The sequence below is a fragment of the Taklimakanibacter albus genome, assembly GCF_016595235.1.
Taxonomy (GTDB): Bacteria; Pseudomonadota; Alphaproteobacteria; order Rhizobiales; family Aestuariivirgaceae; genus Taklimakanibacter; species Taklimakanibacter albus.
Genome location: NZ_JAENHL010000008.1, coordinates 135,246 through 248,363, shown reverse-complemented (window position 1 = coordinate 248,363; position 113,118 = coordinate 135,246). Strand labels below are relative to the sequence as shown.

At 62.8% G+C, this 113,118-nt stretch carries 106 protein-coding genes and 1 pseudogene (1 of these 107 cut by a window edge); 56 read left to right on the top strand and 51 right to left on the bottom strand.

Features of this window, described 5'->3' with window-relative positions; all coding sequences use genetic code 11:
- Positions 1–480: the final stretch of a M16 family metallopeptidase gene (locus tag JHL16_RS24090; RefSeq protein WP_200187452.1), read on the top strand. 846 nt of this gene lie to the left of the window's left edge; the window shows 480 of its 1,326 coding nt (coding positions 847–1,326); its start codon lies off the left edge, out of view; the stop codon is at positions 478–480.
- Positions 481–666: 186 nt separating this feature from the next.
- On the opposite strand, the gene JHL16_RS24085 is transcribed toward JHL16_RS24090, so the two are convergent.
- Together JHL16_RS24085 and JHL16_RS24080 are read right to left on the bottom strand one after the other, a co-directional pair.
- Positions 667–1,176, bottom strand: coding sequence for a hypothetical protein (locus JHL16_RS24085; RefSeq protein ID WP_200187451.1), 510 nt, complete (start codon positions 1,174–1,176; stop codon positions 667–669).
- A gap of 83 nt (positions 1,177–1,259) precedes the next feature.
- Positions 1,260–1,871, bottom strand: coding sequence for a pyridoxamine 5'-phosphate oxidase family protein (locus JHL16_RS24080; RefSeq protein ID WP_200187450.1), 612 nt, complete (start codon positions 1,869–1,871; stop codon positions 1,260–1,262).
- A gap of 77 nt (positions 1,872–1,948) precedes the next feature.
- On the opposite strand from JHL16_RS24080, the gene JHL16_RS24075 reads away from it, so the two are divergent.
- The 3 genes from JHL16_RS24075 (at position 1,949) to JHL16_RS24065 (ending at position 5,375) form a co-directional block, all read left to right on the top strand.
- A complete protein-coding gene (locus JHL16_RS24075; protein ID WP_200187449.1) occupies positions 1,949–2,836 on the top strand; it encodes a LysR family transcriptional regulator in 888 nt (295 codons plus the stop codon).
- Positions 2,837–2,855: 19 nt separating this feature from the next.
- Entirely contained in the window at positions 2,856–4,640 is a 1,785-nt protein-coding gene (gene mutL / locus JHL16_RS24070; protein ID WP_200187448.1) for a DNA mismatch repair endonuclease MutL, read from the top strand.
- 102 nt (positions 4,641–4,742) lie between these two features.
- Complete coding sequence (locus JHL16_RS24065) at positions 4,743–5,375, top strand: MAPEG family protein (RefSeq protein ID WP_200187447.1); 633 nt, start codon at positions 4,743–4,745, stop codon at positions 5,373–5,375.
- Here JHL16_RS24065 and JHL16_RS24060 read toward each other — a convergent pair.
- A complete protein-coding gene (locus tag JHL16_RS24060; RefSeq protein WP_200187446.1) occupies positions 5,357–6,160 on the bottom strand; it encodes an SDR family NAD(P)-dependent oxidoreductase in 804 nt (267 codons plus the stop codon). The genes JHL16_RS24065 and JHL16_RS24060 overlap by 19 nt on opposite strands.
- Before the next feature lie 108 nt (positions 6,161–6,268).
- Between JHL16_RS24060 and JHL16_RS24055 the strand changes: the two genes are divergently transcribed.
- The 3 genes from JHL16_RS24055 to JHL16_RS24045 all read left to right on the top strand — a co-directional run bounded on the left by JHL16_RS24055 (position 6,269) and on the right by JHL16_RS24045 (position 8,112).
- Complete coding sequence (locus JHL16_RS24055; RefSeq protein ID WP_200187445.1) at positions 6,269–7,210, top strand: GlxA family transcriptional regulator; 942 nt, start codon at positions 6,269–6,271, stop codon at positions 7,208–7,210.
- Between the two features lie 68 nt (positions 7,211–7,278).
- Positions 7,279–7,725, top strand: a complete 447-nt coding sequence (locus JHL16_RS24050; protein ID WP_200187444.1) for a MerR family transcriptional regulator — start codon at positions 7,279–7,281, stop codon at positions 7,723–7,725.
- Between the two features lie 150 nt (positions 7,726–7,875).
- A complete protein-coding gene (locus JHL16_RS24045; protein ID WP_246771150.1) occupies positions 7,876–8,112 on the top strand; it encodes a VapC50 family PIN domain-containing toxin in 237 nt (78 codons plus the stop codon).
- 12 nt (positions 8,113–8,124) lie between these two features.
- On the opposite strand, the gene rsmD is transcribed toward JHL16_RS24045, so the two are convergent.
- The 3 genes from rsmD to JHL16_RS24030 all read right to left on the bottom strand — a co-directional run bounded on the left by rsmD (position 8,125) and on the right by JHL16_RS24030 (position 10,365).
- On the bottom strand, positions 8,125–8,682 hold the full coding sequence (rsmD, locus tag JHL16_RS24040; protein WP_200187443.1) for a 16S rRNA (guanine(966)-N(2))-methyltransferase RsmD: 558 nt from the start codon (positions 8,680–8,682) through the stop codon (positions 8,125–8,127).
- A gap of 10 nt (positions 8,683–8,692) precedes the next feature.
- Positions 8,693–9,325, bottom strand: a complete 633-nt coding sequence (locus JHL16_RS24035; protein WP_200187442.1) for a LysE family translocator — start codon at positions 9,323–9,325, stop codon at positions 8,693–8,695.
- Positions 9,326–9,537: 212 nt separating this feature from the next.
- Positions 9,538–10,365: a pseudouridine synthase gene (locus JHL16_RS24030; protein ID WP_420884571.1), complete on the bottom strand. Its 828-nt coding sequence runs from the start codon at positions 10,363–10,365 to the stop codon at positions 9,538–9,540.
- A gap of 70 nt (positions 10,366–10,435) precedes the next feature.
- Here JHL16_RS24030 and JHL16_RS24025 point away from each other — a divergent pair, with 70 nt between their 5' ends.
- On the top strand, positions 10,436–10,870 hold the full coding sequence (locus tag JHL16_RS24025; protein WP_200187440.1) for a nucleoside deaminase: 435 nt from the start codon (positions 10,436–10,438) through the stop codon (positions 10,868–10,870).
- A 47-nt stretch (positions 10,871–10,917) separates the two neighbouring features.
- Here the strand turns inward: JHL16_RS24025 and JHL16_RS24020 are convergent, their stop codons facing one another.
- Positions 10,918–11,829 (bottom strand): LysR family transcriptional regulator, encoded by a 912-nt coding sequence (locus JHL16_RS24020; protein ID WP_200187439.1) that lies wholly within the window; start codon positions 11,827–11,829, stop codon positions 10,918–10,920.
- 177 nt (positions 11,830–12,006) lie between these two features.
- Here JHL16_RS24020 and JHL16_RS24015 point away from each other — a divergent pair, with 177 nt between their 5' ends.
- A complete protein-coding gene (locus JHL16_RS24015) occupies positions 12,007–12,552 on the top strand; it encodes a c-type cytochrome (protein WP_420884570.1) in 546 nt (181 codons plus the stop codon).
- A gap of 18 nt (positions 12,553–12,570) precedes the next feature.
- Positions 12,571–13,947, top strand: coding sequence for an FAD-binding oxidoreductase (locus JHL16_RS24010; RefSeq protein ID WP_200187438.1), 1,377 nt, complete (start codon positions 12,571–12,573; stop codon positions 13,945–13,947).
- A gap of 22 nt (positions 13,948–13,969) precedes the next feature.
- Here the strand turns inward: JHL16_RS24010 and JHL16_RS24005 are convergent, their stop codons facing one another.
- From JHL16_RS24005 to purD, 5 genes are read right to left on the bottom strand one after another with little or no spacing between them, the layout of a single operon-like run.
- The gene (locus JHL16_RS24005) at positions 13,970–14,806 is read right to left on the bottom strand and encodes a patatin-like phospholipase family protein (protein ID WP_200187437.1); all 837 of its coding nucleotides are present in this window, start codon (positions 14,804–14,806) and stop codon (positions 13,970–13,972) included.
- 3 nt (positions 14,807–14,809) lie between these two features.
- On the bottom strand, positions 14,810–15,886 hold the full coding sequence (locus JHL16_RS24000; RefSeq protein ID WP_200189525.1) for a phosphotransferase family protein: 1,077 nt from the start codon (positions 15,884–15,886) through the stop codon (positions 14,810–14,812).
- Positions 15,886–16,785, bottom strand: a complete 900-nt coding sequence (locus JHL16_RS23995) for an alpha/beta fold hydrolase (RefSeq protein WP_200187436.1) — start codon at positions 16,783–16,785, stop codon at positions 15,886–15,888. The genes JHL16_RS24000 and JHL16_RS23995 overlap by 1 nt, the downstream gene beginning before the upstream one ends.
- A gap of 52 nt (positions 16,786–16,837) precedes the next feature.
- Positions 16,838–18,016 (bottom strand): adenylate/guanylate cyclase domain-containing protein, encoded by a 1,179-nt coding sequence (locus JHL16_RS23990; protein WP_200187435.1) that lies wholly within the window; start codon positions 18,014–18,016, stop codon positions 16,838–16,840.
- Positions 18,013–19,287 carry a phosphoribosylamine--glycine ligase gene (purD, locus tag JHL16_RS23985; RefSeq protein WP_200187434.1) on the bottom strand — a complete coding sequence of 425 codons (1,275 nt, stop codon included), beginning with the start codon at positions 19,285–19,287 and terminating at the stop codon, positions 18,013–18,015. The genes JHL16_RS23990 and purD overlap by 4 nt, the downstream gene beginning before the upstream one ends.
- 123 nt (positions 19,288–19,410) lie before the next feature.
- Between purD and JHL16_RS23980 the strand changes: the two genes are divergently transcribed.
- From JHL16_RS23980 to JHL16_RS23970, 3 genes are all read left to right on the top strand, one after another.
- Positions 19,411–19,848, top strand: a complete 438-nt coding sequence (locus JHL16_RS23980; protein WP_200187433.1) for a BA14K family protein — start codon at positions 19,411–19,413, stop codon at positions 19,846–19,848.
- A gap of 63 nt (positions 19,849–19,911) precedes the next feature.
- Positions 19,912–21,339 (top strand): exodeoxyribonuclease VII large subunit, encoded by a 1,428-nt coding sequence (gene xseA, locus JHL16_RS23975; protein ID WP_200187432.1) that lies wholly within the window; start codon positions 19,912–19,914, stop codon positions 21,337–21,339.
- Positions 21,340–21,363: 24 nt separating this feature from the next.
- A complete protein-coding gene (locus tag JHL16_RS23970; protein WP_420884583.1) occupies positions 21,364–21,588 on the top strand; it encodes a DUF2093 domain-containing protein in 225 nt (74 codons plus the stop codon).
- A 4-nt stretch (positions 21,589–21,592) separates the two neighbouring features.
- Here JHL16_RS23970 and JHL16_RS23965 read toward each other — a convergent pair whose 3' ends face one another.
- Entirely contained in the window at positions 21,593–21,829 is a 237-nt protein-coding gene (locus JHL16_RS23965) for a hypothetical protein (protein ID WP_200187431.1), read from the bottom strand.
- 238 nt (positions 21,830–22,067) lie between these two features.
- Here JHL16_RS23965 and JHL16_RS23960 point away from each other — a divergent pair, with 238 nt between their 5' ends.
- Positions 22,068–23,465: a class II 3-deoxy-7-phosphoheptulonate synthase gene (locus JHL16_RS23960; RefSeq protein WP_200187430.1), complete on the top strand. Its 1,398-nt coding sequence runs from the start codon at positions 22,068–22,070 to the stop codon at positions 23,463–23,465.
- A gap of 62 nt (positions 23,466–23,527) precedes the next feature.
- On the opposite strand, the gene JHL16_RS23955 is transcribed toward JHL16_RS23960, so the two are convergent.
- From JHL16_RS23955 to JHL16_RS23915, 9 genes are all read right to left on the bottom strand, one after another.
- A complete protein-coding gene (locus JHL16_RS23955; RefSeq protein WP_200187429.1) occupies positions 23,528–23,833 on the bottom strand; it encodes an alkylphosphonate utilization protein in 306 nt (101 codons plus the stop codon).
- A 75-nt stretch (positions 23,834–23,908) separates the two neighbouring features.
- Complete coding sequence (locus JHL16_RS23950; RefSeq protein ID WP_200187428.1) at positions 23,909–25,402, bottom strand: M81 family metallopeptidase; 1,494 nt, start codon at positions 25,400–25,402, stop codon at positions 23,909–23,911.
- A 17-nt stretch (positions 25,403–25,419) separates the two neighbouring features.
- Positions 25,420–26,391 (bottom strand): ABC transporter ATP-binding protein, encoded by a 972-nt coding sequence (locus tag JHL16_RS23945; RefSeq protein WP_200187427.1) that lies wholly within the window; start codon positions 26,389–26,391, stop codon positions 25,420–25,422.
- The gene (locus JHL16_RS23940) at positions 26,384–27,355 is read right to left on the bottom strand and encodes an ABC transporter ATP-binding protein (RefSeq protein ID WP_200187426.1); all 972 of its coding nucleotides are present in this window, start codon (positions 27,353–27,355) and stop codon (positions 26,384–26,386) included. Before JHL16_RS23940 ends, JHL16_RS23945 begins: the two co-directional genes overlap by 8 nt.
- 2 nt (positions 27,356–27,357) lie before the next feature.
- Positions 27,358–28,245, bottom strand: coding sequence for an ABC transporter permease (locus tag JHL16_RS23935; protein ID WP_200187425.1), 888 nt, complete (start codon positions 28,243–28,245; stop codon positions 27,358–27,360).
- Positions 28,242–29,168, bottom strand: coding sequence for an ABC transporter permease (locus JHL16_RS23930; RefSeq protein WP_200187424.1), 927 nt, complete (start codon positions 29,166–29,168; stop codon positions 28,242–28,244). The genes JHL16_RS23935 and JHL16_RS23930 overlap by 4 nt, the downstream gene beginning before the upstream one ends.
- Positions 29,169–29,196: 28 nt before the next feature.
- The gene (locus JHL16_RS23925; protein ID WP_246771149.1) at positions 29,197–30,777 is read right to left on the bottom strand and encodes an ABC transporter substrate-binding protein; all 1,581 of its coding nucleotides are present in this window, start codon (positions 30,775–30,777) and stop codon (positions 29,197–29,199) included.
- Between the two features lie 47 nt (positions 30,778–30,824).
- Positions 30,825–31,697, bottom strand: a complete 873-nt coding sequence (locus JHL16_RS23920; protein ID WP_200187423.1) for a MurR/RpiR family transcriptional regulator — start codon at positions 31,695–31,697, stop codon at positions 30,825–30,827.
- Positions 31,698–31,760: 63 nt separating this feature from the next.
- Positions 31,761–32,657 (bottom strand): DMT family transporter, encoded by an 897-nt coding sequence (locus tag JHL16_RS23915; protein WP_246771148.1) that lies wholly within the window; start codon positions 32,655–32,657, stop codon positions 31,761–31,763.
- Positions 32,658–32,739: 82 nt separating this feature from the next.
- Here JHL16_RS23915 and JHL16_RS23910 point away from each other — a divergent pair, with 82 nt between their 5' ends.
- Entirely contained in the window at positions 32,740–33,312 is a 573-nt protein-coding gene (locus JHL16_RS23910) for a hypothetical protein (protein WP_200187422.1), read from the top strand.
- Here the strand turns inward: JHL16_RS23910 and JHL16_RS23905 are convergent.
- On the bottom strand, positions 33,309–34,196 hold the full coding sequence (locus tag JHL16_RS23905) for a DMT family transporter (protein ID WP_200187421.1): 888 nt from the start codon (positions 34,194–34,196) through the stop codon (positions 33,309–33,311). The two genes, JHL16_RS23910 and JHL16_RS23905, sit on opposite strands and share 4 nt — an antisense overlap.
- Positions 34,193–35,050: a DMT family transporter gene (locus JHL16_RS23900; protein WP_246771147.1), complete on the bottom strand. Its 858-nt coding sequence runs from the start codon at positions 35,048–35,050 to the stop codon at positions 34,193–34,195. The genes JHL16_RS23905 and JHL16_RS23900 overlap by 4 nt, the downstream gene beginning before the upstream one ends.
- Before the next feature lie 282 nt (positions 35,051–35,332).
- Between JHL16_RS23900 and JHL16_RS23895 the strand changes: the two genes are divergently transcribed.
- From JHL16_RS23895 to rarD, 6 genes are all read left to right on the top strand, one after another.
- On the top strand, positions 35,333–36,346 hold the full coding sequence (locus tag JHL16_RS23895; protein WP_200187420.1) for an ATP-binding cassette domain-containing protein: 1,014 nt from the start codon (positions 35,333–35,335) through the stop codon (positions 36,344–36,346).
- Complete coding sequence (locus tag JHL16_RS23890) at positions 36,343–37,161, top strand: ABC transporter permease (protein ID WP_200187419.1); 819 nt, start codon at positions 36,343–36,345, stop codon at positions 37,159–37,161. Before JHL16_RS23895 ends, JHL16_RS23890 begins: the two co-directional genes overlap by 4 nt.
- Positions 37,162–37,367: 206 nt before the next feature.
- Complete coding sequence (gene cysS / locus JHL16_RS23885) at positions 37,368–38,696, top strand: cysteine--tRNA ligase (protein WP_200187418.1); 1,329 nt, start codon at positions 37,368–37,370, stop codon at positions 38,694–38,696.
- Positions 38,693–40,312, top strand: coding sequence for a citramalate synthase (gene cimA, locus JHL16_RS23880; protein WP_200187417.1), 1,620 nt, complete (start codon positions 38,693–38,695; stop codon positions 40,310–40,312). Before cysS ends, cimA begins: the two co-directional genes overlap by 4 nt.
- A 69-nt stretch (positions 40,313–40,381) precedes the next feature.
- The gene (locus JHL16_RS23875; RefSeq protein ID WP_200187416.1) at positions 40,382–41,341 is read left to right on the top strand and encodes a trypsin-like serine peptidase; all 960 of its coding nucleotides are present in this window, start codon (positions 40,382–40,384) and stop codon (positions 41,339–41,341) included.
- An 81-nt stretch (positions 41,342–41,422) separates the two neighbouring features.
- Positions 41,423–42,361, top strand: coding sequence for an EamA family transporter RarD (gene rarD / locus JHL16_RS23870; protein ID WP_200187415.1), 939 nt, complete (start codon positions 41,423–41,425; stop codon positions 42,359–42,361).
- A 22-nt stretch (positions 42,362–42,383) separates the two neighbouring features.
- On the opposite strand, the gene JHL16_RS23865 is transcribed toward rarD, so the two are convergent.
- Positions 42,384–42,974, bottom strand: coding sequence for an LOG family protein (locus tag JHL16_RS23865; RefSeq protein ID WP_200187414.1), 591 nt, complete (start codon positions 42,972–42,974; stop codon positions 42,384–42,386).
- A gap of 121 nt (positions 42,975–43,095) precedes the next feature.
- On the opposite strand from JHL16_RS23865, the gene JHL16_RS23860 reads away from it, so the two are divergent.
- The 4 genes from JHL16_RS23860 to JHL16_RS23845 are packed head-to-tail and all read left to right on the top strand — an operon-like array spanning position 43,096 to position 48,404.
- Positions 43,096–44,901, top strand: a complete 1,806-nt coding sequence (locus JHL16_RS23860; protein ID WP_200187413.1) for a LysM peptidoglycan-binding domain-containing protein — start codon at positions 43,096–43,098, stop codon at positions 44,899–44,901.
- Positions 44,898–46,805: an ABCB family ABC transporter ATP-binding protein/permease gene (locus JHL16_RS23855; RefSeq protein WP_200187412.1), complete on the top strand. Its 1,908-nt coding sequence runs from the start codon at positions 44,898–44,900 to the stop codon at positions 46,803–46,805. Before JHL16_RS23860 ends, JHL16_RS23855 begins: the two co-directional genes overlap by 4 nt.
- A gap of 47 nt (positions 46,806–46,852) precedes the next feature.
- Positions 46,853–47,557, top strand: a complete 705-nt coding sequence (locus JHL16_RS23850) for a phosphatidylserine decarboxylase (protein WP_200187411.1) — start codon at positions 46,853–46,855, stop codon at positions 47,555–47,557.
- A 10-nt stretch (positions 47,558–47,567) separates the two neighbouring features.
- A complete protein-coding gene (locus JHL16_RS23845) occupies positions 47,568–48,404 on the top strand; it encodes a CDP-alcohol phosphatidyltransferase family protein (protein WP_200187410.1) in 837 nt (278 codons plus the stop codon).
- 35 nt (positions 48,405–48,439) lie between these two features.
- Here the strand turns inward: JHL16_RS23845 and JHL16_RS23840 are convergent, their stop codons facing one another.
- The 9 genes from JHL16_RS23840 to JHL16_RS23800 are packed head-to-tail and all read right to left on the bottom strand — an operon-like array spanning position 48,440 to position 56,217.
- Positions 48,440–48,892: an aconitase X swivel domain-containing protein gene (locus tag JHL16_RS23840; protein WP_420884569.1), complete on the bottom strand. Its 453-nt coding sequence runs from the start codon at positions 48,890–48,892 to the stop codon at positions 48,440–48,442.
- Positions 48,889–50,145 (bottom strand): aconitase X, encoded by a 1,257-nt coding sequence (locus JHL16_RS23835; protein WP_200187409.1) that lies wholly within the window; start codon positions 50,143–50,145, stop codon positions 48,889–48,891. Before JHL16_RS23835 ends, JHL16_RS23840 begins: the two co-directional genes overlap by 4 nt.
- The gene (locus tag JHL16_RS23830; RefSeq protein WP_200187408.1) at positions 50,142–50,582 is read right to left on the bottom strand and encodes an acyl-CoA thioesterase; all 441 of its coding nucleotides are present in this window, start codon (positions 50,580–50,582) and stop codon (positions 50,142–50,144) included. Before JHL16_RS23830 ends, JHL16_RS23835 begins: the two co-directional genes overlap by 4 nt.
- Before the next feature lie 5 nt (positions 50,583–50,587).
- On the bottom strand, positions 50,588–51,493 hold the full coding sequence (locus tag JHL16_RS23825) for a beta-keto acid cleavage family enzyme (RefSeq protein ID WP_200187407.1): 906 nt from the start codon (positions 51,491–51,493) through the stop codon (positions 50,588–50,590).
- 47 nt (positions 51,494–51,540) lie between these two features.
- Positions 51,541–52,326, bottom strand: coding sequence for an SDR family oxidoreductase (locus JHL16_RS23820; RefSeq protein WP_200189520.1), 786 nt, complete (start codon positions 52,324–52,326; stop codon positions 51,541–51,543).
- A 46-nt stretch (positions 52,327–52,372) separates the two neighbouring features.
- Positions 52,373–53,158 carry an ABC transporter permease gene (locus JHL16_RS23815; protein ID WP_200187406.1) on the bottom strand — a complete coding sequence of 262 codons (786 nt, stop codon included), beginning with the start codon at positions 53,156–53,158 and terminating at the stop codon, positions 52,373–52,375.
- Positions 53,155–54,006 (bottom strand): ABC transporter permease, encoded by an 852-nt coding sequence (locus tag JHL16_RS23810; RefSeq protein WP_200187405.1) that lies wholly within the window; start codon positions 54,004–54,006, stop codon positions 53,155–53,157. Before JHL16_RS23810 ends, JHL16_RS23815 begins: the two co-directional genes overlap by 4 nt.
- On the bottom strand, positions 53,999–55,108 hold the full coding sequence (locus JHL16_RS23805) for an ATP-binding cassette domain-containing protein (RefSeq protein ID WP_200187404.1): 1,110 nt from the start codon (positions 55,106–55,108) through the stop codon (positions 53,999–54,001). The genes JHL16_RS23810 and JHL16_RS23805 overlap by 8 nt, the downstream gene beginning before the upstream one ends.
- A complete protein-coding gene (locus JHL16_RS23800; RefSeq protein WP_200187403.1) occupies positions 55,105–56,217 on the bottom strand; it encodes an ABC transporter substrate-binding protein in 1,113 nt (370 codons plus the stop codon). The genes JHL16_RS23805 and JHL16_RS23800 overlap by 4 nt, the downstream gene beginning before the upstream one ends.
- Positions 56,218–56,475: 258 nt before the next feature.
- Between JHL16_RS23800 and JHL16_RS23795 the strand changes: the two genes are divergently transcribed.
- The 3 genes from JHL16_RS23795 to JHL16_RS23785 all read left to right on the top strand — a co-directional run bounded on the left by JHL16_RS23795 (position 56,476) and on the right by JHL16_RS23785 (position 59,396).
- Complete coding sequence (locus JHL16_RS23795; RefSeq protein WP_200187402.1) at positions 56,476–57,180, top strand: GntR family transcriptional regulator; 705 nt, start codon at positions 56,476–56,478, stop codon at positions 57,178–57,180.
- 102 nt (positions 57,181–57,282) lie between these two features.
- Entirely contained in the window at positions 57,283–57,558 is a 276-nt protein-coding gene (locus JHL16_RS23790; protein WP_200187401.1) for a hypothetical protein, read from the top strand.
- Positions 57,559–57,659: 101 nt separating this feature from the next.
- Positions 57,660–59,396 carry a phospholipase D-like domain-containing protein gene (locus tag JHL16_RS23785; RefSeq protein ID WP_200187400.1) on the top strand — a complete coding sequence of 579 codons (1,737 nt, stop codon included), beginning with the start codon at positions 57,660–57,662 and terminating at the stop codon, positions 59,394–59,396.
- A gap of 22 nt (positions 59,397–59,418) precedes the next feature.
- Here the strand turns inward: JHL16_RS23785 and JHL16_RS23780 are convergent, their stop codons facing one another.
- A complete protein-coding gene (locus tag JHL16_RS23780; RefSeq protein WP_200187399.1) occupies positions 59,419–60,345 on the bottom strand; it encodes a LysR family transcriptional regulator in 927 nt (308 codons plus the stop codon).
- A 159-nt stretch (positions 60,346–60,504) separates the two neighbouring features.
- On the opposite strand from JHL16_RS23780, the gene JHL16_RS23775 reads away from it, so the two are divergent.
- The 6 genes and pseudogenes from JHL16_RS23775 to pepT all read left to right on the top strand — a co-directional run bounded on the left by JHL16_RS23775 (position 60,505) and on the right by pepT (position 68,119).
- Positions 60,505–62,070 carry an ABC transporter substrate-binding protein gene (locus tag JHL16_RS23775; RefSeq protein ID WP_420884568.1) on the top strand — a complete coding sequence of 522 codons (1,566 nt, stop codon included), beginning with the start codon at positions 60,505–60,507 and terminating at the stop codon, positions 62,068–62,070.
- 11 nt (positions 62,071–62,081) lie between these two features.
- Positions 62,082–63,053 (top strand): ABC transporter permease, encoded by a 972-nt coding sequence (locus tag JHL16_RS23770; protein WP_200189519.1) that lies wholly within the window; start codon positions 62,082–62,084, stop codon positions 63,051–63,053.
- Positions 63,054–63,072: 19 nt separating this feature from the next.
- Entirely contained in the window at positions 63,073–63,930 is an 858-nt protein-coding gene (locus JHL16_RS23765) for an ABC transporter permease (RefSeq protein ID WP_200187397.1), read from the top strand.
- Positions 63,927–65,564 (top strand): annotated as a pseudogene (locus JHL16_RS23760) (dipeptide ABC transporter ATP-binding protein). The gene JHL16_RS23765 and the pseudogene JHL16_RS23760 overlap by 4 nt, the downstream one beginning before the upstream one ends.
- Before the next feature lie 99 nt (positions 65,565–65,663).
- On the top strand, positions 65,664–66,899 hold the full coding sequence (locus JHL16_RS23755; protein ID WP_200187396.1) for a CapA family protein: 1,236 nt from the start codon (positions 65,664–65,666) through the stop codon (positions 66,897–66,899).
- Positions 66,896–68,119 carry a peptidase T gene (gene pepT / locus JHL16_RS23750; protein ID WP_200187395.1) on the top strand — a complete coding sequence of 408 codons (1,224 nt, stop codon included), beginning with the start codon at positions 66,896–66,898 and terminating at the stop codon, positions 68,117–68,119. The genes JHL16_RS23755 and pepT overlap by 4 nt, the downstream gene beginning before the upstream one ends.
- 17 nt (positions 68,120–68,136) lie before the next feature.
- Here pepT and JHL16_RS23745 read toward each other — a convergent pair whose 3' ends face one another.
- From JHL16_RS23745 to JHL16_RS23735, 3 genes are read right to left on the bottom strand one after another with little or no spacing between them, the layout of a single operon-like run.
- Entirely contained in the window at positions 68,137–69,702 is a 1,566-nt protein-coding gene (locus JHL16_RS23745) for a D-aminopeptidase (RefSeq protein WP_200187394.1), read from the bottom strand.
- Between the two features lie 19 nt (positions 69,703–69,721).
- Positions 69,722–70,669, bottom strand: a complete 948-nt coding sequence (locus tag JHL16_RS23740) for a pyridoxal-phosphate dependent enzyme (protein ID WP_200187393.1) — start codon at positions 70,667–70,669, stop codon at positions 69,722–69,724.
- 36 nt (positions 70,670–70,705) lie between these two features.
- Positions 70,706–71,911, bottom strand: coding sequence for a trans-sulfuration enzyme family protein (locus JHL16_RS23735; RefSeq protein ID WP_200187392.1), 1,206 nt, complete (start codon positions 71,909–71,911; stop codon positions 70,706–70,708).
- 101 nt (positions 71,912–72,012) lie between these two features.
- On the opposite strand from JHL16_RS23735, the gene JHL16_RS23730 reads away from it, so the two are divergent.
- Positions 72,013–74,700, top strand: a complete 2,688-nt coding sequence (locus JHL16_RS23730; RefSeq protein ID WP_200187391.1) for a hypothetical protein — start codon at positions 72,013–72,015, stop codon at positions 74,698–74,700.
- 48 nt (positions 74,701–74,748) lie between these two features.
- Here the strand turns inward: JHL16_RS23730 and dmeF are convergent, their stop codons facing one another.
- From dmeF to dxs, 3 genes are all read right to left on the bottom strand, one after another.
- Positions 74,749–75,690: a CDF family Co(II)/Ni(II) efflux transporter DmeF gene (gene dmeF, locus JHL16_RS23725; protein ID WP_200187390.1), complete on the bottom strand. Its 942-nt coding sequence runs from the start codon at positions 75,688–75,690 to the stop codon at positions 74,749–74,751.
- Positions 75,687–75,962 carry a metal/formaldehyde-sensitive transcriptional repressor gene (locus JHL16_RS23720; RefSeq protein WP_137858621.1) on the bottom strand — a complete coding sequence of 92 codons (276 nt, stop codon included), beginning with the start codon at positions 75,960–75,962 and terminating at the stop codon, positions 75,687–75,689. Before JHL16_RS23720 ends, dmeF begins: the two co-directional genes overlap by 4 nt.
- A 297-nt stretch (positions 75,963–76,259) precedes the next feature.
- Positions 76,260–78,188 carry a 1-deoxy-D-xylulose-5-phosphate synthase gene (dxs, locus tag JHL16_RS23715; RefSeq protein ID WP_200187389.1) on the bottom strand — a complete coding sequence of 643 codons (1,929 nt, stop codon included), beginning with the start codon at positions 78,186–78,188 and terminating at the stop codon, positions 76,260–76,262.
- Positions 78,189–78,376: 188 nt separating this feature from the next.
- On the opposite strand from dxs, the gene JHL16_RS23710 reads away from it, so the two are divergent.
- The 4 genes from JHL16_RS23710 to JHL16_RS23695 all read left to right on the top strand — a co-directional run bounded on the left by JHL16_RS23710 (position 78,377) and on the right by JHL16_RS23695 (position 83,680).
- On the top strand, positions 78,377–79,957 hold the full coding sequence (locus tag JHL16_RS23710) for a peptide ABC transporter substrate-binding protein (RefSeq protein ID WP_200187388.1): 1,581 nt from the start codon (positions 78,377–78,379) through the stop codon (positions 79,955–79,957).
- Between the two features lie 70 nt (positions 79,958–80,027).
- Positions 80,028–80,951, top strand: coding sequence for an ABC transporter permease subunit (locus tag JHL16_RS23705; protein ID WP_200187387.1), 924 nt, complete (start codon positions 80,028–80,030; stop codon positions 80,949–80,951).
- Positions 80,944–82,065, top strand: coding sequence for an ABC transporter permease (locus tag JHL16_RS23700; protein ID WP_200187386.1), 1,122 nt, complete (start codon positions 80,944–80,946; stop codon positions 82,063–82,065). Before JHL16_RS23705 ends, JHL16_RS23700 begins: the two co-directional genes overlap by 8 nt.
- 4 nt (positions 82,066–82,069) lie before the next feature.
- Positions 82,070–83,680: an ABC transporter ATP-binding protein gene (locus JHL16_RS23695; RefSeq protein ID WP_200187385.1), complete on the top strand. Its 1,611-nt coding sequence runs from the start codon at positions 82,070–82,072 to the stop codon at positions 83,678–83,680.
- 5 nt (positions 83,681–83,685) lie between these two features.
- On the opposite strand, the gene JHL16_RS23690 is transcribed toward JHL16_RS23695, so the two are convergent.
- From JHL16_RS23690 to JHL16_RS23670, 5 genes are all read right to left on the bottom strand, one after another.
- Positions 83,686–85,275, bottom strand: a complete 1,590-nt coding sequence (locus JHL16_RS23690) for an OpgD/OpgG family glucan biosynthesis protein (RefSeq protein ID WP_200187384.1) — start codon at positions 85,273–85,275, stop codon at positions 83,686–83,688.
- Between the two features lie 82 nt (positions 85,276–85,357).
- Positions 85,358–86,095: a proteasome-type protease gene (locus JHL16_RS23685; protein WP_200187383.1), complete on the bottom strand. Its 738-nt coding sequence runs from the start codon at positions 86,093–86,095 to the stop codon at positions 85,358–85,360.
- 19 nt (positions 86,096–86,114) lie between these two features.
- Positions 86,115–86,924, bottom strand: a complete 810-nt coding sequence (locus JHL16_RS23680; RefSeq protein WP_200187382.1) for a transglutaminase family protein — start codon at positions 86,922–86,924, stop codon at positions 86,115–86,117.
- Positions 86,921–87,868, bottom strand: a complete 948-nt coding sequence (locus JHL16_RS23675; RefSeq protein ID WP_200187381.1) for an alpha-E domain-containing protein — start codon at positions 87,866–87,868, stop codon at positions 86,921–86,923. The genes JHL16_RS23680 and JHL16_RS23675 overlap by 4 nt, the downstream gene beginning before the upstream one ends.
- Positions 87,868–89,262 carry a circularly permuted type 2 ATP-grasp protein gene (locus JHL16_RS23670; protein WP_246771143.1) on the bottom strand — a complete coding sequence of 465 codons (1,395 nt, stop codon included), beginning with the start codon at positions 89,260–89,262 and terminating at the stop codon, positions 87,868–87,870. Before JHL16_RS23670 ends, JHL16_RS23675 begins: the two co-directional genes overlap by 1 nt.
- Positions 89,263–89,576: 314 nt before the next feature.
- Between JHL16_RS23670 and JHL16_RS23665 the strand changes: the two genes are divergently transcribed.
- The 7 genes from JHL16_RS23665 (at position 89,577) to JHL16_RS23635 (ending at position 96,299) form a co-directional block, all read left to right on the top strand.
- Entirely contained in the window at positions 89,577–90,962 is a 1,386-nt protein-coding gene (locus JHL16_RS23665; RefSeq protein WP_200187379.1) for an aspartate aminotransferase family protein, read from the top strand.
- A gap of 117 nt (positions 90,963–91,079) precedes the next feature.
- Positions 91,080–92,159, top strand: a complete 1,080-nt coding sequence (locus JHL16_RS23660) for an ABC transporter substrate-binding protein (RefSeq protein WP_200187378.1) — start codon at positions 91,080–91,082, stop codon at positions 92,157–92,159.
- 100 nt (positions 92,160–92,259) lie between these two features.
- The gene (locus JHL16_RS23655; protein ID WP_200187377.1) at positions 92,260–93,114 is read left to right on the top strand and encodes an ABC transporter permease subunit; all 855 of its coding nucleotides are present in this window, start codon (positions 92,260–92,262) and stop codon (positions 93,112–93,114) included.
- Entirely contained in the window at positions 93,114–93,962 is an 849-nt protein-coding gene (locus tag JHL16_RS23650; RefSeq protein WP_200187376.1) for an ABC transporter permease, read from the top strand. Before JHL16_RS23655 ends, JHL16_RS23650 begins: the two co-directional genes overlap by 1 nt.
- Before the next feature lie 4 nt (positions 93,963–93,966).
- Entirely contained in the window at positions 93,967–95,055 is a 1,089-nt protein-coding gene (locus JHL16_RS23645) for an ABC transporter ATP-binding protein (RefSeq protein WP_200187375.1), read from the top strand.
- Between the two features lie 4 nt (positions 95,056–95,059).
- Positions 95,060–96,055: an agmatinase gene (speB, locus tag JHL16_RS23640; RefSeq protein ID WP_348647272.1), complete on the top strand. Its 996-nt coding sequence runs from the start codon at positions 95,060–95,062 to the stop codon at positions 96,053–96,055.
- Between the two features lie 58 nt (positions 96,056–96,113).
- Complete coding sequence (locus JHL16_RS23635; RefSeq protein ID WP_200187374.1) at positions 96,114–96,299, top strand: DUF3008 family protein; 186 nt, start codon at positions 96,114–96,116, stop codon at positions 96,297–96,299.
- 18 nt (positions 96,300–96,317) lie between these two features.
- Here the strand turns inward: JHL16_RS23635 and JHL16_RS23630 are convergent, their stop codons facing one another.
- From JHL16_RS23630 to JHL16_RS23615, 4 genes are read right to left on the bottom strand one after another with little or no spacing between them, the layout of a single operon-like run.
- Positions 96,318–96,812 (bottom strand): GlcG/HbpS family heme-binding protein, encoded by a 495-nt coding sequence (locus JHL16_RS23630; RefSeq protein ID WP_200187373.1) that lies wholly within the window; start codon positions 96,810–96,812, stop codon positions 96,318–96,320.
- Between the two features lie 16 nt (positions 96,813–96,828).
- Entirely contained in the window at positions 96,829–98,310 is a 1,482-nt protein-coding gene (locus JHL16_RS23625; RefSeq protein WP_200187372.1) for an amidohydrolase family protein, read from the bottom strand.
- A gap of 20 nt (positions 98,311–98,330) precedes the next feature.
- Positions 98,331–99,008 (bottom strand): flavin reductase family protein, encoded by a 678-nt coding sequence (locus JHL16_RS23620; protein WP_200187371.1) that lies wholly within the window; start codon positions 99,006–99,008, stop codon positions 98,331–98,333.
- Positions 99,009–99,068: 60 nt separating this feature from the next.
- A complete protein-coding gene (locus JHL16_RS23615) occupies positions 99,069–99,827 on the bottom strand; it encodes a GntR family transcriptional regulator (RefSeq protein ID WP_200187370.1) in 759 nt (252 codons plus the stop codon).
- Between the two features lie 231 nt (positions 99,828–100,058).
- Between JHL16_RS23615 and JHL16_RS23610 the strand changes: the two genes are divergently transcribed.
- From JHL16_RS23610 to JHL16_RS23580, 7 genes are read left to right on the top strand one after another with little or no spacing between them, the layout of a single operon-like run.
- Positions 100,059–101,651 (top strand): ABC transporter substrate-binding protein, encoded by a 1,593-nt coding sequence (locus JHL16_RS23610; protein WP_200187369.1) that lies wholly within the window; start codon positions 100,059–100,061, stop codon positions 101,649–101,651.
- Between the two features lie 58 nt (positions 101,652–101,709).
- The gene (locus tag JHL16_RS23605) at positions 101,710–102,702 is read left to right on the top strand and encodes an ABC transporter permease (RefSeq protein ID WP_200187368.1); all 993 of its coding nucleotides are present in this window, start codon (positions 101,710–101,712) and stop codon (positions 102,700–102,702) included.
- 22 nt (positions 102,703–102,724) lie between these two features.
- Entirely contained in the window at positions 102,725–103,648 is a 924-nt protein-coding gene (locus tag JHL16_RS23600) for an ABC transporter permease (protein WP_246771264.1), read from the top strand.
- 19 nt (positions 103,649–103,667) lie between these two features.
- Complete coding sequence (locus JHL16_RS23595; protein WP_348647271.1) at positions 103,668–104,864, top strand: amidohydrolase family protein; 1,197 nt, start codon at positions 103,668–103,670, stop codon at positions 104,862–104,864.
- A gap of 2 nt (positions 104,865–104,866) precedes the next feature.
- Positions 104,867–105,898: an ABC transporter ATP-binding protein gene (locus JHL16_RS23590; RefSeq protein WP_348647270.1), complete on the top strand. Its 1,032-nt coding sequence runs from the start codon at positions 104,867–104,869 to the stop codon at positions 105,896–105,898.
- Positions 105,888–106,868: an ABC transporter ATP-binding protein gene (locus JHL16_RS23585; protein WP_200187366.1), complete on the top strand. Its 981-nt coding sequence runs from the start codon at positions 105,888–105,890 to the stop codon at positions 106,866–106,868. Before JHL16_RS23590 ends, JHL16_RS23585 begins: the two co-directional genes overlap by 11 nt.
- A gap of 22 nt (positions 106,869–106,890) precedes the next feature.
- Positions 106,891–107,649, top strand: a complete 759-nt coding sequence (locus tag JHL16_RS23580) for an aspartate/glutamate racemase family protein (RefSeq protein WP_200187365.1) — start codon at positions 106,891–106,893, stop codon at positions 107,647–107,649.
- On the opposite strand, the gene JHL16_RS23575 is transcribed toward JHL16_RS23580, so the two are convergent.
- Positions 107,622–108,899 (bottom strand): NAD(P)/FAD-dependent oxidoreductase, encoded by a 1,278-nt coding sequence (locus tag JHL16_RS23575; RefSeq protein WP_200187364.1) that lies wholly within the window; start codon positions 108,897–108,899, stop codon positions 107,622–107,624. The genes JHL16_RS23580 and JHL16_RS23575 overlap by 28 nt on opposite strands.
- A 155-nt stretch (positions 108,900–109,054) precedes the next feature.
- Between JHL16_RS23575 and JHL16_RS23570 the strand changes: the two genes are divergently transcribed.
- The 3 genes from JHL16_RS23570 to JHL16_RS23560 all read left to right on the top strand — a co-directional run bounded on the left by JHL16_RS23570 (position 109,055) and on the right by JHL16_RS23560 (position 113,116).
- Entirely contained in the window at positions 109,055–110,332 is a 1,278-nt protein-coding gene (locus JHL16_RS23570) for a glutamine synthetase family protein (protein WP_246771142.1), read from the top strand.
- A gap of 56 nt (positions 110,333–110,388) precedes the next feature.
- Complete coding sequence (locus JHL16_RS23565) at positions 110,389–112,020, top strand: L,D-transpeptidase family protein (protein ID WP_200187362.1); 1,632 nt, start codon at positions 110,389–110,391, stop codon at positions 112,018–112,020.
- Between the two features lie 124 nt (positions 112,021–112,144).
- Entirely contained in the window at positions 112,145–113,116 is a 972-nt protein-coding gene (locus JHL16_RS23560; protein ID WP_200187361.1) for an ABC transporter substrate-binding protein, read from the top strand.
- Positions 113,117–113,118 lie beyond the last annotated feature (2 nt).

Genomic DNA, 113,118 nt, shown 5'->3' with positions numbered 1-113,118 from the left:
GTCACGAGTTTCATTCTGGGTGGCGGCGGCTTCGGCTCGCGCCTCACCGATGAGGTGCGCGAGAAGCGCGGGCTGACCTATGGCGTGTCGATCGGGCTCTATCCCTTCGACCATGCCGGCCTCGTCTTCGGCCAGCTGGGCACCCGCAACGAAAAGGCGGGCGAGGCGCTCACCGTGGTCAAGGACACGATGAAGAAATTCGCCGATGAAGGTCCGACCACCGCCGAGCTCACCGAGACCAAGACCTATCTCACCGGCTCCTATGCCCTGCGCTTCGATTCCAATTCCAAGATCGCCAGCCAGCTGCTCGCCATCCAGCAGGACAATCTCGGCATCGACTACATCAACCGCCGCAACGGGATGATCGAAGCCGTGACGCTCGATGAGGCAAAGGCCCAGGCCAAGAGCATCTCCGATCCCGACAAGCTCATCGTCACGGTGGTCGGCAAGCCGGTGGGGATCACACCCTCGGCGAATTGACTACGCTCTCTCCCTCCACCGCGCGAAGCGCGGGGAGGGTGGCCGCCCAACGGGCGGACGGGTGGGGTTTCTCCACCGAGAGGTCTTGATCAACAGGTCCGATGGAGCTCGCCTGCGGGGCGCCCCCACCCGTCGCGCGTTCCGCGCGCCACCCTCCCCGCCTTCGGCGGCGGAGGGAGAGCAGCCTTAAGGCTTCGGCGCTTCGAACGGATTTGTCTCGCTCGCATTCCTGTTGTTTTCATAACAGCTCTCGAGCCGTGCCAGAGCGGCGGCGCTCTTGTCGAGCGGGACGCTGATCGTGGCGCCGGCGCCCTTCACGTCGAGACGATTGGCGTTGCGCAGCGCCTTGTTGAAACGCTCGTCCGTCAGGGCCACGCGCACCGTGTCGGCGGTCGCCGTGACATCCGTCTTCCAGCTGGTCTTGCCCGCCAGGAATTCCACCGGATAGGTCTTGCCGCTATCGAGCTTCCAGCGCTCGGACGTCATGATCAGCGCAGTGCCTGAATTGTCGCGCGCGAAACTCGCCGTGACCCCATTGTCGACCATGCGGCTCATCATGCACCGGTCGAATTTCTGCTCCTTGGTGAAGCTCGCCTCGATCTTCCACGGCCCGATGAGGACCGTCTTGTCATCGCTTTGAGCCTGTGCCGCTCCACAGAGCAGAAACACAGAGAAAAAGATGGCACGACCTTTCATCCGGACCTCCTTGAATTCTCATTGCCGGTAAAAATCCCGCAAGAGGATAAGAACGTATCCGACAAAAAGTTCCCGGGTCCGCGTCAGACGGGACCCGCGCGCAGGCGGGCATTCTCCGCCTCGAGCACTGCGATGCGTTCCTGGAGTTCGGCGAGGACGCGTGCCACGTCGGCGCCGTCGATCTTCTGCGGAATATGCTGCGGGCAGTTGATGTCCCAGGCCTCGACCTCGAACAGGATGACCTGCTCGGGCCGGGCCTCGTAATCCTCCGGCATGAGCCGGGCGACGAGCGCGTCGTCGTCTGCCACCACCCGGGCGCGGCCCCAGAGCTTCACCCGCCGGCGATGCGCATAGTCCATGAGGAAGAGGAAGGCGCGGTCATTCTCGGCGAGATTGCCGGTGGTGATATATTGCCGGTTGCCTTTGTAGTCGGCGAAGCCCAGCGTTTTGGGCCCCAGGATCTTGATGAAACCTTTGGGGCCGCCGCGATGCTGGGTATAGGGCTGCCCCGCCGCATTGGCGGTCGCCAGAAAGGCTGTGTCGATGCCGGCGAGGAATTGGGCCAGATCCTCGGTCAGCTCGGTGCGGAAGCCGCCGCGTTCCTCCATCCGGGCGTAATTCGGGCGCGAACCACGCTCGGCCTGGATGGCTTTGATGCGGGGGGTGAAGGCGATGTCGCTGGAAGGGGTGCTCATGCAGCAAAGATAATTATTCCGTGTGGAATGATAATCTGTTGGCTGGACAAAAGATTATTGCTATTTCTGCATTAATCATGGACCGCTTCGATGCCATGACGGCCTTCGTGGCCGTCTGCGAGGCCGAAAGCCTCACCCGGGCAGCCCGGAAGCTGGGCCTGTCGCCCTCGGTCATGTCGCGCCAGATCGCCGCTTTGGAATCCCATCTCGGCGCCAGACTGTTCAACCGCACCACCCGCTCGATCAGCCTCACCGATGCGGGAAGCCGTTTCCTCGAGCGCACCCGGCGGATACTGGCCGAACTCGACGAGGCGGAGCTTGCGGTCCAGGACGAGAAGGCGCCGCCCCGCGGAAGGCTCTCGGTGACGGCGCCGGTGATCTTCGGCCGCCTCCATGTGGCGCCGCTGCTCAGCCATTTCGTCGCGCGTTACCCGGAAGTCTCGATCGACCTCACCCTCTCGGACCGGTTCATCAGCCTGGTCGAGGAGGGCCATGACCTTGCGGTCAGGATCGGCCATTTGCCGGATTCGCAGCTGGTGGCCCGCCGTTTCGGCGAAACGCGGCGGGCTCTGGTCGCGAGCCCGGCCTATCTGGCCAAGGCCGGTATTCCGCTCCATCCCGATGACCTGGCGAAATTCAGCCTCATCGCTTTTGCACCGGTGGCCCAGTCCTTCGAATGGTCCTTCTCAGAGGGCCGCAAGGTCCGTATCGAGCCGCGTTTCATCGTCAATAATGGCGATGCCGCCATTTCCTGGGTGCTGGCGGGCTCCGGCATCGCCCGGGTGCTTTATTACCAGGTCCGCGACGCGATCCGGGAAGGCCGCCTCGTCGAGGTGCTTGGGCCTTTCGCGCCCGAGCCCATGCCGATCCATGTGGTCTATCCCACCGCCCACCTGCTGCCCGGTAAAGTGCGCGCCTTTCTCGACCTGACGGCCCAGACGGCGGATTGGCGCTTGGCGTCATAGGCCACTAAACTCGTCTCCCATGAAGATTCGTAGACTTCCGGAGGGCATCGCCAACCGCATCGCGGCGGGCGAGGTGATCGAGCGCCCGGCGAGCGTCGTCAAGGAGCTGGCGGAGAATGCCGTCGATGCCGGCGCGCGCCAGATCGACATCGCTTTCCGCGACGGCGGCCGCAGCCTGATCCGTGTCAGTGACGATGGCGAGGGCATGGAGCGTGACGAGCTCGATCTTGCGGTCGAGCGCCATGCCACCTCGAAGCTCGCCGATGACGAGCTGATCGAGATCAAGACGCTGGGGTTCCGCGGCGAGGCGCTGCCCTCGATCGGCTCGGTGAGCCGACTGACGCTCACCTCACGCGCCCGTGCTGAAAACGACAGCTGGAAGATCGATGTCTCGGGCGGCCGCAAGGCCGAGCCGATGCCGTCGGCGCGCATCGACGGCACGGTGGTCGAGGTCCGCGATCTCTTCTTCGCCGTGCCGGCGCGGCTCAAATTCCTGAAGTCGCCGCGCGCCGAGACGGCGGAAGCCGCCGATGTGGTGCGCCGCTTGGCGCTTTCGGCGCCGCAGGTCGGCTGGAGCTTCACCTCGGAAGAGCGCGTCCTCGTCGATCTGCCGCCCGAGAGTGCGGATGAGAAGGGGCGCCGGCGGCGCATCGAGCGGATCATGGGCGAAGAGGTCTTCGCCAATATGGTCGATTTCGAAGGCGGCAAAGAGCCGTTCCGCATCTGGGGCCTGGCGACACTGCCAACCTATCACCGCGCCCAAGCGGGCCTGCAGTTCTTCTTCGTCAATGGCCGGCCGGTGCGCGACAAGCTGCTCGCCGGCGCCATTCGCGGCGCCTATGCCGATCTCCTGATGCGCGGACGTTTCCCCGCCGTCTGCCTTTTCATCGAATGCCCGAGCGCCTTCGTCGATGTGAATGTCCATCCGGCCAAGGCCGAGGTGCGCTTCCGCGATTCAGCTTTGGTGCGCGGCGCCATCGTCTCCTCGATCCGTGAGGCGCTCGGCAAATCGAGCCGCAAGACGGCGGCGGGCCTCACCTCCGCGACACTCGGCGTGCTGAGGCCGATCGTGCCGCCACGGCCGCGCTACAATAATGATGCATTCGAAACTGCCCTGACAGGATTCGCACCCGCTTCACCCGGCATGGCGGAAGAGCAGGCGGCTTTCGTCATGGACAATGTCGCCTCGGCCCGCGTCGCGGATATTCCGCTGGCAGCGGACGCGCCGCATCCGCTGGGCGCGGCGCGCACCCAGTTCCATGAGAACTATATTCTGGCGCAGACCCAGGACGGCATCGTCATCGTCGACCAGCATGCCGCGCATGAGCGCCTCGTTTATGAAAGGCTGAAGGCGGAGCGGGCGGGAAAACGCATCGCCACCCAGCCGCTGCTCATTCCCGATGTCATCGATCTTGATGCGGTGTCGGTCGAGCGGCTGGCGCAGGCGCAGGAGCTTCTGGCCGAGCTCGGCCTCGTGCTCGAGCCTTTCGGCGACGGCTCGATCGTGGTGCGCGAAGTGCCGGCGGCGCTGTCGGGCGGCAATATCGCGCGGCTGGTGCGCGACGTCGCCGATGATCTCGGCGAAGATTCGTCCGCGACCGTCGAGGAACGCGTCAATCATCTCCTCGCCACCATGGCCTGCCATCATTCGGTGCGATCGGGGCGGCAATTGCGGCCCGAGGAAATGAATGCGCTGCTGCGCCAGATGGAAGTGACGCCCAATTCCGGCCAGTGTAATCACGGCCGGCCGACCTATATCGAATTGAAGCTCAGCGACATCGAGAGGCTGTTCGGGAGGAGCTAGGTCGTACTCGCCCTCACCCTGAGGTGCGAGCGCAGCGAGCCTCGAAGGGTGTGTTGCAGCAGTCGTGCTTTATCCTGATGAGGGTGTTTTGAGGAAGACACGATGAACGACAAAGCTCCTGTCGCGCGATTTCCCGTCCGTTCCGCCATCGTCCAGGTCGGCCTGGCCTCGCTCGTCGTCGCTTTCATCTGGTGGGCCTGTTATCGCTTCATCCCGCCATCCGACATGTTGGCATCATTCGACCGCGTGCTGTTCGGGCTGAAATGGTCGGGCATCGCCATCCTGCTCACCTTTCTCACCGGGATAGAAGCCGTCTCGCATGAGCGCCTGGTGACGGAAGCCTTCGATCCGCTGGCCGGCAAGGAGACGAAGAGCATCCTCGTCAATCTGCGTTATCTGCAGAACACGCTGGAGCAGCTGATGCTGTTCGTGCCCGGCCTGCTTCTGCTTGCAGCCTATGCCGAGCCAGGTGCCGTCGCGCAGTCGGTGACGGCGGCGGCGCTGGTGTGGATCCTGGCGCGGTTCGCTTTTTGGATCGGCTATCGCCGAGGCCCGCAATATCGCATTGCGGGCCTCGTCGGCATGGCGCAGAGCATGATCATCCTGCTCTATGTCTCGGCCCGTTTCGGCTATGAGCTCGGCGGTGCCTGGGGCGCTTCCGTACCACTGATCCTGTTCGCCATCGCCGAAACGGTGCTGGTCGTGCGCGCCTTCCGTCAGGCGGCGACGCGATAACGCGCCGCGGGCTTCGCCAGCGACAGATTGGGGCTGAGCGCGTCGCGGGCTTTGTCGAAAGCGTCCCAGTCGGCCTTGTCCGGCAAGGATGGAATGGTGACAAATTCACCCTGGTTGAAACCGGCGAGCGCGGCGTCGACCATATCCTCGGTCGTCATCACGATCTCCTTGGGGAGATGATGGATGGGGGTGCCGGCCTTGTCCCACAAATCGGTCGCGGTGGCGCCCGGCAGTACCGCTTGGACGCGCACGCCCTTGTCGGCGAGCTCATGTCTGAGCGACTCCGAAAGGGCGAGGACGAATGCCTTGCTCGCGGCATAGACGCCGTTGAGCAGTTTCGGGTTGATCGCCACGATCGAGGCGATGTTGATGATGGTGCCGGCGCCGCGGGCGACGAAAGCGGGAGCCGCGGCATAAGCAAGCCTTGTCGGCGCCGTCACATTGAGCGCGATCATGCGCGCCATCTCGTCGACATTCGACTGGAGCAGCGGCGTGGTTGCGGCAATGCCGGCATTGTTGAGGAGGAGGGTGATGCTCTGGTCGGTCTTCAGCACCGCTTCGACGCTCGCGAGGTCCTCGGAGACAGTGAGATCGGCGGCGAGCGTTTCGACTGACCGGCCGCTCGCATTGGTGATGCGGCGGGCCAAATCGGCGAGACGGTCGCCGCTGCGTGCGACGAGGATGAGATCATAACCGGCTTTGGCGAGGCGGTCGGCATAGACGGCGCCGATGCCGGCGGAGGCGCCCGTGATCAGGGCGGTACCCTTATGTGAGGTGGTGGTCATGTCTGGCTCCTTTCGCCGGCGGGATGCGGCGTCAGGGAAAGACATAGTCCGGGTGGACGGTGTCTTAAATGTCATATATACCACTTTTCAGGACATTCGAGGTTGGCCATGCTCCGGATCGGTTTCGTGCTTCCCGCCCGCTTCCAGATGATGAGTTTCGCGGCCCTGTCGGCCTTCGAGCTCGCCAATGTGAGCGGCGGCGAAAAGCTCTATGACATTCATCTCCTCTCCGAGGCGGGCGGTCCGATACCGAGTTCGCTCGGCATGATGGTCGAGACCCGGCCTTTCTCTGAGGAGGCCTCCGATACGCTGCTGGTCGGCGGGTTGCTCGTTCCGGAACCTTCCAGCACCAGGCTGATCGATTTCGTGCGCCGGTCGCAAGGCCGGACGCGGCGTCTGGCCGCCGTCTGCACCGGCGCCTTCATTTTTGCCGAGGCCGGGCTCCTGGACGGGCGCCGTGCCACCACGCATTGGGCCTATGCGCGCGATCTCAGAGAACGCTTTCCGAAGGTGAAGGTCGAGGAGGACCGCATCTTCATCATCGACGGGGCGGTCTGGACCTCGGCCGGCATGAGCGCCGGCATCGATCTGGCGCTCGGCATGATCGAGAAGGATTTCGGCGCCGAGCTGGCGCGCTCCGTCGCCCAGAAACTCGTCGTCTATCACCGTCGCGCCGGCGGCCAGTCGCAGCATTCGGCGCTTCTCGATATGGACGCCAAATCGGACCGCATTCAGAGCGCGCTTACCTATGCGAGGCGGAACTTGCGCAATCCGCTGTCGGTCGAAGAGCTGGCCGATGTGGCGCATCTGAGCCCGCGCCAGTTCAGCCGCGCCTTCCGCGCCGAGACCGGCCAGTCTCCGGCCAAGGCGGTCGAGCATCTGCGCCTCGAAGCGGCGCGCCTGATGATGGAGCAGAGCCGGCATCCGATCGATGTCGTCGCGACCGAGACAGGCTTTGCCGATCGCGAGCGCATGCGCCGCGCTTTCCTGCGCGCCTTCGGCCAGCCGCCGCAGGCGATCAGGCGCAATGCTGCGGCTGAGATGATTTAGATTTTTGATGATTTTCAGTTATTTCAGTTAGCTGGGGCGCGCATTATATATGCCCTTGGAGATCGACAATGACCACGCAAGTCCTGGAATTTTTGAAGCTATCGGACCGCGATCGCCGCAAGGCGGATGCGGCCGCAAAGCTTGGCCGCGGGGACAGATTTGAGGTTCTCATACGGCAGGAGTCGGGAGTCGATCTCCGGGTCGAATTACCGGCCGTGGCGTCCGAAGCCATTCAAACCCTGCTCGAGCATCTGGTGAATGGTCAGCGTGTCGCCATTCTCGCGGAAGACCAGGAGATCAGCCCCAATGACGCTGCGGAGATTCTGGGCGTTTCGCGACCGCTGGTTGTCCATCGGATGGATGTCGGTGATCTGCCTTTCCGCTATGTGGGCAAACACCGCCGGGCAAAGTTGAAAGATGTCCTCACCCTCAAGGCCAGGCTCGATGCGCAGCAAGAGGCGCTGGATGCCTTGGCGGAGGATACCGAGTCGCTGATGCGCGATCATGGCCTATAGATCGCCTATCGCGGTCTACGACGCCTGCCTACCGCCGATGTCACCGGCTATGAGCCGCACATTCCGCAACTGACGCTGCCCGACCCTGACGACCGGCACGTCCTCGCTGCCGCGATAGCAGCTGGTGCCTCCCGTATCGTGACCTGGAATTTGGCAGACTTTCCTGCCGCGGTTCTCGCGCCACACAATGTTGTCGCCCAGAATCCGGACGATTTCCTCATGGGCCTTTATGTGGCGGCACCCGACGTGACGATCGCGGTGGCAGCCAACGCACGAAGAAATCTCAGACGAACGACGTCCGCAGTGGCGGATTTCATCGCCGCGCTCGAAAGGCAGAGGCTGGCTCACTTCAGTGCAGTTCTGAGCGCCCGTGCTGACGAGCTCTAACGACCTATCATGCTAGTTGGCTCGCGCGATCAGGATCTGCGTGTCGCCATAGACGCGCCGGTCGAGCTCGGTGAGCTCGGGCGGGCAGGTGAGCGTGGCCTTCTCGGCTTCCTCGACCACGACGAGAGCCTGCGGGTTGAACCATTGGCCGGCGACCAGCGAGGTGAGCGCCTTGCTGCCGAGATCCTTGTTGTAGGGCGGGTCGGCGAAAATGAGATCGAAGCCGGGCTGCGGTGCCGCCGGGCCGAGCTTCACCGCATCGCGCCGCCAGATCTTGCATTGGCCGATGACGCCCAGCGCATCGGCATTGCGGCGGATGACGCCGCGTGCTTCCGCCGAGTCGTCGACGAACTGGCAGAAGCGGGCGCCGCGCGACAGGGCTTCGAGCCCCATGGCGCCGGTGCCGGCGAAGAGATCGAGGACGCGCGCCCCTTCGAGCGAAAAACCGTCCACCCCATGCGCCAGGATGTTGAAGATCGATTCACGCACCCGGTCCGAGGTCGGCCGCGTCGCCTGTCCCTTGGGGCCCGCGAGTCCGTGTCCTTTGAATTTCCCGCCGATGATGCGCATGCGGGACTTCCTACAGGCCGCGGCGGATTTCGGCCACACCGAAAAACATGAGGAAGGCGCCGGCGAGGCGGTCGATCCACAGGCGCACGCGCCGGCCCAGCGCATGGCGGAAGAGGGTGACGCCGCCGACGATGAAGACCCACCACAGGAGCGAGCCCAGCGTCACGCCGCCGACGGTCGCCGCAGCGGTCATCGGCTCGAAGCCACCCTTGGGCGCCAGAGCGGCGAAGATCGCGGCGAACATGATGATGGTCGGCGGGTTGGTGAGGGTGAGAAGCAGCGAGCCCCAGAAGGCCCGTAACGTCGAGACCGCGGCCGGCGCCGGGAGCGCGCCGTTCTCCGCCGGACGGCGCCAGAAGGTCTTGAGCCCGAGATAGATCAGGAACAGGCCGGCGGCGAGATGAAGCGGACGGTCATAGGCCAGCATGAATTCCGAGATGCCGGTGAGGCCGAGCGCTGCCACGGCGGCATAAAGCCCATCGCCGGTGGCGATGCCGAAGCCGGTGGCGAGGCCCGGCCGCCAGCCCTCGGTGAGACTGCGCCGCATGCACAGAATGGCCATCGGGCCGACAGGGGCGGCGACGGCGAGGCCGAAACCCATGGCGGTGATGAAAATGGGAGCAAGGCTTGAAGTAACGGTCATAGGAACTCTCCGTGAAAGTGAAGCGGGGAGTTCGGACAATGACAAGCCCCGCCGGGTTAAGGGCGGGCGCTGAAGGTGTGTGGGAGGTCTTAGAAGCTCGGTCTCGCCATCACGCGCAGCAGATCGCACGCCGGATATTGCCGGTCGTTTGTTGCGTGATGGTCGGTTTGCGCGTCATGGCGCGCCTCGATAGCGCAGGAGGGGCCAGGTGATCAAGCCCTCGTCTTGCGCTCCGGCTTCTGCCGTTGCTCCGCTTTGTCTCGGCGATGCTTGGGGCCGCGCTCCGGCACCGTGACCTTGCGCCCGAGCTGCTCGGCCAGGACCTTGGCCGGCACCTCGGAGATGCCGCCGCGTTCGAGATCGCCGAGCTGGAATGGCCCGAAGGCGATGCGGATGAGGCGGTTCACGGTGAGCCCCAGATGCTCGCAGATCTTCTTTACCTCGCGGTTCTTGCCTTCGCGGATGGCGATATTGAGCCAGGCATTGTCGCCCTGCGCCTTGTCGAGCGTGGCTTCGATCGGGCCGTAATGGATGCCCTCGATGGTGAGCCCGGCGGCGAGCTTGGCCAAGGCGGCGGGATCGGGCTTGCCATAAGCGCGCACCCGGTAGCGCCGCACCCAGCCGGTGGCGGGAAGCTCCAGAAGCCGGGCCAGCTCGCCGTCATTGGTGAGAAGCAAAAGGCCCTCGGTATTGATGTCGAGCCGGCCGATCGAGATCACCCGCGGCAACTGCTCGCGCAGCGCGTCAAAGACGGTGCGCCGGCCTTCCGGGTCTTTGTGGCTGGTCACCAGGCCGGCGGGCTTGTGGTAGCGCCACAGCCGGCTTTCCTCCTTTTGCGGCAAGGGCTGCCCGTCGATGCGAACATCGTCGGACGGCTTTACATTGACGGCAGGAGACCTGAGCACCTTGCCATTGAGCTTGACCCGGCCTTCGCCGATCAGCCGCTCGGCGTCGCGCCTGGAGCACAGGCCGGCCCGGGCGATCGCCTTGGCGATGCGTTCACCCTCGAAGGCGCTTTCCTTTGGGGTTTCCTTGACCATCCGTCCTCTTTCGCGTTCATGTGTGGGAAGCATGAAGCACACTCTGCCCCCGGAACCAACCCTGGACGCAATGTCCCTCGCCTTTGCCGAGGCCGAATCAGCCGGCCGGCGCGGCGAGGTCCCGATCGGCTGTGTCATCGTCGATCAGTCGGGCACTATCATGGCAAGGGCCGGCAATCGCACCTTGGAGCTGAAAGATCCGACGGCCCATGCCGAGCTTCTCGCCATTCGGGACGCCGCGGCGAAGCTCGGCAGCGAGCGGCTGGTGGGCCTCGATATCTATGTGACGCTCGAGCCCTGCGCCATGTGCGCGGCGGCGATCTCCTTCGCCAGGCTGAGGCGGCTCTATTTCGCGGCCGGGGACGAGAAGATGGGCGGCGTCGAGCATGGCCCCCGCTTCTTCAATCAGGAGACCTGCCATCACAGCCCTGAGGTCTATGGCGGCTTGAGCGAGGCGCGCGGCCAAACGCTGCTGAAGGATTTCTTCCGCACACGGCGCGATTGAATCGTTTTCTCAGCCGTCGGCCCTAAGTGATTCTTTCGATTCGTGTTTCAGGTCTCGCCGGCGAGCCGGGCGCGCGATGCCTTGACATGCGCCGCGATCGAATCGGCGAACGCGCGCACATGGGTGGAGGATTTCACCTCCTCGCGCAGTACGAGAAACAGATCGCTTTCGAGCTCAGGTATCGGCGGCAGGCAGCGCACCAGCTCGGGATCGGCGTCGCCGGCGATGCAGGGCAAGGTCGCGATCCCCTGCACGACCTTCAGCGTGAGCACGAGATTGGTGAGGTTGTTGCTGCGGGCGCTGATGCGCGAATGGGTGGTCATGCGGGCGAGGAGGCGCGGCCCGGGAAGATGCGCCATGCTCTCATCAAGGGCGACGATCGGATGCCCGTCGAGGGCTTCGAGGCTGCCCGGCGCGCCATGCTCCTCGGCATAGGCGCGGCTGCAATAGACGCTCCATCCGACGCGCGCCAGCTTGCTGGCGACGATACCGGCGCCGTGCAGCGGCTCCGGTTGCCGGATGGTCGCCCGCAGCGCGACATCCGCCTCGCCGCGTGCCAGATCGAGATGCCGGTCGTCCGCGATCAGCTCGACCGTGATGGCCGGATGCTCGGTGCGGAATGTCCTGAGCCAGGGCGTGATCAGGAGATTGGCGAGCATTTCGGGCGTGGTCACCCGCACGCGGCCCGCCAGAGCCCGCTGGTCGGCGCCGATCGAATTCACCAGCCCGTTGACTTCGTCCTCGATCCTGGCCGCGGCGGCCGCGACACGCTGCCCGAGCGGGGTCAGGTGATAGCCGCTCTGTTTGCGCTCAAAGAGCTCGGCGCCGATCGCCGCTTCGAGATCGGCCATCCGCCGCGTGACGGTGGTCTGGTTGACGCCGAGCGCTTTCGCTGCGCGCAAGGCCGAGCCTTGCCGCGCGATGGCCAGGACGAAGCGGAGATCTCCCCAATCGATCATGACTTATTCTGCGTAAATGCAGAACGACTTGGCAAGAGTGCTGATTGCGGGCGGGCCGGCGTGGATGTATCTCCCCGGCCTCGCCGAGACTGCCGTATCGTAAATTCCAGTGGCCTAAACAAATCATTCGCATAACCGCCGTGGCCCTGGTCACGGCGAACCCGGAGGACGTGCCTGATGACGACAGCTATCTCTCTTTTTACGTGCTTTGTCCGCCGGTCGGCGCTTGCCGCGCTGATTGCCATCGCCGTCTTCATGGCGCCCCAGCGCACGGTTCACGCCGAGGACGGACAGCTCCCCCGAGGCAAATATCTCGTTGGGCTGGGCGGCTGCAATGACTGCCATACGCCTGGATATTTCTTCGGCAAGCCGGACACAGCGCGTTACCTCGGCGGCTCGGAGGTGGGTTTCGAGATTCCCAATCTCGGTGTGTTCTACGGCCCCAATCTGACGCCCGATGTCGCGACCGGTCTCGGCACCTGGTCGACCGATGAGATCGTGACGGCCATCACCACGGGACATCGGCCCGATGGCCGCATCCTGGCGCCGGTGATGCCCTGGCATGCTTTCGCAAGCCTGACCCGGGACGACGTGCAGGCGATCGCGGCCTTTCTCAAGAACCTGCCGCCGGTCGCCAACAAGGTGCCGGGTCCCTTCGGCCCGAGCGAGAAGCCGACCTCGTTCGTCATGAGGATCGTGCCGCCGGACGCCCAGCCGAAATAATGATGTGAGGAGATCAAGATGGACATGCGCGCTTTGCGGCTGCGGATTCGCGGCGATGTGGTGATCCGCGACGACGCCGATTATGAAGCCGTGCGCGCCGGACTCGTGTGGAACGGCCGCAAGCCGGACCGGTTTCCCGAGATCATCGTCAAAGCGAAGGACGCCGGCGACGTGCAGGCGGCCGTCCGCTTTGCCGCCGCTCATGGCAAGCGGGTCTGCGTGCGGGGTGGCGGCCATCATTGGTCCGGCCTCGCTGTGCAGGACGGCATCGTGATCGATCTCGCCGCCATGGACGCGCTTGTGATCGATCCTGAAGCGCGCACCGCGCGGGCGGAGCCTGGTATGCGGAACGGCCGGCTCACCGAGGCGCTGGCCGAGCACGGGCTGGCTTTTCCCGCCGGCCATTGCGCCAGCGTGCCCCTGTCGGGCTATCTGCTCGGTGGCGGCTTCGGCTGGAACAGCGGCGCCTGGGGCGTCGCCTGCCACAATGTGGAAAGCGTCGAGGTGGTGCTCGCCGACGGTTCCCTGGTCACGGCAAGTGTGGCGGAAAATACCGACATCTTCTGGGCCGCGCGAGGCGCGGGGCCTGAATTCTTTGGTGTCGTCGTGGCCTACCGGCTGCGCCTCCATCCACTGCCGCAGGCGATCCGCACCAGCCTGTGGACCTACCGGCCGGACCGGGGCGAGGCCGTCGAGGACTGGATGAACCGGACGATGCGGCAGGTGCCGCGCACTGTCGAATTCACCGCCGTGATGGCGTCGGCGCCGCCGCCTTTGGCCAGTCAGGCGGAAAAGACCCTCACCGCCGTGGCGACGATCTTTGCCGACACTGAAGAGGAGGCGCAGGAGACGTTGGCGACCATCAAAGCCGGCGCGCCGGAGGGCGCGCTTGACGTTCAGTTGTCACTGCCGACGTCCTTCGCGGTGCTCTATCAGATCATCGGCCAGTTCTTTCCCGAGGGACGCCGCTTCGCCGCCGACACCAACTGGTCGGATGATCCGGCCATGCTGATGAAGCGGCTCACCGAGGCGGTCGAGATCGCGCCGTCGGCGGAGTCTTTCGCGCTGGCGGTCGTCCTGCCGCCGCTTGATCCCGATCTTATGCCGCCGGGCGCCTTTTCGATGGTGGGGCCGGTTTTCAGCTGTGCCTATGCGGTCTGGCAGGAGGCCAGCCAGGATGATGCCAACCTCGCCTGGCTGCGCAATGCGAGCGATCGTCTGGCGCCGGTCTCGCTCGGTCATTATGTCGGCGAGGCGGATCTCGATCGGGCGGAGCGCATAAGGGGCTCATTCTCGCCCGCCGCTTTCGAGCGCTTGCGCGAGCTGCGGCGCAGGTTTGATCCCGCCGGCCGCTTCCATCGCCTTGCCGCTCAACCGCTTCGGAAGACCGGCTGAATCTTTTTGTCAGCCGCCGAGTCTAAGTGATTCTTTCGATTCGCGTTTCGAGTGCGCGCTTGAGCTCATCCTTGGACTTGGAGGCAGCCTCGATCATCTCGGTGATGCGGAAGAAGTCATTGGCGAGATACTGCTCGATCGGCGGCGTGATGTAGATGTCGGGCGGATTCTGCTGGCGGCGCAGCATCGCGATCTGGTGGAACATGATCAGCATCGAGCCGACGGCGAGCTCCATATTGCTGTGATGACCGCGCCGGGGCTCACGTATCCGGCCGGTGACGTCGATGGCGACGGTGATGTCGCTGCCCTCGCGCACATGATCGAAGGGCACCGGATTGGTGATGCCGCCATCGACATAGAGGCGGCCATCGATGGTGGGGGCCGAGATCAAACCCGGTATGGCGATCGAAGCGGCGACCGCCTGGCGCAACGGACCTGACGCGATGACATGCTCGCGCCGTTCGCTGAAATCGGTGGTGACGATGCGCAGCGGGATCTGGGTGTCCTCGACATTCAGGGCGACGCCGTCGGGCAGGACGAAGCTCGTCAGCTGCTCGCCGTCGATCTGCAGCGAGGTGAAGCTGCGGCGCGTCAGGAGATCGCCGAGCCGGGCACCTTTGACTCCGAACAGATATTTGGCCGCCTGCACCTTGTTGGCGAGGATCTGACGGGCATGATCACCGATCTCCTTGGCCGGGACGCCCGACGCATAGGCAGCTCCGACCAGGGCGCCGAAACTCGAGCCGGCGATGATCGACGGCTTGAGGCCAAGCTCGTCGAAAACCTCGAGCATGGGGATATGGGCGAGGCCGCGCGCAGCCCCTCCGCCCAGCGCCAGGCCGATGCGGGGCGTGCTCATCGCTTAAGCTCCCGCCCGCCGGGCGAAATGCCAGGCGGTCTCGGCCAAGGGCCGGACCTCGCTTGCCATGAGCGCCGCATTGCGGTTGGCGGCGGTGCCGTCGCGCACGCGGCCGATGATGCCTTGCAGGATGGCGGCGATGCGGAAGAAATTATAGGCGAGATAGACATCGAGATCGGGAATACCGTCGCGTCCGGTGAGAGTGCAGTAGTCCTCGATATAGGCCTCGATCGCCGGAATTCCAGGGTCCTTCTCGTGCCCAAGGAGCGAGCCGACGCCGCCGCCACGCGCGGATCGGGGCATCCACCACATCATGAGGTGATAGGTATAGTCGGCGAGCGGATCGCCGAGCGTCGCCAACTCCCAGTCGAGCACCGCTGCCACGTCCGGTTTGCCGGCGGCGATGATGCAATTATCGAGACGGAAGTCGCCATGGACGATCGCCGTCGCGCTCTGGGTCGGGCAGGCCTGCGGCAGCCAGGCGATGAGCCGGTCCATCTCGGGGATCGGCTCGCTCGCCGAGGCGCGATATTGCTCCGACCAGCGCTTGATCTGGCGCGCCACATAACCTTCGCCCTTGCCGAATTCGGCCAGCTTCAATTCGCCGGGATCGAGCCTGTGCAACCGGGCGATGGTCCGGTTGAGCGCGCCGAAGAGCTCAGCCCGCTCGTCGGGAGCGAGGCCCGGCGCCCAGGGTTCCCAGTACACCCGGCCCTCGACATGCTCCATCAGGTAGAATTCGGTGCCGATGACGCTCGTGTCGGTGCAGTAATGCAAAGGCCGCGCGACCGGGAAGTCCACGCGCGCCAGAGCCGTGGTGACGCGATATTCGCGCTCGATGGCATGGGCCGAGGGAAGAAGCTTCCCGGGCGGTTTGCGGCGCAAGACGTAACGCCCGCTCTCCGCCGTCACGAGATAGGTCGGATTGGATTGCCCGCCCTTGAAGCGCGCGAGCGTGAGGGACCCGCGAAAGCCTGCAATGTTGTGGTTGAGATAGGATGCGAGGCGCCCGGCGTCGATCTCGTCTGCTGCCGGGCGGGTGCCTGAAAAGGCCGATTGGCGATCGATATCCTGCACCATCATCTCTTTCGGGCGAGGAAGGGCAGGAGATGAGCGAGCGTCGCTTGCGGATTCTCTTCGGCTAGGAAATGGCCGCCGGCGACAATGCCGGTCTTCACCTGGTTTGCCCAGCGCCGCCAGGAGGCGGAAGGATCGCCCGCGTCACCCGGAATGCCGCTGTCGCCCCACAGCACCAGCAGCGGGCAGGCGATCTTGTGGCCCGCCGTCAGATCCGCCTCGTCGTCGGCGAGATCGATGCTCTGGCCGGCGCGATAGTCGTTGCAGGTCGCGTGGATATGCTCGGGTGTGGCGAAATGCAGGCGATATTCGGCGAGCGCCGCGGGCGCAAAGGCGGAGAGGTCCTTGGCCTTCGTCCAACGCGCCATGGTGTAATCGAGGAAGCCGATCGGTGCCGGCTCGATCAGCATTTCCGGCAGCGGATGTGGCTGCGCCAGGAACAGCCAGTGATAGGTCTTCATGGCGAGCGCCACCGAGAAGCCATGCCACATGTCCCAGGTCGACATGATGTCGATGAGGGCGAGGCGGGTGACGGTGCTCCGATGGTCGAGCGCCATCCGGTAACCGACGCGGGCGCCGCGGTCATGTCCGACAACGGCGAAGCGCTCATGGCCGAGACCACGCATAAGCACCCGCATGTCCTCGGCCATCACCCGTTTCGAATAGGGCCGGTTGTCTTGGGTATTGGCGGGGCAGGAGGAGAAGCCGTAACCCCGCAGATCAGGCATCACGCAAGTGTGGTGCGCCATCAGGGCGGGCGCCACTGCATGCCACATCGCATGGGTCTGCGGATAGCCGTGGAGCAGCAGCAGCGGCGGCCCCTCGCCGCCGATGCGGGCGAAGATCTCGGCCCCACCGGTCTCTACGCGATGTTCCCGTGTATTTGGAAAGAGATCCGACATGGCGCGCTCCCGGGCAAACCGAAAGCCATTGTCGCCAAATGCCGCCCTGGGCTCAAGCCTCTTGCGCGATGGCAAAAACGGGCTGCATCTCGGCTATGTCGCGCAACCGGTGATGGCCGATATTCTGGAAGTCGAAGCCTTCTGCCGCCGCGGCGAAGCTCTCGGAGACGACGATGTCGCGATCGAGGCGCTTGGCGAGCTCGAGCAGCCGGCTGGCATGGTTGATCGCCGGGCCGATGGCGGTGAAATCGAGCCGGGTGCGGCTGCCGATATTGCCATAGGCGATTTCGCCGGCATCGAGCACCAAGCCGAAGCGGATCTGGGTGCGGGCGGCCTTGGCGCGCTCGGCATTGAGGGCAGTGACCCGTTGCCGGATATCGAGAGCGGCGGTGATCGCCGGTTGGGTCGGCACCGGCTGGCCGTCGCTCGCCGGGAAGATGGCGAGAAGCGCGTCGCCGATGAATTTCAGCACCTCGCCGCCCTGCGCCTCGATCGCCGCCACCAGCGCGTCGAAGAAGTCGTTGAGCGTCGACAGCACATTGGCGATCGGGCGGGTGTCGGAATATTGCGTGAAGCCCCGCATGTCGGCGATCAGGATGCTGGCCGTGATCATTTCGGCCTTGCCGCGGTCGAGCGCGCCTTCGAGGACCTTGGCGGCGCTGCGGCGCCCGACATAGGTAGTGAGCAGCGTATCGGCGCTGCGCCTCAGCATGAAGCGTTCGGCATAGGGGCTGAACAGCATGGCCGCATCACCCAAGGCCGTGACTTCAGCTTCGGAAAAACCGCCTTGCTTGCGGCTGGCGAAGGAGAGATGCGCGGTGCGCTCCTGATCGAGAAAGGGCAGCGGCACGATATAATAATCGGTCGCTCCGTCGCGATGCAGATCGCCGAGCAGCGCCATGTTGGAAGCCGCCCCGTCGAGCTTGCGCCGAAACGGTTTGCGCGTCGTGTCTACGATCTGCGCCGGGCTGCCCTCATAGTCGGACCCGTCACTGCCGCGCGGCAGGGTCTCGATATGGGCCTCATGCGCGATCCATCTGACCTGCACGCCCTCGAATTCGGGATTGAGAAGCTCGATGCCGAGCGAAGAGCGCCATAAGGGAATGCCGAGATCGACGAGCTTCTCGCACAGGAGCCGATGCAATTCGCCGGCCCGCTGGTTGCGCGTCACCATTGCCGCGTCGACGAGCCAGCGGGTGAAGTCGGTCATGAAAGCGAGATTTTCGGTCATCGTCCTTGTACAGCCCGCCAGCCGATGTCGCGGCGGCAGAAGCCGTCCGGCCAGTCGACGAGATCGACGGCCTGATAGGCGCGCCGCTGCGCCGCGGCCGCATCCTTGCCGAGCGCCGAGACATTCAATACGCGCCCGCCATTGGCGACGAGCTTGCCGTCCTTCAGCGCCGTGCCGGCATGGAAGATCTCGACATCGTCGCCTTCACCGGCCTGGTCGAGATTGCGGATCTCGCTGCCCTTGCCATAGCTGCCGGGATAGCCCTTGGTTGCCATCACGACCGACAGCGCCGTATCGTTGCGCCAGCGCACCGAGACCTTGTCGAGCGTGCCGTCGGCGGAGGCGATGAGCAGCGTCAGGAGATCGTCCTTGAGGCGCAGCATCAGCACCTGGCATTCGGGATCGCCGAAGCGGACATTGTATTCGATGAGCTTGGGGCCGTTCTTGCCGATCATCAGCCCGGCGAAGAGCACGCCTTTGAACGGTGTGCCGCGTTTCGCCATGCCGGCGACGGTCGGCTTGATGATCTCTGCCATCACGCGCTCGGCCATGGCGTCGGTCACGACAGGTGCCGGCGAATAGGCGCCCATGCCGCCGGTATTGGGGCCGGTGTCGCCGTCGCCGACGCGCTTATGGTCCTGGGCGGCGGCGAGCGCCACCGCATGCTCGCCATCGCAGAGCGCGAAGAAGCTCGCTTCCTCGCCGTCGAGGAATTCTTCGATCACACATTCGGCCGCGCCGAACTGTCCGGCGAAGATGTCATCGATGGCGGCGAGCGCCTCAGCGAGGCTCATCGCCACGGTGACGCCCTTGCCGGCGGCGAGCCCGTCGGCCTTGATCACGATCGGCGCGCCCTTCGCTTGCGCATAAGCGGTTGCCGCGGCCTTGTCGGTGAAACGGCCATAGGCGCCGGTCGGGATGTCGAACTCGGCGCAGAAATCCTTGGTGAAGCCCTTCGAGCCTTCGAGCTGGGCCGCTTCCTTGGAGGGGCCGAAGACCTTGAAGCCGGCGGCGCGGAGATCATCGGCAATGCCCGCCACGAGCGGGGCTTCCGGCCCGACCACGACGAAATCTATACGCTGCTCGCGGCAGAAAGCGATGACGGCCTGATGATCGGTGACATCGAGCGCGACCAGGGACGCATATTCAGCGATGCCGGGATTACCGGGCGCGCAATAGAACTGACCGAGCAGGGGGCTGGCGGAGATCGCCCAGGCGAGCGCGTGCTCGCGCCCGCCGGAACCGATCAGAAGAACATTGAGTGGCGTCATTTGGGCATCCTTATGCCCGTCCTATGGCGAGATTCACCCTCGGCGAAAAGTCCATTTTTTCGGAACGGAGCTCACCCTAACCCGTTAGCGAACAAGGGCGGTGAACCGCAATAGGAGGAAGATATGAATATGCGACCTCTGGTCAAACCTATGCTCGGGGCGGCGGCGCTCGCGGCACTGGCCGTCGGCTTCACACCTACCGTTGCGTCGGCGGGTCCGGCATCCTGTGCCGCTTATGCACGTGACGTCGCGGCCGCCGAAGCGCCGCGCCGTGGCCTCATCGACGGCGTGGTGATCGGAACCCTCGACACCGTCATCACCGGCGGCGCCGGCGCCGACGAGCGTTATCGCGACGCCTATGACGAAGCCTATGGCAACTGCATGCGGACCGAACGGACCGCCTATGTCGTGCCGAGAGGCGAGGAGCGCGTCACCGTGACGGTGCATCCGGATGTCGGCAGCGATGACTGGGTGAGCTACTGCTCGGCCAAATACCGCTCCTTCGATCCCGATACCGGCACCTATGTGACCTATTCGGGCGAAAGGCTGCCCTGCCGGTAACACCCCGGCAACAAGCCCAAGCTGACGATTGACAGGACGCGCCGGCGCGGCAAGTGTCGGCCCATGATCGATCATGACCCTGAGACCGGTGAGCTTCGCGACGTGGTGAAACCCAATGTCGCGGAGTTCACCGTTTCCGAAATATCCTTCGCCCTCAAGCGCACGCTCGAAGACACCTTCGGCCATGTCAGGGTGAGGGGCGAGATCTCCGGTTTTCGGGGCCCGCATTCCTCCGGCCATTGCTATTTCAGCCTGAAGGACCAGACGGCGCGCATCGACGCGGTGGTCTGGCGCGGCACTTTCTCGCGGCTCCGCTCGAAATTGCAGGAAGGGCTCGAGGTCATCGCCACCGGCAAGCTGACCTCCTATCCCGGCAAGTCGTCCTATCAGATCGTCATCGAGGCGATCGAGCCGGCGGGCGCCGGCGCCTTGATGGCGCTGCTCGAGGAGCGCAAACGCATGCTCGCCGCCGAGGGCCTGTTCGATGCCGCCCGCAAGAAGCCGATTCCGTTTCTGCCGCGGGTGATCGGCGTCGTCACCTCGCCGACGGGGGCGGTGATTCGCGACATCCTGCATCGGTTGAATGACCGCTTTCCGCGCCATGTAATGGTGTGGCCGGTGCGCGTCCAGGGTGAGACATCGGCGGCCGAAGTGGCCAATGCGATCCGCGGCTTCAACGCCATGGCCCGGAAGCCCGATCTTATCATCGTCGCCCGGGGCGGCGGCAGTCTCGAGGATCTCTGGGGGTTCAACGAGGAGATCGTGGTGCGCGCCGTCGCCCAGAGCACGATTCCGTTGATCTCGGCGGTCGGGCACGAGACCGACTGGACTCTCATCGATCATGTGGCGGACGAGCGGGCGCCGACGCCGACCGCCGCGGCCGAGCGCGCCGTGCCGGTGCGCGCCGATCTCCTGGCCCAGGTCGCCTCGCTCGCTGCCCGCCATGACCGGGGCCTCAAGCGCTTGATGACCGAGCGGCGCACCCGCATCCGCGCCGCCGCCCGCGCGCTGCCACGGCCCGACGACATATTGGCGCTGGCGCGCCAGCGCTTCGACACGATTTCCGGACGGCTGCGGTCGGCGCTGGTCAAGAACACCTTGCTGCACCGGCGCGATTTCGAGAATGCGGCGGCCCGGCTGACGCCGGCGCCGCTCAAGCGCAATCTTGCCGAGCAGGCGCGTCTCCTTGCTCGCCATGGCGCCACCTTGCGGCGCGATGTCCGGCGTGTCGTCGAGCTGCGCGCCACGCGCCTCGGCTCATCCGGCAAGCTCTTGAATTCGCTCTCCTACAAATCCGTCCTGCAGCGCGGCTATGCGCTGGTGCGCAATGCCGAACGCACCCCCTTGCGCGCCGCGGCGCAGGTCAAGCCGGGACAGGAGATCAGCATCGAGTTCCATGATGGCGAGATCGGCGCTGTGGCCGACGGCCATGCGCCACCGTCAGAGCGGTCTGCAAAAAAGCGTGAGGGCGGCCAAGGGTCATTGTTCTGACGCGGCTTAGGGGTTATTTGACGGATCATGAACAGGCATGAACCCTTTTTGCCGCGTGGCCGCGAGGCCAAAATCCGGTATCTCGACGCCGATTTCCAGGTGTTGAGCGAGGGCGATCATGTGCTCTGCGCGGTGACCGGCCTGCCGATCAAGATCGAGCAGCTGACCTATTGGAGCGTGGCGCGCCAGGAGGCCTACAGTTCCGCCGAGGCGGCCTTCCGGCGCCTGCTCGAAACCGGCCTGAAATAGCTTTTCAATAGAAATACTGCCTGAATGTGCTGATGAAGGGCCGCAGCAGCCGGGTTGTATCGTCGCGCCAGATCACCGCGGCATTGAGCAGGACGAACAGCACCCGGAGCAGGTTGAGATTGGCCGGATTGAGCCGGGTTTTGCCCTTGAAGCGCAGATAGACCCAGTAGAGCAGGAAGGCGCCATTGACGATGGCGAGCAGCTGCCAGGTCGGCGGGCGGCCCGACTTCAGGAAGGCCATAAGGGTATCCCACTGGGATTGCACGAAAATATCTTGCATGGCAGAAGCCTGTTCGATCCTATATAGGGATGATGCCCGACTGGGCTTAAGGATCCCTTGGCGGTGGGAAGGCCAAACTGGCGCTTATTCCCTAAGCTGTGTATAAGCCCCGGATTCCGGGTTGAAATATCCTGGTAAATCAGAGCTTCCCGCCAAAGTCGCCGCTTTGGCGAAGCGCAGACGATGTGGAGTACAGATTATGGCGAAGGCCTGGACACCCGGCTCATGGCGCAATCTTCCGGTCATGCAGCTGCCCGCTTATGACGATGCCGCGAAGCTCGCGGATGTCGAGAAGCTGCTTGCCGGGTATCCGCCGCTGGTTTTTGCGGGCGAGGCCCGTAAGCTCAAGCGCAAGCTCGCCAAGGTTTCCGAAGGCAAGGGTTTCCTGCTCCAGGGCGGCGATTGCGCCGAGAGCTTCGCCGAACATTCGGCCGACAATATCCGTGATTTCTTCCGCGTCTTCCTGCAGATGGCGGTGATCCTCACTTTCGCCGGCGGCCAGCCGGTGGTGAAGGTCGGCCGCATCGCCGGCCAGTTCGCCAAGCCGCGGTCATCGCCCACCGAGACGGTCAATGGCGAGGAGCTGCCGATCTACCGGGGTGATATCGTCAATGATTACGCCGGCACGGCCGCGGCGCGCCGTCCGGATCCCGAACGCCAGATCATGGCTTACCGGCAGTCGGCGGCGACGCTGAACCTGCTCCGCGCTTTCGCGCAGGGCGGCTACGCCAATCTCGAGCATGTCCATAAATGGACGCTTGGTTTCCTGAAGGACGGGCCGGCCTGGGAGCGTTATCAGGCGCTGGCCGACCGCATCTCGGAAGCTTTGGGTTTCATGCGCGCCTGCGGCGTCAATCCCGACACCGCGCCGCAATTGCGCTCGACCGAGTTCTTCACCAGCCATGAGGCGCTGCTGCTCGGCTATGAGCAAGCGATGACGCGCGTCGATTCGACGAGCGGCGACTGGTACGCGACCTCCGGCCACATGTTGTGGATCGGCGACCGCACCCGCCAGCCCGATCACGCCCATGTCGAGTTCTGCCGCGGTGTGAAGAATCCGATCGGCCTCAAATGCGGTCCGTCGCTGCAGCCCGCCGAGCTGATCAAGCTGATCGACATCCTCAACCCGGACAACGAGCCGGGCCGGATGACGCTGATCACCCGCTTCGGCGCCGACAAGGTCGACAAGCATCTGCCTGAGCTCGTCCGCGCGGTGAAGCGCGAGGGCCGCATCGTGGTGTGGTCCTGCGACCCGATGCACGGCAACACCATCAAGTCGCGTTCGGGCTACAAGACGCGGCCCTTCGACCAGGTGCTGGCGGAACTGCGCCGCTTCATGGCGGTGCATCAGGCGGAAGGCACCCACGCCGGCGGCATCCATGTCGAGATGACCGGCAAGGACGTCACCGAATGCACCGGCGGCGTGCGCGCTCTGTCGGACGAGGATCTGAACGACCGCTACCACACCTTCTGCGACCCGCGCCTCAATGCGGGGCAGGCGCTGGAGCTGTCTTTCCTGGTCGCCGAGGAACTCAAGAAGGAGCAGGCGCTGCGCCCGCACTCCGATGACGACGAGGCGGCCGAAGCCGCCGAGTGATTTCTATCCGATGTTGATCGATCGCCCCGGCATTGTCCGGGGCGATTTCTTTTTGGGAAAATCTACCGCTTACGGACGAATTCGGCGCGCAGCACGAGGCCCTTGATGCTCTCGTGCCGGCAATCGATCTCCTGATCATCGCCCGTCAGGCGGATGGATTTGATGACCGTGCCGCGCCGTAGAGTCTGGTTGGCGCCTTTGACCTTCAGATCTTTGACCAGCACGACGCTGTCGCCATCGGCCAGCAGATTGCCGACGGCATCACGGACCTCGACGACGTCCTTGGCATGCCTGGCGGCCGCTTGGGCGGCGGTGAGCCATTCGCCGGTCTCTTCGTCATAGACATAGTCATCATCAGCCGCGGTCATCTTCTATTCTCTCTTCACCTCAACGATGACGCGCGTATAGCCCATCGGGGAAGATTTTGAGAGAAAAAAGCCGCGTCACAGCTTCATATCCCTGTCGAGCGGGAAGATCGGGCGCGGTACGTTCTTGTAGGGCAGGCGGTCGAGATAGGTGGTGCACAAGGCACCGCTGTCGCAGACGATGACCTTGTCGGCGATGGGTTCGAAGGCGGCGCGGAAATGCTGCATCGATTTGAGAGCCACTACCGTCTTCGCGGCGGGATCGATGCCGAAGGCGCGGAACTGCTGCAGATCCAGCATTTGGGAAGCTTCCGTCACCACCAATATGTCGATACCGCCGACGCGTATCACCGCGGTCGGGCCGAAGCTCAAAGTGAGCTTGCCGATCATTGGGCCATCGCCCGTGTAGGTGCCGTCGCTGACGAGCCTGAGCTCACCTTCGAGCGCGAGCGGCTCACCGCCGAAGCGCGGATCGGTCTTGCCGCCGAGGCTGATCTTCACGCGCTCGCCCACTTTGTGCTCGTGGAGATCGAGCGCGACCTGGGGATCGACCATCGGGCCAAAGGCGGCATCGGTGATCCCCGCATCGAGGAGCGCCTTCAGCAGATTGGTGGAGTCGCCATAACCGCCGCCGCCCGGATTGTCGGCATAGTCGGCGATGATGATCGGTCCGTGCTTCCGCTTGTGTGCCTTGGCGATCTGGGCGGCTTCCTCGACCGGCATGTAATAATTGATGATGTCGAAGCGCGTCTCCCAGATATCGTCGGCGAGGCTTTCGGCGAAAGCGCGGTGCCTTGCTTCGTCGCCGTCATAGGTGATGAGCACGGTGGGGCCGACATCCTTGATGTCGGCATTGCTGAAGCCGGCATTGATGCTGACCGCCAGCGCGCCGTGTGTCTTTTCATGGGCAATGGCCTTCTCGACACGGGCGATCATCGGCCCGACATCCGTGCGCCCGCCATTGGCCTCGTCCAGCATCGGCCGATGCGCGCGCAAGGTACGCGGTTTGATCTCACCCTTCATCGCGCGCTGCAGGATGTCGCCCGCCTGCCGACCGCTGTCGCGCATGTCGATATGCGGATAGGTCTTGTAGGAGACGATGATATCGGCGCGCGCGCACATTTCCGGCGTCACATTGGCATGGAGATCAAGTGTGATGGCGATCGGCAGATCTGGTCCCACCACATCGCGCAGACGCTTCAGCAATTCGCCTTCGCCGTCCTCGCAGAATTCGGTCACCATGGCGCCATGCAGCGCCAGCGCGATGCCGTCGAGCTCATCCTTGTGGGCGGCCGCCTCGGCGACGATGCGTCCGCCGAGCCGCTCGAAGGCGTCGCGGGTGACGAAACCGGCCGGATGCGCCGAGGCACTGAGCACATGGATCTGCTTCCAGCCATATTTGCGGGCGCTGTCGCAGAAGCCGGCAAGCTCGGTATTGGCGTCGCCCAGTACCTCGATCGCGTCATTGCCGAAATGCGTGCCGCGCGCCGCGAAGGCATCGTAGCCGGTCAAATTCACATTGAAGGTATTGGTCTCATGGATGAAGTCGGCGGTGAGCACGGTGAAGGCCATGACGGATCTCTCTGAGGTCAAGTGAGGGGATGGAAGCAGGCGACGGCATGGCCATCGGAACGGGTTTCGAGCACGGGGCGCCGGCTCAGGCAATCGGGCCTGGCATGGCGGCAGCGCGCCGCGAAGGCGCAGCCCTGGGGCAGGTTGTAAGGGCTCGGGATCTCGCCGGTGAGCCTGCTGATATCGCGCCGCTGTGTCGGATCGGGCGCGAAGGTGCTGTCGAGCAAGGTCTGCGTATAGGGGTGGCGTGGCGCGGCTTTGGCGTCGGGCAGGATTTCGACGATACGGCCCAGATACATCACCACGATGCGGTCGCTGAAATAACGCACCAGATTGAGATCGTGCGAGATGAAGAGATAGGTGAGGCCGAGCTCATGCTTGAGCTTCTCGAGCAAGGTCACGATCTGCGCCTGGATCGAGACGTCGAGCGAGGCGGTGGGCTCATCCAGCACCATGAGATCGGGCTCGAGGGCGAGCGCCCGCGCGATGCCGATGCGCTGGCGCTGGCCACCCGACAATTGATGCGGATGGTTTTGGGCAAATCTCGCATCGAGGCCGACCATGGCGAACAGCGCCTCGACCTTCTGGCGCGCTTCCGCGGTGGTGAGGCGGATCCCCTGCACCTTGAAAGGCTCGAGCAGGGCATCGGCGATCGTGTAGCGCGGATCGAGCGAGGAATAGGGGTCCTGGAACACCATCTGCATGCGCCGGCGCAGGAGCCGCATCGCACCATGCGACTGCTTCAGGAGGTCGACGCCGTCGAAGCTGATGCTGCCGCTCGTCGCCTCGAGGAGGCGCAGCACGAGGCGCGCCAGAGTGGACTTGCCGCAGCCCGATTCCCCCACGACGCCGGTCACCTGGCCGCGCGGAATGTCGAGCGACACCTGGTTGACGGCAGTCATCCGGCGCGGCTCGCCGAACAGGCCCTTGCGGCTTTCGAAGATCTTGTTGAGGTCGCGGATGGTGACGAGGGGCGAGAGGCTAGGCATGGGCAGCCTCATGCTTGTCGGCGACATGGCAGGCGATTTCGGCGCCCGAAGCGAGCCGCTCCAGCACCGGCACCTCCCTCTCGCACAGGCTTTCGCTGCGTGTGCAGCGCGGATGAAAACGGCAGCCCGCCGGATAGCGTGCGACGCTTGGCACCAGGCCCGGAATGCCGACGAGACTGCCGCGTTCCATGGCGTTGCGCGGGATGCAGCCGATGAGTGCCTGCGTATAGGGATGACGTGGGCTCGCGAAGATGGCCGACACCGTGTTGCTCTCCGCGACACGCCCGGCATAGAGCACGACCACACGGTCGCAGGCCTGCGCCACGACGCCCATGTCGTGGGTGATGAGGATGAGGGCGACGCCTTTCTCGCGCACCAGCTCGCCAAGGATCTGCACGATCTGCGCCTGGATGGTGACATCGAGCGCCGTGGTCGGCTCATCGGCGATGATGAGATCGGGATTGGCGGCCAGCGCCATGGCGATGACGATGCGCTGCTTCATGCCACCCGACAATTGATGCGGATAGTTGTGATAGGTGGTCGCGGCTTCCGGAATGCGCAGGCGTTCCATGATCTCGATGCTGTGGCGGCGCGCCGCCGAGCCTGAAAGGCCGAGATGGAGGCGCGCCACCTGGTCGATCTGCTCGCCGACGCGGATGACGGGATCGAGCGAGGTCATCGGATTCTGGGTGATGAAGGCGATGCGCCGGCCGCGCAGCCGGCGATAGTCGGGCTCGGGCAGGCGGGTCAGCTCCATGCCGTCGAACCGGATGGAGCCCCGCTCGACGCGCCCGCCGATCAGTGGCAGCAGGCCCATGATGGAGAGCGCCGTCAGCGATTTGCCGGAGCCGGACTCGCCGACGATGCCTAAGGTCTCGCCTTTGTCGACCGCGAAGCCGATCGAATCGAGCGGCTTGATGCCGCCGATGTCGATGGAAAGATCCTGGACGTCGAGAAGCGCCATGCTCAGCCTTCCCGGATCTTGGATTTGATGTCGAGCGCCCGGATCAGCGCGTCGCCGAAGAGATTGATGGCGACCACCGTGATGGCGATGACGAGGCCCGGGAAGATGATGACCCAGGGCGCCTTGAAGATCTGCGCCGTGCCGCTCGACATCATGGCGCCCCAGCTCGGAACGGGGGGCTGGGCACCCAGTCCGAAGAAGCCGAGCGTCGCTTCGAGGATGATGGCGTCACCCGTCGCCAGCATGCCGCAGATGATGACTGGCGCCATGGCATTAGGCAGCAGATGGCGGAACACGACATGGCTGTGGCTGGCGCCGAGGCCGATCGTCGCTTCGATATAGGTCTCATTCTTGAGCGCCAGGATCTCGGCGCGGGTCAGCCGGGTGAACTGGGCGAGATAGGCGACGCCGATGGCGATCATCGTGCTGGTGAGGCCCGGCCCGATGATGGCGACCAGGATGAGGGCGATGAGAAGCTCGGGGAAGGACCAGCTGAGGTCGATCACCGCGGTGATGAAGCGGTCGAGCAGGCCGCCGAAATAGGCGGCCGCCGCGCCGAGGCACATGCCGATGAAGACCGAAACGGTGATGGCGGTGACGCTGACCGACAGCGAGGTGCGCGCCCCATACATGATGCGCGACAGCACATCGCGGCCGAATTCATCGGTGCCGAGCCAGTTGGCGAGGCTCGGCGGCTGGGACGCAAGGGGCAGGTTCTGCGCATCGTAGGGATAGGGCGTGATCCAGGGGGCGAGGAGCGCCACCAGGACGAGTGCCAGCAGATAGGCGCCGGTGATGCCGCCTTTGGGCGAGAGGAACACCTTGCCGAGTGTCGTCCGGCGGGCCTCGGCGAGGAAGCCCGGGCTGTGGTCGAGCGCGGGCGCGGTCATGTGAGAGCGCTCCTGACGCGCGGGTCCATCGCCGCCTGGATGAGATCGCCCAAAAGCGTGCCGAGCATGACCGCCATGGCGAGCATCAGGAGGCAGGCCTGCACCACCGGATAATCATGCTGGCTGAGCGCCTTGATCAGCAACATGCCGAGGCCGGGCCTGGCGAAGACATATTCGACGGTGACGGCGCCGCCGAGAACCCAGCCGATGCGCAGGCCCAATATGGTGACGACGGGCAGCAGCGCATGGCGCAGCACATGCCGAAGCTGAATGCGCCGCGCCGGCAGGCCCTTGGCATGGAGCAGCAGTACGAAGTCCTTGCCGGCCGTTTCCAGCATGGCGATGCGGGTGACACGCGCCACGAGCGCCATGCCGCCGAGGCCGATGGTGAGAACGGGGAGCACCAGGCTTTCCCAGGAGCGCGCCCCTGACACCGGAAACCAGCGCAATTGCACGGCGAAGACAAGAATGAGGATGAGCCCGAGCCAGAAGCTCGGCATGGTCGAGCCGAACAACACGCCGGTCATCACGGTGCGGTCGATCCGGCCTTCCTTGTTCATCGCGGCGATGACGCCGGCTGCGATGCCGAGCACGGTCGAGAACAGCAACGCAAGGCCGCCCAGCGTCAGGCTGTAGGGCAGGTTCTGGGCGATGAGATCGGCGACCGGGCGGCGCATGACGATGGCGGTGCCGAGATCGCCCTGGGCGAGCTGGCTGAGCCAGATGAGATATTGCTCGACGAGCGGCCGGTCGAGCCCGTAGCGCGCGGTGATCTCGGCCTTCTGTTCCGGCGTCGAGCCGACCCGCACGAGATTGTCGATCGGGTCGCCCGGCACCAGATGGATGATGAGGAAGATGACGATCGACACGACGAGGAAGACCGGGATCAGCAGCAGAAGCCGCCGGATTGTGTACGAAAGCATCCCGATCTTCCCCTTGAGGTCGTGCTACCTACTGGACGACTTCGAGGTCCATGATCTGCGACGGCTCGATGCCTTTCTTCAGCATCGTATCCGTCACTTTCAGGCGGTCCTTGTTATAGGCGACGCTCGTCACCGGCTGGTAGATCGGCGCGAAGACGAATTGCGACAGGACATATTCGTGATAGGCCTTGAAGTTGGCGATGCGCTCTTCCAGCGTCTTCGAGCCGGTCATTGCCTTCTTGTTCAGCTCCTCGCCCTTGGGGTCGTTCCACATCGAGATATTGGGATAACCGAGGCGCTGGCCGGAGAAGAACCAGTCGATGATGTCGGCATTGTTCCATTCATAGGAACGCACCGCCAGTTGATGCTGGTTCTTCTTGTATTCGTCACGGATGGCGGAGGAATCGTAGATGGTGATCTCGGCGTCCATGCCGATCGCCTTGAGCTGCGCCTGGACCGCTTCGGCGAGGCGTTTGAATTCGGTGTCGGTTTGGGCCCAGAGTTTCACCTTGAGCGGCTTGCCGTCTTTTTCGCGCACCCCATTGGCACCCGTCTTCCAGCCAGCCTCGTCGAGAAGCTGGTTCGCCCGTTCCGGGTTGTAGGAGATATTGAGCTTCGGATCGACATTGGCCTCGGGCAGCGCGCTGATCAGGAAGTTGTGCGCTTCCATGCCGATGCCGCCATAGATGCTGTCGAGGATCTGCTTCTGGTTGACGGCGAGCGCCGTCGCCTCACGCACCTTGATGTCGGTGAAGGGTTCCGACGTGACATTGATCGGCATATAAGCGACGTCATAAGCGGGCGTGGTGATGACGCCGAGATTGGGCTCAGCCTTGACCTGCGCGATGAAATCGGTCGGCACACCGAAGAGGAGATCGACGCCGCCGGTCTTGAGCTCGAGGAAGGAGGTCGATTGCTCCGGGATCTCGCGGAAGGTGATCTTTTGGATCTTGGCCGGACCTTTGTTCTGCGAGAGCTCTGATCCCCAGGTATAATCGTCATTGCGCTCGAGCACCGTTTCCTGGCCGACGGTGAAGCTCGTGAGCTTGTAGGGCCCGGTGCCGATCGCCTCGGTGACGCCGAATTTGTCGCCCATTTCCTTGTAAGCCTTGGGCGCCGGAATGCCCATGAAGGCGCTGGCGAAGTTGAAGAGAAGGTTGGGTTCCGGCCGCTTCATCACGAATTTGACGGTATTCTCGTCGACGACTTCCACCTTGTCGATGGCCTCGACCATATAGGCGTTGTCGGTGCCGGCGAAGGAGGGGATCCAGGCGGCGATGGCGTCGGCATTGAAGGGCTCGCCATTATGGAACTTCACGCCTTTGCGCAGATGGAAGACCCACTGCATGCCGTCCGGCGCCTCTTCCCAGGATTCCGCCAGATGCGGATGGAAGCTCTGATCGACGTCCTGCACCACCAGGCCGTCGAAGATCAGAGGCGAGGCGGCATTGATCATGGGCGACTTGACCGGGTTATAGGTCGCGGCACCCACCTCGTTGGTCGGCATGACGAAGGTCGCTTCCTGGGCGATTGCCCAGAGGCTCGAGGCGGCAAGCGTCATCAAGGTGGTGCTGCCGGTGAGAAAGGCTTTGCGTAGCTGGTGTTTCATAGGTTCCTCCATTTCCGTTTTTTGTTTTGGTGAAGCAGGTCGCGATCTCAGGCTTTCGGATCTCCCACATAGCCGATGAACTGGCTGTAGAGGCCGGAGACCTTGTTCATCCGCTCTTCGACTTGCGGACCGAGCTCGTTGAAGATGCTGTTGACGAGAAGGGTGATGAGGCTCGCGATCGGCGCCGTCGCATCCCAGAACTGGTTGAGATCGGTTTCGACCGAAAAGACCTCGTCGACCAGGTCATGCGCCCAGTCGCAATATGAGTCTGTGATCAGCATTGTGGCGACGCCGGCCTGGCGGGCTTCGGCGGCGAGGCGCTGGGCCAGGCTCGAATAACGCCGCGCCTCGATCAGGATGAGATTGGCCCTGGCCGGATTGCCGAGCAGCACGTCCGCGAAATTGCCGCCGGCGAGGTCGACGAGCTGCACGCCGGGCCGCAGATATTGCAGCTGGTTGGCGAGATACTGCGCCAGACCGCGTTCGGTCTGGAATCCGGCGACGAAGATGTCCGGCGACTGCGCGAGGCGTTTGACGACGCGCTTCCATTCCTTGGTGCGGGCGATCTCGTAGTTCCTGACGAGGGCCGCGATCTCCTTGTCGAGTCCGCGCGCCAATTCGTCGTCGCCGCGCCGGCTGCGTTGGCGAAAGTCCTTGAGCCGGTCGCCGATGAGCCACGGGCCTTCGCCGATATCGGCCTGGAGATCGGATTTCAGCTCCTTGAAATGCTTGTAGCCGATGGCGCGGCAGAAACGGCCGACCGACGGCTCGCTCAAGCCGATTTTCCCGGCGAGGGTGGCGGCGGTCTCGAAAGGAAGGCTCGTCAGATTGGCCAGCATGTAGCTGGCGAGCAGGCGCTCCGCCTTGGTCGCGTCCTCCTCCAGGCATGCGGTGAGCCGCTGACGTACCGGTTTCCGCATGTTTTCGCGTCGCCCCCGCTGTTTGTTAGTTTTGCGGAAGCTTGTCAGTTTTCTTTCAGACTGTCAATTTCGCAAATTTTCTAGCTGGGGCCTGCGCATCTCGATGGCGATATGGCCGAATACGGCGGCGAGCACGATGGTACCGCCGGCCAGCGTGTAGGAACTTGGCACCTCACCGAAAGCCAGCCACACCCAGAGAGGAGCGAGCGGGACGTCGAGCGCGGTGATCAAGGTCGCTTCGGCGGCCGGAATCAGGCGCGAGCCCATTCCGAACAGCATGAGGCCGAGAGCGCTTTGGGTAAGCCCGAAGAGCGCCAGCAAAGCGAGATCGGAGGAGGAGACATCGAACGGGTGGCAGAACCAGAAGGAGATGAAGGCGGCGACCCAGGCCGACAGGCCGAGCGCCGGCATGACCGGTATGTCACGCTTCCAGCGCAGGATGACCGTCATCAGCGCCATGGTGAGGGTCATCAGGAAGGCGATGAACTGGCCGAGCAGGCTGCCGCCATAGCGGGCGCCGCTCAGCGTCACCACGACTCCCGCAAGTGCCAGCGCGCTGGCGGCGAGGATGATCAACGAGGTGCGTTCTCTCAGGATGAGCCAGGCGACACCGGCGGTGATGAAAGGCACGGTGGCGTAGATCACATAGACATCGGCGACCGTCGTCAGCCGCAAGGAGCTGAGAAAGGCAATCATGCCGAGCCCCGAAACGAGGGCGAGGAGCAGGCCCATGCCGCCGAGGCCGCTATAGGCTTTGATCACCTTGCCGCGCGACTGCACCGCAACCATGAGGGCAAGGGCCAGGCCGCCGAAGACGCCGCGCCAGAACAGGATGGTCCAGACATCCTCCTCGATCAGGCGGGTGAAGTAGCCGGCCGTCGACCAGGCGACCGCCGACAGGGCGACCAGGGTCCAGCCGAGATAACGCTGATTGTCGCTGCCGCCCATGACTTGTTCCATGTTTGCCCTGGCTTCAGTCTCTCCGATCCGACTGTCGGCTTGTGTCAGCAACCACGACTGCCTAGTCTCAAGGTTTCCCGTGATGGCAGAAGACGGCAAGCTTATGGGATTCGGGATATTCGAAGGAGTCTGGCGAACCATAACCGGCACGGTTGTAGGCTCGACGGAAGTCGATCTCGGCAACGATGGAGTGATATCCCTTCGCCTCAAGAGAAAAGATGACCTGCTCTATGCGGTGCTGGTGTCAAAGTCCTCGGGTGGCACTCACTATTATCCAATGGATATGAGTGATCTTCGAAATTTCGAGGCCGTACTGCGCGCGACCAAGATGCAGCTCGAGCCCTTGCGGCTGGACGAGCTGGCCCGGGAGAGCGCGAGAGATATGATGCGGCTCGGTATCCTTGAACGGATATGGCGACGGGTAATCGATACTCCGCTGTGGAGGGAAGACGTGCGCATCAGCGGCGGAGCGAAGATTTCCTTCCGTATCAGAAATAGATTGAAGCGGCGTTTCGAGATCGTTGTCGGGACGGGTGAGGCGACTGCCCACATGCGCGCCGGGCGACATGAACTGGAGCTTCTGGAAGAGGCTTTGGTCGCAACGAGGACGGCGATCGAAAGCTCAAGAAATCCGGCCCAGTCCGCCGTAGTCTAAACCGGCGGCGGTAAAGCCCGCCTTGGCCTGATCTCGGTCAGGATATGACCGAACAGCGCCAGCATGACGACGCCGCCGCCGAGGAGCACGGCTCCCGCCGGCGTCTCGCCGAGGAACAGCCAGACCCAGAGCGGCGTGAAGGGCACTTCGAGCGCTGCGATCAGTGTCGCTTCGGCGGCCGGGATCTTGCGCGACCAGATCGCATAGAGGATGAGGCCGGACGCGTTCTGCACGATGCCGAACAGGGCGATGAGCAGGAGGTCCTGGGCGCTCACCGCCAAAGGAGCGGCAAACCAGACGGTCACGAAGGAACAGAGCCAGGCCGAGATCGCCATGGCGGGCAGCATCGGCACTTTCTGATGCCCGCGCATGATGGTCGTCATGGCGGCCATGCTGAATGTCATGAGGACGGCGAGGCCCTTGCCGAAAAGGCTGCCGTCCCAGGAGGCGTCCTTCATCATGAGCGCCACGCCGGCAAGCGCCACGAGGCTCGCCACTATGGTGCGGACACTCGGCTTCTCGCCGATGAAAAGCCAGGCGAAAGCGGCGGTGACGAAAGGCACCGTCGCATAGATGATGAGCGCCTCGGCCACCGTCGTGTAGCGCATCGAGCCGATGCCGGTGATCATGCCGATGGCCGAGCACGCCGCCACCGCGAAGACCGGCAGCGGCAGGGGCCAGAGCCTGGCGATACCGGCTTTTCCCTCCATCAGCAGATAGACCAGCATCACGCCTGAGCCGGAGAACACACCGCGCCAGAACAGCATCGTCATCAGGTCGGCGCTGATGAGCCTGACGAAGATGCCGGAGGTCGACCAGAACAGCGCCGCAGTCGCCACCAGGAGGAGGCCGAGACGATGCTGCGCGGCGTGTTCCGCATTCATGATGTCTGCTTGGCTTTCAGAAGATTGAGCATATTGGCGCCGAGGATCAGCGTCGCGCCGATGATCGAGACGAGATCGAAGCCCTCGCTATAGAGCCAGTAGCCGGCGAGCACGGTCAAGGGCACGCGCAGGAAATCCATCGGCGTCACGATGGTCACGTCGGCGAGCGAGATCGCCTTGGACAGGCAATAATGCGAGAAGGTACCGGTGAAGCCGACGACGGCGACCCAGATCCAGTTTTCGGGCTCAGGCCATTTCCAGGTGAGATAAGCCGGCACCGCGCCAATCACCGTCTGGATGGCAAACATCAGGAAGATGACGGTAAGCGCCGTATCCTTGCGTGTCAGGACCTTGGTGAGCGCGACCGAGACGGCAAATCCGACTGCCGCGACAAGCGCCACCAGATGGCCTGCATCGACCGTCGCCGTGCCGGGCTTCACGATCAGCAGGATGCCGAGAAAACCGAGCCCGATGGCGGCGATCCGGTAGCGGGTCAGCGTCTCGCCGAGAAAGGCGACGGCGATGAGGGCGCCCCAGATCGGCATGGTGAACTCGATCGAGACGACCTGGGCAAGGGGAATGAGGAGGAGCGCGGTGAACCAGGAATATTGGGCGGCGTAATGCGCGATATTGCGCACGATATGGAGCGGCAGCTGGGTGAGGCGGGCGCGGACATTGCCTTCATAGAGGACGAGGGGGCCCAGCACCGCCATGGCGATCAGGCTGCGCAAGATCATGATCACGAAGACCGGCACATCGTGACCGAGCTCGCGCCCGGCGACGGTCAAAGCAAGGGTACAGAGAAGCCATCCCGCCATCCAGATGGCCGCTTGTGTCGTCGATTGTTGCGGCAAGCGCGATCTTCTCCCCTGAGAGTTGTGACCTTAAGGGCCTCTTTGGGGACCTGCTAGGGTGTAAAGCTCATATCAACCCTGCGACGGGAACCGGGCTGACGGAAGCACCCGCTGCTGACAGCCCTTGGCGCGGCGAGCCATTATGCCGGTTGATCTGGACAAACGCCGGCCAGCCATGCGAGGTTTCTCCGGCGCGACCACTGGAGAGGGTGATTACCCTGCGATTTCGCGCAACACCGGCAGCACGCTGCCCAGGTTTTTCACAGGTTTCACGGACGCGTCATGAACGATGCCATGCGTATGAACAATTCGTCGTCCGTCGAAGGACAGCCAGCGCCAGCCATTTCGGTGCGCGGGATCGTCAAGCATTTCGGCGCGGTGCGGGCCGTCGACGGCATCGACCTCGATGTGCCACGCGGTATGATCTTCGCCATTCTGGGGCCTAACGGCGCCGGCAAGACCACGCTGATGCGCATGCTGGCGACGCTCGCCACACCTGATGCGGGCTCCGCCAGCGTCATGGGACATGATCTCGTGACCGCGCCACAGAAGGTGCGCGCCAGCATCGCCATGACCGGCCAGTTCGCCTCGCTCGACGAGGATCTGACGGGCCGCGAGAATCTGCTGATGCTTGCCCGGTTGTGGGGCTATCGCGGCCGCGGCGCCAAGGAGCGCGCCGATGAACTGCTTGCCGCCTTCGATCTGGCCGACGCGGCCAACAAGCAGGTCAAGGCCTATTCGGGCGGCATGCGCAGAAGGCTCGACATCGCCGCCTCGCTCGTCGTGACGCCGGGCGTCCTTTTTCTCGACGAGCCGACGACCGGCCTCGATCCCAATGCGCGCCAGAGCGTGTGGCGGATGATCCGGGCGCTGGCGGGCTCGGGCGTGACGATCCTGCTCACCACCCAATATCTCGACGAGGCGGATCAGCTGGCGGCGCGTATCGCCGTCATCGACAAGGGCAAGAAGATCGCCGAAGGCACGAGCCGTGAGCTCAAGGCCGCCACCGGTTCGGGCTTTCTCCATGTGGCGCTGGCCGATCCGGCGCGTGTCGATGACGCGAGGCGGCTGCTCGAGGACCATCTCGGCGGCAAGGTCCAGCAGAGTGCGGAAGGCGTCCAGCTTTCGGTCATGGCGGGCACCCCCGCGGCGGCCAGCCAGGCGATCGCCGCACTCATCGCCGACAATATAGAGCTTGCCGATTTTTCCATGGGTTCGCCCAGCCTCGAGGAAGTGTTCTTCGCGCTGACGGGCGGCGGCGGCAGGCTCGCAAAACCGGAAGGGGACGAAAGATGACCGACTTGAGCTCGACCCCCTTGGAACTCAGACTCGACCGGGCGCCGCCCAAGCCACCGTCGGCCTTCTCCAACGCGCTCGTCTTCGGCTGGCGCGCCATCCTCAAATTCAAGCATGTGCCGGAGCAGCTTTTCGATCTGGTGATGACGCCGATCATGTTCACGCTGCTTTTTACTTTCGTTTTCGGCGGGGCGCTGGCGGGATCGACCGGCGCCTATCTGCAGTTCTTCCTGCCCGGCATCCTGGTGCAGACGGTCGTCTTCAATGCGGTCTATTCCGGCATGGGCCTCTCGACCGACCTCAGCAAAGGTCTGTTCGACCGGTTCCGCTCGCTGCCGATCTGGTCGCTGGCGCCTTTCGCCGGTCTTATGGTGGGCGATATCCTGCGTCATCTGATTGCCGGCGGGATCATCCTGACCATTGGCCTCATACTGGGCTATCGGGCCGAGGCGGGTGTCCTCGGCATCATTGCCGCTTTCGGGCTGCTTCTCGCCGTCGGTTTCGGCATGGGCTGGATTTTCATCGTGCTGGGTCTTCTGGTCCGCACGCCGATGACGGTGATGACCGCCGGCTTCACCTTTCTCTTCCCCCTGGTCTTCGCCTCCAACATCATGGTTCAGCCGGACACCATGCCGGGCTGGCTCAAGGCTTTTGTCGAGGTGAACCCCATTTCGCTGATGACCAGCGCCATTCGCGGGGTGATGGCCGGGAATGCGACCGTGAGTGACGTTCTCTGGGCGCTGGTGGCCCCGGCCGCCCTGACGGTTCTCCTGGCGCCGGTGACGCTTTGGCTCTACCGCAGGAGCGACCGGTAAGTCTTATTTAGGCTGTTCCCGAGGCCGGGCTTGACGGGAGGGGGCAGTTCCGTCATTTTGCCGGCCCATGACGACCGCCCCCCACTATGCCGTCCCGATGTGCGGCATGATTATTATCTGCATCTAGCGCTTAAACGCTGGCAGGCGGCCGCTTTACCTAAATCCAAGTCGAAGCGATCCCCGGGCCGGCAAGCCCCGAGAGTCACATGACGTTACGACTTTACAATACCCTGACCCGAGCCAAGGACGTCTTCACGCCGATCGATCCCAAGGCGGTCCGCATGTATGTCTGCGGCCCGACGGTCTATGATTACGCCCATATCGGCAATGCGCGGCCGATCATCGTCTTCGACGTGCTGTTCCGGCTGCTGCGCCATCTCTATGGCGCCGACCATGTCACCTATGTGCGCAACATCACCGACATCGACGACAAGATCAACGCGCGGGCCAAGGAAGAGGGCGTGCCGATCGGCGATCTGACCAGCCGCACGACGCGCCAGTTCCATCAGGACATCGCGGCGCTCAATGTGCTGGAGCCGACGCATGAGCCGCGCGCCACCGGCACCATCCCGGAGATCGTGGCACTCATCGAGATGCTGGTCGCCAAGGGCCATGCCTATGAGGCGGAGGGCCATGTGCTCTTCGACGTGCCCTCGATGAAGGATTACGGGAAATTGTCGCGCCGGCCGCTCGACGACATGATCGCCGGCGCCCGCATCGATGTCGCCCCTTATAAGAGGGGCGAGATGGATTTCGTCCTGTGGAAGCCGTCGACCCCGGATCTGCCGGGCTGGGACAGCCCATGGGGCAGGGGCCGGCCCGGCTGGCATATCGAATGCTCGGCCATGTCGTGGAAGCATCTGGGCGAGACCTTCGACATCCATGGCGGCGGCATCGATCTCATCTTCCCGCATCACGAGAATGAAGTGGCGCAGTCGCGTTGCGCCTTCGGCCTCAAGGTGATGGCCAATATCTGGATGCATAACGGTTTCCTGCAGATCGACGGCCAGAAGATGTCGAAGAGTCTCGGCAACTTCCTGACCATCAACGAGGTGCTGAATGACTGGCCGGGTGAGGTCGTGCGCTTCAACATGCTGCGCACCCATTACCGCCAGCCGATCGACTGGACTGTGAAGGGGCTCGAGGAGAGCACCCGCATCCTGGACGGCTTCTATAATACCGCCGCCTCCCGCCTCACCGAGGATGTGCGTATCGCAGCGCCGGTGCTCGAAGCCCTGTGCGACGACCTCAACACGCCGCGCGCCATCGCCGAATTGCATGCGCTCGACCGGCCGAATTTCCAGATGGAGCTCGGCGCCACGCTCAATGCGCTGGGCTTCACCGGCAGGCATGTCGAGGAGAAGGCGGCCAAGATCGACGAGCACAAGGTGAATGAGCTGATCGCCGCGCGGATCGCCGCGCGCGCCGCCAAGAACTGGGCCGAGAGCGACCGCCTGCGCGCCGCGATCGATGCGCTGGGCGTCGTCGTCATGGACAACAAGGACGGCACGACGAGCTGGGAGGTGAAATCGTGACGCGCGAGCGCCTCTATCTCTTCGACACCACCTTGCGCGACGGGCAACAGACGCCGGGTGTCGATTTCTCGCTCGACGACAAGCTGGTGATCATGGAGATGCTCGATCAGCTCGGCCTCGATTACATCGAGGGCGGCTATCCGGGCGCCAATCCGACCGACACCGCGCTCTTTGCCGAGGCGCGACCGACCAAGGCCACCTTCACCGCCTTCGGCATGGTGAAGCGCGCCGGCCGGTCCGCTTCCAATGATCCGGGCCTGCAGGACATCCTGCGCGCCAAGGTGAAGGCGATCTGCTTCGTCGCCAAATCCTGGGACTATCATGTCCGTGTCGCGCTCCAGACGACGAATGAGGAAAACCTCCTCACCATCAAGGACACGATCGAGAGCGCCAAAGCGCTGGGACGCGAGGTGCTGCTCGATTGCGAGCATTTCTTCGACGGCTTCAAGGCCAATCCGGCCTATGCGCTCGAAGTCGCGAAAACCGCCTATGAAGCGGGTGCGCGCTGGGTCGTGCTGTGCGACACTAATGGCGGAACTTTGCCGCCCGAAGTTTCGGAGATCGTCCGTGAAGTGACGAAGACGGTGCCGGGCAGCCATCTCGGCATTCACGCCCATAACGACACCGAGCAGGCGGTGGCCAATTCGCTGGCCGCGGTGCTGGCCGGCGTCCGCCAGATCCAAGGCACGCTCAACGGCATCGGCGAGCGCTGCGGCAACGCCAATCTCGTGTCGATCATCCCGACCTTGGTGCTCAAGAAGGAATTTGCCGAACGCTTTGAAACGGGGGTGACGGAGGAAAAGTTGGCGACGCTGACGCATGTGTCCCGTGCGTTCGACGAGCTTCTGAACCGCAGCCCCAATGCGCAGGCGCCCTATGTGGGAAGGAGCGCCTTCGCCACCAAGGCGGGCATCCATGCTTCGGCGATCGTCAAGGAGCCCGAGACCTACGAGCATGTGCCGCCCGACAGCATCGGCAACCGCCGCCGCATGCTGGTCTCCGACCAGGCCGGCAAATCCAACCTGCTGGCCGAGCTCGCCCGCATCGGGCTTGCCGTCGACAAGAGCGACAGCCGTCTCGATACGCTGCTGCGCGAGGTGAAGGAGCGAGAAGCGCAAGGTTATGCCTATGACGGGGCGGATGCCTCCTTCGAGCTGCTGGCGCGCCGCATGCTCGGCACCGTGCCGCATTATTTCGACGTCCAGTCCTTCCGGGTGATCGTCGAGCAGCGCCACAACGCGCTGGGCGAGCTCGTCACCATGTCGGAGGCCGTGGTCAAGGTGAAGGTAGACGACGAGATCTTCATCAATGCCGGCGAAGGCAACGGCCCGGTCAACGCGCTCGACGTCGCTTTGCGCAAGGATCTCGGCAAGTACCAGCGCTTCATCGACGATCTCGAACTCGCCGACTACAAGGTCCGTATCCTCAACGGCGGAACGGGAGCCACTACCCGCGTTCTGGTCGAAAGCCGTGATGGCGAGGGCAATCGCTGGTTCACCGTCGGCGTGTCGCCCAACATCGTCGATGCCTCCTTCCAGGCGCTGTCGGACTCGATCGTCTTCAAGCTGCTGCGCGAAGAGGTGGCGGGCGCGGAAAAAGCCACGCCACGGCCTTAAATTCCTCTTCACTTCGCACGATTCGCCCCCTATCCTTCCCTTGCGGAAAGATAAGGGTCGAATATGCGAATGGTGAAACTGGAAGCCTTGAAAGTTGTGACATTTCTGGGGGCGGCGCTGATCCTGGCCGGTCCCTCAGTCGCGCAGGACAGCAAGACTGGTGCTGAGCTGCGGATCAATTCGATCACCTTGCCCGATGAGCCGTCGAAAGCGCTGCCATGGACGCGGGCTCAGCTCTCCGAAGCCAAGCCCATGCCGATGCCGATGATCGAGGGCGCACCGCCGCCACGCCCCAAGGCCGAGAACAGCCCGCAGCGTTCCGAACAGAAGCCGGTGAAGAGCCTGGAGAGCCGGGGGCAGGCGGGCGATGCCGGGACACCCTTGAAGTGGGCTGGAAAGATGTTCTTCCGCAAGAGCGGGGAAGCCTATGTGTGCAGCGGGCAGTTCATCGACGAACGTGTCGTCCTGACCGCCGCACATTGCGTGCAGGACACCCATAGCGGCAAGTTTGTGAGCGACCTTGTCTTCGAGTTGCAGCATCGCAATGGCAAATATGTGAGCCGGCATCGGGCAAAATGCATCGCGACCTATGGCGGCTGGACCATGGGCCTGGGGGTCCCTGGGCGTTATCAGTGGGATTTCGCCATGTTCCTCGTCGACAAACCCTCGCCTACCGGAAGCTTCGGCTATCACGCGGCTTGGCGTGATGACTATGCGAGCGATACGCTGGTCGGCTATCCGGGCGACATTGCCGGAGGCAGACGCGTAACCACGGTGCAGGGGAAGCTCGATCCTTTCCCCTATGGCAGCGATGTGGCCGTCACCAGCACCAAGCACGGCGAGCGCCGGTTCCTCGGCGGGTCAAGCGGCGGCGCCTGGGTGGCGAAATATACGACCAAGAAGGGTAGCGGAAACTACATCATCGGGGTGAATTCGCACTATTACGAATCCGACCCCACCACGATGTACAGCCCTTATTTCAGCGCTTTCAACGAGTTGCTCGCCTACACGAAGAACGGCTGTAACTGACCTCTATGTGCGTTCCCGGCATGCGACCCATGCTTGCAAGCCGACTGGCTGAAACGGGGCGGGCCCGCTAAACCATCGCCGATGTCCGCCATAGATACTCCGGTTTCCGCCGCCCACCTCTCCGAAGCCAAGAAGGGCGTGGCTTTCGGCATCGCGGCCCATCTCGTCTGGGGCGTGATGGCCTATTATTTCAAGCTTATCGAGGCCGCTTCGCCGGTCGAGATCGCGGTGCACAGGGGCCTCTGGTCGCTCACCATAGCGGCCATCGTCATCTGGGCGCTTGGCCAATATGACGACGTGAAGAAGGCGCTGGCCAGCCCACGCATCGTTCTCACCCTGCTGTTCACCAGCCTGCTGATCGTCTTCAACTGGGGCTTTTACATCTGGTCGATCCAGAACGGGCGCACCATCGAGGCGAGCCTCGGCTATTACATCAACCCGCTGCTCAACGTCGTGGTGGGCGCCATCTTCCTCGGCGAACGTTTCACCCGCCTGCAACTCATCGCCATCGCGATTGCCGTGATCGCGGTGCTGGTCCAGACCATCGCGCTCGGCGTCGTGCCCTGGCTCGGTCTGATGCTGGGCGCGACCTTCTGCCTCTACGGCCTCATCCGCAAGACCGTCGATGTCGGTGCCACGCAGGGCTTCTTCATCGAGGTGCTGCTCATCTTCATTCCTGCCGGGGCCATCGCGATGTGGTTGGGCGAGACGGGGCAGGCGCTATTCCTGACGACCCCTTTCTATACGCTGATGCTGATGGGCTGCGGCGTGCTCACCGCGGCGGCGTTGCTGTTCTTCTCGCTTGCGGTGCGGCGCATCCGCTATTCGACCGCCGGCCTCATGCAATATATCTCGCCGTCGCTCGTCTTCCTCACCGCCGTCTTCATTTTCGGCGAGCCGATGGACTTCTGGCGCTGGTTCTCTTTTGCGCTGCTCTGGGTAGCGCTCGGCATCTACACCTATGCCGCCCTCAAGGAAGGCCGCCGCATGCAGGAACTGGTCGAGCCGGCGCAGGCCTGAAACGCCGGCTCCTTCGCTATCCTCACAAAGTCTTGCGGATCGGATCGGCCGGCACATTTGAAGTGAACTGGCTCAGTCGCTCTTCGAAGACCGACACCACGTCTTCGGGCTTCTTCACCACTTCGAGCTTGAGATCGATGCCCTCGCGGATGAATTTCTCCTGCCGCATGTGGTTGATGAGGGTGAGGAGGGGCGCCCAGTAATTATCGACATCGCAGATGATGATCGGTTTGGCATGCCGGTCGAGCTGCGCCCAGGTCGAGATCTCGACCAGCTCCTCGAGCGTGCCGAGGCCGCCCGGAAGTGCCACGAAGCCATCCGAGCGCTCGAACATCGTCATCTTGCGCTCATGCATGCTGGCGGTGACTATGAGCTCGTTCACATTCGTCAGCATACGTTCTTTGTTGACCAGGAATTCCGGGATGATGCCGACCACATGGCCGCCGCTGTCGAGCACCGACTGGGCGACCTCGCCCATCAGGCCGAGGCTGCCGCCGCCATAGACGAGGCCGATGCCGCGATTGGCCATGGCCGTGCCCAGTGCACGCGCTGCCGCCATATAGGCGGGATTCCGTCCCGGACCCGATCCGCAATAAACACAAAGATGCCGCATGATTCTCCTATATTCCTTTTTGTCGCGAGAGGGCGGCCGTAAAGTTGACCTGACTGCCGCTTAAACTTTGCAGATTCGCCAGTTATTCCCTATTTACAGGCGGAAACATGGAACCGCGACAATGAAAAATCCGCTTGTAGTGTTTACCGGTGCTGCCTTGGTCACTCTGACCGCTTTGGCCGGTCTCAAGATGACCGACTGGCCGTCCGATGCGCCGCCCGAGTCCAATGCGGCGCAGACCCAGAGCGAGGCGCCGAAGACCGCCGAAGCGGAGAAACCAGCCGAAAAACCGGCGGAAATGGCCGCTGTCCAGCCGACCGAACAGCCCCAGACCGAAACACCGAAGACCGAAACGCCGGCGCCGGAAGCCGCTGCGGCACCTGCCAAGCCGGAACTCGATACGGTGCGTGTCGAGGCCGACGGTCAGGCCATCGTGGCAGGCCGCGCCCAGCCGGGAGCGGAAGTCTCGCTCAAGCTCGGCAATGAGGTTCTGGGCAAGGGGGTAGCCAATTCGGACGGCGCCTGGGTCGTCGCGCCCGAAAATCCGCTGCCCAAGGGCGCCCATGAGATCACCGTCGAGCAGAAGGCGCCCGACGGCACTACCACCACCTCGGAGAAATCCATCGCTGTCGCGGTTCCCGAGCAGCCCGGCCAGCAGGCCATGGTGGCCCTGACGGAACCGGGCTCTGCCACCAAGGTCCTTCAGGCCGGTGGCGCCGCCGAGCCGCCGGCACAGGTCGAAAAGCCGGCCGAGCCGGAACAGAAGACCGCTGACGCCGAGCCCGCCGCGCCGACGGAACAGGCGCCAGCCGCTTCCGCGCCGGCCGCCGGGACGGAGCAGCCTGCCGCAGGCGAGACGGTCCAGAAGACTGCCGAAGCCCCGGTAGCGAGCGAAACGGTGCAGAAGACGGCCGAGGCGCCGGCCGCCCCCGAAACCGCGCCGAAGCCTGAGGAAAGCGCCGGTGCGGCGCCCGCCGAGCCGCAAAGCCAGGAAATGGCCGCGGTAGCGCCCAAGGCCGCTGAGGAAACCCAGGCCGAAAAGCCGGCTGAACCCGCAGCTCCCAAGGCGACCGAGACGCCGGCCAAGACCGCCGATGTTCCGCTCCGCCTCGATGCCGTCGATTACAACGACAAGGGCGACATCATCTTCTCCGGCCGCGCCCGGCCCGGCACCGCGGTGCGCCTCTATGTCGACAATGGCAGCGTCGGCGACGCCATCGTCGATTCTGGGGGCAACTGGACCTTTGCCGGCAGCGACATCATAGCGCCAGGCACCCACTCTTTGCGGGCCGACCAGATCGACAGCTCAGGCAAGGTGATGGCGCGCATAGAGCTGCCCTTCCAGCGCGAGGATGCCGCGGCCGTCGCAGCGCTCAACGCGCCGACTGAGCCCGAGCCGGCGCCGCCGGCGAAGTCGACCGAAATCCCGCCTCCGGCTCAGCCCGAAACCACGCAGGCACAGCCCGTGCCGCAGCCGTCGGAGCCGGCCCAGCCGGAAGCGCAGCCCGCGCCGCAGCCGACCGAGGTCGCCAAGGCCGAGCCCGAGACGACAACACCGGCGCCGTCCGCGCCCGCCGCTTCGTCCGCGCCGCCGGCAACACCTGAGCCGCAGCCCGAGGCGACCGAGCAGGCCGCCGCCGCGCCGACGACTCCCGAGCCCGAGACCAAGCAGCCCGAGCCCGACAAGCCGCGCTCCGGCAAGGTGGTCATCCAGCCCGGCAACAATCTGTGGAAGCTGTCGCGCGTGATCTATGGCCGCGGCATCAATTTCACCGTGATCTACGACGCCAACAAGGAACAGATCCGCGACCCGGACCTGATCTATCCGGGCCAGATCTTCGCCATCCCCAATGCCAACCCACCTGAATCGATCGACCCCAAGCGCCGTGATCCCCTGACCAGCGCCGAGGGCGGCACCGCACAATGACGCGCCCGACGCCGCATCAGGCGGCGCTCAGGCGAGGTGACGGCAGCCACTGGGGGACGCTCAAGGACATCATGCCGCTTCTGTGGCCGGAAGGGCGCATGGACCTCAAGGTCCGTGTCGTTCTCGCCGTGGTGGCGCTGGTCCTCGCCAAGGTCATCACCGTCCTCACGCCTTTCGCCTATAAATACGCGGTCGATGCGCTGACCGTGAAGGATGGCCTGCCGGCGCTCGTCGTCGTGCCGGCCTTCATGATCCTGGCCTATGGTGTCGGCCGCGTGATGATGGTGGCCTTCGCGCAATTGCGCGATGCGATCTTCGCCAAGGTCGGCCAGCGCGCGGTGCGCGAGCTCGCGATGCGCACCTTCCGGCATCTCCATGCGCTGTCGCTGAAGTTCCATCTCGAGCGGCGCACCGGCGGCCTGTCGCGCATCATCTCGCGCGGCACCAACGGCATCGACACCATCCTGCGTTATTCGCTGTTCAATACGTTTCCGACGGCGCTCGAGCTCCTCTTCATCTGCGGCATCCTCGCTCATTCCTATGGCTGGCTCTATGCGCTGGTGGTGGCGGGGACGGTGCTGGCCTATATCATCTACACCTATATCGCCACCGAATGGCGCATCAACATCCGCCGCGCCGCCAACGACGCCGACACCGATGCCTCGACGAAGGCCATCGACAGCCTGCTCAATTTCGAGACGGTGAAATATTTCGGCAATGAGGAACACGAGGCGCGCCGCTACGACGTGGCGATGGCGCGCTACGAGAAAGCCTCGATCAAGACCTGGATCTCGCTCGCCATTCTCAATGCCGGCCAGGCACTGATCTTCGCCATCGGCCTCACCGTCGCCATGCTGATGAGCGGCTATGCGGTGCAGAAGGGCACCATGACGCTCGGCGATTTCGTCATGATCAACGCGCTGATGATCCAGCTCTATATGCCACTCAATTTCATCGGCTCGGTCTATCGCGACATCAAGCAGGGGCTGATCGATGTCGAGGAGATGTTCTCGCTGCTCGAGGTCGAGGCCGACATCAAGGACCGTCCGGGCGCTGTGCCGCTGCGCACCGCCAAGGGCGAGATCATCTTCGAACATGTCGATTTCGCCTATGACAAGGAAAGGCCGATCCTGCGCGATCTCTCTTTCCGGGTGCCGAGCGGCAAGACGGTGGCGATCGTCGGTCCTTCGGGCGCCGGCAAGTCGACCATCTCGCGTCTCCTGTTCCGCTTCTATGACGTAAGTGCCGGCCGCATTCTTGTCGACGGGCAGGATATCGCCGGTGTGACCCAGAAGACCCTGCGCGCCGCCATCGGCATGGTTCCTCAGGACACGGTGCTGTTCAACGACACGGTGCGCTACAATATCCGCTATGGCCGCCCCGAGGCGAGTGACGAGGAGGTCGAGGACGCCGCCCGCCTGGCTCAGGTCCATTCCTTCGTGATGACGCTGCCCAAGGGCTATGAGGCGCTGGTCGGTGAGCGCGGCCTAAAATTGTCGGGCGGCGAGAAGCAGCGCGTGTCGATCGCCCGCACGATCCTCAAATCACCGCCGATCCTCATCCTCGACGAGGCGACCTCGGCGCTCGATTCGATGACCGAGCGTGAGATCCAGACGGCCCTGGGCCAGGTGTCGCGCAACCGTACCACGCTGGTCATCGCCCATCGCCTGACCACAGTGGTCGAGGCCGACGAGATCATCGTGCTGGAGCATGGCGGCATCGCCGAGCGCGGCACCCATGGCGAGCTTCTGAAGCAGCGCGGCCTTTACGCTGCGATGTGGAACCGGCAGCGCGAGGCCGACGAGGCGCGCCGCAAGCTCGCCGATATCGAACATGAGGAAGAGGATGGGGCCGGCGACGGCACTCCCGGACCGAGCATCGTCGCGGTTAACTCCGCCACCTGACATTTTCTGTCTTTTGTCATTATTTTCAGCTAGGTTCCGCAGCCGTCATGTCACTTGTCAACACCATCACCTCGACTTTCGTCCCCGTCCACCGGGAGGGCTGGAAGTTCGTAGCCATCGCCGCGGCCGTCACCCTGGTCTTCTATTGGTTCGACCTTGATTTGCTGGCGCTCCTGGCGCTGGTGCTCACTTTGTGGTGTGCCTATTTCTTCCGCGATCCCGAGCGGGTCACGCCCTTGCGTCAAGGGCTCGTCATCTCGCCGGCCGACGGGCGCGTCAGCGCCATCGAAAGCGTGGTGCCGCCGCCCGAGCTCGATCTGCCGCGCGAGACCTTCACCCGTATCTCGGTGTTCATGAATGTGTTCGACGTGCATATCAACCGTTCGCCGGTCGATGCGCGTATCGCCCATATCGCTTATGTGCCGGGCAAGTTCCTCAATGCCGAGCTCGACAAGGCGAGTGAGGACAATGAGCGCCAGGCGATGACGCTCGAGCTCGAGGACGGGCGCAAGATCGGCGTCGTGCAGATCGCCGGCCTCGTGGCGCGGCGCATCGTGAAATTCGTCGATGACGGCGACATGCTGAAGGCGGGCGAGCGTTTCGGCCTCATCCGTTTCGGCAGCCGCGTCGATGTCTATTTGCCGAAAGGCGTCAGCGTCTTTGCGGTCCTCGGACAACGGGCGATTGCCGGCGAGACGGTGCTCGCCGACTTCGCCTCGGACGAGTCCGAGCGTGCCGGCCGGCGGAATTGAGGAGCAACCCATGGCGGACATCCCCAATCCGGAAGACGAGACGATCGTGACCAGCCATCGCGAGCAGCGCCTGCGCCGCTTCAAGCAGGTGCCGATCCGCATCCTGGTGCCCAATCTCATCACGCTTCTGGCTTTGTGCAGCGGCGTCACCGCCATCCGCCTCGGCATGGAAGGCCGCTACGAGCTGGCCGTCGGCGCCGTCATTCTCGCCATTGTGCTCGATGCAGTCGACGGCCGCCTGGCGCGCTTCCTGAAAGGCACGTCGCGTTTCGGCGCCGAGCTCGATTCGCTCGCCGACTTCGTCAATTTCGGTGTGGCGCCGGCCATCCTCATCTATCTGTGGTCGCTCAATTCGCTGAAAAGCCTGGGCTGGCTCGTCGCTTTGTGTCTGGCGATCTGCTGCGCGCTGCGGCTGGCGCGGTTCAATGTCGCGATCGATGATCCCGACAAGCCCGCCTGGATGATGAATTTCTTTACTGGCGCTCCGGCCCCGGCAGGCGCCGGCCTCGCCATGGCGCCGATGTATCTGGGATTCCTCGGCATCATTCCCGACGGCCATGAGGTCGCCTGGGCCGTTCTGCCTTACACTGCCGCCGTGGCGCTTCTGATGGTGAGCCGGGTCCCGACCTTTTCGGGCAAGACCTTGGGCTCGCGCATCAGCCGCGATCTCGTTCTGCCGCTGCTCGGCGTGGCCGCTCTTGTCGTCGTCAGCCTGATCACTTTCCCCTGGGAAATGCTGACCGCGATGTCGCTGCTTTACATCGCGCTCCTGCCTGTCGGCATGCGCTCCTACCGCCGCCATAAGGCGGACTATGAGCGGCGTAAGGCTGAAACGCCGGCGGCTTAGCGATCGCAATTGAGAAGGATGCAATCTTTCGCGCGCTAAGCTCGGCTCAAAGGCGGAATGCCGCCGGCTCTCGCGTCCTGCCGGATCACGCAGCATGACGCCCCAACATCTCGGATCTCTGTAGGAAGATCAGACACGAGGCCCTCGGTGTCGCCGACCACGAGCGGCATTCTCACGGCATAGAGCATATCGGCGACGATCGCGCCCACTGCCAGAATGGCATCGGTGCGGGCTAGGATGATGCCAGCCGGCGCCGTCTTTCGCCTGATGGCCTCGGCGAGAACGGAGGATGACGAGGACGAACCGCGCCCGCCCGGCATGACGAGGATGCGTCCGGTGACCGTCTCGCCCTGATCGGGGTGGTTGGCGTCGATGATCCGGCCGGTAGCGACGTCTATCCCGCCCCAGAAGCTCAAAGGCTGGGAGAGAACCAGAGCCATTCCCTCGGCATTTCCGGCAATGACGGCAACAGCCTCGCGTTCCATCATGAGCCTCGTGTCACGCGGCCGGCGGCGGCGGAGCGAACGCAATCCTCAAGCTCGCCGAACGCGACCGTCACGCCGATATTTCCTGGCGCATAATATGCCCATTTTCCTGAGTTGGTCATGACGACGCCCTCGATCTCTTTCAGTATGGCGGTCACATAGGTGCAGGTGTCGGCGACGGGCCGGACACCGAAATCGTGCAGCTCCGCCAGCTCGCCAGTGCGGTCGAGCTCGCTCAGCGTGTCACGGCCGGTATTGACATAGATCGGGATGTTTCTCTGCGGCCGGTACCGGCGCAGCAACGGTATCAGCCGCCGCCACTCGTCCAGGGAGAAATGCGGTGTGCCCAGCGACACGGCCGATATCGGAGAACCGTCCGGAACCTTGGATAGGCGCGCAAGGGCCTGGGCCAGGTCGGCTTCGCTGATCGCGATCGTCTGATCGGGCGTTCTGCCACCGAAAGCCTCCCCAACAGTTGCGGCCTCGGGCGTAATTCCGACGGCATGAAACATCGCGACCGAGCCGGCGGACGCGGCGGCGGCGCCGAGCGCCTTCAACTGATCCTCGTCTCGAGGCGGCGGCAGGCCGTTGATGACGGGGAGATGGTCGCCGCTCTTCTCTCCGATAACCAATCCGACCGCTACATAGAGGCTGTCGCTCGCCGCAAGAGACGCAGAAAGTCCGACGATCTCATACAAAATCTGGCCGCGCCGGTTCGCATCGAGATGCAGTCCCCAGGCCGGAGCGCGCCCGGTCAGCGCACAGCACAGGTCGATGAAGTCGCCATAGCGGTTCGTGCGCGCGCCGATCACGGAATTGGCGAAGATGATCGCATTGGATTCTCCCCAGGCGATCTGTTCGCCGAAGCGCGGACGAAAGCGCGTCTGGTAGGGCGCGCAGGTGAAGGTGGGGGCGCAGCCCAAAGCGAGATGAGCGCTCATGAGCCGGCGCATGGGACTTTCATCCTCGCGCTTGACGCGCATCAGCTCCGGATGGATCAGGTCGACCGAGCCGACATTCAGCGTCGTTGGCACTTGCACCTTGCCGCCCAAGGCGACGAGCCTGTCGACAAAATCGAGGCCCGCCTGGCCGTGATAGAGGCATCCATCAATATGCGTTCGTGCGATATCCAGGAGTCCACCAGCCCCGAGCGCTGCGCAGAAACGTACGAGCACGGCCATGGCCATGCCGGCGGCCGCTCCCCTTTCACCATTGAGGGTCGCCTGATCCTCAGAAGTCAGCCTGAGGTCCGTCACGGCGATCCATTCATGGGATGCGCGGCGGCCAGTCGGCGGGCGGCATCACGGATGGCATCGCTGAGCGGCGCCGATGCCCGGCGTTCGAGATCGAAGAGCACGGTCACCTGATCGCTCGTCGAATGCACCCTCCCGGTCTCGGCGTCGCACAGCTGATGGCGATATTCGATCGATTTGTTGCCCATGCGAATGAGGCTCGTGCGGACCACCGGCAAGTCGCCGGCCACCAGCTCGATCTCGTATCGGATGAGCTGCTGCACGTCGGCCCATCCATAGTTCAGCTTCTTCAGCTCCGCCTGCGGACAGAGGCGGGCCAGGAAGTGCAGGGTCGCCCCGTCATAGAGGGCCGAATAGAACTGCGTGTTCATATGGCCCATGCCGTCGCACTGCCACGGATAGACGACCCCGCGAAAGGTTTCGACTGGCGCGTGCAGCATCGCTATCAGCGCCGCTTGATCTTCAAGAGATCGCGCGCGCGCTCTGGCGATGCGATCTTGGCGCCCATTGCCTCGATGATGGTGCGCGCCTTGCTGACGAGCTGGGCGTTCGATCCGTAGACTCCCTTGGAAAGGTAGAGATTGTCTTCGAGGCCAACGCGCACATGGCCGCCCAGCATGACCGATTGCGCCACCATCGGCATTTGCAGACGGCCGATGCCGAAGGAAGCAAATTGCGCCGATGCCGGAAGTGTCGAGACCAGGCTGGCGAGCAGCCCGACATTGGCCGGCATCGCATAGGGAATGGAAGCGCACAGCTGCACCATCATCGGGTCGTCGACCAACCCCTCGGCGATCATCTTCTGGCAGAGCCAGAGATGTCCGGTATCGAACACCTCGAATTCCGGCTTCACCCCAAGCTCCCGGCACAGGCGGGTACCCTGCCTGACATAGTCGGGGGTGGAGAGATAGGTGCGGTTGCCATCGCCGACATTGTAGGGGCCGCAATCGACGGTGCAGATTTCCGGCGCATAGCGGCCTTCATTGACCAGCTCGATGACGTGACGCATGCGCGTCTCCTGGCTCACGAAATCGGTGCCATGCTCCGGGCCGAGAAGCTCGCCGTCATTGGAGACATAGACATAACCGCCCACGCCCGCCGTCAGATTGACGATCACGTCGACGCCGCTTTCGCGGATCGTCTTGACAGTCTCGCGATAATATTTGGTCTCCATGCTGTAGGCGCGGGTCTCGGGGTCGCGGACATGGATATGGACGATGGCTGCGCCGGCCTTCGCTGCCTCGATCGCCGATTGCGCGATCTCCGTAGGCGTTACCGCGCAGTAGGGACTCTTGGTGACTTTCGAATCGTCTCCGGTGACGGCACAGGTGATGATGACTTCGTTTCTCATGCGAGAACTCCGTTGTTGTCGGACTTGAACTGATGGGAGGGGCACGCTCAGTCGCGGGCGACGAGCGTTTCCGTGTGGCCGTCGACGGACAGCGCCTGGCCCGAAATACGGGCGCCCAGATCGGAGCAGACGAAAACAACCATATTGGCAATGTCATCGGCCGTGACGAAGCTGCGCAACGAAGTGTGCTTCACATAATTGTGGCGCAGCGTCTCGGTGTCGATCCCGAGTGCCTGCGATTCTGCCGCCAGGACGCGCACCATGCGGTCGCCCTCGACCGAGCCCGGACATATGGCGTTCACCCTGATGCCATGAGCGCCGAGCTCCATGGCCAGAGTCTTGGTCAATCCCACGACCGCCCATTTCGCCGCCACATAGGGCGCCCGCATGGGAAGGCCGAGAAGCCCGGCCGCCGAGGAGAGATTGACGATCGATCCGCCGCCCGCCTGCTTCAGCAGCGGCACCGCGCGCCTCGTGCAGTAGAACTGACCGGTGAGATTGACGTCCACCGTCGCACGCCATTCCGCATCTTCGATATCCTCGATGAGCTTGGTCGGCCCCGCAATGCCGGCATTGTTGACCATGATGTCGAGCCCACCGAGCTTCGCCAGCGCCTCCTCGAACAGGCGATCGACCGAAGCCTCATCGGCCACATCGGCTCGGGACGACCCTATTGCCGGGTCGGTCTGCGCCAGTCTTGCCAGAAGCTCCGAATTGATGTCGCAGACATGCACATGCGCACCTGCCGCAGCCAAGCCTTTCGCGATGGCATAGCCGATACCGCTGGCGCCCGCCGTGATCAATGCGCGCTTGCCGGAGAGATCGATCTTCATCATTCGTCACCATTCTTGTTGGAAGTCATAGTCATCACGCTCCTTGTCAGCGGAATTTGAGATCGGCCAGCCGATGGACGACGCAAACCAGGAGAATCGTCGCCAGCACCATGAGGGCCGATATGGCATTGACGGTCGGGCTGACGCCGGCGCGCATTTGTCCCCAGATGATGATCGGCAGTGTGTTGGACGATCCGATCGTCAGAAACGACACGCTGAACTCGTCCAGGGACCAGGCGACGACAAGCAGCGCCGCGCCGATCATCGCACTGCGGATCAGCGGCAAGGTGACGGTGGCGAAGGCTTTCGCCGGACTGGCGCCGAGCGTGGCGGCGGCTTCCGAAAGCTGTGGGTCGATACCGGCAATCCGGGCGCTCAGGGTGAACACGAGAAAGGGCAGCGTGATCAGAACATGCCCGATGATGGCCGTCCACAGGCTGAGTCCGATGCCGATGCTGTTGAAGAAAGACAGGAGCGCTATTCCGAGCAGGAGATGTGGCAACAGCAAAGGCAGCGCCATCAGCCCGGCGAAGGCGGTGGTGGATGGGGATCGCGTTCGCGCGATGACAAAGGCGGCCGACGTGCCGATCAGGATGCAGGCAAGTGTCGTGCCGGCAGCCACGATGACGCTGTTCAGAGCGGCCTTCCTGATGATGGGATCGGCGATGACCGCCTGATACCAGGACAGAGTTGGTCCCTGAAAGGGAAAGGCAGCGATGCCCTTGGAGTCGAAGGAGAACAAGACGACGACCGCAATGGGCGCGAACAGGAAGGCGAGAAGCACGCATGTATAGGCCGTGAAGGCGATGATCGAGGTGCGTCCGTAAGTCATGGTCGGTCCTTGATACCGAGGCGGCGGAGGACCAGGGTCATCGCCCAGAGCAATGCGCCCATCAGGAAGATCAGAGTGAAGGCGATGGCCGAACCCAGTGGCCAGTCGAATGAGAGTCCGAAGCGGCTCACCACGGCGTTGCCGGCAAGCTGCGCTTGAGGACCGCCGAGGAGCTGCGGCGTAATGAAGTCGCCGGCGGCGATGACGAAGGTGAGGGCGAAGGCCGAGATGATACCGCGGCTCGCCAGCGGAACGGTTATTCGGGCGAAGGCGCCGAAGGCGGTGGCGCCGAGGCTGCGGGCGGCGGCGATGCAGGCGGGCGGAATGCCGGACAGGGCCGACGTCAGGGGGAGAACAGCCACCGGCACCAATATGCTGACCAGTGTGATGATGACCGCTGCCTTGCTGTAGCTCAGCGCTTCGAGCGGGGCGCCGGGGACGCCCGCGGCGGCCAGCAATTGACCGATCGCGCCCTGCTTTCCGAGCAAGGTCCGCCAGGCATAGATCCGGACGATATAGGCGGTGAAAAGCGATACGATCACCATCAACAAGACGAAGGTGCCGGCGCGTTGCAGCGGACCGAGCGTGATGGCGTAGGCGAGGGGAAAGGCAAGCGCGATGGAGAAGATGCCGACGCAGCTGCCGACCCACAGCGAACGCCAGATGAGATCGCGGAAGAGGGGAGAGGTGACGACCTTCGTGTAGTTGTCGAGCGAAAAGCCGAAGGACACGTCGATGCCGTTGGTGGCGCCGAATGAATAGGCGAAAAGCACGCCAAGCGGCACGATGAAGAAGATCGCCATGAACAGGCCGGCCGGCGCGACCATGAGGCCAAGTTGCCTAAGCATTGTCGGCATCTTCGATATAAGTGATCCCACTCTCGGACCACGAGACGCTGACGGGATCGGCTTCACTGAAGGTGGGTACCGCATCCGATCCCGCCGGCTGCTGGACCAGGAGGCTGTGACCGTCGAGTTCCACGACATAACGGCGATAGGCGCCTTGAAAAATCGCTTCCCGGACGCGACCCGCGGCTGCGTTGGGCCGCCGCTCCGCCTTATTGTCGGAGCTCGCTGCGATTCTTATGGCCTCAGGCCGGATACAGGCCCAGCCCTTCGTTGCCGCGAAGTCCGCCGCGGCGTGTGACTTCAGCAGGAGACTTCCCGCATCGAGCAGAGTTGCTCCCGCTTCGCGCCGCAGCGGTCCAGAGAATAGATTGGCTTCCCCGAGAAACCGGGCGCTGAAAAGGCTGCGCGGCCTGCCATAGACTTCTTCTGGCGTCCCTCGTTGCACGATCTCGCCATTGTTCATGAGCACGATCTCGTCGCTCATGACCATGGCTTCGTCCTGATCATGCGTCACGAAGAGGAAGGTCGCGCCGATCTGCTTCTGCAGGCGGCGCAGCTCGAGCTGCATGGCCTGGCGCAATTTGAGATCGAGCGCGGACATGGGCTCGTCGAGCAGCAGGACCGGCGGACTGTCGGCAAGGGCGCGCGCCAGGGCGACGCGCTGGGCTTGCCCGCCCGACAGCTGATCGATCGAGCGGCCGCCGAACTGGCCGAGTTGAAACAGGTCGAGCAGTTCCTGGACGCGAGCTTGCGTTGCGCTGCGATCGGCGCCGCGCAGACGTAACGCGAAGCCGACATTTTCCGCGACCGTCATATGCGGAAAAAGCGCATAGCGCTGGAATACGAGGCCGACCGGACGGCGATGCGGCGCCGTCCGGGACATATCCTTGCCATCGATGAGCACGCGCCCCTCCGATTGGCGGTCGAGGCCGGCGATGATGCGCATAAGCGTCGTCTTGCCGCAGCCCGAAGGACCGAGAAGCGACACGAACCGGCCTGGCGCCACCGCAAGCGTTACGTCGGACAGCGCCTGCACCGCCCCATACCGCTTGGATATGCCTGCGACAGCGACAGCCGGTCCAGACGACGTCGTCGTGGTCACGACAGCTTGACCTGATCCCAGGCCGCGGTCCAGTCGCGCAAACTGGCTATGTCACCCTCGGCTTCCAGCCGTGGTGAAATGTAGAAGGGGTTCTTTGCCAGGAAGTCGCCGAGCTGGTCGTATGGATAGAGCTTGCGCTGATCCTCGGGCAGGAATTTGACCGCCTCGGAGTTGATCACGCCCGAGCCGGTGCCGGCGGCAATGATCGCATTGGCTTCCGGCGACAGCATCTGGTTGATGAAGGCATAGGTCTCATCAAGATGCGGCGCCTGGTTGGCGATGCAATAGGAGTCGCACCAGAGGAAGGTACCGTCCGTCGGCACATGGGATGCGCCCGCCATGCCCTTCTTCTTCAGTTGGACCTCGATGAAGCGCCAGCCAAGCACGCTCGCATGCGCATCGCCACGGGCCAGGACATCGACGATGTCGCCGAAGCTCGGCGAAACCGCGACGAGATTCTTCTTGATGGGCATATAGGCCTCGACGGTCTTTTCGAGCTGGGTTTTGGTCAGCGAGGCGAAATCCGACGTGTTGAACAGAGTTTTGGCGAAGACCCAGAGATTGGCGGGATCGTCGAGGGTGATGAGGCGCCCGCGATATTTCTCATCACCGAGATCGGCCCACTTGTTCGGGAGATCGGTGAAGAGATCGGCGCGATAGCTGATCGGGTAGTCGCTCCACATGACTGGTGCGGCGAAGTCCTTGCCATCCGCTTTCTGCCAATCGAGCCCCCTGAATTGCGGGAAGAATGCCGCGGCGCTCGGCATTTTCGTGAAATCGATGGCTTGGATCAGGTCGGCGGTGATCAGCGGGCGCACGGCGCTGATGCCGGGGGTCACGACGTCGATGGCGCCCAGTCCGCCGCTGCGCAGCTTGGTGACGATCTCGGCATTGCCGGTGACGTACTGCGCATCGAGAGTGATGCCCTTGTCGCCGAGCGGCGCCATCGCCTTGGGATCGTCATAGCCCTGCCAGCCCAGGAACTTAAGCGTCACATTGGCGGTCTGAGCCCCGGCAGGCCGGCTGCCGATTGCAGGTGGCAGGGCGCCGGCCAACAATAGCGCGGTCAGGAACTGCCCTTGCCGGACGAGGAAATCGCGACGCTTCATGACGTTTCTCCCTTGAAGAACGAGGCCCTGTCGGGCTTGACGATGATTCATTTGGGTTTAAAATCGTTGATCAATGATCAACAATCAGAGTAACTATTCTTTGATCAACGATCAACGATTGTCAAGGCTCGGCGAAAGATTCTTGATCGGTTGCGAGCGAGACATGTAGGTATCGTGAAGCGTGCGGAATCTCGGGGATGCCCGAATCGGCGCGTCATGGCCGGACATCGTGGAGCGCATCAGGAGAAGAAAGCGCGTATGCCCAAAGACACTTCCAGATTTGCGATGCCGCAGCTCAAGTCAACGCCAGTCTCGACAATCGACCATGTCTATTCCGAGCTGAAGAGTGCCCTGATGGCGGGGGAATTCGCTCCCGGCCAACCCTTGCCGCTCGAGGAACTGGCCGTAGCCTTCGGCACCAGCCACATGCCGGTGCGGGAAGCGCTGAACCGGCTCAGTGCCGCCGGGGTTCTGGAAAGCGAGCCGCGCAAGACGACGCGAGTGCCCGTCATCACTGTCGACCGTCTGCGCAGTCTTCTCGAAGTCCGCCTCTTGAACGAAAAGCAGGCCGTGATGTGGGCCGCCGAGCGTGGTGCCCGTCAGGATCTGAAGCCCATCGGGGAAATCAACAGCAAGCTCGACCAGCTCGATTTGAGCAAAAAAGCGGATATCAGGAAATATCTGAAGCTCAACCAGTCGTTCCATTTTTCCGTTTACGGTCTCTGCCAGAACAGGACGCTGATGAATACGATCGAAATTCTCTGGCTCCAGGCCGGGCCGGTTCTCAGCTTGAGGCGATCAGGCGACATCATGCTGCCGGCGCACGACGACCATGCCGAAATCCTCGCTCAGATCGGCAAAGGCAATGGCGCCGCGGCTGCTGCCGCGCTCGAACACGATATCGTCGAGGCCCATGACGAGATTTTCGCCATCCTCGCGGACATGAGCGGGAATGCAGCCTGAGTGATTCGGGCGTCGGTTTAGAGCCGTATCCGCCGCAGAGAGCTGCCGTCAGGCGATCCATCCGATGCTCCGAATGACGAATTGCCTCTCCCCGCCTGGATAATGAATTTCTTCACTGGCGCCCCGGCACCGGCGGGCGCCGGCCTCGCCATGGCGCCGATGTATATGGGGTTCCTCGGCATCATTCCCGACGGCCATGAGGTCGCCTGGGCCGTTCTGCCTTACACTGCCTCAGTGGCGCTTCTGATGGTGAGCCGGGTCCCCAATTTTTCGGGCAAGACCTTGGGCTCGCGCATCAGCCGCGATCTCGTTCTGCCGCTGCTCGGAGTGCACAGGGCGGAGTATGAGCAGAGGAAGGCGGAGACGGTTGCGGAGTAGCGCTTCGAGCCACCCTGATGGCCGGCTCCATCACCAATCGGTCATGGTCGTGATGCATAGTCTGGGGGAAGGTTAAAAGCGACCAGTCGGGGAGAAGTGCCATGACTTCGGCTCATATGACGAGGGAAACGCACAACGGCACGACGATCAAGCTTCACCGGGGGGAGCAAAAATGCCTCGTCGGTCTTGATCTCGATCCGGCGAACGCCACCAATGACTTCGTCGGCTTCGCGTTGGAGTTTCGCGAACCGGGCGGGACACAGTGGAAACGGGTCGGGAACCGCCTGCGCTTCTCCTATGACGGCCTGAGCGAGCGTGAAAAGGCGATGGGCGCACCCTCGACGGAAGCGCCCATTCAGAAATTCCGCTGGATCCATTTTCCCTTCGCGCCGCGCAATGGCGAATATCGCTATCGGGCGACGCCCATGTATATGGGGCATGATGGGGCGCTCCGACGCGGGGATGCCGTCGAGGCGGCCATCGATCTTAGCCACGCGACCATCGGTGACATCCTCGATATCGGCTTCACCCGTGGCTTTGCCTCGTCGCAAGCCTATGCCGACGCCGCGCGCTTTCCCTGCCAGGAGCGCATTCTGCCGCCGCCCGCAAGTGCGCCACCGGCCGATCTCGAGCATGACATGTCGACCTGTGAAAAGGAGTATGCCTGGTTGGGCTTTGAAAGCCGCGCAACCATCTATGGCCTGCTTGACGAGGCGCAGGCCGACGCCACGGTCACGGTGGACGCGATGCTCTACGAGCTGCGCGAGCCCGAGATCGTCCGCAGGCTGGAACGGCTCGGGCCGCGGCTGCGCGCCATCGTCGATAATCATGATGCGCATGCCGACCCCACTTCGAACGAAAGTGTCGCGAGTGATCGGCTGCGGGCCTCAGGCGCCGCGGTCAAACGCGGCAAGTTCGGCCGCCAGCAGCACAACAAGGTCCTCGTCCTGCGCCGCAACGGCAGCCCTTATAAGGCGCTCGCCGGCTCCACGAACTTCACGCTGCGCGGCCTCTATGTCCAGAACAACAACACGATCGTATTCACCGATACGAAAGTGACGCCGCTTCTTGGCGCGGTCTTCGATCGATATTTCGAGATCATCGACCAGCCGCGTGCCGCGGGCAAATTCAGGCAGGATCCGCTGTCGCAGGTCTGGCATGACTGCACGACCGCCGGTGGCCCGGTTCTCCGCCTGGCCATTTCACCGCATGCGGACCCGGCGCTCACCCTCGATCCGATCGCGCAAGCCATCGAGCAGGCTGAGAGCTCCGTGCTCTATGCTGTCGTTTTCCTGAATCAGCTCACCGGTCGCGTACGCGAGACGCTCGAGGAGCTCGTCCTGCGGTCGACTTTCTCCTATGGCATTGCGCAGCGGACCGGCGGGCTTTCGGTCTTCAAGCCGGACGGCAGCCGTGGCCTCGTCTCTTTCGCCTATCTCGCCGAGAATGCGCCCGAGCCTTTCGCGGCCGAATGGTCCAGCTATGCCGGGGGTGACAGTCGCTCGAATGTATTGCATCACAAATTCGTCGTCACCGACTTCAACACGCCCAATGCCAAGGTCTTCACGGGATCGTCGAACATGGCGGCCGGCGGTGAAAAGGAGAATGGCGACCATCTCATCCTGATCGAAGACGGGCGTGCGGCGACCAGCTATGCGGTGGAGGCCCTGCGCATATTCGATCACTTCCACTTCCGCGTCGCCATGCGAGAAGCGGAAACCCGGCGTCGCGTGCTCAAACTGGCCAAGCCGCCCATTGGCGGCGAGCATCCATGGTTCCGGGAGGTTTTCATTCCGGGGCATATCAAAGAGCGCGACCGCCTGCTTTTCAGCACATGAGATCGCGTCTCCTGATCAGACATTAGCGGGCATCCTGTTCGCGTCTTATCACTTCCATGAACGTGCTCACAATCGTCGACTCCCTCGAGAACTTGTCATTGCCGCGATGCCAGCACACGACATATTCGTAGGTGGTTGCCGGTTGAAAGGGCACGATCTTCACATCGAACATTTGATATTGCCGAGCCATGAAGCTGTTATCGAGGGAGATTCCTATACCGTGTGTGACGTACACCGCTGAAAGGCCTATCGTGTCGGTATAGATCTTTGGCGACAGCGAGAAGTTGCCGCGTCCGAAAGTCAGGAAGCCGAGCTTGTTGGATGCATATTCCCGCTCCAGGACGATAAGGCGCTCATTCGCGATGTCGTCCACTGTAATGACGTCTTTGGACGCGAGGCGATGGTCGTGCGGCAGCAGGCAGACGCTCTTGCTTTCGGCGATGATCTGCCATTCGAAGAAGCGCTCGTCCAACGGCAGCCGGGAAATCCCGATATCGGCCTCTCCGGTCAGAATGCTCTGTGTTATCTGATCATAACGCTGTGCCTTCACATGAAATTCGAGAGACGGATCGAGTTCGTCGAGGGCCAGAATGATCTTTGGGACGAGCGTCAAGGTGAGGATGTCAGGTGCTGCGATCGTCAGGCTGTTGCGTTTGATGCGGAAAGCGTCGGTGATCTCCTTCTCGATACGCCCGAGCGTCTCAAAGTACCGGTCCAGGCGGTTGTAGATGTCGATCGCGCGCGTGGTCGGGATGAGGCCGCGGCGATCCCTCTCGAAAAGCTTCTCGCCGACGGCCTCTTCGAACTGCTTCAGATGCTGGCTGACGGCCGACTGGGTAATGCCAAGCTCTCTCGCGGCCCGTCTGGTCGATCCTGTTCTGATGATCTCCCGGAAAATCTCCGCCGACCTTATGCCGGTCTTGCTGCTTCCGTCCGAAATTTCAGTCATTTCATCCCTCTCGATCACCTATATTAGTAAAACTAATCAGGTGTCATAAGAACTTAATAAATTGACGGTTTTCGCGGCTCCCCGCATCGTCGACGTACAAGAAATGATGAACACTTCGACATAAAGGGAGCCATAGGAAAAATGGGTAAGAAACTCAGGATGGGGATGCTTGCGGCCGCGGCGGCGCTCGGATTGTGTGCGGCGAGTGTCCTGCCTTCCACGGCTCAGGAATTGCGTGTCGCGACGTCCTACAAGTTGCTCACCCTTGATCCTCATTATGCGGTTCTGAACGAGAATATCGCGCTGCTGTCGCATATATATGAGCGCCTCCTGTATCAGGACGAGGCTCTCAATCTCAAGCCGGGTCTGGCGACGTCGTGGAAACGACTGTCGGAGACACAATGGGAGTTCAAGCTCCGTGAGAATGTCCGCTTCCAGGATGGCTCGGCTTTTGGCGCCGAGGACGTGGTTTACACCATCAAGCGCATTCAGGGCTTTCTGAAACCGCCCAGCGGCGGCTTTCAGGCTTATGCGAAGTCGATCAAATCGGTTACGGCTTCCGATCCCCTGACAGTCGTCGTCGAGACGGATGGCAGCGTGCCGACTTTGCCGCTCCAGTTGTCGAACATTTTCATCATGCATCACGAGGCGGCGGGCTTCAGAACGACCGAGGAGCTCAACTCGGGTGCTTTGGCCAACGGGACGGGTCCCTACAAATTCGACAGCTGGCAGTCCGGTGAGACGCTCAAGCTCACGCGAAACGAGGATTATTGGGGTGGGAAGCCTTCCTGGTCCGAAGTGACGTTCCGCATCATCGAAAGCCCCGCGGCGCGGGTGGCGGCCCTGGTCGCCCAGGACGTGGATCTCGCGGATTTCATCCCGGCGCGCGACGTCGAAGGTGTAAAGAAGCGGGGGCTGAAGGTCGAAAGCGTCAGTGCCGCCCGCTCGAACTTCCTGCAGTTCGATCTGGGTCGTGAAGAGCTGCCCGAAGTGACCGACAAGGATGGCAACCCTATTCCGAATCCGTTCCGTGATGTCCGTGTGCGGCGCGCTTTGGCCATGGCGACCGATCGCCAGTTCCTGGCAGACAAGATCCTGCTGGGCTATGGGACCGCAGCGGCGCAGTTTTTTCCCAACGGACTCCCTGGCACGTCGGCAAACTTGGTTCCGGAACCACCCGACTACGAAAAAGCCAAGGCTCTTCTGGCGGAAGCGGGTTATCCGAATGGGTTCAATCTGAGCCTGGCCGGTTCGTCGGGCCGCTATCCGGGCGATGGCGAAACCTTGCAAGCGATCGCGCAGAACTGGGCGCGGGCGGGTATCGGCGTCAAGCCGGTCGCGGTGCCGTTCTCGGTATTCGAAACGAACCGGGCAGGGGGCAAATATGCCGTCTGGTACGCCGGGTGCTCCGGCGAAGCGGTCGATATCTGCCTCAATGCGGTGGTCGCATCGCCCGACAAAGAGCGCGGCACCGGCGCATTGAACTACGGCAATTATCGCAACCCGGCCTTCGACGATGCGCTCGCCAAAGCGCGGACCATCGAGGTTGGTCCCGAACGGGATGCGGCAATTGCGCGGGCGGCCGAACTCGTGATGGCTGACCAACCCGTCATCCCGCTCTATCACTTTCACCATATCTCGGCTTACGGCGGAAAGGTCGCGTCCTATACGATGCATCCGCGCGGATGGACGACCGCCATGCAGGCCGTTCCTTCGGACAAGTGAGCGCATCGGTGATGACAAATGTCATTCTGGGAAGGTTTCTGCAGGCGTTCCTTCTGCTTCTGGTGATGTCGCTGATCGGCTTCATCGGCATCCACAGTGCCGGAAACCCGGTCTACAACATCGTCAATGTTGAAACCGCATCCGCCGAGGATATCAGGGAGGCGACGATCGCGCTCGGGCTCGATCAGCCTCTCTGGGTTCAGTATGCCCGCTTCCTCGAAAATGTGGGAACTGGAAACTTCGGAACATCTTACATCTACCACTTGCCCGCGTTCGGACTGCTTCTCAGCAAGCTTCCCGCCACGTTCGAACTTGCCTTTCTGGCGATGTTGCTGGCCGCACCCATCGGAACCGGATTGGGCCTGCTGGCAGGCCGTCATCCGGGTTCCGTTCTTGATGGTCTGATCCTGCGCTCGAGCGTATTTGCCCTGAGCATTCCTTCCTTCTGGTTGAGCATGTTGCTCATCCTAGTCGGGGCCATCTTCACGGGGTGGTTTCCCTCCGGAGGGCGTGGAGAAACATCGAGCCTTCTGGGGCAGAACTGGAGTTTTCTGACGCTCGATGGGCTGAGGCATCTGGCTCTTCCCGTTCTCGCACTCGCCATACCGAACATTGCCCTGATCGCGCGGTTGGCAAGGTCGGGGACGGTGGAGGTCGAGCGGCTCGACTTCACGCGGTTCTGCAGAGCGAAAGGGCTTTCTCCAAGCCGCATACGGTTGAGGCACACTCTTCCGAATATCAGCATTCCGATCGTCACGATCGTCGGCCTTCAATTCGGAGGCATGCTTGCCTTTGCGGTGGTGGTCGAAAGCATCTTTGCATGGCCGGGCATCGGCAAGCTTCTCATCGATTCCATTCAACTCCTCGACCGACCGGTCGTGATGGCGACATTGACCTTCGTTTCGGCGGTGTTTGTTCTTCTCAATGCCCTGGTCGATATCACTTACTCCATCCTTGACCCACGTGTCCGTGTGTCCGCGTGAGGTCGCCACGATGATCGGAATGAAAATCAAGCGCGCCTTACCTCACCCGGCGCTGTCCGTCTCAGGGATCATATTGACGTGCTACGTCCTCGCAGCCGTCGCAGCGCCACTCCTGGCGCCGCAGAATCCCTACGATCCGCTGCAGATCTTTGGCTGGGAAGCGTCATCCCCGCCCGGTTCGACGGGAAGCGGCGGATATCGTTATCTGCTCGGAACCGACGGTCTCGGCCGCGATATCGCAAGTGGCATTCTTTACGGACTGCGCATCAGTCTCGTCGTTTCCCTCAGCGGCACTATCATCGCGGCCGTCATCGGCCTTTCTGCCGGCGTTGCCGCCGCCTATTTCGGCAAATGGATCGACATCATCATCATGCGGCTGGTTGACCTTCAGCTCAGCCTGCCGACCATGCTCGTCGCCCTCATTGCGATTGTTTCATTGGGGCCGGGAATTGACCGGATCATTCTCGCCCTCATCATCGTGCAATGGGCTGCCTTCGCGCGGATCGCGCGTGGCGTGGCGCTGAGCGAAACCGGCAAATCATACATGGATGCGGCCAGCCTGCTGAGGCTGCCTTCCTACCGTGTCATCTTCCGACACCTTCTCCCCAACAGCATAGCTCCCGCGATCACATTGTTGCCGGTGGAGATCGGTCACGCCATCGCCTTGGAGGCGACCTTGTCCTTTCTGGGGCTCGGCGTGCCCATCGACAAGCCATCCCTCGGTTCGATGGTGGCGAGCGGCTTTCAGTATCTCTTGACTGGTCAGTATTGGATCAGTTTTTTCCCCGGCCTGGCCTTGTTCGGACTCATCGCCAGCATCAACTTTGTCGGCGAGGATGTGCGACGCCGCTTCGACCCGAGGGGAAGTTCGCTATGAAGCTCGAGGCTGACAGGCCGCCCTTGCTCGAAGTGCGGAATCTCTCGGTACGGTATCTCGCCAAGGGCGGACCGATGACCATTGTCCGGGATGTGAGCTTCGATCTTCGCCGCGGCGAGATTCTGGGCATTATCGGTGAGTCGGGTGCGGGAAAGTCCACATTGGGCAATGCGATCATCGGCCTGCTCGACCCCAATTTCGAGCCGCCGACAGGCGAGATCCGGCTCAACGGCAAGGCGGTCGTCAACGGGCGGGCGCGTGAGGCGCTGCGCGGCCGCAAGATCGCCAGTGTCTTTCAGGATCATACGGCCTCACTCGATCCTCTGATGACGGTCGGGGCGCAACTGGCGGAGACCATTCTTGCAACCGGCCGCAAGGCATCGCGCAAGCAAGCGCAGACCCTTGCGATCGAGCTGATGGGACGTGTGGGCATACAAGATCCGGAACGCCGCTTCATGAGCTATCCTCACCAGCTCTCCGGCGGGCAAAGACAACGAGTGGTGATTGCCATAGCGCTGGCGGGCTCACCCGAAATCATCGTGGCGGATGAGCCGACCTCGGCCTTGGACGCGACGATCCAGATGCAGATCCTGCGGCTGCTGCGCCGGCTGGTCGATGAGGAGATGCTCTCCATCGTCCTCGTCACCCACGACATGGGCGTCATCTCCGAAATAGCCGATCGGGTCCTGGTGATGAAGGACGGCGTGGTGGTCGAACAAGATACGACAGCGTCGGTGCTCGAGACGCCGAAGAACAGCTACACGCGCAGCCTGCTGGCGGCAGTGCCCAGGCTCAAGATCTCCGACGTCCCGCAATCAAAGCATCACGAAGAACAAGAGGGCGCGCCGATCCTGCTTGTCGAGGGGGTGTCAAAGGCGTTTTCGAACCCACGGATGCGCTTCTTCGGAAAGCGATCGGAAAAATCAGCGTTGCAGAATGTCAGTCTCAGCTTGGCACGTGGCACGGTGGCGGGGATCGTCGGTGAAAGTGGAAGCGGAAAAACGACGATAGGGCGCATCGTAGCCGGGCTGGAAACGGCGAATGCCGGGAGCATCGTGCTCGATCGTGCCAAATATGATGTCTCACTTCGCGGAAGCAAAAACGGTCTGCTCGGACACGTCCAGATGATCTTTCAGGATCCGGCAAGCTCGCTGAATCCGCGGATGACGATCGCAGAGACCCTCGTCGAGAGTGTCCGCTTCGGGTTGAAGGTTCAGCCGGAGAACAAGAACCCTGGCGTCGAGGCGATGATGGACCGGACCGGTCTCGCCAGAAGTCTTCTTGATCGTTTTCCGCATCAGCTTTCCGGGGGACAGAAGCAGCGCGTCTGCATCGCAAGGGCGCTCCTGGCCGGCCCCGGAATCATAGTTGCGGACGAGCCGACCTCAGCGCTCGATGTGTCGGTGTAGTCGGAAATCATCGCCCTTCTGAGGGAATGCGTCATGGAGCAGAATCTGTCGATGTTGTTCATATCCCACGACCTCGCGGTGGTGCAGGATGTCTGCAGCTTCGTGTACATCATGAAAGACGGCCGAATTGAGGATCATGGGCCGTCCCGGTTCATATTCGCGCAATCGGACAATCCATATACGCGCAGCCTGATCGAGGCGCGGCCGCGAAGATTCATGCAATAGCGCCGCCCTCACACCGCCGCGGTCGATAGGCCGGTCGCGCGCATCCTATCATCATCACTTGTGAACGGACGGCCAAGCGGCGTCCGAGAAGGAGAATCTATGCCTGAGAACTTCACATTGGCCGTTACGGGACAGTCCCTCATTCATCACGATGTCAGGTCGGATAGCAGCCCTGAGTTTCGGAAAGTGAATGTCCTGCTTCAGGAAGCGGACCTCGCTTTTACGAATTTCGAGGGGACGATTGCCGGCAGCCATGGCGGGTGGCCGTTGAAAGGATCCGCCTTCGGCAGCAGCCCGCCTCACGTCCTCGACGCTCTCCAGGGAATGGGCTTTCAGGCGCTTTCCCTGTCCAACAACCACTCCTTCGACCTCGGGCCATCGGGGGTGCTCTCGACCTTGGAGGAAGTCGAGAAGCGGGGTTTCCTTCACGGTGGCATCGGCCGCAACATGCGTGAGGCATCCACACCATTGACCGGCTCGTTCAAGTCCCGCTCTGTCTCTCTCATTGCGATGGATGGAGGGCCGGGGCCTGATTTCATGTATGCCGAGGACGGTTGGGAAGAGAGGCCTGAAAGGCCGGGGGTAAACCCTCTTCGTCTGTCCCGGATACTCGAGGTGGATACGGAGACCTTCGAGCAGCTTCGTGTGATCCGGGACAAGATCGGATATTCCGCGGTCGATATGATCATCGATTGCCAGCCGGACGACAAACCTGCGATCGATGAGGGCGAATTGGCATTGGGGAGAGCTGTCTACAGCAAGTCGCAAAAATGCGGACGGGGTGTGAAGGTCAACGCGACTGACCTGGAAAGGAATCTCCAGTCGATCGCGGCGGCGGCGCATACCGGCAGCCTGGTCATCGCCTATCTTCATCACCATCATTGGGCGAGCGACTGGCTGCAGCCGCCGGACTGGATCGGCAATATCGCGAGGAAATGCATCGACGCGGGCGCCGCCGCCTTTGTGAGTCACGGCGCGCCGGTGCTTCAGCCGGTCCAGATCTACAAAGGGCGTCCCATCTTCTACAGCCTTGGAAACTTCATCTTTCATTCCGTGGCTGACTCGCCGCTTTGGTTGCGCCCGGAAGTCTGGGAAAGTGTGGTCGGCATATGCTCGTTCGACGATGACAGCCAGCTGACCGGCCTGAAGTTCTATCCCGTGCTCATCGGCGGTGAGGAAGGACTGAAGGACGACCGGATTGAGCGTCGGCTTGTGCCGCATCTGGCGACCGGCGCCACCGCGCAGAGAATCTTGCGGCGGCTCTCTGATCATTCAAAGAGATTTGGCACCCTTATCGAGCTTGTCGACGATGTTGGAGTTCTTCGCCTGGCATGAATATACGTCCTGAGCTGCTGACCAGATTCTTCCGATATGTCGCGATCGAAAGCCAGAGCGACCAGCGGACGCCGGCATTGCCGTCCACGGCCGGTCAGCATGCGTTAGCGGCCCTTTTGGCGGCCGAAATGTGTGACCTGGGATTGGATGATGTCATGGTGGATGAGAATGCCATTGTGACCGCCGTGAAGAGGGGCAACAGATCCTCTGCGCCGAAGATCGGATTCATCGCGCATCTGGATACGGCTGATGTCGGCCTTTCCCCGTCTATAAGCCCGCAAATCTTGCGATTTGCGGGGGAAGACCTCTGCCTCAATTGGGAAAAGGACATCTGGTTTCGCGCCGCCGATCATCCGGAGGCGATGGCTTGGAGTGGGCACGATGTCATTTTCAGCGACGGCACCAGCGTGCTCGGCGCCGACAACAAAGCCGCGATCGCCGTCATCATGACGCTGCTTTCGCAGCTTCGCACGTGCGATGCTCATGGCGATATCTGCGTCGCCTTCGTGCCTGACGAGGAGATCGGTCTGAGAGGCGCAAAAGCATTGGATCTGTCGCGATTTCCCTGCGACTTCGCCTATACGATCGACTGCTGCGAACTGGGCGAGGTGGTTGTCGAGAACTTCAACGCGGCATTGGTGGAAATCACCTTTACCGGGGTGAGCGCGCATCCGATGTCCGCCAAGGGCGTCATGGTCAACCCGCTGTTGATGGCGCTCGATTTTGTCGCACAGTTCGATCGCAGCGAAACGCCTGAATGCACGGAGGGGAGAGAAGGGTATTTCTGGTTCAGCGACCTTGCGGCGAATGACGGCAATGCCCGTCTCACCGTCATGATCCGTGATTTCGACAAAGCGGTGTTTGAACACCGAAAGCGCCGGATAGGCGAGGTGGCGGAACTGATCCGGCAACGATATCCGCGCGGGCAGGTCGAATTCGAGATTTCGGATACCTACAGCAATATCGGCGACAGCCTCGGCAGCGACAGGCGGTCGATCGACCTGCTGCTGGCGGCGCTAAAGGAGCTCGGGATCACACCGAAGCTCATACCCATGCGCGGAGGCACAGACGGAGCGGCATTGTCCGCGCGCGGTCTGCCGACGCCGAACTTCTTCACCGGCGCGCATAATTTTCATTCGCGGTTTGAGTTTCTGCCCGTTGCCGCATTTGAAAAGTCGTTCGAGGTAGCTCTGGCCATTTGTAAATTGGCGGCCAAGTGAGGGCACTGCGAGAGGGGCTACTCCCGCCTCTCGAACCGCACTTTGCGCGCCAGCCAGCAGCCGACCGTGACCGAGGTAATCCGGCCGCCGCCATCGCGCTCGAAAGCGAGCGTCCAGTCACCAGGCGCCGGCGCGTCCATGGAGCGCTGGCAGGGCAGGCGCCAGATGTCGGCGCCCACGGGGTAGAGAGGCTGCATCGCACCCTTGCCGAGGAAGCCTTCGAAGGCGCCGTAAAAGGCGCTGCCCGTCCGGGTGATCTCGAAAACCGCATCGAGCTCGGCGCTGCCGTAACGGCCCGTAATGTTCGTCTTGGCCTCACCGGTGACACGGCGCAGCACGCCGCGCAGATTGTCGATGGGGCGCGCCATGTGGAGCACATCGCCGTCGCGCTCAAGCGTCATGCCGGGTGAAGCGGCTTTGCTGGGGCCGGTCAGATCGAGCATCTCGGCATCAGTGGTGAAGCGTGCGGCAAGCTGGCCGTCTTTGGCGGTCTTGCTGATATCGATCAGAAGGCCGGTCTCGGGATCGAAATAGGCGCCGGTCCATTGCGGATCATAGGCGATGCCCTTTGCGGTTGGCTCAGCTTGGCCCAAGGCCGCGCGCAGCACCCGGAAGGCGGCCTCGCGGGCACTCGCCTGGTGATTGAAGAGCACGACGACGGAGAGGCGCTCGGCCGCCGCATGGAGCCGCTGGCTCCGGAAACCGCGCAATGCGCCGCCATGGCCGGTGAGCGCCACGCCGTTGCTCTCCATATGCGCGAGGCCGAAGCCGTAGCTCGCCTTCCGGCCATCGGCAAAATCCGGCCGCATCGACAGACGCCGATAGAGACCCTTGGCGTCGTCGCGGGTGCGGTCGATGAATTGCTCCCAGGCGATCATGTCGTCGAGCGAGGCGATCATGCCGGCATCGCCGGTCCAGTGGATGTTGTTCACCGCCGGAATGAAGCCGAATGCGGCGTCGCCTTCATAGCCGACCACGCCGCCGGGCAGCCGGCCGGTCTCGGGATTGAGCCGCGCCGTCGCCATGCCGGCGGAGGCCAGGATCCTGTCGCGCAGCAATTCGGCGAAATCCCGGTTCAGCTCATTCTCGATCAGGTCGGAGATCAGGCGGAAATTGTTGTTGCAGTAAGAGTATTGCATGCCGGCCGGGAAATGCAGCGAACGCGTCAGGCCGATCAGCTCGGCGGCGTCGGCAGGGCGAAACTGGCCTTCGGGCCTGGCGCCACACAGAACGGTGAGCGCCCAATAGTCGCGCAGGCCCGACTGGTTGTGGCAGAGATCGATGACGCGCGGCGGCGTGTCCTGAAGCTCAGGGATGCGGGCCCTGAGTGCCGCATCGAGAAGGCTCGTATCGGCGAAGCGGTCGAGCAGCAGCGCACAGGTGAATTGCTTGGTGATCGAGCAGATCGGAAACAAAGTCTCGGGCGCAAAGGGCAGGCGCTGCTCAAGATCGGCGAAGCCCCAGGCGTGCCGCGCGATCACCGCACCGTCCTTGAGGACGGCGACGGCGCCGCCTGGTCCTTTGAACCGGGTGGCGAGGTCAGCGATGGCGCGGTCGAGATTCGTCAGAGCAGGCTTGGTCATGGCGGGAGTCTCGTTCTCTTCACTTTCCGGCGAGCGCCAGGATCTTGTGGGCATCGACATTGGCGCCGCACAGGACGACGACATTGACGCTGTCGCTCTTTGTGGGCTTGCGCTTGAGGAAGCCGGCATAGGCGAGGCCCGCCGCGCCCTCGACGATCATGTTTTCCGTGAGGACCAGCGCCTTGAGGGCGGCCGTGATCTCTGCCTCGCTGCACTGGATGACCTCATCGATCGCCGCCATTACGAGCGGCAAGGTCATGCTGTCCGCATCGACGCCACCGGCGACGCCGTCGGCAAGGGTTGGATGATGCTCGACCTCGACGATGCGGCCGGCTTTCATAGATGCGGCCAAAGCGGCCGAATTCTCCGCCGCGACGCCGATGATCTTCGTATCGGGACTGTAGCTCTTCATGACCGAAGCGATGCCGGAGATCAGCCCGCCGCCACCCATGGCGATGAAGACCGTGTCGATATGCCTATGCTGCTCGAGAAGTTCGAGCCCGATGGTGCCTTGCCCGGCGATGATGTCGGGATCGTTATAGGGGGAGACATAGACGAGGCCGCGGGCACCGGCGGCCGCCTGCGCATGCATTTCGGCGGCGCCCGATTCATCGCCTTCCAGCAGGACTTCGACGCCATAGGCCTGGATGCGGTTCAGCTTGATGCTCGTGACGTTTTTTGGCAGCACGACGGTGAGCTTGTTGCCGGTGAGGGAGGCCGCCTTGGCGCTGGCGATGCCGTGATTGCCGGACGAGGCGGTGATGAGACCCTGTCCCTTGGCGATAGCGGTCATCTTGCTCGCGGCGCCGCGAAACTTGAACGACCCGGTATGCTGGAAATTCTCCGCCTTGAAGAACAGCGATGCATCCGAGCGCGCCGGCAACAAAGGCGTCTCATAGACATAATCACGAATGCGCCGCCGGGTCTGCACCGACAGCGCCGCCTGCTCAAGCACGATATCCTTCATGGTCTGTCCCTGGTTCGATTGTCCAATATCAAGCCGCTACAGCACCTCGTCGAGATCGGCGCAGATATCTTCGGCGTCCTCGAGCCCGATCGAGAAGCGGAAGACACCGTCACCGGCAAAATCGCGATAGCGCTTGAGAAGCTCGCCCTCGTGGCGGAAGGTCGAGCGCATCAGGGCGTCGGTTGGGATCCAGTAGACGAGGCTCCTGTGATGGCCGAGCGACACCGCATAGTGGATGATCTCGAGCTTCTCGACCATGCGTTTGGCGAGCGCTGCGCCGTCCGCGACCCGGAAGGTCATCATGCCGGAGAAGTTCTTCATCTGGCGGCGCGCCAGCTCATGCTGGGGATGTGAGGCGAGACCCGGATAGAAGACCCGTGTCACGTTTTTGTGTCCTTCGAGGAACCGGGCGACGGCGAGTGCCGTCTCCTCATGGGCGCGCATGCGGATCGGCAGGGTCGCGGCCCCCCGCAGGATCAGCCAGGCATTGAAGGGTGACAGCACGCCGCCATAATGCACGGTGGCCTCGAGATTGAGCGCCTCGAGATCGGCCTTGCGGCCGAGCACGCAGCCGCCCATCGCATCGCCATGGCCGCCGATATATTTGGTGAGCGAATGCACCACGAAATCGGCACCGAGCTCGAGCGGCCGCGTGCCGATAGGTGACGCGAAGGTCGAATCGACAGCGACGTCACATACGCCTTTGGCGCGCGCCAGGCGGGCGAGGGCGGCGATATCGGCGAGCCGCATGATCGGATTGGCCGGCGTCTCGATCCACATCATGCGCGTATTGGGCCTGATGGAGCGCTCCACCATGTCGAGATCCGACATGTCGACCGGGGTCACTTCGATGCCGAAGCGGGGCAGGCTGTCGCGCACGAGTTCCGCGGTGCCGACATAATTGGTGTCGGAAATGACGAGATGGTCACCCTGGCTCAGCCGCCCGAGGAGAAGCGCGCTCGAGGCCGCCATGCCGGAAGCATAACACTGGCAGGCTTCGGCGCCTTCGAGGGCCGAAAGCTTGTCTTCGAGCTGCTTGACGGTCGGATTGGAGACGCGCGCATAGACGAAGCCTTCGTAGCTGTCGCGGTTGCGGGCGGAGAAGCCTGCAACTTCGGTCGGCGCGAAGGTCGACGACATTACGAGATTGGGCGAGGAGGCTCGGCTGACCGGGTCCACGGCTTCCCCCGCATGGATGGCGGTGGTCCTTATCCCCTTTTGCCGGTTGGAAATTTTGTCCATGGAATTGCCCTCACTATGTACAAGCTGTAACAGGACCCGGTGGGGGAATGCGACTCGTTTATGGGGATCGGCCAATCGTGCCCGGAAAGGCGCCACGTTCCATGTCCTGGCAAGACCGTAAACCTGAGCCGGCTGAGAAACCCAAGCCGCGTCTCAGGCCGAATGTCTTTGCGCGGATGGCGCGCTTCTGCTTTCGCCATGGGCTGATCATCATCGCAGCCTGGATGGCGCTCGCCATTCCGGCCCTCGTCTTTGCCGTGACGGCGATGCAGATCCAGATTCAGGATCAGGTCCTGGTCACCGATAATTCGGCGGTCGGCGAGGAACAGAGCCGGCTCGCCGCGGAGTTTCCCGAGCCCAGCGAAAGCATCGTCGCCGTCATCGACAGCAAGGACCCGAAACTGGCGCGCAGCGGTGCCGAGCGCATGGCGGCCCGCATGGCCGAGCAGACCAATGTGTTCCGCAATGTCTTCGCGCCCGGCACCGGCCGCTTCTTCGACGATACCGGCGTTCTCTATCTGAACGAGGAGGGGGTGAGCGCCATGGCGGCGCGCATCGCGCGCTCGGGGCCCTTGTTCCAGGCACTCTCGATATCGCCCAATCTCACCGGTCTCGCGGTGCTCGCCGACCAGGTCGCCCGGGTCGCCGCGGAAGGCCGGTCACCCGAAGTGGTTGCGGCTCTCTTCAATGACGCCGCCAAGACGGTCCAGGCGCAGGTCGCCGGTCAGCGCCGCGATCTCGATTGGCCCTCGCTGATCGAGCATGGCGTCACCATCGAGAGTCCGCGCTGGTATGTGCTCTCCTATCCGATGGCCAATGGCGACGCCGATCCGGCGCGCCACGCGGTCGAGGAGGCGCGCCGCCTCGCCGATCTCACCCAAACCGAATTCGGCGGCCGCATATCGGTGCAGCTCACCGGCAGGCCGGTGCTGCGCGCCATGGCGCCACCGCTCGACATCCGTGTTCTGCTTCTGCCGGCGCTGCTGTCGGGCATCGTGCTCCTGGTGATCCTGGGCTTCGGTCTGTCGCGCTTCGGCTCGGTGATGATCGTGCTGTTGATGGCGGCGATCACCTTTGTCATCATCACCGCCTTGGCGCTTGCCGTGCTGGGCGCCTTCGACCGGGTCAGCCTTGCCTATCCGGTGCTGTTCTCAGGCGTGATCAGTATCACCACGATCTGCCTGATCCTGCGCGCCGAGGAGGCGGAGCAGTGTGGCAGTGGAAGGCTGGCCGCGGCGATGCTCGCGGCGCAGGCCATGGGCCTGCCGATGCTCGCCTGGCTCGCCGGAATTTCCGCCACCGGCTTTGCTCTCTATGGCAGCCCCTTTGTCGCGTTGCAGAAGCTCGCCATCGTTCTCGCCATCATGAGCGTCGTTATCTTCGTTGCGGCGGCGACCTTGCTGCCGGCCTTCCTGTCGCTGCTCAAGCCGCGTTTCCATGACGAGACGGACGAGGACGAGCGGGTCCACTGGCTCGACAATGTGATGGCGAAGCCTCCCTCCTATGGCTGGTGGTCGTTGCGCCGTGGCCTCGCGGCGACGCTGATCGCGGTCGCCGTGCTCTGCGCCTCGCTGGCGCCGGCCTTGCATTTCGAGAGCCCGACGGAAGTCACACGCAGCGGCACGAGTGCCGCCGAACGGCTGTTCCGCGATTTGTCGGCGCAGGAGCCTTCGCTCCTCGCCTCCGCCCAGATCCTGGCGGAGGCCGGCGATCCGGCGCGTATCCTGGTGCGCCGGCTCTCGACCTTGCCGCAGGTCGAAAGCATACGCTGGGTCGAAACTTTCCTGCCGCCGGGCGAGGCCGAGAAACGCGCCATACTGGCGAGACTCCAAGGCGTCTTTCCACGCAGCACCACCGCCGTTTCCGACATCCCCGATGATCTGCTGCGCGCTGAATTCGTGAAGCTTCAGGACGGCCTGCAGCGCATCGCCGCCGAGCCCAAGGCGACGCCGGAACTGGCGCAGGCCGCCAATGAGCTGCGCCGCAGCCTGCTGCTGCTCGACGGCAATGGCATCGCCAATCCGCAGGCGCTGCGCCAGCTTGAGCGCACCTTTTTTGTCCGCCTGCAGGTGCTGCTCGACCGCATCGACCGCCTGGCGCATCTCGATCCGCTCACCGTCGACCGGCTCGATCCGGCGATCCACCGCCAATATGTCTCGCGCACCGGCCTCTGGCGCATCGAGGTGCAGCCGCGCCGGCCTGACGACATCGAATCCTTCGCCGCCGCCTTGCGCAGTGTGACGCCCGCCGCCGCCGGCGCCGCTCTGGTCCAGGCCGACCGGCTCGCCGTCATGCGCGCCGCCATCCCCTCCTATGTCGGGGCGTGGACGCTGCTCATCCTCCTCCTGCCGCCGCTCCTTTTCCTCAGTCTGCGCAAGGCGATGCGCATCCTGCTGCCGGTGGTCACCGCGACGCTCCTGGCGCTCGGCGTCACCGCGATGATGGGATCGCATCTCTACCCCGAAAGCATCGCCGTCTTCGTGCTGCTGCTGTGCTTCACGCTCGGCGCCGCGACTCTCGCCGAGGCCTGGTACAATGCCCAGCCCAATGGCCAATGGCCGCAGGCGTCGTCGCGCCCGCGTGCGCTATTGCTCGCAGCCTTTCTGGTGCTCGCCGCCTTCGCGCCTTTGGTGCTCTCACCCTTGCCGGCGGTGCAGCAATTCGGCGTCCTGCTCCTCATCGCGATGGGGCTGAGCCTCGTCGCGCTCTTCGTGCTCCTGCCGCAATTGCGCGTGTGGACGGCGCCGCGGCGGCGCCGTGAGGAGGACGAAGAGGAAGAAGAATACTGATACCGGGGATCGGGATCAGAAGTGCCAGCTCAGGCCGGCGCCGCGATTCTATGCCGCCCGGGCCTCCACCTCGATCGTCACATGCGACAGATCGTGGATATGCGCGAGCTTGTCGCGATAGAAGGCCGGCGGCTTGGGCTCCGCCGAGAGGATCGCGACGATGGCGCCGTGATGGCCGGGGCCGAGCCGCCAGACATGCAGGTCGGTGATCTTTTCGTGTTCGTTCTCGATGGTGCCGCGGATCTCGTCGGGCAGGTCCTCGCCGACCGGCAGGTAATCGACCAGCACACCGCCTGTATCGCGGATAAGGCCCCAGGACCAGCGTGCGATCACGAGGGCGCCGACGATGCCCATGGCCGGATCGAGCCACAGCCAGCCATAGAGGCTGCCGGTGAGCAGCGCGGCGATGGCGAGCACCGATGTGAACCCGTCGGCCAGCACATGCATGTAAGCGGCGCGCAGATTGTTGTCGTCGCCATGATGGTCGTGGTGATCGTGGCCGTGATCATGATGATGATCGTGATGGTGGCCGTGATGATGATCGCCGCTGAGCAGCCAGGCGCTGGCGAGATTGACGATGAGTCCGGCCACCGCGACGACGATCGCCTGGTTGAAGTCGATCGGCACGGGAGAAGTGAGACGCAGGACGCTTTCCCAGCCGATCATCAGCGCGATGAGCGCCAGGATGACGGCGCTGGCGAAGCCGGCGAGCTCGCCGAGCTTGCCGGTGCCGAAGGTGAAGCGGCGGTTCTCGGCATTCTTGCGGGCGTAATAATAGGCGAGCGCCGTGATCAGCATCGCGGCGGCATGAGTAGCCATGTGCCAGCCATCGGCGACCAGCGCCATCGAGCCAAAGATCGTGCCGGCGGTGATCTCCACCACCATCATCGTCGCGGTGAGGGCGATCACCAGCCAAGTGCGCTTCTCGTTGCGGGCATGACCATGGCCTAGAAACACATGGGCGTGGCCGGGTTCGGAGGCGATCGTCATTTGAGATAGGTCCGGACGACCTCGATGAGCTCGGCGGCGCCTTTGGCATATTCGGACTGCGGCTGCTTGTCAGGATCGATGATGTGGTTGCGAATGTGGTCTTCGAGGATTTCGGCGGTGAGCCCGTTGACGGCGCCGCGCATCGAGGCGGCAAGCATGAGCACGTCGGTACAGCCGAGCTCGGCCTCGAGCGCCCGCTCCAGGGCTTCGGCCTGGCCCTTGATGCGGCGCACCCGCGCCATCAGCCGCGTCTTGTCTTTGACGGTATGCATCGTTCCTCACCTCGGAATATAGGGTAGGGGGTTATCTTATATATGCCAGAGAGTCAAATATCCGCCTTTGGGCGGGCGTCAGGAGGAGTGAGGTTTATGATGCAAGAGGGCCCTTGCAGGACGGCGTCAGGCAAGGGCCCTCGAGGCGCCAGGGATCTTACCGGGGGCACGTGGTCGATCCCCGGGCGCCAAAGAACTACTCTAGGTAAATTTAAATGCAATGATGTATCGGCTGCGCATGAGGCCCGATCGGAGAAACTGATGGGCTTGGCAGCGTGCTGCGTGACGGCTTTCGCGTCAGGCCAGGGTCTTGAAGTCCAGGCTGCGGGTCGGGTCGCCCAGCGCCGCCAGCACTTCGGCGACGATCGACTTCTCGGTCAAGCCGGCATCCTCATACTGCTCCTTGGGCGTCGCATGCGAGACGAAGCGGTCGGGCAGATAGATGGTGCGGACATGGCAGCCGCTGTTGAACAGATTGGCGCGCGCCAGATAGTGCAGCACCTGCGTGCCGAAGCCGCCAATGGCGCCTTCCTCGACCGTCACCAGCACCTCATGGCCATGCACCAGCCGGCGGACCAGATCCTCATCGAGGGGCTTGGCGAAGCGCGCATCGGCGACCGTTGCCGGCAGGCCCAGGCTCTGCAGCTGGTCGGCCGCCTTGAGACATTCCTGCAGCCGCGCGCCGAAGGAGAGCAGGGCGATCTTGCCGCCTTCGCGCAGGATGCGGCCGCGCCCGATTTCGAGCGGCACGCCTTCTTCGGGCATGTCGACGCCGACGCCTTCGCCGCGCGGATAGCGGAAGGCCGAAGGCCGGTCGTCGATCGCGACGGCGGTCGCCACCATATGTACGAGCTCGGCCTCGTCCGCGGCCGCCATGACGACGAAATCGGGCAGGCAGGAGAGATAGCCGATGTCGAAGCTGCCGGCATGCGTCGCGCCATCCTGGCCGACGAGTCCGGCGCGGTCGATGGCGAAGCGCACCGGCAGCCGTTGCAGCGCCACGTCATGCACGACCTGGTCATAGGCGCGCTGCAGGAAGGTGGAATAGATGGCGCAGAAGGGCTTGAAGCCCTCGACCGCGAGCCCGGCGGCGAAAGTGACGGCATGCTGCTCGGCGATGCCGACATCGAACATGCGGGTTGGGAAGCGCTCGGCGAATTTGTCGAGGCCGGTGCCGGACGGCATGGCGGCGGTGATGCCGACGATCTTGTCGTCCTTCTCGCCATGGGCGATCAGCGCCTTGGCGAAGACCGAGGTATAGGTCGGCGCGTTGGAGACGCTTTTCGCCATCTCGCGGGTGACGGGATCGAATTTCGAGACGGCGTGGTATTTTTCCCGGTCCGGCTTGGCGAAGGGATGGCCCTTGCCCTTTTCCGTCACCACATGGACGAGCACCGGGCCAAGCTGCTCGGCGTCGCGCACATTCTGCAGGATGGGCACCAGCGTATCGATATTGTGCCCGTCGATGGGCCCGACATAATAGAAGCCGAGCTCTTCGAACAAGGTGCCGCCGGTCAGCATGCCGCGCGCATATTCATCCGCCCGCTGAGCGGCGGTCCGCAAGGTGCGCGGGAACTTCATGGCGAGCTGCTTGGCGATGTCGCGCAGCGACAGGAAAGAGCGCGACGAGACGAGCCAGGACAGATAGTTGGTCAGTGCCCCGACGGCGGGGGCGATCGACATGCCATTGTCGTTGAGGACGACGATGAGTCGGGTGTCGAGGGCGCCCGCATTGTTCATCGCCTCATAGGCCATGCCGGCACTCATGGCCCCGTCGCCGATGACGCAGACGACGTGGTTGTCCTCCTGCTTCATGTCGCGCGCCACGGCCATGCCAAGACCGGCCGAGATCGAGGTCGAGCTGTGGGCGGCGCCGAAGGGGTCGTATTCGCTTTCGCTGCGCTTGGTGAAGCCATAGAGGCCGTCGCGCTGGCGGATCTGGCGGATGCGGTCGCGCCGGCCGGTGAGGATCTTGTGCGGATAGGTCTGGTGGCTGACGTCCCAGATCAGCCGGTCCTTGGGCGTATTGAACACATAGTGCAACGCCACAGTGAGCTCGATGACACCGAGGCCGGCGCCGAAATGGCCACCCGTCTTGGCCGCGGCGGCGATCGTTTCAGCCCGGAGTTCCTCGGCGACCTGGCGCAGTTGCTGAGGGCTCAACCTGCGCAGCGCCGCCGGATCGTTAACGCTGTCGAGCAGGGGGGTATGATCGTTTTTGGTCATTTGCCGACTTCATAATCGGGGGGTGCCGGCCACGCAATTCAAATTCTTTGACGCCTGGATATTGAACTTTCGACCAGCATTACAGGACATGGGACAAAGCCGTGGGCGATGCTATAGTGCGCCCCGTCTGGACCGACGGCTTTTGGCAATTCTGCCCTTAACGGAGCCGTCAACATGGGAGGAACTAGATGAAAAAAAGCCTGCGATCGCTGCTTCTGGCGACGGCACTCGTATCGATAAGCTATTCGGCGGCTTTCGCCGAAATGATCTACAACAGAGGCAATTCGGCCGACCCCGAAACCCTCGACCCGCATAAGACCTCGACTGTTTATGAAGCGCATATCCTGCGCGATCTGTTCTCCGGCCTCGTCATGCAAGACGCCAAGGCCGACGTCATTCCGGGCGCCGCCGAAAGCTGGAAGATCTCCGATGACGGCACCGTTTACACGTTCAACCTGCGCAAGGGCGCGACCTGGTCGAATGGCGACCCTGTCACCGCCGATGATTTTGTCTATTCCTTCCGTCGCCTCGAGGACCCGGCGACCGCGGCCGAATATGCCTCGATGATGTATGTCATCAAGAACGGCCAGGAAGTGAACGAAGGCAAGATGAAGCCGGACGAGCTGGCTGTGAAGGCGGTCGACGCCAATACATTCGAAGTCACGCTCAAGTCGCCGACACCTTACTTCCTCGAGATGCTGACGCATCAGGCGAACTACCCGGTGCACAAGGCCTCGCTCGAGAAGCTCGGCGCCGACTGGATCAAGCCCGGCAATCTCGTCTCCAACGGCGCCTATACGCTCGCCGAATTCGTGCCGAACGATCACATCAAGCTGGTCAAGAATCCGAAATTCTACGAAGCCGACCAGGTCAAGGTCGACACCGTGAACTATTTCCCGACCGAAGACCGTTCGACCGCCATCAAGCGTTTTGAGGCGGGTGAGCTCGATTCGAACGACGATATGCCGCTCGAGCAGCTTACTGAGCTCAAGGCCAAGTTTGGCGACCAGGTTCACATCGGTCCGTATCTCGGCACCTACTACTATGCCGTGAAGACTGACAAGGAGCCGTGGTCCAATCCGAAGCTGCGCCGCGCCATCTCGATGGCGATCGACCGCGACTTCATCGCCGAGAAGGTCTGGGGCAACAGCATGATCCCCGGCTATTCCATGGTGCCTCCGGGCATTGCGGGCTATGAGCCGGCCATCGCCGATTATGCCGAGATGTCGCAGATCGACCGTGAGGACGAGGCCAAGAAGATCCTCACCGAGCTCGGCTACGGCCCCGACAAGCCGCTGAAGCTCGAGATTCGCTACAATACGTCGGAAAACCACAAGAACACCGCGGTCGCCATCCAGGAGCAGCTCAAGCCGCTCGGCATCGAGGTGACGATGGTCAACACCGACACCAAGACGCATTACGGCTTCCTGGAGCAGAAGGGCGACTACGATCTGGCCCGCGCTGCCTGGATCGCCGACTACAAGGATCCCGAGACTTTCCTCGGCATCACCCGCAAGGCGAGCGGCAACAACTACTCGAACTACAACAGCCCGAAATATGAAGAGCTGATGGACAAGGCGGCCGCCGCCGGCGGCAATCCCGCCGAGCGCTCGAAGCTGCTCTCGCAAGCCGAAAGGGTGTTGGTCGATGATCTCGGCAACATTCCGTTGCTCTATTACAGCTACCACAATCTCGTGTCGCCGAAGCTGAAAGGCTTCGAGGACAACGTCATGGACGTGCATCCGACGCGCTTTATCAGCAAGGAATAACTGGGGTGAAGCAGCCGTCGTTTCCAATGGGAAACGGCGGCTGCGCCTTGCCAAGATAGGGGGGCGCGCCATGCTGCGCTATGTCTTCCGGCGGTTATTGACTGCCATTCCGACGCTCTTCGTGATCGTCACGATTTCGTTTTTCCTGATCCGTGTCGCGCCGGGCGGCCCGTTCAACCAGGAACGCGGGCTCAATCCTGTGATCAAGGCCAATCTCGAGCGCCAGTTCGGCCTCGATCAACCGTTGTGGATGCAGTATCTGCATTACCTCAACAATCTGCTGCACGGCAATTTCGGCCCGAGCTATAACCTGCCGGACTTCACCGTCGCCGAATTGTTCAAGGTCGGCCTGCCGGTCTCGATCCAGGTCGGCGCCTCGGCGCTCATCCTGGCGCTGATCATCGGCACCGTCCTCGGCGTCATCGCCGCGCTCAGGCAGAACAAGGGCGCGGATTACGCCGTCATCGCCACCGCGACGGCGGGCAGCACGGTTCCGACCTTCGTGATCGCCCCGATTTACCAGCTCATCTTCGCCACGACCTTGGCGCTGGTGCCGGTCGCGACCTGGGGCGGCGGGGCGCTTGTCAACAAGATCGGCCCGATCATTACGCTGGCTTTGCCGCAGATCGCCATCGTGGCGCGCCTGATGCGCGGCTCGATGATCGAGGCGCTGCGTTCGCATCATATCCGCACCGCGAGGGCGCTCGGGCTTTCCGACTGGAGCATCATCGTCAAGCATGCCTTGCGTGGCGCATTGCTGCCGATCGTGTCCTATTCGGGCCCGGCGGCGGCTGCTTTGCTCACCGGCTCGATCATCGTCGAGACGATCTTCCAGATTCCGGGGGTCGGACGCTACTTCGTCGAGGCGGCGCTCAACCGCGATTATACTCTGGTCATGGGTACCGTGGTGGTCATCGCGCTTTTCACCATCCTGTTCAATCTCATCGTCGACATCCTCTATGCCGCGGTCGATCCGAGGGTGCGTTATGACTGACATCACCACGACGCAAGCTCCTTTCGTTGGACGCTCGCTCTGGGCGGATGCGCTGGCCAGGCTCAAGGCCAACAAGGCGGCGATGTTCAGCCTGATCTATCTGGCGCTGATGGCCATCGCCTGCGTCTTCGGCCCTTATTTCGTGCCGCATCCCTATACGACGATCTATCCCGATTATGTCCGCACGCCGCCGAGCCTTTCGGCCTATCCGCAGGCCGAGATGATCGATACGGCCCTCAAGGACGCGGTGCGCCGCATGCGGGTCGATCTCGAGGAATGGCATGAGCAGGACGAGCGCATCTTCGTGACCGTTTCCTCGCCCAAGCCGATCGACGAGCGCGTCACCCGCTATCTCGACCGCTCCGACACGTTCGACAACTCCCGCATCGAGAGCAAGTCAGCGGACGGGCTCAAGCTCACCTTGAGCGCCACCGTCGAGAAGGAATATTTCTATTTCGGTACCGACAATACCGGCCGCGACCTGCTCTCCCGGGTGCTGATGGGTGGACGCATTTCACTCGCCATCGGATTGCTCGCCGGCTGCGTCGCTGTCTGCATCGGCGTCCTCTATGGCGCGACCGCCGGCTTCCTGGGCGGCAAGACCGACGAGATCATGATGCGTATCGTCGACATTCTCTATTCGCTGCCCTTCATCTTCTTCGTGATCATGCTGGTGGTGTTCTTCGGCCGCAATTTCGTGCTCATGTTCCTGGCCGTCGGCGCCGTTCTATGGCTCGACATGGCGCGTATCGTGCGTGGCCAGGCCCTGTCGATCAGGCGGCAGGAATATGTCCAGGCCGCCGAAGCCCTGGGCGTGAGCAGCGGCGGCATATTGCTGCGCCATATCGTGCCCAATCTCCTGGGGCCGGTGGTCATCTACATGACCTTGCTGGTGCCGCAGGTCATCATCCTCGAGAGCTTCCTGTCCTTCCTGGGATTGGGCGTGCAGGAGCCGATGACGAGCTGGGGTGTGCTCATCTCGCAGGGGGCGAAGAATATCGGCTCGGCAAACTGGCTCTTGCTGTACCCGGCCTTCTTCCTGGTCTCGACACTCTTCGCCCTCAATTTCATTGGCGATGGTCTGCGCGACGCGCTCGACCCGAAGGATCGGTGACGCCATGGCCGGCAATGACAACATTCTTTCGGTCGAGAATCTGAGAGTTCGCTTCCACACCCTCGACGGCATGGTCGAAGCGGTCAAAGGCATCAATATGTATGTCAAGCCCGGCGAGACGGTCGCCGTGGTGGGTGAATCGGGGTCCGGCAAAAGCCAGACCATGATGGCGGCGATGCGGCTTCTCGCCTCCAATGGCGAGGCGACCGGTACGATCGCCTATCGCGGCGCCAATCTGCTGACCCTGACCAAGTCCGAGCTCAACGAGGTGCGCGGCCGCAAGATCACCATGATCTTCCAGGAGCCGATGACCTCGCTCGATCCGCTCTACACCATCGGCAATCAGCTGATGGAGCCGATCATGCGGCATCGCAAGGTGGGCGCCGAGGAGGCGCGCAAGGAAGCGGTCAAGGTGCTGAAGCTGGTGCGCATCCCCGAGCCCGAGCGGCGGATGAAGTCGTACCCCTATGAGATGTCGGGTGGCCAGCGCCAGCGCGTGATGATCGCCATGGCGATCGCCAACGATCCCGATCTCCTGATCGCCGATGAGCCGACCACCGCGCTCGACGTGACGATCCAGGCGGAAATCCTCAATCTCATGGCCGACCTGCGCAAGCGCCTCGGCATGAGCATGATCTTCATCACTCATGACCTCAACATCGTGCGGCGCATCGCCGACCGGGTCTATGTGATGAAACTGGGCGAGGTGGTGGAGGAGGGCGAGACCCGTGCCATCTTCGCCAATCCCAAGCATCCTTATACCAAGGCGCTGCTCGCCGCCGAGCCGACCGGCCACAAGGAGCCGGTGCCCAAAACGGCGCCGACCATGCTCGACGGCACCGATATGCGCGTCACCTTCAAGATCGGCGGCGGCTTCCTGGCCGGCGATCCGATCTATCTGAAAGCGGTCGATCGCGTTTCGGTGAAGCTGAGGCGCGGCCAGACCATCGGCATCGTCGGTGAATCGGGATCCGGCAAGTCGACGCTGGCGCGCGCTTTGCTGCGGATGGTGCCGAGCGAGGGCGCCATTCATTTCGACGGCCGCAATATCGAGAAATTCGATACGCAGCAGATGCGCCCCTTGCGCAAGCAGCTGCAGATCGTGTTTCAGGATCCCTTCGGCTCGCTGAGCCCGCGTCTGACATCCGGCCAGATCGTCACCGAAGGCCTCCTGGTGCATGAGCCGTCGATCACCTCGAAGGAGCGCGACCGGCGCGCCGCGCAGGCTTTCACCGAAGTGGGGCTCGATCCCGCCAACCGCAACCGTTATCCGCATGAATTCTCAGGCGGCCAGCGCCAGCGCATCGCCATCGCCCGCGCCATCATCCTGAAGCCCAAAGTGGTGGTGCTGGACGAGCCGACCTCGGCGCTCGACCGCCAGGTGCAGAAGCAGATCGTCGACCTGCTGCGCGATCTGCAGCAGGCGCACAACCTGTCCTATCTGTTCATCAGCCACGATCTGGCCGTGGTGCGCGCCATGGCCGACCACATCATGGTGATGAAGGACGGCCGTATGGTGGAGCAGGGCAGCCCTGAGGAGATCTTCGACCATCCGCATGAGGAATATACCAAGCGGCTGATGGCGGCGGCTTTCGCCGATCATGCGGTGGCGTGAGGGACTCAGCTCTGCTCGTCGGGCGTCGGATGATACTGGTAGATCCAGGTCTCGGTCAGATCCTGGCCGCCGTTCCTCAGGAAAAGCCTGAGCTCGACCGGAGTCGTGCCGGTGACGGCGAGGTCGAACTGGGCGCGCCAATGGCCGGGAACGCCGTTCGGCACCGCTTCGCTGAAGACATAGGAGAAAGAGCCGCGCGATGCCCATAGAACCACTTCCGGCTTGACGCCGTAAGGGATGTTCACCAGCGGCCCGCCTAGAAATTCGACCATGAATTTACGCACGCCCCTGGGCCGTGGCTGGCCGGGCTGGCCGCCATTGCCGAGGCGGGTGGCGACGCAGCGCGCCATGCTGGTGGGATAGGGCTCATCGGCGCGCCAGTGCAGGCGATAGCGGAAGCGATAGCTCGCCCCGGCCTTGGCGGGTTCCGCCGGCACCCAGGCGGCGACGATATTGTCATGGATCTCGTCATCGGTCGGCAGCTCGAAAAGCTGCACCGCACCCTGGCCCCAAGCATCGAGGGGCTCCACCCACAGGCTTGGCCGGCGGTCATACAGGACGCCGTCCTGATAGTGGTCGAAGTTGCGGTCACGCTGCGAAAGACCGAAGCCGCGCGGATTCATGTCCTCGAAAGACGAGTCGATGATGCGCGGTGGATTATTGAGCGGTCGCCAGATGCGCTCGCCCTTTCCGCTCCACAAAGCGAGGCCGTCGGAATCATGCACTTCCGGGCGCCAGTCGACGAGCTCCGGCTTGCGCGTCTCGGAGAACCAATACATCGAGGTCATCGGCGCGATGCCGAGACGGGCGATATCGGTCCTGAGGAAGAGCGCCTTCTCGACCTCCATGACGACGCCCTTGTCGCGCGTCATGGCGAAACGATAGGCGCCGGCAAGGCTGGGTCCATCGAGCAATGCATAGACAACGACCGTGCCGTCGTCGCCTGCGGGCGTCTCGAAATAGAAATGGGTGAAGCAGGGAAATTCCTCGACGCGGTCGGGGAGCGCGATATTGACGGCGATGCCACGGGCGGACAGACCATATTGATAGAGCTCACCGATGGCGCGGAAATAGGACGCGCCGAGAAAGGCGACCCAGTCGTTCCGGCGCCAGCCGAGCTTGGCCTGATCGCCGCGCCGGCTTTCCTGGAAGCGGAAGCCGGCGAAGCCGCTGTCGCGTGGAAGCGCGCGGGCCGGGCTGTCGATCGGCATCTCGAAATAAGCGGGATCGTAGATGATCTCGCGCGCGCTCGTGCCCGTAACGAGATGCATGCGCGCCGGCACCTGGAAATATTTGCCGAGATGGAAGAAGGTGACGGGGAAGGGGCCCGGCCCCTCGGCAAAGAGGGCGCGGCCCGTATCGAACCTGATCTGGCCATGCGCCTGATAGTCGATGCGGTTGAGAATGTCGCGCGGCGGCACGGGTGGCGCGACATAGGGCGTGCCGGCCAGACGCCTCGCCTCATCGATGAGCGTGGCGAAGGAGAAGCTGGTCTCGATGCCGAATTTCAAGCCGTTCGCAGCATGGGCGCTGACCGGAAGGCCGAAAGCGACCGCGGCCGCGCCTGCCGCCAGGAAGTCACGACGGTTCATCATGACTGAAGGATATCCCTCTTGCCGTTTTGCGGCCTAGACATAGCGATCTGGCGCCGGGCCGCAAATTAGGAAACCGTAATGATCAGATATCGAATTCGTCGATGGCGCCGAAGGCCTGGCGTAGGGCCTTGCCCCAGTCGGTAGACAGCTTGCGGAAATAGGGATCGTCGCGTTCGATGCGCCTTATGCGTTCGAGCTTGAGCATATCCTTCTCATAGACGAGGAGGTCGATCGGCATGCCGACGCTCAGATTTGAACGGATGGTGGAATCGAAGGACAGCAGCACGAGCTTCGCCGCCTCGCCGAGACGCATATTCTGGTCGCTCACCCGGTCGAGAATAGGCTTGCCATATTTATGCTCGCCGATCTGCAGGAACGGCGTATCGGCGGTGGCCTCGATGAAATTGCCGGCCGAATAGATCTGGAACATCCGGGGCGGTTCGGCGCCGATCTGACCGGCGAACAGGAAGCTCGCCGAGAATGTGTCTTCCGACTGGAACAGCTGGCTATCATCGCTCTTCTGCACGTCGCGCACCGCGCGGCCAACGATCTGGGCGGCCTGGAACATCGTCTTGGCGTTGAACAGATTGTCGACGGCGCCGCGCTTGCGCAAGGACAGCGTTCCTTCCGTGAGAAGGCTGACGACGGCTTGCGTGGTGGCGAGATTGCCGGATGTGGCGAGGGCGAAGACCCGCTTGCCCGGTTGCGACCAGTTATGCAGCTTCCTGAAGGTCGCGATATTGTCGAGACCGGCATTGGTGCGCGTATCGGCCGCCAGGACGAAACCGTCCTTCATCAGCAATCCCACGCAATAGGTCATTGGGCACTCCTGGATATTCTTACTGCTCAGCGGGCTGGACCAGAACCGAGACCGTCATATTTTCGGTCTCACCGCCACGCCGGCTGCCGCGTACAGGCACTACACCTTGCGCGTCAAGACCTGTCGCCACGCGCACATAATCGGCGGTGGGGCATTTGCAGTTTGCCGCATCGAACCCGACCCAGCCGAGTTGCGGGACGAGTGCCTCGGCCCAGGCATGGCTTGCCGTTGCGGGAAGGGCGCCGTCGGTGACGAGATAGCCGGTGACATAGCGCCCGGGAATACCGATGAGCCTCAGAATCGAGAGCATCGCATGGGCATGATCCTGGCAGACGCCCTTGCCGTCGGCCAAGGCCTGGGCGGCTGTCGTATGGTAATGCGTCGCGCCGATTTCATAGGCGATGCGGCCATGGATCTCGCCCATGATCGCATGGATAAGATCGAGCGGCTTATGCTGCCGGGCCTGCGCCGCCTGCGCGATTTCGGCGAGCTCCGGGCTCGGCTCGGTGGCGTCGGTCTGGCGCAGAAAGACATTGTCGGGCGACGGACAAATGAGCCCACGCACCACGCCCGCCGAATCCTCGACCTCGACGACGCCCTCGGCGACCACCGTCACATGATCATGGGCGCCTTGCGAGGTGACGACATGCACCTGGTTTCCGAAGCCGTCGCGATAGGTCAGCGCGTTATCAATGCCGGGCGCCTCGATCTTCCACGACTGTACCTTCTGGGCCGCGAAAGAGGCGGGCGTCAGATGCAGCCGCTGTATCGACGAGCGGACACTCGTCTCATAATCATATTTCGTCTCGTGGCGGATATGCAGCTTCATGGGAAGTTATAGGTCTGAGCGATCTGAGCGGCGATCCGGTTGTTGGCGTTGACGAAGTCCTGCAGGAATTCGTGCAGCCCGCTCTGGAAGATGTCGTCCATATTGCCGGCTTTCAGGCGGGCATAAAGCTCGGTCGCCTCGGTTTGGCACTCATAACGCTGGCCATAGAGCTCACCCAGGCCGTTGAGCGAACGGGTGAGCCACTGATAGCAGAAGATGAGCGAGCGCGGCATTTCCTCGCGAAGGATCAGGAACTCCGCCACCAGCCACGGCCGATAAGTGCTGTCGCGATAGAACCAGCGATAGGCGCGATGCGCCGAAACCGAGCGCAGCACGGTCGACCATTGCTGGATGTCGACATCGGAGCCGACATCGCTGGGTTTCGGCAGCAGGATGTAATATTTCACATCGAGAATGCGCGCGGTGTTGTCGGCGCGTTCGATGAAGGTGCCGAGCTGGCTGAAGTAATAGGTGTCATGCCGGAGCATGGTGCCGAGCAGAGCGCCGCGGAACAGCATGGCGCGCTGCTTGATCCAGTCGAGAAAGCCGGGCAGCCGGTCAGGCCCGATCGAGCCCGGCGTGATCTGGGAATATTCGTTCCACGTGCCGTTGAGACTCTCCCACACATCGCGGGTGAGCGCGGTGCGCACGGCGCGGCCATTGTTGCGCGCCGTTCTCAGACAGGTACGCACGCTCGAGGGATTGTCGTCGTCGAACAGCAGATGATGGATGATTTCGGGCGTGGTGATGTCCTTGTGCTTGGCGAAGTAGCTCGCCTCGCAGGCGGCACTGGTGAGCGTCGAGCGCCAGTCGTCGCGATGGCCCTCGATGGCGCGCGGCATCAGCGAGATGCGGTAGCCCACCTCGAGAAGCCGCGCCATGTTCTCGGCCCGCTCGACATAGCGCGACAACCAGAACAGCGAGGCGGCGGTGCGGCCGAGCATCAGTCCTCCAACACCCAGGTGTCTTTCGTGCCCCCGCCCTGGCTCGAATTCACGACGAGCGAGCCGTCTTTCAGGGCGACGCGCGTGAGCCCGCCGGGCGTGATGCGGATGCGATCGCCGGTGAGCACGAAGGGACGCAGATCGATATGGCGCGATGCCACGCCGGATCCGGTAAAAGTCGGCGAGGCGGACAGCGCCAGCGTCGGCTGGGCAATGTAGTTTTTTGGATTTGCCTTCAGCCGGGCGCGGAATTCCTCGATCTCGCGGGAGGACGATGTCGGCCCGACCAGCATGCCGTAGCCGCCCGAGCCATGCACTTCCTTGACCACCAGCTCGGCCAGGTGATCGAGCACATATTTGAGAGCTTGTGGCTCGCCGCAGCGCCAGGTCGGCACATTCTTCAAGAGCGGTTTTTCGCCGGTATAGAATTCGATGACATCGGGAATATAGGTATAGATCGACTTGTCGTCGGCGATGCCGGTGCCCGGCGCGTTGACCAGCGTGACGCGTCCCGCCCGGTAGAGATCGAACAGGCCCGGCACGCCGAGCGCTGAGTCGGGACGGAAGGTGAGGGGATCGAGAAACGCATCGTCGATCCGGCGATAGACGACATCGACGCGTTTCGGCTCCTGCGTGGTGCGCATATAGAGATGGCCGCCTTCGACGAAGAGATCGGAGCCCTCGCAGAGCTCGACCCCCATCTCGTCGGCGAGAAACGCATGTTCGAAGAAGGCCGAGTTGTGGATGCCGGGGGTCAGCAGGACGACGGTCGGCTCGCCCTTGCAGCCGGAAGGTGCGACGCTTTCGAGCGTGCTGCGCAGCATCGCCGGATAGTTTTCGACCGGCGCCACCCGATGGCGTTTGAACAGGTCGGGAAACAGGAACATCATCGCTTCCCGGTCTTCCAGCATGTAGGAAACACCAGAGGGCGTGCGGCAATTGTCTTCGAGCACGTAGAACTCGGTCTCGCTCACCCTCACGATATCGACGCCGATGATGTGGGCATAGACTCCGCGCGGCGGCGTCAGGCCCACCATTTGCGGGACGAAGGCGGCATTCTGCAGAATGATATCCTGCGGGATGCGCCCGGCGCGCAGGATCTCCTGGCGATGATAGAGATCATGCAGAAACGCGTTGAGCGCCCTGACGCGCTGCTCGATGCCGATGGTGAGCCGGCGCCATTCCATGGCGGAGAAGACGCGCGGAATGATGTCGAAGGGGATGAGGCGTTCCGAGGCCTCTTCTGCACCATAGACGGCGAAGGTGATGCCGAGACGGCGGAAGATGCCTTCGGCTTCCTTGAGGGCGCGCTCGACATGCGCCGTTCCGAGTGAGCCGACCCAGTCGTGGATCTGCGCATAGGGGCCACGGACGGAACCGTCCGGATTCAACATTTCGTTGAAGATACTCCCCATCGGCCTCCTCAGAGCGGCGGCTCTCTATTTGCTGCACTGCAATAGTGGGATGAAATTCGGCGTCATGCAACTGTTTCATGACGGATTTGCTTATTCCTCAGGCTTTGTGGCATAGTCAGGCCATGTGCTTCCGCATCACAGCCACGGGCGAATGCCTGCCTTCGGGGTTTTGGACCCAGAAGCAGGAGGTTCTGCTGCACTGTGCCCGCATCGGTTATAAGCCGTAAGAACACGTCATTTCCCGCCTTGAACAACGGCCTCGCGCCGCCCTTATGCAATTCCGGAGATGACTTATGACCGTCCTTGCCAAGAACCTGAATATCGCCGAACTCGTCGCGCGCGACACCGCGCATCACTTCCATCCCTTTACCGACCATAATGCCTTCCATGCCGAAGGCGGCGCCCGGGTCATCACCCAGGCCGACGGCGTTTGGATCTGGGACGCCAAGGGCAACAAGCTGCTCGACGGCATGGCCGGCCTGTGGTGCGTGAATGTCGGCTATGGCCGCAAGGAGCTGGCCGAGGTCGCTTACCGGCAGATGCTCGACCTTCCCTATTACAACACCTTCTTCAAGACGACGACGGTGCCGACCACCGAGCTCGCGGCGAAGATCTCGGCCAATATGCCGGAGCGCTTCAAGCACATCTTCTTCGTGAATTCGGGCTCGGAAGCCAATGACACGATCGTGCGGTTCGTACGCCATTACTGGAAGCTGATGGGCAAGCCCTATCGCAGCCAGATCATCGGGCGCCGCCGCGGCTATCACGGCTCGACCATGATCGCCGCCAGCATGGGCGGCATGGAGGGCATGCACGGGCAGGGCGGTCTGCCGCTGCCTGGCTTCCACCATGTCCAACATCCTTACTGGTATGACTTCGGCCGCGACTTGACGCCGGATCAATTCGGCCTCGAAGCCGCCGCCGATCTCGAGAAGAAGATTCTGGAGCTCGGGCCTGAAAATGTCGCGGCCTTCATCGGCGAGCCGATCCAGGGGGCGGCGGGCGTCCTGATCCCGCCCAAAACCTATTGGCCGGAAGTGCAGAAGATCTGCCGCAAATATGGCGTTCTCCTCATCGCCGACGAGGTCATTTGCGGCTTCGGCCGCACCGGCAACTGGTGGGGCTTCCAGACGCTGGGCTTCGAGCCTGATATCGTCGCCATGGCCAAGGGCCTGTCCTCCGGCTATCAGCCGATCGGCGCCGTCGCCTTTTCCGACCGGCTGATCAAGGACTTCTTCGACAAGGGCGAGGAATTCTATCACGGCATGACCTATGCCGGTCATCCGGTGGCCGCCGCCGTTGCGCTGAAGAACCTCGAAATCATCGAGGACGAGAAGCTGGTCGAGCGCGTCAAGGATTATGGCAGCTATTTTGCCGAGGGCCTCAAGTCCCTCAACGACCACCCGATCGTCGGCGAGACCCGCTCCGTCGGCCTGATCGGCGCCATCGAGCTTGCCAAGGACAAGAAGACGCGCGCCCGCTTCGACAAGCCTGGCCGGGTCGGCACGCTCTGCCGCGACCACTGCTTCAATAATGGGCTCATCATGCGGGCCTGCTGGGACACGATGGTGCTGGCGCCGCCCTTCGTCATCAGCAAGAAGGAGATCGATGAGATGGTGCGCCTCGCGCGTATCGCTCTCGACAAGACCTACCAGGACGTAAAGGCCGAAATGGCCTGACGCCTTGATGCGAATTAATATTGAATGGGGCCTGTCCCGGGCATAGGCTCGGGACAGACTGGATTAGCAAACCGGCACCATGGAGAGGCTGGTTGCCATAACCGCAAGGGAGTACTCATGACCACTCACAGACCGCGCTTTTCCGCCAAGCGCCGCTCGGTCCTCAAAGGGCTGGGCGCGCTCGGTCTCGGCCTCACCTTCCTGCCGCGCAATTCGCTGTCGGAAGAAGAGAAGAAGCTGAATTTCTATAACTGGGATACCTATATCGGCGAGACGACGCTCGCCGATTTCGAGAAAGCGACCGGCATCGAGGTGAAGATGGATCTCTTCGCCGACAATGACGAGTTGTTTGCCAAGCTGAAAGCCGGCAATCCCGGCTATGACGTGATCTGCCCGACCAACGACAATCTCGAGCGCATGATCAAGGCCAACATGGTCACCCCGCTCGACCATGCGAAGCTGCCGAACTTCTCCAACATGGATCCGGTCTTCCAGGAAGCCGCGTTCGATCCGGGCCGCAAATACTCGATCACCTATCTGTGGGGCACGGTCGGTGTCGGCTATCGCAAGAGCAAGGTCGAGGGCACGGTCGACAGCTGGAAAGTTCTGTTCGAGGAGCCGAAATATGCCGGCCGCATCGCTCTTCTCGGCGACGCCAAGCTGGTGATCGGCTCGGCGCTCAAATATCTCGGCCATTCGCTCAATACGACCGATCCGGCCATCCTGAAGCAGGTGGAAGATCTGCTCATCGCCGGCAAGAAGAACGTCAAGGTCTATGCCGACGACAACGGCCAGGATCTGCTCGCCTCGGGCGATGTCGATCTCACCATGGAATATAATGGTGACATCCTGCAGGTGATGAAGGAAGACGACGACATTTCCTATGCGGTGCCGACCCAGGGTGGTGAGATGTGGCAGGACTGCCTCGCCATTCCGACGGGTGCGCCGCGGCCGGAAAATGCCCATGCCTTCCTCAATTATATCATGGACCCGCAGGTCGAGGCGGCGATTGCCGACTTCGTCCAGTACGGCACGCCCAATGCCGCGGCCAAGAAGCTGATGAGCAAGGAATATACCGACAATCCGGCGATCTTCCCGCCGCCGGAAGTCATCGCCAAATGCGAACCCGCCCTCTATCTGGGCGAGGACGCGACCAAGCTGCGGAGCGATATCTGGACCCGGGTCCAGGCCGCTTGAGGCTCATTTTATCAAGGCCGGCCGGAGATGGCATGTTGCCGTCTCCGGTCGTTTTGATCTAGCATCAGCGGCACAGACCAGGGGCGGGAGGCGCTATATCGTGGACAGTTGGAAGGTCAACCCCCGGGTTTTCTGGACGCTTTTCACACCCGGCACCTTCTGGCTCTTGCTGTTCTTCCTGATCCCGCTCGGCTGGCTGTTCCACGATTCCTTCAGCGACAAGATCTCGATCACCGAGACCCAATTTACCGGCACGCTCGCCAACTATATCCGCGCTTTCGACGCGGTCTATCTGACCATCATCTGGAAGTCGGTGTGGATCAGCGCGGTGGCGACCGCGCTCTGCCTTCTGACCGCTTATCCGATCGCCTTCGGCATCTGTTTCGCGCCCGCCAAATGGAAGCCCTTGCTGCTGCTTCTGGTGATCCTGCCCTTCTGGATCAACCTCCTTATCCGCACCTATGCGCTCATCGCCGTTTTCCGTACCCAGGGTTATCTCAATCTGGTGCTCGGCTGGGTCGGGCTCGGGCCTTACGACATGCTCTACAATGACGGGGCCGTGATCATCGGTCTCGTCTATGTCTACATGCCCTTCATGGTCCTGCCGCTCTATGCCACGATCGAGCGGCTCGACCGCTCCTTCCTCGAGGCGAGCCTCGATCTCGGCGGTTCGCAGGTCCAGACCTTCTTCAAGGTGACCTTGCCGCTGACCATGCCCGGCATCGTCACCGGCATCATCCTGGTCTTCATTCCCTGCCTCGGCTCGTTCCTCACACCGGCGATGCTCGGCGGCGCCAATGCCATCATGATCGGCAATGTCATCGAGGACCAGTTCAAGGCCGCCAATGACTGGCCCTTCGGCTCGGCGCTGTCCTTCCTCCTGATGTATGTGACCTTCGGCGCGCTGGCTCTGCGCGCCTTCCTCGCGTCGCGCAGCAAGGGGGTGGACGTCTGATGGCGCAAACGCTCAAACCGGGCTCGGGACCCCTCGATTACGGCAACCGGACATGGCTGAAGATTCTGTTCGCGGCGATCTTTTTTGCCCTCTACGCGCCGATCTTCACGCTCATCGCCTTCTCCTTCAATACCGACAAGCGTGGCGTCGTCTGGCGCGGCTTCACTTTCGACAATTACGTCAAGGCCTGGAACAACGCCGATCTCCAGGAGGCGATGCTCAACTCCCTCAGCATCGCCTTCATTTCGACCATCATCGCGACCATTCTCGGCTCCATGGTGGCATTGGTGCTGTGGCGCTTCCGCTTTCCCATGAAGGCCGCCTATGAAGGCGTGATGTCGCTTCCCATCGTGATCCCCGAGATCTGCATGGGCGTGTCGCTGCTGCTCTTCTTCACCAATGCCGGCATGATGGCCTGGTCGGTGAATTTCGTCTGGCCGTTCAACCTGATCAACATCATCATCGCCCATGTCGCCTTCTGCTTCCCCTTCGTGGCGATCGTGGTGCGCTCGCGCCTTGTCGGCTTCAATCGCCAGCTCGAGGAGGCCTCCAAGGATCTGGGCGCCAGCGAGTGGCAGACCTTCTGGAACGTGATCGTGCCGTTCATGATGCCGGGTCTCATCGCCGGTGCGCTGCTCGCCTTCACGCTGTCGCTCGACGACTTCGTCATTACCTATTTCACCTCGGGCCCCGAGACCGTGACTTTTCCCGTCAAGGTCTATTCGCTGGTGCGCCGCGGCGTATCGCCGGAAATCAACGCCGCTTCGACCGCGCTCATCGTCATTACGGTCGTCGCCACCATCATCGCAATGAAGCTGCAAGCGCCCGACAAATCGGGCAAGGGTTAGGACCATGGCAGACGCAATCGTATCGCTACGCAATGTGACCAAGACATTCCCCGGCGGCGTCAAGGCCGTCGACAATGTCTCCTTCGACATCGCTCAGAACGAGTTCTTCGCGCTGCTCGGCCCCTCGGGCTGCGGCAAGACCACGCTGCTGCGCATGATCTCCGGTCTCGAGACGCCGACCTCGGGCCAGATCATCATCGGCGGCGAGGACATGGCGCTGACGCCGCCCAACAAACGCCCGACCAACATGGTGTTCCAGTCTTATGCCGTCTTTCCGCATATGACGGTGGCCGAGAATGTCGCCTATGGCCTGAAGGTGACCGGCGTTCCGGCCGACGAGACGAAACGGCGAGTGGCTGAGGCGCTGGAGATGGTAAAGCTCACCCATCTGGCCCAGCGCAAGCCCGATCAGATGTCGGGCGGCCAGCGTCAGCGCGTGGCGCTTGCCCGCGCGCTGGTAAAGCGGCCCAAGGTGCTCCTGCTCGACGAGCCGCTCTCGGCGCTCGACGCCAAATTGCGCGACGAAATGCGCCTCGAGCTGACGCGGCTCCAGGAGAATGTCGGCATCACCTTCATCATCGTGACGCATGACCAGGACGAGGCGCTCTCCATGGCGAGCCGCATCGCGGTGATGGACAAGGGCGCCGTCCAGCAGATCGCCACGCCGTCCGAGCTTTATGAGCAGCCGACCAGCCGCTTCATTGCCGACTTCATCGGCAAGGTGAATCTCATCAACGCCAAGGTGGTGTCGTCCTCGGCCAGCAAGGTGGTGTGCGACGCGAAGGGACTGGGGCGGATCGAGCTGCCGCATGTGGGCCAGGCCCAGGGCGATATCGCCATTGCGGTGCGCCCCGAGAAGCTGAAGATCTCCGAGGCCCAGCCCAAGGGAGCATCGGCCATCGCGACCGAAGGGAAGGTGCGCGATGTTGCATATTTCGGCGATACCAGCCATGTAGTGGTGCGCTGCAAGGACGACCTTGAGCTTGCCGTCAATGTGCAGAATGACAAACGCGCCGGCGGCGCCGGCGTCGAGCGCGGCCAGCAGGTCTGGATCCATTGGGCGCCCGAAGACACGCTCGTATTGACGGAGTAGTTTTGTGACATTGGAAATCTCGAAGCTGACCTCGATCCCGGGGGACAGCGCCTTTCGCCGTAAGAACCTCAAAGGCACCGAGCTCGAGGCGACCTATGCCGGTGCGCTTTCCTATATGCGGCGCAAATATTCGCGCGACCTCAAAGGGGTCGATATCGCCATCACCGGCATCCCCTTCGATCAGGCGGTGAGCAACCGGCCGGGCACGCGCTTCGGGCCCGAGGCGATCCGCAAGGCCTCCGTCGAGCATGCCTGGGGGCCTTATTGGCCGTGGATGTTCGATCCCTTCGACACGCTTGCCGCGGTCGATTATGGCGACTGCTTCTACGACTGGGGCCGCAAGGACCTGGCGCCGGACGTGATCATGCAGCATGCGCTGTCGGTGATCGAGCAGGGGACCGAGCTCGTCTCCCTCGGCGGCGATCACTTCGTCACCTATCCGCTGCTGAAAGCCCACGCCAAGGTGCACGGACCCCTGGCGCTCGTCCATTTCGACGCCCATCGCGATGTCGAGCCCGATGACGGCGACCGCATCGATCACGGCACGATGTTCAACTACGCGGTCAAGGAAGGTATCATCGATCCGAAGAAGTCGATCCAGATCGGCATCCGCACCACCTTCCACGGTGAGCAGACCTTCGGCTTCAAGATCCTCTATTCCGACCAGGTGCATGAGATGAGCCCGGCCGAGGTCGCGGCCGAGGTCGCCAAGACGGTCGGCAAGCAGAAGGCCTATCTCACCTTCGATATCGACTGCCTTGATCCCGCCTTTGCACCGGGCACCGGCACGCCGGTTCCGGGCGGGCTGTCCTCGCATCAGGCACTGTCGATCATCCGCAAGCTCAAGGATGTGAATTTTGTCGGCATGGATCTGGTCGAGGTGTCACCGCCTTATGACCACGCCGAGATCACGGCGCTGGCCGGCGCCACGATCGTGCTCGATTATCTCTGCCTCAGGGCTTGGCAGAAGGGCGCTCGCGGCGAACCGTTGCCGGAGTAAGGAACCCACGGCCTTTCCGATCGTTTCCTCACAGACTGTAATTCTGTGAGGAACGATCATGCCTGCCAAATCGAAAGCTCAGCAGAAGGCCGCCGGCGCGGCGCTCGCCGCCAAGCGCGGCGAGACCAAGAAGAGCGAGCTCAAGGGTGCGTCCCGCGAGATGTATGACTCGATGAGCGAGACGCAGCTCGAGGAATTCGCCGAAACGAAGCGCAAAGGCCTGCCCGAGCATAAACACTCATAGGCAGCTCGGCGTGGCGTGCTATTTCAGCGCGCCGCCTATGGCCTCTACACCCGCCTTGGCGCAGACTTCGTCGATTTTGCCGGAGGGTGCGCCGCCGACGCCGATACCGCCCACCAGCGCATCGCCGATGCGGATAGGCAGGCCACCGGCGAGGATCACCATGCGGGAATCCATGTCGCGCAGGCCTTCGACGTCGCCATTCGCCTTGATGAAGTCCGACAGGCCCGACGTGTCGCGTCCCATGCTGGCCGAGGTGAACGCCTTCCCGGTTGCGCTGGCGACGGTGTGCGGGCCGGAGCCATCGGCCTTGAGCAGGATCTTGGTGGCGCCGCTGCGCTCGACGACCGCGACACTTACCTTCTGGCCATCGGCCTGGCACTTTTCGAGGGCGGCGGTGGCCGCTTTCAGCGCCATGTCGAGCGGAAGATAGGGGGCCGTCGGCAGTTCGGCAGCGCTCGCCTTGAGCGGCATAAGAGTGAGCAGCGCGAATGCGAGGATCGGTCTGGTCAGCATGGATAGTCTCCTTCTGTTAAGTTGAGCCTGAGATGACGGGATAGGCGCTTGAAAAGATCTCCGACACCCGCGGATGGCCGTAGGTGCGTTCGGGATAACGCCCGATCAGGCCTTCGAACTGCTTCTGCGCCCGCTCCGCGTCGGCGGCGAAATCCATGCCGGGGATGTCGCGATCTTCCATGACGAAACGGCCGTCGATGACGACGCTGCGCACATCGCGGCCGGTGGCGCTGATCAGCAGCGTCTGGATCGGGTCGATCACCTGGCCGATATCGGGGCTCGCCAGATCCCAGACGACGATGTCGGCGCGGCAGCCAGGCGCCAGCCGCCCGAGATCGGGCCGCCCCAGCGCGTCGGCGCCGCCGAGCGTCGCCGCATCGAAATAATGCTCGGCCCGGCAGGTCGTGACGTTCCGGTCCATGAGCCTTGAGACGAGCAGGCCGACCTGCAGATTGAGCAGCATGTCGGGCGGCGACGTGTCGGTTCCGAGCCCCATGCGCAGGCCCAGCGCCCGATAGCGGGTGAAACTTTCCAGGCCGTCGCCGAAGCGCGCCGAGACCAGCGGACAATGGACGAGGGCGGCGCCCGCCTCGCGCACCAGATCGAGATCGCGGCCAGGTCCCGGAATATGCCGTGACGGGCTGACGAAGATGCCGTGCGGCAGCAAGGTGCGTTCCGACATGAAGCCGAGGCTCGCCAGCCATTCGATCGACGTCTTGTCATGGAGGCGGCGCACGGTGTCGCGCTCGAACTCGCCTTGTGCGCAATGAAGGCGGACCGGCACGTCGAGGTCATCGCCCGCGGCGGCGGTGCGCTCGAGCAGGCGCGCCGTGCAGGTCTCGATCCGGTCGGGCGCCAGCATGGTGCGGACAAGGCCGTCAGCCTTGCCTTCGAAGGTCTTGCAGAATTGGATCGCCTCATCGAGCCCTTTGAGCCCGCGCTCTTCATCGAAATGGAGCTCGAAATGCTCCGGCGCCACGACATAGGGATTGCCGGTTCGGTAGGCCGGCCCGAGATAGACCCTGAGGCCCAGTTCCTCCGCCGCCTGGGCGGCGCCGGCAAATTCATGCGTGGTCTCGCCCCATTCACGATAATAGAGCGAAGCGATCGGCAAAGCGGTGGTGATGCCGTTGCGGATCAGACGCGCGAAGGCATGCCGCTTCTGGAAGACGAGCTCTTCCGGCGAATACATTTCATAGGGACCGGCCTCCATATAGGATTTGGGCCAGGTCCGACCCTTGCGCCAGGACGGGTGATTGTCGAAAGCGAGAATGGTCGTGTCGAGATCGGAGAGGGCGTCGAGATCGATGAAGCCCGGGGCGAGCAATGCGCGGCCATAATCACGCCTCTGGGCGACTTCGCCGGAAAAACCATGGCCCACAAAGACGATCGCGCCGTTCTCGAAGACCACTTCGCCCTTGCGATAGAGCACATGATGGCCGTCGGCATGTCCGACGACCCAATCGGCGGTCAAAAGGGTTCTTCCCTGATTGCGCATATCGTTATTCCTGGGCTTGTTCAGTTCGATGAGGTTTTCCGCACGCCGCCCGCGGCGGCGCGCTTGACGTCTTCCCATTCGGAAACGGTCATGGTGGGAAGGTCGAAATAGTCGCGGGTGCGCGCATAGCCATGTCCACCCATGCGCCCGATCGCGTCGAGCCCATAAGGGTCGATATGGAGGCGGTCATTGACGAGGGGCGAATGGATATGGGCCGCCAGCACCTCGCCGAGCACGATCTGGCGCGAGGCGCCGATCTCGAGCGTCACATGCTGCCGGCATTCGAAGGCGACGGGCGATTCGGCGATGCGCGGGCTCGCGACCTTGTCGCCGGCGACCGCGGTGAGGCCGGCTTCGCGCAATTCATCGATGCCGGGCTCGAAGGGCACGGCGCAGACGTTCATCGCTTCGAGAATGCTGTCGGAGACGATATTGACGGTGAACACGCCGGTGGTGCGGATATTGCGCGACGTGTCCTTGAAGGCGAGATCCTGGTGCCGGTTCTCGACGCCGAGCGCCAATATTGCGGGCTCGGCGGAGAGGCAGTTGAAGAAGCTGAAGGGAGCGGCATTGGCCCGTCCTTGCGTGTCGACCGTCGTCACCAGAGCGATCGGACGCGGCACCACGGCGCCGATCAGCAGCTTGTATTTCTCCCGTTCCGACAAAGTGCCGAAATCGAAGCTGGTATTACCGCTCATGGCTGATGCATCCCGGATCTGATGAGAGGGCGAGGAAGGGCCAGCCGATGGCCCAGAAGATCAAGCCTCGCCAGCCGGACGATAAGCGGAAAGAATGTCCTGCAGGCTGCGCTCGCGCTTGATGTCGGTATCGAGCAGGCCGCGCGTCGCCACCGCGACCAGATGCTCGTCCATCAGGCGCGCCGCTTCCGTGAGATCGCCGTGCTCGAGCGCCTCGATCAGTGCCAGATGCTCGTTCACCGCGCATTCCGACGAATGCGGCCGGCCATAAAGGGCGAGGATCAGCGAGCCGCGGGAAACCACTTCGCTGACGAAGCGGATCAGCAACTCGTTGCCGGTGAACTGCGCCAGAAGCAGATGGAACTCGCCCGACAGCCGGATCGATTCGGGCTCGGCATGCCGCTTGGCTTTTTCTTCGCTCGTCACATGGGCGCGCAATTTGGCGAAATGCGAAGGCTCGAGCCTGGACATGAGCTCTTCCAGCACCATACGCTCGAGACCGCGCCGGACCCGGAAGATGGCCCGCGCTTCCTCGAGGCTGGGCGAGGCCACGGTGGCGCGCATATTCGGCTGCTGGACCACCAGGCCCTCGGCCACCAGCCGGACGATGGCGCTGCGCACCACCGTTCGGCTGACGCCGAAACTCGTCCCCACCGAATCCTCCGGCAATTTGGTGCCGGGCGCCAGCGCCTGCTCGATGATCGCGCGTCTGAGGGATGTGTAGACATGCTCGGCGAGATTGCCCGCGCGGCTGGCCCGTTTCCTCTTCGGCCCCGGTCCCTCGGCGATGTCGGTGTGATCTGTCTTTCGGCGAATCATGTCTGCCAATCACGATACTGCCTCACCCTGTCGATAGCTATTGTCTACACTATCTTAAAATTAATGTATACAGTTTTGATCTGATAGTGTATGCGAATATCTCCGACCTCCTCAGGAGGCGGATCAAGCGGCGCACAGAACGCCGCGACGGGCAGGGCAGGCATGGCCGCTGATGTGTCGGCCAGTCACGGGCTGCTGCCGGATGGAAACGATCCGAAGAGGAGGAGCTCAATGAAATCACTCACCAAGCTGTCTTTGCCTGGCATTGGCCTCGCGGCGGCGCTGATGCTGCCCTTGGCGGCCGCGGCGACGGCGGCGGAGCTGCGCTGGGGCGCATCGCGCGATATCGACTCGCTCGACCCCTATTCCTATGGCAGCACCTTCACCATCTCGACGCTGAACCATGTCTATGAGGGGCTGGTGCGTTATGACGACCAGCTCAAGATCGAGCCGGCGCTCGCCACGTCCTGGGAGGATATCTCCCCGACGGTGCGCCGTTTCCATTTGCGCCAGGGCGTGAAGTTCCATGACGGCTCGGCCTTCAACGCCGATGACGTTCTGGCCTCGCTCACCCGCGTCAGCGATCCGAAGTCGCCGCTGCGCGGCAACCTGCCGGCCTATCAGGGCGCCGAGAAGATCGACGACTACACCGTCGACATCAAGGTCACCGAGAACTACCCGCTGATCCTCAACGACCTCACCAATATCCTGATCTTCGACAAGGAATGGCTGGTCGCCAACAATGCCACGGCCCCGACCGATGTCGGCGCCGGCATCGAGGGTTATGCGACCACCCATGCCAATGGCACAGGTCCGTTCAAAGTCGTCTCGCGTAAGCCCGACTCCGAGACGGTCTTCGATGTCAATAAGGACTGGTGGGACAAACCGCGTCACAATATCGACCGTATCGTCTTCACCCCGATCTCCTCGCCGGCGACCGCTGTCGCCGCCCTCCTGTCGGGCCAGATCGACTATGTGGAAAAGGCGCCCCTGCAGGACATTCCGCGCCTGAAGCAGTCGCCCGGCATCCAGGTGCTGGCCGGCAATGAATTGCGCACCGTGTTCTTCCTGTTCAACCGCGCGAATAAGCTGATGGCGTCGGATACGGGCGACAAGAACCCGTTCAACGATGCGAAGGTGCGTGAAGCCCTCTATCGGGCCATCGACATCGACGTGCTGCAGAAGAAGGTTATGCGTGGCCTGTCGCGCAATACGGGCTCGATGGTCGCCCCGGCGATCCCGGGCTATGTGCCCGAGCTCGACGAGCGCCAGAGCTATGATCCCGAAAAGGCCAAGGCGTTGCTCGCCGAGGCCGGCTACAAGGACGGCTTCAGCTTCACCTTCGTTTGCGACAACAATGTCTATGTGAACGAGGAGGAGATCTGCCAGGCGGTGTCCGCCATGTGGTCGCGCATCGGGCTCAAGCCCAATCTCGACACGGCGCCGACCAGCATCCAGACCGTCAAGTTCGAGAGCGGCAAGTTCGATGTCGGCATTCTCGGCTGGGCCAATGAGCCGATGATCGACAGCTATTCGATCCTGGTCCAGGTTGCCCATTCCAAGACCGGCACTTCGGGTGTGTTCAACTGGGGCGGCTGGAAAGACGCCGAAGTCGATGCGCTGATCGACGCCGCCGGCAAGGAACTCGACCGCGAGAAGCGTCTCGGGCTGCAATCGAAGGCGCTGCTGAAACTCAAGCAGAATGTCGACTTCCTGCCGCTTCACCAGCAGCCCATGGCCTGGGCCTTGGGTCCCAAGGTGAAGAGCGTGGTACAACTTTCCGACAACAAATCGCGCCACTGGCTGACCGTCCTCAACAAGTGATGTCAGTCTGCCGGGAATCGTTAACCGCGATTCCCGGCGCTCGCAAAGGACCGCGACCATGATCTCGATGGTGATCAAGCGTGTCGGCAATGCGGTGGCGGTGATGATCGCCGTGGCCTTCGTCGCCTTCATGATCTTCCAGTTCCTGGGCGACCCCGTCCAGCTGATGCTCAACGAGCAGGCGAGCCAGGCCGAGCGTGACGCGCTGCGCATCCGTCTCGGCCTCGATCAGAACTTCGTCATGCAGTTCGTGACCTTCATCACGCGTGTGGTGCAGGGCGATTTCGGCATCTCCTATCGAAATCAACAGGAAGTGATGTCGCTGATCGCCGAGCGTTTCCCGGCCACGCTCGAGCTGGTCCTCGTCTCCACCATCGTCGCCTTGAGCATCGGCATCCCGCTCGGCGTCTATGCGGCGATCCGCAAGGGCAGCCCGGTGGCGCGCCTTCTCACCATGTTTTCGATGATCGGCGTATCCATCCCGTCCTTCGTCATCGGCATCCTTCTCATCCTGGTGTTCGCCGTCCAACTCAACTGGCTGCCGGCTTTCGGACGCGGTGAGGTTGTGCAATTCGGCAGCTGGACGACCGGGCTCTTGACGCCATCCGGCCGCCAGGCCTTGATCATGCCGGCGATGTCGCTGGCGCTGTTCCAGATCTCCTTCATCATGCGCCTGGTGACGGCCGAGATGCTCGAGGTTCTGCGCGCCGACTACATCAAATTCGCGCGCGCCCGCGGCCTGCCCAACCGGCTCGTGCATTTCCGTCATGCGCTCAGGAACTGCCTGATGCCAGTCGTCACCATGACCGGCATGATGATCGGCGACCTCATCGCTTTCGCGCTCGTCACCGAGACGGTGTTCCAGTGGCCGGGTATGGGCCAGCTCTTCGTGCAGGCGGTGATGTTCATCGATATGCCGGTGATGGCCGCCTATCTGATGATCGTGTCGGCGATCTTCGTCACCATCAACACCATCGTCGATCTGATCTATCTGTGGGTCGATCCGAGATTGCGGCAGGCCGGCGTCGCGCGAGGGTATCATGCACATTGACGAAGCCGCCCCAGTGGGCCGGATGACACAGTGGCGCCAGCGCCTGAGCGAGGCCTGGGACAGCGATCTCGCTTACAGCTTCCGCGGCTCGCCGATGGCGATGATATCCGCTTTGATCCTCCTCATCGTCGCGCTGACCGCCATTCTGGCGCCGGTGATCGCGGTGCAGAATCCCTATGACCTGACCCAGCTTTTCCTCGACAAGGCGGAATTGCCGCCGATCTGGGTGGAAGGCGGCGAGGCGCCCTATTTGCTCGGCACCGACGTGCAGGGCAGGGACGTCCTCTCGGCGATCCTCTATGGCTCACGCATCTCGCTGCTGATCGGTTTTGCCAGTGTCATGGCCTCGATGGCTATCGGCATCAGTGTCGGCCTCATCTGCGGCTTCGCCGGCGGCCATGTCGACAATATCCTGATGCGGGTCGGCGATTTCGTCCTGTCGATCCCGACCTTGCTGGTGGCGATCCTGGTCAGCGCGTTATTCCGCGAGCTGCTGCCGGTGAACTTGCGCGACAGCTTCGCGCCCTTGATCCTGATGGCGTCGATCGCCATCACTTCCTGGGTGCAATATGCGCGTATCGTCAGGGCGTCCGCCATGGTCGAGGCGCGCAAGGAATATGTGCTGGCCGCCAAGATTCTCGAAGTGCGCACCACGCGTATCCTACTCACCCATATATTGCCCAATGTGATGACACCGGTCCTGGTGACGGCGACGCTCAATCTCGGCCTCGCCATCCTGGCCGAGGCGACCTTGTCTTTCCTGGGCGTCGGCATGCCGGTCACCCAGCCTTCGCTCGGCACGCTGATCCGCATCGGCAATCAGTATTTCTTCTCCGGCAGCTGGTGGGTGGTGCTGTTCCCGGCCTTCCAGCTCGGTCTCATCATCCTCGCGGTCAATCTTCTCGGCGACTGGCTGCGCGACGCTCTCAACCCCAAGCTTCAATGATCTCGCGAAAGGTGCTTCCGTGACCAAGACCACCATCATCAAGAATGTCCGTCCCTGGGCGGAGGCCCAGACCGACATCACCATCAGCGGCGACCGCATCTCGGCGATCGGCGCGGCGGCTGGTGGCGCAGGGGCGGAGGTGATCGACGGCGCCGGCGCCATCCTGCTGCCGGGTCTCATCGAAGCCCATACCCATCTCGACAAGACACTCTTCGGCATGAAGTGGAACGTCAATGATGTCGGCTACACGCTCATCGACAAGATCACCAATGAGCGCGAGATGAAGACCAAGCTCGGCCTCGATCCGGCCCGCCAGTCGGCCCGCCAGGTGGCGATCTCGGTCGCCCGCGGCACCACCCATATCCGCAGCCATGTCGATATCGACACGGTCCATGGCCTCAAGGGTGTCGAAGGCGTCATGGCGACGCGCGAGAAATACAAGGAGTTTATCGACATCGAGATCGTCGCCTTCCCGCAATCCGGCATGATGATCCGGCCGGGCACGGCGAAGCTCATGGACGAGGCTTTGGCGATGGGTGCCGAAGTGGTGGGCGGCCTCGATCCGTCCTCGATGGACAAGGATCCCAAGGGGCAGCTCGATGCGATCTTCGCGCTCGCCGTCAAGCACGGCAAGCCGCTCGACATCCATCTGCATGAGCCAGGCGAGCTCGGTCTCTTCACCATGGGCATGATCGTCGAGCGCACCAAGGCGCATGGCCTCACCGGCAAGGTCACGATCAGTCATGCTTTTTGCCTCGGCCACAATGATTACCTGGTGGTCGGCCGCATGCTGGAGGATCTCGCCAGGAACGACATCGCCGTGATGACGACCGGACCCTCAGGCTGGCCATGCCCGCCCTTGATCCGTACCCTCGATGCCGGGATCACCGTGTGCTCGGGTTCGGATGGAATCCGCGACTGTTGGCATCCCTGGGGCACCGGCGACATGCTGGAGCGCGTGATGTATCTGGGCGAGCGCAATTATCTGAGCCGCGACCGCGATATCCGGCGCATCTTCGATGTCGTCACGACCCTCGGCGCCAAGGTGATGGACATCAAGGATTATGGCCTCAAGCCCGGCAACATCGCCGATCTCATGCTCGTCGATGGCGAGGCGCTGGCCGAGGCGGTCGCCTCCTGCCGTCCGCGCCGCCTAGTGATGAAACGTGGCCGCGTCGTCTCCCGCGACGGCGCCGCTCCTTTCGAAGTCGCTTGAACGTGACCATAGCCCCCGTCCATATCTCACCGCATGCGCCGGCCCAGGCACCCGGCGCGGTTCTCGACATCCGTAAGCTCGTCGTGGAGTTCCCGACGCGGCGCGGCGTCCTGACCGCAATCCGCGGCATCGATCTGACCATCGGGCGCGGTGAGATATTGGGCGTCGTCGGTGAATCGGGCGCCGGCAAGTCGCTCACCGGGGCGGCGGTCATCGGTCTCCTCGAATCCTCCGGCCGCGTCGCTGAGGGTGAGATCCATGTCTGCGGCCGGCGCATCGACAATCTGCCTCGGCGCGAGATGCAGAAATTGCGCGGCCGCACCATTGGCGCGATCTTCCAGGATCCGTTGACCTCGCTCAATCCGCTGCTGACGGTGGGCGACCAACTCACCGAGACCATGCGGGTGCATCTGCCTTTGTCGCGTGCCGAAGCCGCCGACCGTGCGATCAAGTTGCTGCAGGAAGTCGGCATTCCCTCTCCGGAACTGCGTATCACCCAATATCCGCATCAGTTTTCAGGCGGCATGCGCCAGCGCGTCGTCATCGCTCTGGCGCTATGCGCCGAGCCGGAGCTTGTCATCGCCGATGAGCCGACCACGGCCCTCGACGTCTCGATCCAGGCGCAGATCACCGCACTTCTGAAGCGCGTCTGCCGCGACCGCGGCACCGCGATGATGCTGATCACCCACGATATGGGCGTCATCGCCGAGACCGCCGATCGTGTCGCCGTGATGTATGCCGGGCGCATCGTCGAGATCGGGCCGGTCGCTTCGATCATCCGTGCGCCACGCCATCCTTATACCAAAGGTCTCATCGGCTCGATCCCGAGCCTCACCGACCGCCGCGAGCGGCTGGTGCAGATCGACGGCGCCATGCCGCGCCTCAACGCCATGCCATCGGGCTGCGCCTTTCATCCGCGCTGCCGCTACGCGAACGAGCAATGCCGCAGTGACCGGCCGCCTTTGCTGCCGGCCGGCACGAGTGAAGCCGCCTGCTGGCATCTCGATCGGGAGGAGGTGAGCCATGTCGCTTAAGGAACAGCCGGCACTCACGGCCTCCGACATCTCCTGCTGGTTTCACCTGCCACAATCCTGGCTTGACCGGACAGTGCTCGGCAAGCCGTCGCGCATGGTCAAGGCGGTCGACGGGATTTCCTTCCAGATCCCGCGCGGCACGACCTTCTCCATCGTCGGCGAGTCCGGCTGCGGCAAATCGACGGTCGCGCGTATGGTGGTCGGCCTCCAGGCCCCGACAGGCGGCACTTTCAATTTCGCAGCCGGACGCGGCCGCAAGGGCCGCCTGCGCACGCAGATGATCTTCCAGGATCCATTTGCCAGCCTCAATCCGCGCTGGCGGGTCGGCGACATCATCGCTGAGCCGATCCGTGAGCTGGGCCTCTGCGACGGCGCCAAGGAAACCGAGCGCCGCATGCATGGGCTGCTCGACACGGTCGGGCTCGGCAGCCGCGATGCCGGTCGTTATCCGCATGAATTTTCGGGCGGTCAGCGCCAGCGCATCTCGATTGCCCGCGCCTTGGCGGCCGAGCCCGAATTCCTCGTCTGCGACGAGCCGACCTCGGCACTCGACGTATCGGTGCAGGCGCAGATCCTCAATCTGCTCGCCGATCTGCAGGGCGAACTCGGTCTCACCTATCTGTTCATCAGCCACAATCTGTCGGCGGTGCGCCATGTGTCCGATCGCGTGGCGGTGATGTATCTGGGCCGCATCGTCGAGGAGGCGCCGGTCGAGGAGATCTTCGATCGTCCGCGACATCCCTATACGAAATTCCTCTTGAGCTCGGTGCCTAATCTCCTGCATCCCGATCGCGATCGTGTTCCCGTCGCCGTCGATCTGCCGAGCCCGATCAGCCCGCCGCCCGGCTGCCCCTACAATCCGCGTTGTCCATTGGCGTCCGATCTGTGCAGGACGACGGCGCCGGACTCTTCGCATCTAGGCGCCATGACCATTCGTTGCCATCGCGCCGCCGAAGCCCGCCTTTCCTGATTTCACAAGAACAGCCTCACAAATGCGCATACGCCTGATCAATCCGAACACGACCGAAACCATGACCGAGACGATCGCCGACGCGGCGCGCCTCGTCGCGGCGCCGACGACCCGCATCGAGGCGTCGACCTCGAAATCGGGCGCCGCGTCGATCGAAGGTCATTATGACGAGGCGATGAGCATCATCGGCCTGATCGAGGCGATCAGGGACGATCCCGATGCCGATGCTTATGTGATTGCCTGCTTCGGTGATCCGGGCTTGCTCGCGGCGCGGGAGTTCACCGCCGCGCCCGTGCTCGGCATCGCCGAAGCTGCGATGCATGCGGCGAGCTTCGTTGCCACCGGCTTCTCGGTCGTCACCACGCTCGAGCGCACACGTATCATCGCCGAGCATCTGGTTCGCAATTACGGCATGACGCAGCATTGCCGCCGTGTACGCGCGGTGGACATCCCGGTTCTCGCCCTCGAGGATCCTTCATCGATGGCACGCGCCCGCATCCTCGCCGAATGTGAAGCGGCCATCGCCGAGGACAGTTCGGGCGCGATCGTGCTGGGGTGCGCCGGCATGGCCGATCTCACCAGATATATCCAGGATCGCCTGCAGATTCCGGTCATCGATGGCGTCGCCGCCGCGGTGAAATTCGCCGAGGCGCTGGTGGGGCTTGGATTGAAGACGAGCAAACGCGGCGATCTCGCTTTTCCGCTGCCCAAGGTCTATCGCGGGCTTACCGCCGATTACGCGCCGGAGGAGCCTCAGCTCAAGGCGTCGCGGATCCGGTAGAACAGCATCGCCGCGACGAGAAGCGGCGTGCGGATCGGTCCGCCAGGGAAGGGCAGGTGCTTTATGCGCCCCAGGAGATCGAAGCGCGACGCCTGACCCTGGATCGCTTCCGCCATCAGCTTGCCATACATACCGGCGAGCGCCACGCCCTGGCCGGAATAGCCATGCGCATAATAGATGTTCGAGCCGATGCGGCCACAATCGGGAATGCGGTTGGAGGTGATGGCTATATAGCCGCCCCAGGCATGATCGACCTTAACGTCCTTGAGCTCGGGGAAGACCGACAGCATGCGCGGGCGCATATAGGCGCCGAGATTAGGCGGCTCGAGTGTCGAATAGCTGGCGCGTCCGCCGAAGAGGAGGCGCGTGTCTTTGGTGAGACGGAAATAGTCGACGATGAAGTTGGTGTTCGCCACCGCATCATTGTCACGGATGAGTGAGCGGGCGCGGTTCTCGCCCAATGGCTCGGTGGCGATGATGTAGCTCGTCACCGGCATGATGCGGCCATAGAGCTCGGGCATCATGCGGCCGATATAGGCGTTGCAGCCGAGGATCACGAATTTGGCGCGCACGTTGCCTTTGTCTGTGCGCACCGTCGCGGTGGCGCCAGGCTCGACATTGACGACAGCCGAATTCTCGAAGATCTGCGCGCCGGCTGCCATCGCGGCCTTGGCCAGCCCTAAGCAATAATTGAGCGGATGGAAATGGCCGGCGCCGCCTTCCCGCAGGGCGCCATGATAGATCCTGGTGCCGAGCCGGTCCTCGAGCTCGGCCTTGTCCAGGACTTTTGTGTCGGTATAGCCGAGTGCGTCCCATTCCTCTTTCCACTCTTTGAGAGAGTCGAATTGCGTGGGCTTCGGAATGGCGTGCAGATAGCCCCATTTGAGGTCGCAATCGATCTTGTATTTGGCGATGCGATCGACGATCAGCCGCTTGGCTTCCTCGGCGATATCGAAGCATTTGCGGGCATCGTCCTTGCCGAGCTGCGCCTCGATGCGCTGCTGTCCGGGGGAAAAGCCGGTGCAGATCTGTCCGCCATTGCGCCCTGAGGCCCCATAACCCACCTGGCGGGCCTCCAGGACCACGACCTTGAAACCGGCCTGGGCCAGCTCCAAAGCAGCGGAAAGGCCGGTAAATCCAGCCCCGACCACGCAGATATCGGCCGTAACGTCACCGTTCAGCTGGGATTGTGGGGGGAAGGGGTGGGCGGAAGCCTGGTAATAAGATTGCGCGTCGATGGAAGCCGGCATGATCCATGACCAATGCCAAGCCCTGTTTCCTCCGTCAAGAAGGCCGGGTAAGGTGAGCCGTCGTAACGATTTCACAGGGTATCATGTCGCAAGCGAAATTTGAGGAATGGATTACCGAACGCCGGATCAGTGAAGTTGAATGTTTGGTGGCCGATATGTCCGGAACGGCCCGGGGGAAGATCCTGCCTCCCTCGAAATTTTTGAAGGGCAACAAATCGCGTGGCCTCCGCATACCGGAGGAAGTTTTCACCCTCACCATCAATGGCCGTTATGTGTGGGAAACCTCGGCGGTCAGCGACGCCGCGATCGACATCTATCTGCAGCCCGACTTCAACACCATTCGACTGGTGCCCTGGTACAGCGAGCCGACCGCTCAGGTCATCTGCGACGCCTTCCATCTCAATGATGATCCGGTCGATATCTCGCCGCGCCATGTGCTGAAGCGCGTGCTGGCACTCTATAAGGAGAAGGGCTGGCGGCCGATCATTGCGCCGGAGCTCGAATTCTATCTCGTCAAACGTAATATCGATCCCGATTATCCGCTCGAGGCGGCGGTGGGCCGGTCGGGCCGCAAGGAAGCCGGTGGCCAGGCCTATGGCATCGACGCCGCCAACGACTTCGATCCGATCGTCGAGGACATCTATGATTTCTGCGAGGCGCAGGAGCTCGATGTCGACACGCTGAGCCACGAAAGCGGCCCGGCGCAGCTCGAGATCAACTTCAACCACGGCGATCCGCTCGAGCTCGCCGACCAGGTCTTCCTGTTCAAGCGCACGGTGCGCCAGGCGGCCCTCAAGCACGACATGTATGCGACCTTTATGGCGAAGCCGCATGAGAACGAGCCGGGCTCGTCGATGCATATCCATCAATCGGTGTTGGATGTGAAGACCGGCAGGAATGTCTTCGCCGGCAAGGACGGCAAGCCGTCGAAATTGTTCCTCAGCCACATTGCCGGCCTGCAGCGTTATCTGGCGGCAGCCCTTCCGCTCGCCGCCCCCAATGTCAATTCCTACCGGCGGCTTGTGCCTGAATCGGATGCGCCGACCAATGTCCACTGGGCCATCGACAACCGCACCGTCTCGTTGCGTGTGCCGTCCTCCGATCCGGCAAATCTGCGGGTCGAGAACCGCGTGCCGGGGGCGGACGCCAATCCTTATCTTGCTTTCGCGGCCTCGCTCGCTTGCGGCTATCTCGGCATGATCGAGCGTCTGAAGCCCACCGATCCGGTCGAGGGCTCGGCCTATCGCTACGCCCACACGCTGCCGATCAGCCTCGATGAGGCGCTCGACAAGCTGAACTACACCAAGTCGTTCAAGCAGGTGCTGGGCGACAAGTTCGTCGAGGCGTTCCAGGATGTGAAACATGAGGAGATGCAGCATTATCGCCGCGTCATCAGCTCATGGGAGCGGGAATACCTGCTTTTGAATGTGTGATTGCTTGAATCAGTCGGATTGCCGAAGATGATGCGATGCGGTTCGGAGGCCTGCCTATGATCTTGTTGCGTCGCCATCTCGGCTTTCTGGCCGTGCTTCTGCTGCTGTTCGGGTCGGCTCCAGCCTTCGCTGGTAAGGGCGACCGCGCGTCCGGCCCGTCCTTCGGCGACATGACGTCGTCGATCGCGCTGTTCCTCGACAGTCCCGGCCGTCTCGAGCTGCCGCTCGAGCGCATCCGGCCGGCGCTCAAGGCGCATTATGTCGATAATGGCGGCACTATCTATTGGGTCGGCAGCGGCCGCATGACGCCTTTCATCCAGCGACTTGTCGATGCCGAGGATGACGGCCTCAATCCGGACGACTATCCGATCGACACGCTGATCGATCTGCGCGATGGGATCGATGCCAATGATCCGATGAGCGCGGCCAGGGCCGAGCTCTATTTCTCGGCCTTCTTCGTCGCCTATGCGGCGGATCTCAAGACCGGCCGTGTCATTCCGCAGAAGGTCGATCCGCGGCTGTTCCGCAACCGCAAGACGGTCGATGTGCTGCGCATCCTGACCGACATGAGCAAGAATCGCGAGCCGACCCGCTACCTCGATGTCTTCGAGCCGAAGAACCCGCAATATCAGGCGCTCAAGAAGCTGCTGGTGCAGTATCGCGAGCGTGTGGCGCAGGGCGGCTGGGGCACGGTCGATCCGGGCGTCAGCCTGAAGCCCGGTATGCGTGATGCACGCGTCGGCTCAGTACGCAAATTGCTCGCCGCCACGGGGGATTATGAGTGGCAGGCATCGGGGGAGCCCGATCTCTATGACGAGCAGCTCGCCATTGCGGTCAAACGCTTCCAGTCGCGCCACGGTCTCGAGGCCAAGGGCCTCATCGGCAAGCAGACCATCATCGCCATGAATGTGCCGGTCGAGGAACGGGTGCGTCAGATCATGCTCAATATGGAGCGCTGGCGCTGGATGCCGGAGGATCTGGGCGAGTATCATTTCCTCGTCAATATCGCGTCCTTCGAATTGCAGCGTATCAAATCCAACACCATCATCGACCGCATGAACACGGTGGTGGGCGCGCCCGCGACGCAGACGCCGGAATTCTCCGACGAGCTCGAATACATAGAGTTCAACCCGACCTGGACGGTGCCCTACAGCATCGCCACCAAGGAGATGTTGCCGCGCCTGCGCGCCAATCCTTATGCCTATGCAGGGGATTTCGAGGTCTTCATCGGCGGCAAGCTCGCCTCCTGGGGCAGCATCGACTGGTATTCCTATGGGCCGGGCAATTTCCCCTTCACCTTCCGCCAGAAGCCCGGACCGAAGAATGCCCTGGGCAAGGTGAAGTTCATGATGCCCAACAAGCACAATATCTATCTTCACGACACGCCGTCGAAGGACAAGTTCCTGCAGACGGCGCGGGCCTTCAGCCATGGCTGCATCCGCCTGTCGCGGCCCGTCGATCTCGCTTATGCGCTGGTGCCCGATCTCAAGGACTGGTCGAAGGAACGGATGAACACGACCTGGGCCGGCGGCAAGACCACGCGGGCGATGATCGTCGACCATATTCCGGTGCATCTGATCTATGGCACTGCCTTCAAGGGTGATGCCGGCATGATCGAGTTCCGGCCCGACGTCTATGGCCGCGACCGCAAGCTTTATAATGCGCTGTTCGGCCGTCCAACCTCCTGACAGATCCTGTCTCTGCGCCGGACCTATTCAGCAGAAGCTTTCCAGGCTTCTTTCCGCATAATACTTGATTAAATTACTCGGGTTTTGTAGGGGTGAGCCGCCTATCAATTTGGGGGGCTCGATCATGCTGAAATCTTTGGGGATTTATGGCGTAGCGGCAATCATGGGCTTGGTCCTTGCCGGTTCTGCACTGGGGCAAGAGGCGAAGAAGCTCGGCGTCGTCGACGACCGCGGAGTGGCGGTCGAAGTGCCGGCCAAACCGCAACGGATCGCCTCGGTGTCTTATTTCGCTACCGATGCCGCTCTGGCGCTGGGGGTGAAGCCGGTGGCGACAACCTACATGGTCCAGGGCCGCGAGCCCGATTTCCTCGCCGGCCACACCAAGGACATGAAGCAGATCGGCCAGCGCGCCCAGCCCAATCTGGAGCTCCTTGCTGAAGCGAAGCCCGATGTGACGATCGCGATCCGCCGCTACACCGAGGGCAACGCCACCCAGTATCAGAAGATCGCGCCCTATCTCGCTTACAATCTCGAGCTCTACAGCGACAGCGACCGCACCATCACGCAGCTCGGCACGATCCTCGGCAAGCCTGAGCGCGCCCAGGAGCTCAACGCCCAATTCAAGAAGGACATTGCCGACTTCGCCGCCAAGGCGCCGAAGGACGTGCATCCGCGTTTCCAGGTCATGTGGGCGGGTGATGCGCCCTGGACCTTCTATTCCGAGAACATGACCGCCGCGATCCTGACCGCGCTTGGCGGCGACAACATCGCCGGCCACAATCCGACGCCGCATATCCCGGACAATTTCGGGCTCGAGATGAGTCTCGAGACGATGCTGGAGAAGGATCCGGAGGTCATCTTCGTCTATGACTACGGCCCGGACCGGCCGCATGAGAACAACCCGATCTGGCAGATGCTGTCGGCGGTGAAGAACAAGCGCGTCTATTATGTCGGCGATCACTGGGTCGAGGCCCACGGCCCCATCGCCCGCGAGATGGTGCTGCGCGAAGCCGCGCATTATCTCTATCCGGATACGTTCCCCAAGCCCGACATTACCGTCGAGGCGGCGAAATTCATCCCTGCCGATCTGAAGTGAGG

Excerpts from the sequence above, each read along its gene's own strand:
- JHL16_RS24085 (WP_200187451.1), bottom strand. The coding sequence starts at position 1,176 with ATGAAAGGTCGTGCCATCTTTTTCTCTGTGTTTCTGCTCTGTGGAGCG.
- JHL16_RS24080 (WP_200187450.1), bottom strand. The coding sequence starts at position 1,871 with ATGAGCACCCCTTCCAGCGACATCGCCTTCACCCCCCGCATCAAAGCC.
- JHL16_RS24075 (WP_200187449.1), top strand. The coding sequence starts at position 1,949 with ATGGACCGCTTCGATGCCATGACGGCCTTCGTGGCCGTCTGCGAGGCC.
- mutL (WP_200187448.1), top strand. The coding sequence starts at position 2,856 with ATGAAGATTCGTAGACTTCCGGAGGGCATCGCCAACCGCATCGCGGCG.
- JHL16_RS24065 (WP_200187447.1), top strand. The coding sequence starts at position 4,743 with ATGAACGACAAAGCTCCTGTCGCGCGATTTCCCGTCCGTTCCGCCATC.
- JHL16_RS24060 (WP_200187446.1), bottom strand. The coding sequence starts at position 6,160 with ATGACCACCACCTCACATAAGGGTACCGCCCTGATCACGGGCGCCTCC.
- JHL16_RS24055 (WP_200187445.1), top strand. The coding sequence starts at position 6,269 with ATGCTCCGGATCGGTTTCGTGCTTCCCGCCCGCTTCCAGATGATGAGT.
- JHL16_RS24050 (WP_200187444.1), top strand. The coding sequence starts at position 7,279 with ATGACCACGCAAGTCCTGGAATTTTTGAAGCTATCGGACCGCGATCGC.
- rsmD (WP_200187443.1), bottom strand. The coding sequence starts at position 8,682 with ATGCGCATCATCGGCGGGAAATTCAAAGGACACGGACTCGCGGGCCCC.
- JHL16_RS24035 (WP_200187442.1), bottom strand. The coding sequence starts at position 9,325 with ATGACCGTTACTTCAAGCCTTGCTCCCATTTTCATCACCGCCATGGGT.
- JHL16_RS24030 (WP_420884571.1), bottom strand. The coding sequence starts at position 10,365 with ATGGTCAAGGAAACCCCAAAGGAAAGCGCCTTCGAGGGTGAACGCATC.
- JHL16_RS24025 (WP_200187440.1), top strand. The coding sequence starts at position 10,436 with ATGTCCCTCGCCTTTGCCGAGGCCGAATCAGCCGGCCGGCGCGGCGAG.
- JHL16_RS24020 (WP_200187439.1), bottom strand. The coding sequence starts at position 11,829 with ATGATCGATTGGGGAGATCTCCGCTTCGTCCTGGCCATCGCGCGGCAA.
- JHL16_RS24015 (WP_420884570.1), top strand. The coding sequence starts at position 12,007 with ATGACGACAGCTATCTCTCTTTTTACGTGCTTTGTCCGCCGGTCGGCG.
- JHL16_RS24010 (WP_200187438.1), top strand. The coding sequence starts at position 12,571 with ATGGACATGCGCGCTTTGCGGCTGCGGATTCGCGGCGATGTGGTGATC.
- JHL16_RS24005 (WP_200187437.1), bottom strand. The coding sequence starts at position 14,806 with ATGAGCACGCCCCGCATCGGCCTGGCGCTGGGCGGAGGGGCTGCGCGC.
- JHL16_RS24000 (WP_200189525.1), bottom strand. The coding sequence starts at position 15,886 with ATGGTGCAGGATATCGATCGCCAATCGGCCTTTTCAGGCACCCGCCCG.
- JHL16_RS23995 (WP_200187436.1), bottom strand. The coding sequence starts at position 16,785 with ATGTCGGATCTCTTTCCAAATACACGGGAACATCGCGTAGAGACCGGT.
- JHL16_RS23990 (WP_200187435.1), bottom strand. The coding sequence starts at position 18,016 with ATGACCGAAAATCTCGCTTTCATGACCGACTTCACCCGCTGGCTCGTC.
- purD (WP_200187434.1), bottom strand. The coding sequence starts at position 19,287 with ATGACGCCACTCAATGTTCTTCTGATCGGTTCCGGCGGGCGCGAGCAC.
- JHL16_RS23980 (WP_200187433.1), top strand. The coding sequence starts at position 19,411 with ATGAATATGCGACCTCTGGTCAAACCTATGCTCGGGGCGGCGGCGCTC.
- xseA (WP_200187432.1), top strand. The coding sequence starts at position 19,912 with ATGATCGATCATGACCCTGAGACCGGTGAGCTTCGCGACGTGGTGAAA.
- JHL16_RS23965 (WP_200187431.1), bottom strand. The coding sequence starts at position 21,829 with ATGGCCTTCCTGAAGTCGGGCCGCCCGCCGACCTGGCAGCTGCTCGCC.
- JHL16_RS23960 (WP_200187430.1), top strand. The coding sequence starts at position 22,068 with ATGGCGAAGGCCTGGACACCCGGCTCATGGCGCAATCTTCCGGTCATG.
- JHL16_RS23955 (WP_200187429.1), bottom strand. The coding sequence starts at position 23,833 with ATGACCGCGGCTGATGATGACTATGTCTATGACGAAGAGACCGGCGAA.
- JHL16_RS23950 (WP_200187428.1), bottom strand. The coding sequence starts at position 25,402 with ATGGCCTTCACCGTGCTCACCGCCGACTTCATCCATGAGACCAATACC.
- JHL16_RS23945 (WP_200187427.1), bottom strand. The coding sequence starts at position 26,391 with ATGCCTAGCCTCTCGCCCCTCGTCACCATCCGCGACCTCAACAAGATC.
- JHL16_RS23940 (WP_200187426.1), bottom strand. The coding sequence starts at position 27,355 with ATGGCGCTTCTCGACGTCCAGGATCTTTCCATCGACATCGGCGGCATC.
- JHL16_RS23935 (WP_200187425.1), bottom strand. The coding sequence starts at position 28,245 with ATGACCGCGCCCGCGCTCGACCACAGCCCGGGCTTCCTCGCCGAGGCC.
- JHL16_RS23930 (WP_200187424.1), bottom strand. The coding sequence starts at position 29,168 with ATGCTTTCGTACACAATCCGGCGGCTTCTGCTGCTGATCCCGGTCTTC.
- JHL16_RS23925 (WP_246771149.1), bottom strand. The coding sequence starts at position 30,777 with ATGAAACACCAGCTACGCAAAGCCTTTCTCACCGGCAGCACCACCTTG.
- JHL16_RS23920 (WP_200187423.1), bottom strand. The coding sequence starts at position 31,697 with ATGCGGAAACCGGTACGTCAGCGGCTCACCGCATGCCTGGAGGAGGAC.
- JHL16_RS23915 (WP_246771148.1), bottom strand. The coding sequence starts at position 32,657 with ATGGAACAAGTCATGGGCGGCAGCGACAATCAGCGTTATCTCGGCTGG.
- JHL16_RS23910 (WP_200187422.1), top strand. The coding sequence starts at position 32,740 with ATGGCAGAAGACGGCAAGCTTATGGGATTCGGGATATTCGAAGGAGTC.
- JHL16_RS23905 (WP_200187421.1), bottom strand. The coding sequence starts at position 34,196 with ATGAATGCGGAACACGCCGCGCAGCATCGTCTCGGCCTCCTCCTGGTG.
- JHL16_RS23895 (WP_200187420.1), top strand. The coding sequence starts at position 35,333 with ATGAACGATGCCATGCGTATGAACAATTCGTCGTCCGTCGAAGGACAG.
- JHL16_RS23890 (WP_200187419.1), top strand. The coding sequence starts at position 36,343 with ATGACCGACTTGAGCTCGACCCCCTTGGAACTCAGACTCGACCGGGCG.
- cysS (WP_200187418.1), top strand. The coding sequence starts at position 37,368 with ATGACGTTACGACTTTACAATACCCTGACCCGAGCCAAGGACGTCTTC.
- JHL16_RS23875 (WP_200187416.1), top strand. The coding sequence starts at position 40,382 with ATGGTGAAACTGGAAGCCTTGAAAGTTGTGACATTTCTGGGGGCGGCG.
- rarD (WP_200187415.1), top strand. The coding sequence starts at position 41,423 with ATGTCCGCCATAGATACTCCGGTTTCCGCCGCCCACCTCTCCGAAGCC.
- JHL16_RS23865 (WP_200187414.1), bottom strand. The coding sequence starts at position 42,974 with ATGCGGCATCTTTGTGTTTATTGCGGATCGGGTCCGGGACGGAATCCC.
- JHL16_RS23860 (WP_200187413.1), top strand. The coding sequence starts at position 43,096 with ATGAAAAATCCGCTTGTAGTGTTTACCGGTGCTGCCTTGGTCACTCTG.
- JHL16_RS23855 (WP_200187412.1), top strand. The coding sequence starts at position 44,898 with ATGACGCGCCCGACGCCGCATCAGGCGGCGCTCAGGCGAGGTGACGGC.
- JHL16_RS23850 (WP_200187411.1), top strand. The coding sequence starts at position 46,853 with ATGTCACTTGTCAACACCATCACCTCGACTTTCGTCCCCGTCCACCGG.
- JHL16_RS23845 (WP_200187410.1), top strand. The coding sequence starts at position 47,568 with ATGGCGGACATCCCCAATCCGGAAGACGAGACGATCGTGACCAGCCAT.
- JHL16_RS23840 (WP_420884569.1), bottom strand. The coding sequence starts at position 48,892 with ATGATGGAACGCGAGGCTGTTGCCGTCATTGCCGGAAATGCCGAGGGA.
- JHL16_RS23830 (WP_200187408.1), bottom strand. The coding sequence starts at position 50,582 with ATGCTGCACGCGCCAGTCGAAACCTTTCGCGGGGTCGTCTATCCGTGG.
- JHL16_RS23825 (WP_200187407.1), bottom strand. The coding sequence starts at position 51,493 with ATGAGAAACGAAGTCATCATCACCTGTGCCGTCACCGGAGACGATTCG.
- JHL16_RS23820 (WP_200189520.1), bottom strand. The coding sequence starts at position 52,326 with ATGAAGATCGATCTCTCCGGCAAGCGCGCATTGATCACGGCGGGCGCC.
- JHL16_RS23815 (WP_200187406.1), bottom strand. The coding sequence starts at position 53,158 with ATGACTTACGGACGCACCTCGATCATCGCCTTCACGGCCTATACATGC.
- JHL16_RS23810 (WP_200187405.1), bottom strand. The coding sequence starts at position 54,006 with ATGCTTAGGCAACTTGGCCTCATGGTCGCGCCGGCCGGCCTGTTCATG.
- JHL16_RS23800 (WP_200187403.1), bottom strand. The coding sequence starts at position 56,217 with ATGAAGCGTCGCGATTTCCTCGTCCGGCAAGGGCAGTTCCTGACCGCG.
- JHL16_RS23795 (WP_200187402.1), top strand. The coding sequence starts at position 56,476 with ATGCCCAAAGACACTTCCAGATTTGCGATGCCGCAGCTCAAGTCAACG.
- JHL16_RS23790 (WP_200187401.1), top strand. The coding sequence starts at position 57,283 with ATGAATTTCTTCACTGGCGCCCCGGCACCGGCGGGCGCCGGCCTCGCC.
- JHL16_RS23785 (WP_200187400.1), top strand. The coding sequence starts at position 57,660 with ATGACTTCGGCTCATATGACGAGGGAAACGCACAACGGCACGACGATC.
- JHL16_RS23780 (WP_200187399.1), bottom strand. The coding sequence starts at position 60,345 with ATGACTGAAATTTCGGACGGAAGCAGCAAGACCGGCATAAGGTCGGCG.
- JHL16_RS23775 (WP_420884568.1), top strand. The coding sequence starts at position 60,505 with ATGGGGATGCTTGCGGCCGCGGCGGCGCTCGGATTGTGTGCGGCGAGT.
- JHL16_RS23770 (WP_200189519.1), top strand. The coding sequence starts at position 62,082 with ATGACAAATGTCATTCTGGGAAGGTTTCTGCAGGCGTTCCTTCTGCTT.
- JHL16_RS23765 (WP_200187397.1), top strand. The coding sequence starts at position 63,073 with ATGAAAATCAAGCGCGCCTTACCTCACCCGGCGCTGTCCGTCTCAGGG.
- JHL16_RS23755 (WP_200187396.1), top strand. The coding sequence starts at position 65,664 with ATGCCTGAGAACTTCACATTGGCCGTTACGGGACAGTCCCTCATTCAT.
- pepT (WP_200187395.1), top strand. The coding sequence starts at position 66,896 with ATGAATATACGTCCTGAGCTGCTGACCAGATTCTTCCGATATGTCGCG.
- JHL16_RS23745 (WP_200187394.1), bottom strand. The coding sequence starts at position 69,702 with ATGACCAAGCCTGCTCTGACGAATCTCGACCGCGCCATCGCTGACCTC.
- JHL16_RS23740 (WP_200187393.1), bottom strand. The coding sequence starts at position 70,669 with ATGAAGGATATCGTGCTTGAGCAGGCGGCGCTGTCGGTGCAGACCCGG.
- JHL16_RS23735 (WP_200187392.1), bottom strand. The coding sequence starts at position 71,911 with ATGGACAAAATTTCCAACCGGCAAAAGGGGATAAGGACCACCGCCATC.
- JHL16_RS23730 (WP_200187391.1), top strand. The coding sequence starts at position 72,013 with ATGTCCTGGCAAGACCGTAAACCTGAGCCGGCTGAGAAACCCAAGCCG.
- dmeF (WP_200187390.1), bottom strand. The coding sequence starts at position 75,690 with ATGACGATCGCCTCCGAACCCGGCCACGCCCATGTGTTTCTAGGCCAT.
- JHL16_RS23720 (WP_137858621.1), bottom strand. The coding sequence starts at position 75,962 with ATGCATACCGTCAAAGACAAGACGCGGCTGATGGCGCGGGTGCGCCGC.
- dxs (WP_200187389.1), bottom strand. The coding sequence starts at position 78,188 with ATGACCAAAAACGATCATACCCCCCTGCTCGACAGCGTTAACGATCCG.
- JHL16_RS23710 (WP_200187388.1), top strand. The coding sequence starts at position 78,377 with ATGAAAAAAAGCCTGCGATCGCTGCTTCTGGCGACGGCACTCGTATCG.
- JHL16_RS23705 (WP_200187387.1), top strand. The coding sequence starts at position 80,028 with ATGCTGCGCTATGTCTTCCGGCGGTTATTGACTGCCATTCCGACGCTC.
- JHL16_RS23700 (WP_200187386.1), top strand. The coding sequence starts at position 80,944 with ATGACTGACATCACCACGACGCAAGCTCCTTTCGTTGGACGCTCGCTC.
- JHL16_RS23695 (WP_200187385.1), top strand. The coding sequence starts at position 82,070 with ATGGCCGGCAATGACAACATTCTTTCGGTCGAGAATCTGAGAGTTCGC.
- JHL16_RS23690 (WP_200187384.1), bottom strand. The coding sequence starts at position 85,275 with ATGATGAACCGTCGTGACTTCCTGGCGGCAGGCGCGGCCGCGGTCGCT.
- JHL16_RS23685 (WP_200187383.1), bottom strand. The coding sequence starts at position 86,095 with ATGACCTATTGCGTGGGATTGCTGATGAAGGACGGTTTCGTCCTGGCG.
- JHL16_RS23680 (WP_200187382.1), bottom strand. The coding sequence starts at position 86,924 with ATGAAGCTGCATATCCGCCACGAGACGAAATATGATTATGAGACGAGT.
- JHL16_RS23675 (WP_200187381.1), bottom strand. The coding sequence starts at position 87,868 with ATGCTCGGCCGCACCGCCGCCTCGCTGTTCTGGTTGTCGCGCTATGTC.
- JHL16_RS23670 (WP_246771143.1), bottom strand. The coding sequence starts at position 89,262 with ATGTTGAATCCGGACGGTTCCGTCCGTGGCCCCTATGCGCAGATCCAC.
- JHL16_RS23665 (WP_200187379.1), top strand. The coding sequence starts at position 89,577 with ATGACCGTCCTTGCCAAGAACCTGAATATCGCCGAACTCGTCGCGCGC.
- JHL16_RS23660 (WP_200187378.1), top strand. The coding sequence starts at position 91,080 with ATGACCACTCACAGACCGCGCTTTTCCGCCAAGCGCCGCTCGGTCCTC.
- JHL16_RS23650 (WP_200187376.1), top strand. The coding sequence starts at position 93,114 with ATGGCGCAAACGCTCAAACCGGGCTCGGGACCCCTCGATTACGGCAAC.
- JHL16_RS23645 (WP_200187375.1), top strand. The coding sequence starts at position 93,967 with ATGGCAGACGCAATCGTATCGCTACGCAATGTGACCAAGACATTCCCC.
- JHL16_RS23635 (WP_200187374.1), top strand. The coding sequence starts at position 96,114 with ATGCCTGCCAAATCGAAAGCTCAGCAGAAGGCCGCCGGCGCGGCGCTC.
- JHL16_RS23630 (WP_200187373.1), bottom strand. The coding sequence starts at position 96,812 with ATGCTGACCAGACCGATCCTCGCATTCGCGCTGCTCACTCTTATGCCG.
- JHL16_RS23625 (WP_200187372.1), bottom strand. The coding sequence starts at position 98,310 with ATGCGCAATCAGGGAAGAACCCTTTTGACCGCCGATTGGGTCGTCGGA.
- JHL16_RS23620 (WP_200187371.1), bottom strand. The coding sequence starts at position 99,008 with ATGAGCGGTAATACCAGCTTCGATTTCGGCACTTTGTCGGAACGGGAG.
- JHL16_RS23615 (WP_200187370.1), bottom strand. The coding sequence starts at position 99,827 with ATGATTCGCCGAAAGACAGATCACACCGACATCGCCGAGGGACCGGGG.
- JHL16_RS23610 (WP_200187369.1), top strand. The coding sequence starts at position 100,059 with ATGAAATCACTCACCAAGCTGTCTTTGCCTGGCATTGGCCTCGCGGCG.
- JHL16_RS23605 (WP_200187368.1), top strand. The coding sequence starts at position 101,710 with ATGATCTCGATGGTGATCAAGCGTGTCGGCAATGCGGTGGCGGTGATG.
- JHL16_RS23600 (WP_246771264.1), top strand. The coding sequence starts at position 102,725 with ATGACACAGTGGCGCCAGCGCCTGAGCGAGGCCTGGGACAGCGATCTC.
- JHL16_RS23585 (WP_200187366.1), top strand. The coding sequence starts at position 105,888 with ATGTCGCTTAAGGAACAGCCGGCACTCACGGCCTCCGACATCTCCTGC.
- JHL16_RS23580 (WP_200187365.1), top strand. The coding sequence starts at position 106,891 with ATGCGCATACGCCTGATCAATCCGAACACGACCGAAACCATGACCGAG.
- JHL16_RS23575 (WP_200187364.1), bottom strand. The coding sequence starts at position 108,899 with ATGCCGGCTTCCATCGACGCGCAATCTTATTACCAGGCTTCCGCCCAC.
- JHL16_RS23570 (WP_246771142.1), top strand. The coding sequence starts at position 109,055 with ATGTCCGGAACGGCCCGGGGGAAGATCCTGCCTCCCTCGAAATTTTTG.
- JHL16_RS23565 (WP_200187362.1), top strand. The coding sequence starts at position 110,389 with ATGATCTTGTTGCGTCGCCATCTCGGCTTTCTGGCCGTGCTTCTGCTG.
- JHL16_RS23560 (WP_200187361.1), top strand. The coding sequence starts at position 112,145 with ATGCTGAAATCTTTGGGGATTTATGGCGTAGCGGCAATCATGGGCTTG.